Here is a 114,881-nt window from a genome sequence, read left to right as displayed (position 1 = left end):
AATTCGCCTTTAATGTCCCATTTTTTAACTGCACTCTCTTCAACATTTCCCGTAGGAGAACAGTTTTTTGTAAATAGCGTGCGTAATGTACGTGACAAAGTTTCCGATCCCCAATTGCAGGCACAAATTGCAGCTTTTATTGGACAAGAAGCGATGCACTCAAAAGCGCATGGTGAATTTAATGAGGCTTGGCGCCGTGATGATTATAATCTGGATCGTTTTCAGGCTTGGTTGAATGAGCGTGATAAATATTTAAGAACAATTTCTCCTAAGCTACAGCTGGCATTGACATGTGCATTTGAGCATTTTACGGCTTTGCTTGGAGGGTATATTTTACAGCATCCTGAATTATTAAAAACTTTGGACCAAGATGCGCTAAAGCTTTGGGTCTGGCATGCGATTGAGGAAATCGAGCATCGTTCAGTTGCATTTGATGTGTACCAACATGTATATGGTGATGATCGTATTCGCCGTTTACTCATGCGTAGTGTTACTACGGGATTTGCGAGTCTTGCTTTCTATGGTACGACGCGGTTATTTTGGCAAGATAAATGGAAAAGCTTGCCTAAAGTCGGAGGTAACTTATTTGGGCTATATTTGCTTGCTAAAATGCTTATACAGCTAACTCCTGAATATTTTGCTTATTACAGAAAAGACTTTCATCCGAGTCAAAAAAACTATGGCCAGATGGTCGATTACTGGAAGAGTTATTTGGCGGATGAATATCAAATGACAAGTTTCCAAGAGGAAACAAAGTTAAGGCCAAGCTAGAATAAAAAAACCGGATTTAAAGATCCGGTTTTTTTTTAAATCTATAAAATAAAAGCAACACAATAATGCCAAATTCATCATACAATCGAGACAAGAGGTTAAAAATATAAAGAAAAACTTGAGGATAAAGTGACGATGAAAACGTTTAAACAACTTGTAATCGCGACAACACTTGCAAGCACCTTACTATTTTCCGGCTGTGGCTATAATACTTTACAGGTCAAAGATGAGGCTGTAACAGCGGCTTGGTCTGAGGTACAGAACCAATATCAACGTCGATCAGATTTAGTACCAAATCTTGTAAATGTAGTTAAAGGTTATGCTAAGCACGAAGAGCAAGTATTAACTGAAGTAACTCAGGCACGCGCAAATGTAGCAGGCTTGAAGGTTGATAAAGAAGTATTGGAAGACCCAGCATTACTTGAAAAATATCAACAAGCGCAAAGCCAGTTAACTGGTGCGTTATCTCGACTGATTGCTGTTTCAGAAAATTACCCAGACTTAAAAGCCAATACCCAATTCCAAGAGTTACAGGTTCAGCTTGAGGGTACAGAAAACCGAATTGCTGTGGCACGTAATCGTTATATTACAACTGTTCAAGACTATAACTCTTATGTCCGTCAGTTCCCACAAGCTGTAACAGCGAAAGTGATTGGTATGCATCCAAAAGCTAATTTCTCTGCAGAAGCATCGGCTCAGCAGGCTCCAAAAGTTTCTTTCGATTAATTTAAATCAGGGAAGAGCCGCATGAAAAATACTATATTGCTTCAGTTTAAGCAAATTAAGGTGTTTGTTATTACCTTAATAGTGCTCTGCTGCAGTGTTCTGTTTCAGAGTGCGGCTTGGAGTGAGAATAATATTGCCACTGCTACAGATGAAACTGATACTGTGGTGGCAGGTAAAATTATTCAACAGCAGCAAGCTCAAGCATCGGAACCTAAAATCAATGAGCAGGCTGCTTCAAGTGCCGCGCCTCAAGCTCAGGTTGCGAATGACATGGCTGATGGTGAATCAATTCGCGGTTTACCAACATTAAATCAGCCTGTTATTGATCAAGCCAATATTTTGAGTGAAGCTGAAAAGCAGCAACTCAATCAGAAAATTTTAAATCTATACCAGCAAGGTAAGGCACAAATAGGTATTGTGATTGTACCGACTACAGGCCAAGAAGATATATTTGATTACGCTTTACGTGTCGGCGAAAAATGGCAACTTGGTTCGAGTAAACGAGATAATGGTTTACTTATCGCAGTTGCAATTAACGATCATAGAATACAAATTTTGACTGGTTATGGTTTAGAAGGTGTATTGCCTGATATCGTTGCAAGTCGAATTATTCGAAATCAAATTACACCTTATTTTAAACAAGCCCAATATGCTCAAGGCTTAAACGCTGGTCTTGATGAAATCGGAAGGATTTTAAATCTAGATCCGGAAGTTGCTCAGCAAGCTGCTCAAGATTTAAAAGAGCGCCAACATCAGGCTGCCGAAGAACAACAAGCCAAACAAACTACTTTGACAATGGCGTTGTTTATTCTTATTGCCGGAATTATAGGCTCTTTTATTGTTGGTCGACCTCTTAGTGCTTCTACAGCAGGTGTTGCTGCCGCGGTAGCAGGCTTTGTAAACGGTGCTGGTTTGGTCACTAGTTTATTACTTGGATTTGGTATTTTCTTTTTACTTATTACCTCAATTGCCCAACTTATTTTACAGGCTATTTTAAGTGGTTCTGGTGGTGGTGGACGCGGAGGCGGCTTCGGTGGTGGAGGCGGCGGTTATGGCGGCGGCGGAGGTCGTTTTGGTGGTGGAGGTGCTTCAGGGTCATGGTAACAACATCAGAAACAACACAAATTATTACTCATCCAAAAATTGAGGAATATGTAGAGCCAAGTTTAAAACGTTGGTTTAAGCATCTTTGCTATTTTCCTGCTAGTAGCCGCTATTTTAGTAAAAGGGATAAACAAGCTATTGCTGAAGCTGTTCAACAAGCAGAACTTGGTCATGTGGGTGAAATACAGGTTGTTATAGAAGGGCATATTCCTTGTTCACAAGCATATAGACAGAACACGCGCTTAAGGGCACAGCAATTATTTGCAGAACTTGGGGTTTGGGATACTGAACTTAATAGCGGTGTACTGCTCTATTTAAATTTATGTGAACGCACAGTAGAAATTATATTTGATCGTGGTATTCGAAGCGCGACGACTGAGCAGGTATGGCAACAGATTTGTGAGTCTATTGTGCAGCAGCTTAAACAAAAGAAGTATCTACAAGCTGTAGTGATTGGGGTTCAGCAAATTGGTGATGTGATGTCTCGGTTTTACGATGAAAATATGCCAGATCAGAATAATGAATTGGGTAATGCACCTATCATTATTAATTAACTTATCTACACAAACTCTAGCTGTTTTAAAAAATTTGGACAATAAACTGACTGACAAAAAATGTCATCTAATTATGTATTTTTAAAGAGATTTTTGTCACATTAAAAAGTAAAAAAAAGAAGTAGACTGTAAAGAAATTTTTATTAGTGATTTAATTCTAAAAAAATTATAATGACAATTTTTGTCACTTATTTACTGCTTTAGCATTTCAAATAAGTTTAAAATATTTATAAGTTTTTGTTTTTTAATGAAAATAAAAGTTGGCATGGTTGCTGCTATATATTCTATAGCTCAAAAAGCTTATATAAAAACATACATACAATCTTTGGGGAAAAGGCTATGAATGCACAAAAAGGTTTTACATTAATCGAACTCATGATCGTTGTAGCGATTATTGGTATTTTAGCAGCTGTCGCATTACCTGCATATCAAGATTATACAGTTCGTGCAAAAGTATCTGAGGCAATTTTAGCTGGTTCAGCATGCCGTACGACTGTAACTGAAGTTTATCAATCGGCAAGTGGTTCTTTACCAGCAGCAAATGGGTGGGGATGTGAAGTTGGTTCTACTACAAGTGCAGCTTCTAAATATGTGCAGCAAGTACAAACAGATCAAAATGGTGTAATTACTGTAACTACTACAAATGACTCATCTTTAAAGGCTGCTGGAAATAGTACGATTGTTATGACACCAACTTTAGCTAATGGTACTGCTATGACAAATACAAATATTGGTACTTCTGTTGGTGCGTGGAAATGTGGCCCAGGTACTACAAATCCTATGCCTACAAAATTTTTACCAGGTTCATGCCGCGGTGCTTAATTAATAGCTTAGTCATATAGAGGGGATGTTTATACATCCCTTTCTTTTTATTCTAAACAAGAAATTATTATGTTAGTAAGATATGTTTTTATTTTTGCAGCATTTTTAATGAGTGCTGCTTGGTTGATTCCTAACCATTATATGCCTTGGCTTGCTGCACATAGTGATTTTCTTGCATTTTTAGCATTATTAATTTTAAGTATAGTTTTTGTCAAACAAAATCAAATAATATTGTTACCTTTGCCCTTTATATATTTATCTTTAAGTGCTTTTATTCCAATTTTACAGTTTATGGCAGGTAAGATATTTTTTTTAGGAGATGCTTTAATAGCGGTTGTTTATATATTAGGTTTTGTTCTTGCTTTATTATTTGGTTTTTTAATAGAGAGAAAAAATAAAGAAATTTATAATTGGTTGTTTTTTCTTATTTTATTTAATGGTTTAATCAGTGTTTATATTGAAATTAATCAATGGTTGTTATTAAGTAATGGGAGTATATGGTTTGTTGATCTATCTCAATCATCTAGACCTTATGCTAATTTCGCTCAACCTAATACATGTGCAACTTTTCTTTCAATGGGGTTGATATCAAGTTTATATATTTATGAAAAAAAATATATTAATAAAATTGGCTTTGTTATAATTGGTACTGTTATTTTGTTTGGTATTGCATTAACTCAATCGCGTACATCTTGGATATTTATTTCACTTTTTATAATTTGGTGGTTTTGGAAAAAAAATTACTTAAAAACAAGATTAAATAAAAATTTATTATTTTATTTTTTAATTATTTATATCGTTTTTATATTGGTTTTGCCGAAATTTTCAAGTTCATTGGGAGTAATTGGCACAGCTGATATCATAACTCGTAGTACAACTGGCTATTTACGTATTCCAATGTGGAAACAGATGCTAATAGCAATAAAAGAGCAACCCTTATTTGGTTATGGATGGAATCAGGTGAGTGTCGCACAATTATCTGTTTTTCTAAAATATCCAACAGATGAGTGGGTTGAACATAGTCATAATATTATATTAGATATATTTATATGGAATGGAATACCATTAGGTATATTAATTGTTGGTTTTATTGGGTGGTGGTTATATCAATTAAGTAAACTAGCTATTTCTATAGAAGCTTTTGCTGCTTTATCTATGGTAGGGGCAGTTTTAGTTCATGCAATGTTAGAGTTTCCATTGGAATACGCCTTTTTTCTTTTACCGGTTGGATTTTTATTAGGCTTGGTACAGGGTGAAAATAATACTGTAAAAACTATAAGCGTGAATAATAAATTATTTTATATATTTATAGTTTTTGCTTTTTCTTTATATATTTGGATTTTTCTAGAATATAAAGCTATTGAAAAAGATGTTCAATTAGCACGTTTTGAGTCTCTTAATATTGGAAATATTCATGCTAATCAATCTGCTCCTAAAATTTTATTACTTAGTCAACTTCGAGACCAGCTAAAATTTATTCGTACACCTCCTGTAGCTCATATGTCAAAAGATGAATTAAATTGGATGAAATCAGTATCATATCGTTATGCTACACCCACTGCTTTATATCGTTATGCACAGGCCCTTGCTCTTAATAACCAGCTTCATGAAGCAAAAAAGCATTTATTGATTATTGAAAAATTACATCATAAGAAATTTAGTACAGAATCTTTATATCAGGTTAATGATTCATTGATATTTGGTTGGAAAAACACGGGGAAATGAAACTATGAAAAAATTATTAACAATGAGATCTAAATTCTTTTTTTACCATTTGTTAATTTCTTTCTTGTTCGCTTTTTTAATTCTTCTGTGGGTATTTTTTATTTGGTATCCTCAACCTTTAGCTAAAGCTGTTGGTGTTATACAAATTTTTTTAATGATGATAGCTATAGATGTTATATTGGGCCCTACTTTAAGTTTTTTAGTATATAAAGAAGCAAAAAAAACACTTAAATTTGATTTAGCAGTAATTATCCTTATTCAAATTTTGGCCTTAGGGTATGGTTTATATAGCATTGCTCAAGGTCGCCCTGCTTGGTTAGTTTATAATGTAGATCGTTTTGAACTTGTACGTAATAATGAAATTATTGAGCCCAATATTCAAATAATTCAGCCACAATTCCGATATCCTTCTTGGTTTACTCCGCAATTTGCCGCTGTTGAAATACCAGAAAATAAGGAACAACGTACTAAAAGTATGTTTGAAGAAATATTTAGTGGTATTTCTTCTGCTCAACGACCAGAACTTTATATTGATTTAATTCAAGTTAAGTCACTTATGCAGCATAAAGTTCAAAATTTAAAAGAATTAGAGAAATTTAACTCTAAACAAGATGTAGAAAATATTTTGAAAAAATACCCAGAAGCGAATGCATGGGTTCCTTTAAAAGCAAATGCTATAGATATGGTTGTTTTAGTGGATAAAAACTCAGCTCAAGTGGTTAAAATTGTAGACTTACGACCATGGAAATAAGTTAGGAAATCTTGTGAGAAGATACATATACAAGCTAATTCTTCTCACTTTCTTCCATGTATAATTCTTCTCAAGTTTTTGGTCTGTAACCTGTCACTATGCAAGTATTCTTTTTATTCCTCGCAGCAATCCTGTTAGGTTTTGCATGGCTATCTCCATTTCACTATAACCCTTGGGTGATGTTTTCTAGTGAAATGAGTACCTTTGCGGCAGGTCTAAGTGCCGTAGCTGCACTTTTTTATCAAAATATAAAAATTCCGCGGGCGCAATTATTACTATTGCCATTTATTTTAATTCCAGTGATGCAGTGGGCTTTTGGTCTGGTTTTTGATTTTAGTACAGCTTTGTTAAGTTCACTTTACTTATTAGGCTTTTGGTTTATGGTTGTGGCTGGCTATAACCTGTCATTAGATTATCAGCAGCGGGACCAAATTTTTACAGGGTTTAGCCTGCTTACCGTCATTGTTTCAGTTGCAACTAGCTTTATTGCGGTTTGCCAATGGTTAAATATTGATACACATTTTGCATATATGTTGCATTTGATTGGTAATCGTCCATACGGTAACTTTGGCCAACCCAATAATATGGCAACCTTTCTCATTATGGGGTTATTAGGATGCTTATATTTATATGAAAAGAACAAGGCTTCAGTTTGGTTACTCTTGCCATCAGCACTAACTATTTTATTTGCAGTTGTCCTAAGTCAATCACGCACTTCTTGGATTGTTTTTCCATTTTTACTCACCTATTGGGCTGTTAAGCAATTTAACAAACCGAAGCGTTTTGGACTTTTTCAAGGCTTATTATGGTGTGCTGGCTTTTTCCTCATGGCGGGCTTAGTTTTACCGTTTCTTACAAGCTTAATTGATGCATGGTCGCATACAGATATAACTCAGGCGAGTAGCTTGGCTGAACGGGCAAGTTCTGGTTATTTGCGTTTTAATATCTGGACGCAAATGTTACTCGCTGTACAGCAACATCCTTGGTTGGGATGTGGGTGGAATCAAACTAGTGTTGCTCAAATGTCTGCTTATACTCTTTTCCCAACAGCAGAATGGACGACTAGTGCTCACAATGTATTGCTAGATCTTATTATTTGGAATGGTATTCCAATTGGTATCGTGATTATTGCTTACTTTACATGTTGGTTGTTTTGGTTAAATCAACAAGCGAAAGAAACAATTTCGATTATTGCAGTGATGATGGTCTGTACAGTACTTATTCATGCCATGTTAGAATTTCCGCAGCGTTATGCTTATTTCTTACTGACTTGTGGCTTTTTATTGGGTGTAATTCAAGCACAGACTCCAATACTGAAAGGTTTTGTACTAGGTAAACATCTTCTGCATTTAATTTGGGGTGTTACCTTAATACTTATGATCGCAATTTGGCGTGATTACAACGTATATGTCATGAATAGTAATTTACTATTTAAAAATAAGCAGCCAAATGCCGAGCTTATGGGAAGTGACCAGATTTTTGTTCTAACCCAATTTGAGCAGCGTTTAAAGTGGATTGCGCTTAATCCTCATGTAACTTTATCTGAAGCAGAGTTAATTCAATGGGGAAATTTTGTGAAGAACAAAGCAACCCCCTATAATTTACGTAAATATGCTCAGTTACTTGCTTATAATGGAAAAATAGATCAGGCAGAGCGACAAATATTTATTTTGCAGCACCTTTATGGACAGCAAATAACACTGCCGCAATTATTAAAAGATAAATAAAAAAATCCCCTTGTATTCAAGGGGATTTTTTTATAAGAAATTACATTTGGCTCTGGATATAGTTTTCGATACCAACGCTACCGATAAGGTCAATTTGAGTATCTAACCAATCCCAGTATTCTTCTTCTTTTTCTAAAATTTCTTGTACCAAATCACGTGTTACATAGTCTTGCTCTGTTTCAGCTAATGCAACTGCTTTTTGAATAGCTTCAATGTTTTCTTTCACTTTGCGAATATCACATTGCAGAACTTCTTCTGTATGTTGACCGATATACAATTTACCTAAGTGTTGAAGATTAGGGAGACCTTCTAAAAATAAGATACGTTCAATAATCTTGTCGGCATGCTTCATTTGACGAATTGATTCTTTATATTCAGCAGAACCGAGTTGTTCAATTCCCCAGTCATTAAACATGCGAGAGTGTAAAAAGTATTGGTTAATTGCAGTTAAATGATGATACAGCACTTGGTTAAGCTGATTGATTACATCACGATTGCCTTTCATTGTAGCTACTCCAAAACAATTTCTGCCTTAATCCAATTAAGGCAATCTATGAATTCATTTTAGTGAACATTCACAGATATGGCGAGTAATTTATAGAACAGCAAATGAAAATCGCAATCAAAAACAACACAATATTGGTAAAGCTGAATTTCCTTCCAAAAAAAACCGCTTGAATGAGGAACAATTAACGTTCCGCAAAAAGCGGTGGAGGAGTCAATAATTTACTGTTAAATACTAATTTTTATCATGCAGCTACAGAAATGCGCGCAGCAATTTCTGCTAATTCTTCACTAATAATAGCACGTGCTTCTGGTGCACAGCGTCCACAGCAAGTACCGAGGTCAAGCAAATCGCGAATTTCACGATAGCTTTCAGCGCCATTTTCAATAGCGTCTTTAATATCCTGATCGGTAATGCCACGACACAAGCAAACGTACATGGGAGTAATCCCCAAATATAAATGCGATAATTGATATTATTGATAATTATTATCGTTTTTCAATGAAATTCATTTAAAATCTCATTTATCTTTATTGGGATTTTGGATAAAAAAATACCGCCTAAGCGGAAATCTAATGGTTGTTTAGATTTCTAAGCATAGCGGTATCTAATTTTAGAACTAAATATTTAAGGATTAATCTGTAGCTAAATCTTTATCTTATTGATTAATAATTACAATTCCATCCATTTCTACTAATGCGCCTTTAGGTAGACTTGCTACCCCAAGTGCTGCACGAGCTGGGTATGGCTGAGCAAAATATTCGCCCATAATTTGGTTTACAAGCTGGAAATTAGATAAATCAGTAAGGAAAATATTGAGCTTTGCAATATCTGCAAGTGAGCCACCCGCAGCTTCACATACTGCTTTGAGATTATCGAATACACGGCGGATTTGAGCTTCAATACCGTCTACAAGATCCATACTGTAAGGGTCTAAACCAATTTGCCCTGATAGATAGAGTGTGTTACCTACTAAAATAGCTTGAGAATATGTGCCGATAGCAGCAGGGGCATTTTCAGTATGAATGACTTGGCGGGACATTTGGTTCTCCTTGATTAAATCTTTTTCCATCATAATCGATGATAGGTTTTGACAAAAGTATCATCGATTTAATTAATTAGGTGCTTATGGAAAGTTAGATTTTAGTAAAGTAGAACAATTTTTAGCTGACTTTAGAAACTTCTGCTTGTGGAGCAGGGGCATCCAAACGCTCAATACGTGGGAATCCATAGTGCATTCGTAAATCACGAATGACTTTCGCAATATGTTTACGATTGTTGACTACAATATTAACGAAAGTACGCTGCTCATTGGAATGCACCATTTCCACCCCCGCATTATTTTTACGGCATTGATAGATGAGATCTGATACCTGTTCATCATTCATTGCCATATAAATCGCAAGGTAGGCTGTAAATCGTACATCATCTACATCATCTGCTTTCCATTGAAGCGGCATAATATTTTCTGGATGTAGATGTTGTTCATGAAGTAAATTATGACAACGAATACGATGCACAATTAGGCCACGACGTGTTAAATGACCTTGAATTAAATCACCTAAAATTGGGTTACAGCAGTGAGCATATTTAACATCGATACCTTCAGTACCTTGAATTAATCGGTCCGAATTTTCTACTTGTGGATGTTTATCATTTGCAAACAAATGGTTGGCTACAAGTTGAGGAAGTAAATCTCCAACTGCAATTTGCTCAAATAATGCATTTTTATTGTCAATATGACGCCATTGTAAGAGGTCTAGCCAATCTGCATCTGAAAGGTCGTTGATTGAGCGATTAAATAGTTTCAGCGCGCGTGAAAGTGCTTGGGCACCGACTAAGCGTTGTTCTTCAATATCTTGATCTTTGAGCACGTGTTGTAAAGCACGACGAGCTTTCTGAGTATTAATAAAGCTAAGCCAATCTGGATTTGGTGTTGCTAAAACATCAGTAATAATTTCAATAACTTGCCCACTGACTAGGGGGGTTGAAAGTGGCTTAATTTCACCATCAACTTTCGCACCTACCGCATGGTTACCCAAGAAAAGACTAGCTGAATAGGCAAAATCAACTACTGTTGCACCTTGTGGTAATTCATGTAATTGACCATGTGGGGTATAGACCCAAATTTTTTCTTGATGTAGATAATCAAGTAAATCGTTAAAAGTTGTCTTAGCGCATTCACTATCAATGAGTGTATTTAAATTTTGCATTGATGCCTGAATGGCAGAGCGACAAGTTTGTGGAGCATTTTCACCTAATACCACACCAAAACGGGCAGCTTTACGCATCAATTCAGTTTGGATGGTGAGTGATAGCGTAGTTTTTTCGCCTTTGAGCTTGATCAGTAAAGACTGATTCCCGCCAGGTAGTGGACGGCGGATATGATCTTGATACTGGATGACTTGGAAATTTTCTTTTAATGCTGCCACTAAGCGGTCGCAGTCAGCAATAGACTGTAAAACGATTTCAAAAGCATGACTATGAGTCAGCTCTTGTAAATCCATTTCGTTTTTAACGAAATGGCGTAATAACTCAATATTATTATTTTTCTTTTTAATGCGACCTTGAATGTGATAGTTGTGCAGAAGCTCTGCAAGATTTTGTTCCCAAATACTTTGATATTTACATCGTTCGGGTTTGGTTTGAAGTAAAGCATTTTGAACGTTATCAAACATATCTAAATCAAGATTTTGATAACATAAATTTTCAAGATTATCAGCCATCTCATTCATGCCGACTAATCTTGCCATAGGTACAAAAATATCAAAAGTTTCTTGCGCGATACGAGCACGTTTATCGGGACGCAGAGCACCCAATGTGGTCATATTATGATAGCGATCAGCTAATTTAATAATAATAACGCGTGGATCTTGTAAGGTTGCTTGCAGAATTTTTCTGAAAGATGCGGCTTTATTATATTCTTTATCGCTTGACTGGCTTAGCTTAGTTACGCCATCAACGAGTTCTGCAACTGTTTGCCCGAAGCGCTCAATAATATCATCTTTGGTATATTGAGTATCTTCAATGACGTCATGTAAGAGCGCTGCCATTAAAGTTTCCGGATCTAAACGCATATTAGCTAAAATACAGCTGACCGCAATAGGATGCAGAATATAAGGTTCACCACTTTTACGGGTAATACCAGTGTGTGCCAGATCTCCAAAATCACAGGCAGCAAGCACTTTCTCGACTTCACTTACTGATAAGTAAGGTTCGATAATTAATTTGAGCTGTTGCTTGGCTTGGCTGACCTCTTCGCCTGGCATAGACCACCCTTTTTCTGTTACTTAAAAACTAAATCTATCTACTTCTTAATGAAAAGCATATTGCGGAACTTGTCAATTTTTTCGTTTGAAAAAGTGTATTTTTTTTTCAATGAAAATAATTGCTTTTGCCAATATGTTTTTAAATATAAAGAAGCCAAATAAAAAACCATCGCAAAGAAACGATGGTTTTTTATAGAAACAGGAGTAATTAGAAAGAAAAACCTTCTAAATTTAAACTGTTTGTAGAAAGGGCAAGATCAAGACTAGAAGTTTGATAATCTTGCTCACGTTGTTTAAGAATTTCTTTCGTTACGTGACCTACAGCGATTTCGCGTAAAGCAACAACTGTTGGTTTGTCGTTATCCCATTCTACAGTTGGCTCCATGCCTTGACGTGCCAATTGACGAGCACGTTTACTTGCAACGAGCACAAGCTCAAAACGGTTGTCTACATGATCTAAACAATCTTCAACGGTGACGCGTGCCATAAAAGTTCTCGTTTTGGAATGGTAAATTTGAACAGACTAAATAGTATAAAAGGCTTTCGTTCTAGACTCAAGTTATTCCTGTTTTGGTTGAGGAGTAATCAAGTCCTGAATTAATGCTTGGTGTCTATTTGCTTGTTGAGTTAACACTAATCGGTTTGCAGTAATTACTGCTTCAAGCTCATGAAGTGCTTTATTAAAGTCATCATTAATAATAATGTAATCAAAATTTACATAATGTTGCATGTCTTCCACAGCACAGCTTAAGCGATGTTCGATAACTTCCACAGAGTCTGTGCCACGGTTAGATAATCGTTGACGTAAATCGAATTGAGTAGGTGGTAAAATAAAGATCTGTTTAGATTCAGGAAAGAGTTTACGTACTTGCTCAGCACCTTGCCAGTCAATTTCAAGCAAGACATCATGCCCTTGAGCTAATTGTTGTTTAACAGTTGCTTGAGAAGTGCCGTAGTAGTTACCAAATACTTCAGCGTATTCAATAAATCCACCTTGATTTACTTGGTCTAAAAAGACATCTTTTGTTGTGAAATGATAGTGAACACCATCTAACTCACCTGGTCGTTGACCTCGGGTAGTATGCGAAACTGAAACATGTAAATTGCTCACACGGTCAAGTAGGGCTTTCACCAAAGATGTTTTGCCCGTTCCTGATGCAGCAGAAACGACAAACAATAGACCCGACATGATATTTTTCCTGATATGATAAAATATCTTCGCTATTGTAGTGTACCGTGCGTTTAAACTGAATAGTTTTAACTGCAAATATTTACGAGAACTTCCCCTGTTTTATTAATTTTGAGGCTGTTATGGAAATTGTGTTAGCTAATCCGCGTGGTTTTTGTGCCGGTGTTGATCGAGCCATAGCAATCGTCAATCGGGCTTTGGAATGTTTTAATCCACCTATTTATGTGCGTCATGAAGTTGTACACAATAAATTTGTGGTAGATGACTTACGTCAAAGAGGGGCTGTTTTCGTTGATGAGCTGGATCAAGTGCCAGATGATTCTATTGTAATTTTCAGTGCGCACGGAGTTTCAAAAGCGGTCCAGCAAGAAGCAGAGCGTCGAGGTCTCAAAGTTTTTGATGCGACTTGTCCGCTTGTTACGAAAGTGCATATTGAAGTGACTAAATATGCCCGTGAAGGTACAGAAGCGATTTTAATTGGTCATGAAGGGCACCCAGAAGTTGAAGGAACAATGGGGCAATATGACAAATTAAAAGGCGGTGACATTTATTTGGTCGAAGATGAAGCCGATGTAGCAGCGCTTGAAGTCAGACATCCAGAAAAATTAGCTTTTGTTACACAAACGACTTTATCTATTGATGATACTGCGAAAGTCATTGATGCTTTGCGTGCGAAGTTCCCTAAAATTCAAGGGCCACGCAAAGATGATATTTGTTATGCAACTCAAAATAGACAAGATGCCGTACGTGATTTAGCTGAAAAATGCGATGTCGTATTGGTTGTTGGATCACCTAATTCATCAAATTCGAATCGTTTACGAGAGCTTGCTGAACGTATGGGGAAAGCTGCTTATTTAGTAGATAACGCTGATCAGCTTGAACAATCATGGTTCAATGATACTTATAAAATTGGCGTTACAGCAGGTGCTTCTGCTCCAGAAATTTTAATTAAACAAGTGATTCAACGTTTACAGGACTGGGGAGCTCAAGCACCTAAAGAGTTAGAAGGGCGGGAAGAAAATATTACTTTTAGTCTTCCTAAAGAGTTACGTATTCATGTTACTCAAGCATAAAATGTGACTTATTTAACATACTGATTTTAAAAAATTTAAACAGATGATTGTCAAATGACGGTTATCTGTTTTTTTATACCCTTTATCTGGTTTGTATTCGTTTTGTAAAAGTAGAACGTAAAATTTATATAGAAATAAAAAGTTTTAAATTTATTTGGGGTTATGGGGATGAGGGGAATTACTCCGCAAGAAGGGTTCACCTTAATTGAGCTCATGGTAACCATCGCAGTAATGGCAATTATTGCAATGATGACGGCACCGTCTTTTACTAAAACAATTCGTAAAAATGAATTGATAGTTGATACCAGTAATTTTGTTAACTTACTGTCTGAGACTCGTTCAGAAGCTGTATTTAAACAAAGTAATCGAGTGTTGGCTTTAGATAGTAGCGTGACCACCTTTTATAAAAAATGGATACCTTCTAGCCGCGTTGAGAAATACAGTGGTGTTACAAGTGTTACTTATAACCGCCAAGGGCAATCCACGGCAACAGGGAATTTATGTTTTATATTCCGGCATACTTTAGATAACACTTTAATATCTTATGTTTATGTACAAAAAGATGGCATCATTTTTTACGATAAATCGGCAACCAGCTGTCCGAATTAATTGGGGAAAGAATAATGATAACTTCTCAAAAAGGTGCTGGTTTAATGGAAGTGCTTGTTGCACTACTTTTATTGAGTGTTGCTGTACTTGGTTTTATTGCTTTACAAATACGAGCAGTTGCTGCAAGTACTGAAGCAGGTCAGAACATTCAAGCAACCAATATTGCCCGAGATTTAGCAGAGCGTATACGTGTGAATCGAACAGGTTTAAGTAGTTATGTGGATATTGGTGGCACTGACACATTAACAGACTGTTCTACCACATTTTGTGATGCTGCTCAGATGGCGAAATACGATTATGTGCAGGTCAAACAACATGCTACAGATTTAGGTATGAGTCTTGCAATATTGAATTGTAAAGGTTTTTCATTAAATCGAACTCGTCAATGCATATATGTAGCATGGGGGGGTACAACAGCTACAGATGGTAATGGCAGTCCGAATTGTACTAATGGTACAGCCTATGTACCTGACGCAAAATGTACCATTATGGAGGTTTATAATTATGATTAAACCTCAACAAGCTTTTACTTTGATTGAACTTATGATCGCTTTGGCGCTTGGTTTACTAATTGTGGCTGCAGGGCTTGCCATTTTTTTAAGTAGTCAGCGCTCAATGGGACTACAAAGTAGTTTAGGAGGCTTACATCAAAATGCCAATTTTGGACTTTCATCTTTAACACATGATTTACGACATGCCAATTTGAATACCCCTTCAAGTCAATATGTAAATAATAAAGTGATTGGTTCAGGTATCATTTTTGCGAAAGAAAATCTTCCTAGCAATTTACAAAATATTCCCAATTTAGAAACTAAATTTGTTTCTTTACAGAGTAATGATACTGACAATACGTCTGGGGAAAGTGATCAGTTAACTATTCAATATGTACCTGCTGCAAATGAAATCATAGATTGTGAAGGGAATACAATTACTAGTGCGCAGTCTAAAACTATAGTCCAGCGTTACTTCCTAAAAGAGATTAATAAACCTACAGGTGAGCCGGTTTCTTATTCATTGGCCTGTGATGCAGGATGGTACGCTATTGACGATACCGCAATTACTGGTCTAGATAATAACGCACAACAAATTATGCAATATATTGATGCTTTTAAAGTGCGATTAGGTGTTAAAGATTTAGTAAATAATAAGTTGCGTTATATGACGTTGAATGAATATAAAGCAGCTATGGGGAATAGTGTGACTGATCCCAAAAATTATTTACAAGTGGTTTCTGTTGAAATTGGGGTGTTAGCGCGTTCAACTGGAAAAATTGGTTCTGATTCAAATTTAAATACCCAAAAAACATTTAACTTGGCAGGACAGACTGTGACATTAAATGGAACAGATGCAGTCAATCAAAAATATTTACGACAGGCTGTAAGTCAAGTGGTGGCATTAAGAAACACATTGGGGGCCTCATGATAAGAAAGCAGCACGGCGCAACACTCATTGTTGTTCTTATTATTTTAATTATGGTGACTTTATTAGGTACTCTTGCGATTAAATCAGGCATCTTAGGCTTAAAAATTGCGACTAATAGTCAAGTAAATGCTTTGTTGCTCGAAAACTCTGACGCAGCATTATTTAATATTGAGAATCCAGCAAAGGTTGAACAGCAATTGGCTTTAAATGGCATGTTTGCCTATTTTAACTCGGCAGATAATGCACAAGATGAGCTGGTATTTTGTTATAAAGCATCAGAAGATACATTTTTTAGTTTACAAAAAGCAAGTGCGATTACTTCTGATGGTGGTACAACGAAAATTGGGGTGGACGGTTTTTGTAAGTCCAATTGGTTTGCAACAGGTCGTTCAGCTGTTTTATCTCAAATTTATTTAACCCGTGCAGCAACTACAGTAACTCCTTTTGGAAATGTGCCTTTAGGTACGAGCCAAGGGCAAAGTAGTATTCCTAGTATTTCGAATAATATTGGAGCTACTGTGATTTCAGTGTTGCCAAGTTTTTCTGGAGCGAGTAGCTCACAAATAGAAAATTGCTTTAAACAACGCGCTTCTTTGGTAGGTGCTTGTTTTGATGGGTTGAATATACCTTATAACATGCAGCATGCAGATTATACCGTTGGTGGTTCACCACAGTTGGCATCGTAATGTGGAAAGATTGGGGATTGAAAAAAATGATGAATTTAAAAAAAAGAAAATTGCTTTCTGTGATGGTGTCAACTTTAATGGCGTGTAGTAGCGTATCTGTATTCGCCAGTGATATTGATATTTATAAGATACCTCGTGCAAGTAAAATTACTTTATTTCTGATGTTTGATACCTCAGGAAGTATGGGATCGGGAGATAACTATACTGATTTAAATAGCAGAAATTCTGCTAGTAGTCTCTATCAAGATTACAATATTTGTCCATGGAGTAATATTGGGTCTTCTCGTTCTCCTACTTATGTTTCTGATGTGAATGTTGAAAGTAAAACTTATCAAGTAAGGGGTGGTACACAAAAAACTTATAACGTTAATTACTGCAATGTATCTAATACTACTTACAATAATTTAGCTACTTTATATAAAAATCGAATTTTAAATGAATGTGTTAAAACTAGCTCAACTTCTGATAGTTATAGATGTTATGACCGGTTATCTCGTTTAAAGATTGCATTAACTCAAATTCTGAGTAGCGATGAGCTTCCTGATACAACACGGATAGGTCTGGGGCAGTTTTCTAGTCCAACAAGTACATCTACATATTCGCATGATGGAAAAAGTGGGCGTGTAATTTATCCGGTTGTAGCATTAACTCAAGCAAATAGAGAAAAGCTGATTGATATAGTAACGGGATTAAGTGCTTATAATGGAACTCCTTCTGCCGCTGCTTATGGAGAAGCTGGAGCATATTTTTTAGGTGCTAATACTTATGGGCTAACAAATAGTGGTTATAGCTATTCTGTAACTACTGCAAAAAATAATAATAATGGATATATAGCACCACTAAGTGCCTCGGAAAGAGCGGATACTTGTAATGGGCAAGGAATTTATTTTTTAACAGATGGCGTTGCTAATAGTTCTACCAGTAGTTACACATCTGCAATTATGAATAAATCTATTCCGCTGTCAGGTACTGGATTAAGTGGAGGAGGAAGTGATGCTGGTTGGGCTGAAATAGGAAAGTTTTCTAAATTACTTAGAGGTACAAACTATAATATTAAAACTGCGGTAGTGGGTTTCGGGAGCGATTTTCCCAATAGTTCAACTTATGTTAAAGATTTACCAGTTGATATTCTAGATCAGGATGGCGATGTAGTTGAATCAGTTAATCGTCGTTTTTATGACTGTTCGGCTTTACCTGATGGAGATATTAAAAATACATGTAACTGGGGAGCAAAACCACATGCTCAATTGTCAAGTAGTGTAGGTGGATTTGGTAATGGCGGATTTTATTCTGCACAATCAACACAGGATGTGATTAATAGTATCAAATATTTTGTGGATGATATTCGCCCTCGGTTTAAACCTGTTCTTACTGGATCGCCAACTTTACCTCAAGATGCATTAAATTCATTGCGTATTCAGCCTTATGCTTATTATGCCTCTTTTACACCAAAACCTCAGGATCCTACTCAGCTTTGGGTTGGAAATATGAATAAGTATAATGTCAAAAGTGGTCAATTGTACGCAAAAGATAAATCGACAAAACTATTTAATACAGATGGGTCATTGAACCAGGCTGCTATAGGTATGTGGGATGGTGGTGTAACTCAGCAACTACCATTAGGTACACATTTAAATACAGATAATATTCGAGTTGAAGATAGAACGCTTTATACCAACCGAGAAATTAAAGGGAATGCAGCACCTTATACTGCTACTGAAAGTGATTCACTCAATAAAGTAAGTTTGCAGAACTTATTTGCAATAGATCCAAGTGGTTCTGCATCATTTCAAAATGATCCTGCTAAAAACTATTGGTTAAATTTACTGGGATATAATATTGGTGAAAATGAAACGGTAACTTTAGATGATGTCATAAAGAAACCTGAACTTCGTCAAGTCGGTGCAATAATGCATTCAACCCCAATTCTCTTGACACAAGAGGGTAAAATTACGATATCAGGTGGGCAATTAGATACTACAAATCGCAAAGACTATTTGCTGTTTGGTAGTACCCAAGGTCTCTTACATATTGTTGATGCAGAAACTGGAAAAGAAACTTTTGCTTTTGTACCAAATGAAATTATGCAAAAACAATCTAAAGCATTTTTAAGTGAGACTTCTAGTACAGGAGGTAGTAATCTTTTATTTTATGGTATAGATGCTCCTTGGAGTGCTTATACGCAGTATGTGGCTAAAACCGATGGTACATTGACTGTAAAAAATTCAGGACGTACTGTAACAGATAGTACGAGTGGTAAAGACATTGCTTTAAAAGGATTGCAATGGGTTTACGGCGGTTTGCGTATGGGAGGGCGTAGTTATTACGCGTTAGATTTAACGGATATAACGAGTCCTACACTTAAGTTTCATATTAATCCAGCTGGTGCAGATAATACGGATGGAACAATAAATACAACTAAGGCACTAAGCTATATGGGACAAAGCTGGTCAAAACCAACATTGGCTTACGTCAAATTTGGAGGTCAGAAGAAATTAGTGATGTTTGTGGGGGGGGGCTATGATGAGGGGTATGAAGACCCAGCCTATGAACAGACTAATAAGAAAGGTTCTGGTGTCTATATGTTTGATGCCAACAATGGTAATTTGCTCTGGTGGTCAAGTGCAAATGCTACAGAAAATAAAGGCGCAGAAGCATATACTCAGAATAATGATTTAAAATACAGCGTAGTCAGTCAAATTAATGCGGTTGATCGTGATAGTGATGGTTTGGTTGATCATTTGTATTTTGGAGATTTAGGGGGGCAAGTTTTTCGTGTTGATTTTAATAATGAATCTACTGATAAAACAGATTTTGCAAAACATGTGGTAAGAATATTTAATCAGCATGATAGCGCTGGGACGGGTGCTAGTCCGCGTTTCTATGAAATGCCAAGTTTTTCTGTTTCTAGGGATGGAAATGGTTCCATAGTGGGTGTAGTTGCCCTGAGTTCAGGTAATCGTAGTTCACCCTTATCAGGTGTGACTGGTACAAATAATCCGTCTCCGTCAACCAGTGCGAGTGATGGCGTATTTGTTATTTTTGACAAGGATGTGGCGAACGCGAATTTATATAGTTTGGCTGATGCCGATTTAAAAACAAAGGATGTTGCTCTTGCTTCTTTAAATGCATATTTTACTAATAAATTTACTGGTGATGCATATAAAAATGGAGTGGATATCGCGACAAAAAATGGTTGGAAATATACTTATTCGGATAGTGCAGGTGTGTATAAAGGCATGAATGGGCTTTATGCCTTAGATGGTATGCTCTATGTCAATGTGTTTTATCGTGATGGCAACGGGATAAATGGTTCTTGTGGTGGCGGAGTGAAAGGTAATTCAAAGCTTTATCAGTTTTGCTTGCCAACTGGAAAATGTGATTTTTATGGTAGTACTACAACGCAACCAAATAATACAGATTTAGGTGCTGGTATTTTGGGAACAGGACTAGGAGACTATTCGGGTAATACTACGGGTAATAAACTAATAAAAAATGTAGTTTCAACTGATCTTGATTGTACAAAAGCAGCCAATAAAAACTTACCAGAATGTCAAGTATTTAGTACGGCAGTAAAATTGCAACATTTGCGCTGGTATGAAGCTCGTTAAGAGGTGGAAAAATGTTGAAGCAAAGGGCATTTACCTTAATTGAGTTGATGATCACACTTATAGTAACCGCAGTTTTAGCTGCGATTACGTATCCCAATTATAGACGATATATGGAAAAAAGAGATCTGGCTGTGGCACAACAGGAGGCGCAACATCTTGCTTCAGAACTAGAACGGTTTAAAGCCAAAAACTTTAGCTATAAAGGTTTTGATGCAAGTTATATTTATAATGCTGGAACGGTCACTCCTTATGATGCAACCACTAGTAGTCTATTGTTGCCACTGGATGCTACATCGACAACTGCAAAGTATACACTGACTTTATTAGATGCCACTCAACATTTACCTTTATCTATTTTAAAGGGCTCTGATGGTAACGAGACAGCAGATTCTGCGAAAGTGCAAGGTTTAAACTGGGTTATTATTGTTGAACGGGCTAAGAATAGTAGTGGTGAACCTAAGCAAGCTAATAACTATGATTTACTTATAAACAGCGATGGTTTTCGTTGTATGACAAAAGTTAAAAATGTAGTCAATGGATATACTGACTGTGGTAGCAATAGTGAGACATGGTAATGAAAAAATATGAAGGTTTTACCCTCATAGAGCTAATGATTGTGGTTGCTATTATTGCAATTTTGGCAGCAATTGCTTACCCCTCCTATACACAATATAGAATTCGGACGAATCGTGCAGATGTGCAAAATGAAATGATGCAAACAGCGCAACGTCTACAAAGTTACTATGTGATTAATCATAATTATACTAGTGCTACACTCAATAATGGTTTAACTACTAAAGATTATCCAGCATCCAATCCAATTTATACTATTGCACTAGTCACAAACTCTCAAACATGGACGCTTACTGCAACTCCTAAAACAAATACGATTCAAGTTGGAAATGGCACTGTACTTTTGAATAGTGACGGGCAGAAATGTTGGACTAAAGGTCAGTCTTGTACAACTTCAACCACTTCCAATTGGGATGGACGCTAATTTAAATTCAAAACTGCGGATAACTCAAAATTTAATCTTTCTTTCAGGGTGAAAATCACGTAGAATGTCGCCCTCTATGAAAGGGGTTTGAAGTGTTGCCGATGGTCGGCGCAGGGATAATCCGTAAGAATTATAAGGCTTTTATCATGGTTGTTATTCGTTTAGCACGTGGCGGCGCAAAAAAACGTCCATTCTATCAAATCGTTGTGACTGATAGCCGCAATGCACGTGATGGTCGTTTCATCGAGCGTATCGGTTTCTTTAACCCAACTGCACAAGGTCAAGCAGAAAAACTTCGTTTAGACGCAGACCGTTTTGCTCACTGGGTTTCTCAAGGTGCTCAACCTTCTGAACGTGTTGCTTCTTTGGCTGCTCAAGCTAAAAAAGCTACTGCATAATTATTGTAGTAGGTAGCCCATGACACCAACACAGAATGTTCCCGAAGATCGTATTCAGATTGGACAGTTACGTTCAGCTTATGGATTAAATGGGTGGCTCTGGGTGTATTCCAATACGGAACCCATGAGCAATATGTTTGACTACTTGCCTTGGTACATTGAGACCAAGGCTGGTTGGCAAACAGTTGATGTAAAACGTTGGAAACCACATGGTAAAGGCTTAGTTGTCTCTTTAAAAGGTGTGAGTGATCGCACTGGAGCAGAGAGCTTGGTTGGCGCTAATATCTGGATTGCTAAATCTCAATTGCCAAAAGCAGATGTAGATGAGTACTACTGGTCAGATTTGAAAGGCTTAACGGTGTTAGGACTTGATGATGAAGAACAGGAAGTAAACCTAGGGCAAATTCATGAGTTGTTTGAAACTGGAGCTAATGATGTGATGGTTGTACGTGCTACACCAGACAGCATTGATTCAGAAGAACGCATGATTCCTTGGCATAAAGACGTGGTACAACGCGTTGATCTTGAAGCTGGTCGCATTTACGTCAATTGGGGCGTAGATTATTAATCCTTTTTTAGGGGATTAACGCAGCAGGAAAATAGAGGAGTCTGCGGTGTTTTTTGCAGTCATTACGCTTTTTCCTGAAATGTTTGAAGCGATTACAGCCTACGGGATTAGCGGACGTGCAGCAAAGCGTGACATTGTACAAGTCACTTGTATTAATCCACGTGATTTTGCTGAAGGGAGTTACCGGAGAGTGGATGAACGTCCATTTGGCGGTGGTCCTGGTATGGTAATGATGGCTGAGCCTCTCGCAAAAGCAATTAACCATGCCAAACAACTTGCTTCGCAAGCAGGATGTGTTCATGTACCTGTGGTGTATATGTCTCCACAAGGTAAAACTTTAAATGAACAGGCAGTACAGCAGTTTGTTGATTATGACGGCTTGATTGTATTGTGTGGACGTTATGAAGGCGTCGATGAACGTTTGATCCAGCATTATGTTGATCAGGAATGGTCAATTGGAGATTATGTTTTATCTGGCGGTGAACTACCTGCCATGGTGTTGCTTGATAGTATTATTCGCCGTTTGCCGAATGTAATGTCAGATGAGCAATCAGCGATACAAGATTCTTTTGTAGATGGTCTTTTAGATTGTCCGCAATATACTAAGCCAGACCACTTTGAAGGTTTGGATGTCCCTGAAATTTTAAAATCAGGACATCATGCCAACATTGAAAAGTGGCGTTTTTTGCAGCGATATCAACGGACTTTAGAACGCCGACCAGAGTTGGTAGAAAAAGTAGAGTTGACTAAACAGCAAAAAAAATGGCTAAAAGATATACATGAGAATGGCGGTAATTCTTAATTGCTATTCTCAAGAACGAAAGTTCTAACACAAGACGAGAAGCAATGCTTCGAGTTAAACCATAAGTCTATTTAAATTTATAGATTTATGTGTAATTAAGGCTCTTTACGATTGTCGTAAAGGGAAAGTTAAACGGGTTGATATGCGTTTTTAGCCTCTATCCCCAGCGGAAACTCAGACCTCTTCTGACTCCGCACATATTGGAGATTCCCACAATGAGTGGTAAACATCCTTTAGTTCAAGCTGTTGAAAATGCACAGTTAAAAACTGACCTTCCTGAATTTGCTCCTGGTGACACAGTAGTTGTTCAAGTTAAAGTAAAAGAAGGTGACCGTGAACGTCTTCAGGCATTTGAAGGTGTTGTTATCGCTAAGAAAAACCGTGGTTTGAACTCTGCGTTCACAGTACGTAAAATTTCTAGCGGTGTTGGTGTTGAGCGTGTATTCCAAACTCACTCACCAGTTGTTGCTAAAATCGAAGTGAAACGTCGTGGTGACGTTCGTCGTGCTAAACTTTACTACCTCCGTGACTTGTCTGGTAAAGCTGCACGTATTCGTGAAAAATTACCAGCTCGTAAAGCGTAAGCTTATACCGAGTAAAAAAATGCGCCTTTTGGCGCATTTTTTTATTTGAAACTCATAATCCTTGTAGTTTTAAACGATTAGCATGTTGACGATAAACCGAGACTGGGTCTGCTGCAAAAATAGAACGTATACCAAGCACTTGATTGACTTCATCTAAATGGTTCCAGTTATAGTCATCACGAATAGTCTTACCAAACTTGGCACTACATCTAGAAACTAGTCCATCGTTATCTCCTAGTGGGTCAACAACCAAACTACTTCCTGTTAATGCAATATCAAAAGGATCTAATGGATTTGTGAGTGCTTTATTGCCAGAGAATGAATACATATAGATTCCTTTCTCTTGATAAGCACCTTCACCACAAGACGTGGTAGGAACACCCATCGGAAATTGTGCATTAAACTGTGCCGAGCCTTGAGTTGATAGGCTATGAGCGCCAGCTAAAGAGTCATGCGGATAACTAGTTGGATCTAGGCCTTCTGCCCAAGTAATCGCTGCTGAAAACCAGTTTACTAATGTTGCCAGTCCAGACAGAGGAGTACCTTCAACGTTCAGGATGACATCTGCCATTGGAGATCCTTTGTGAGGTGCTCCGATAGTAGTAAGTGAAGCAACTTTCTCTGGCATGATACCAGCGACATAGCGAACTGTTGGTCCCCCGTGACTATGTCCGATTAAGTTGACTTTAGGTTTTCCCGTAATAGCAATAATTTCCTCTACTTGTTGGGCAAGTTGTTCTCCGCGAACTTCGGTTGAGTTAAACGGTGAAACCCTTGTTGCCCAGACATTTCCTCCGTTACGCGCAAGGTCAGGAAGAATCTGATACCAATAATCAAGACCAAGCGTATCTGTCCCAACTCGGCTAAAACCGGCCATACCATGATTAAAAACCAATGGATATTTGGTTTGAGCATAATTCGAATAGACAAATGAGCTTTTTACTTGCTCTGCATTTGTGGCATGGGTTGCTGAAACACTCAGTCCTGAGAGTATTGCAGCACAGAAAAATATTAAGTTCCTTTTCATTTTTTACTCACTATTTTTATTTTGTATGAGCAGCAGCTGTTACTGCTGGATAAGGTTTGGCTCACTTTGAAATAGAAAAGCCTAATAGTTAAATGGTAGTTCACCTCCTTGGTCATGGACTTTTTCAAAAGTTTGAAGACGAAGTTGTTCCTGTGATGAGCTAAATTGTTGTTGGCGTAGTTGTTGAATTGCTTGATTTTTAGCACTATCACTCATATTGCTATTGAGAACTTCATCACGCTGTTTTAAGAAGCCTGTAACTCGCTGTTGCCAAGCATTACGCTGCGTATCTAAAGTTTCTAATCTTTGTGTTGCCTCAGCTCCTACAAGTGCAGTACGCATTTGACGCAGTTCCTCCGCTGAACCATTGCGAGCTTTAATTTGTTTGGTCAGCGTATGCAAATCATCAAGTTTTGATAGTTCTTGCAGATTTTGTTGCCAGTCTGCTGGTAGCTGTTCAAAGCGTTCTTTCAGCTTTTTAGCTTTTTCAATTTCACTTAAAGATGAATCTTCCAAAATTTTCATGCGATCTAATGTGTAGTTCTGATAGATATCTTCTGTTGAAAAGAGTCCTTCAATTTCAGATGCAGAGAAGAAACGTTTTCTAATATCTTGAATTGAACTAAAGATCTTTTGAAAATAATTTTGATCTTGTTGTTTAGATTGAGGTGGTTGAATTTGTGCAAGCTGCTCACGGTATTTTAAATAACGAGTCCACAAGTCAATAATCTGTGAGCGGGCTGGTTCTAAATACTGATCTTGTATGAATTTCTCAAAATGCGTTTTGACTTGTTGTAAATTAGATTCTCCATACTGTGTAATAAAATATTCAAAACAGTCACGGGTTTGGTTATTTACAACTAAATGTTGAGAACTATCAATTTTTAACTGGCAATTAACTTGAGTATCTTGCTGACTTTTACTTAAGTAAGCATTATCACTTGTTATTGAATTTAAAGGTGTTTGATGAGTAGATGTTAAAGTTTTAGTTTCATCCTGATTGAACCGAGGTGAACTACTTTTCGAGTCGGGGCTTAGCCAATATACACATGCGATGAGGCTCAAAATAAAAAATCCGAGCACACACCACAATATCTTTTTCTGCATCCTTTGCATAAAGATATCTTCCTTAAGTTTTAATTTGTTGTTTTTTTACTCGATCATTAATGTGCCATAAAATAAGTGAAAACGCATCTAAATATTCTGAAAATATCTTGCCGAATTTGCTAACATGTCGGCACTTTTTTCTAGCTTTGTGTTCCAGTAAAAATGACGACAAAAAATCAAAAAATTTCTCGTCGCCATATCAGTGGTGTATTTCTATTAAATAAACCATTAGGGCTCAGTTCAAACGCCGCTTTGCAAAAAGTGCGTTGGCTGTACCGTGCCCAAAAGGCAGGCCATACTGGCGCATTAGATCCATTAGCGACTGGTTTACTTCCTATTTGTCTAGGTGAGGCCACTAAGTTTTCACATTATTTGCTGGACTCGACAAAGCGTTATCAGACGACTGTTCGATTAGGCCAAACTACAACAACAGGCGATGTTGAAGGCGATATTTTACAAGAACGTCCTATTCCTGTTCTTAGCAAAGAGCTTATTGAGCAAACTTTAGAAAAGTTTAGAGGCGACATTCAACAAGTTCCACCGATGTATTCGGCGTTAAAAAAAGAGGGTAAGCCGTTATATGAGCTTGCCAGAAAAGGAATCGAGATTGAACGTGAAGCGCGCCCAGTTACGATTTATGCTTTAGAGCTTATTGAATTTACCGAAAATAGTATCACTCTAGATGTAACCTGTTCTAAAGGAACATATATTCGTGTGCTAGGTGAAGATATTGGTGAGGCACTTGGCTGTGGTGGTCATTTGACAATGCTTCACCGTATTCAAACGGGGCATTTTGAGTTAATCCCAAGTTATACCATTGAATATTTAGAAAGCTTAACGGAAGAGCAAAGAGAAACTTTGTTACTACCAGTGTATGCGCCAATTGACCATTTCTTAAAAATTCAGGTTCCTGAAGGAAGGGAAAAATATTTTTGCAATGGTTTAGAAAGCAATATTGATCATTCTGCGGAAGCAGAAGTTTTGGTTTTTTCGGGTGAACGCTGTTTAGGTTTGGCTGAGATTACTGATAAAAAACGGTTGGTACCTAAGCGTATCTTAAATTTGTAGTAGATGTAGAGTATAGAGCATGGGCATGGAATGGGATGTTATCCTTAGTTTGATCTTTTTTGCGTTTACTGCGGGAGCAATTGATGCTGCCGTTGGTGGCGGTGGACTCATCCAGATTCCCGGCATTATGAGTACTTTCCCGTCCATGCAGACTGCAACGGTTATTGGTACAAATAAAGTTTCATCGATTTTTGGTACTGCATCGGCGGCTTATACGTTTGCAAAAAGAGTGAAGTTGCAATGGAAGCTTTTGGCAGTCATTGCCATTTGTGCTCTCATTAGCTCATTTGCTGGCGCAGCGTGCTTATCACTTATTCCACAATCTGTATTACGTCCTTTTGTATTTGTAATGCTGATCGTAATTGCCATTTATACCTTAGTAAAAAAGAATTTTGGTCAAGTTCATACTGAGCAAAAAATTACTACGAAAATGCTAGTTTTAGCAGGTATTGGTAGTTTGGCGATTGGCTTTTACGACGGTATTTTTGGGCCGGGTACGGGTAGTTTCTTTATCTTTTTCTTTATCCGCTTTTTACAAGTCGATTTTTTACATGCTTCAGCATTGTCAAAAATCGGTAACTTCATGACGAATCTTGCTGCTTTGAGTTTTCTGATTCCAACTGGTCACGCTATTTTACATATCGGTTTAATGATGGCAGCTGCAAACGTTATTGGTTCTATTGTTGGGGTGCGTACCGCCCTTAAATACGGTAGTGGTTTTGTCCGTATTATCTTTTTAATTTTGGTGAGTATCTTGATTTGCCGTTTAGGGTATCAAATTTTTGTCACGGGCTAAAATAGTATTGAAAGTATGAGCTGTCTTTGAGTTCGGTTCATACTTTTATGTATCATTTAAAATTCGAAATATAAAAATCATTACAGAAATTTACTAGAAAGAGAACTGTGTAAAAAATAGTCTCATTTTAAGCTACGTAAACAATATAAATTTCAAAGTATCATAAACCTTGAAATAAAAAAGATTTTTTAGCTAAAAAAATGAGGAAGAGAATGAATATTTTCGAAGCATTAAGAGAAAGCCATGAAAATCAACGTAACCTTTCTGAACAATTAATCCAGACTCATGGTTTAACTGAAGAACGAAAACAATTATTTGATGCATTAAAAAATGAACTCTATGCTCATTCAGTTGCCGAGGACCGTTATTTATATATCCCTTTAATGTTTGACGATGTGGGTTTGGATATTACTCGACATGCCTTATCTGAACATCATGAAATGGATGAGTTGGTTGAACAGCTTGAAAAAACGGATATGAGTAGCCCAAGCTGGTTGGCCACTGCCAGACAGTTAAGTGAAAAAGTTCATCATCATTTAAAAGAAGAAGAGCATAAATTTTTTCAACAAGCTGGAAAAATTCTTAAAGACAGCGAAAAAGAAACGCTCGGCAATAAATATTTAAAGGAATATAAAAAGTATAAAAAGCAGCAGTAGATTAAACCTATGCAGCTTTTTTAGTACTTCTTAAAGTAACTCCAATCGAGGCCAGCATTACGCAAGCCAAAGCCACCCATTGCAGCATGCTGATTTCTTCGTGAAGTAATAGGAAACCCGTTAATGCTGCCAATGCTGGTGCTAAACTCGTTAGAGTGCCATAAGTTAATTTATTGAGTTGTTTGAGTGCCATTAAATCGAGTGCATAGGGAATTGCAGTCGCTAAAATAGCGATAAGTAATGCTTTACCCCAGTACTGTGTCTCAAGTAATGCAGGCGCATTATGCCAAATACCAATTGGTAGTAATGCAAGTGCAGATACGCCGATTCCAATTGTTAATGCATGCATTCCTATATTTTGAGTCACAACTCTATGGCCGAAATAAATATAGAACGCCCAGCAAAGCCCAGCACCTAGAGCACATGCTGCACCTATATATGAGAAATGGTGCTGAACTGGGTTTTGCCAAGGTACCATAAGTGCAATACCTAACATGGCAAGCGCTACCCAAATGTAGTCGCTCTTTTGTTTAATCGAAAGAAGCGCAAGACCTAATGGACCAATAAACTCTAATCCAACAGCAATCCCTTGGGGTAATTTTCCAAGCGACGTATAAAATAAAATATTCATTAACCCTAAAGATGCACAGTACATCAATAAATCACGCCATTTTAAGTAGGGTAAGCGCGACCAGATTTTCCAAGAGCGAAACATGACCGCAACAATAACTGTGGCAAAACATAACCTTAAGATAGTAACGGTAAGGGGGTCCAAAGCTGCAATAAGTTGCTTAGCAAATGAGGCGCTGATTTGATATGAGACCATCGACAAAATCATGTATAGCACAGCAATAATTGAAAGATTTTGCATGGACATACCTTAACGCTTCATTTGATATTTAAAAAATAAGAGTGATTAATTATAGCCAATATTGTGTTTTAACCAGCAGGTTTCATAGCGTTAACCTGCTGTTTTTTCACGTTGTTGACGAGCTTTTTGAGTCGTTATGGTACAACCGACGGAAGCAGTAATAATTGTTGCGAGTGCCAACCATTGGTTCCATAACAGATATTCGCCTAAAAATATAAAGCCAGAAAGGGCTGCAACTGCAGGTTCTAGGCTCATCAATGTTCCAAAGCTTAGTGGGGTTAAATTGCGTAGTGCTAACATTTCTAAAGAAAACGGAAGCGCACTGGCCAAAATTGCTAAACCAATAAAATAAAAAAGATAGGGCAGCTCTATAACTTGAGCAATTGAGCCTGAAAAAAATGTAATTGGTAAAAGTATGCAAGCACCTATAGCCATACCTAAACAAACGGTGTGATTACCTGAAATTCCAGAAGGTTTTTGTCCTGCAATAATATAAAGCGCCCAACATGCGCCCGCACTCATTGCAAATAAAACGCCGATCCAATCCAAGCTATGAGCTTGATTAAAAGGAAATAATAAAATGAGTCCAAGAATTGCGAAAGTGACCCATACAAAATCATATTTTTGGCGAGCATGATATAAAGCCACGCTTAATGGGCCAATAAATTCAAATGCAACTGCAATACCGATCGGCAAACGTTCAAGAGATAAATAGAAAAGAGCATTCATGCCTGCAAGAGCAAAGCCATAAGCCAAAATCGCTTTCCATCGAACCTGACTAAAATTAATTCGCCAGATTTTAAAAATAAAAGCCAGAATACACGCTCCAATACATAAACGCATTGCAGACACTGTCAAAACGGGAAAGCTCTGAAATAAAACTTTAGCTAACGATGCGCTACTTTGGACGCTCAACATAGCAAGAATAAGGAAGCCCAAAGCATGGAGCTGGGATTTCTGGCTTGGACTGGACATTTTATTATTTGATCAATTGGTATACTTTTCACATGATAATGTAAATACCCATAAAAAAGCCACAGACAATGCTGTGGCTTTTAAATTTACAGTTCGAATTAGAACAATACGCGTACGCGAATTGTGCCTTCAACTTCGTGTAATGTATCTAAAGCTTCTTGAGATGCAGAAGCGTCAACATCCATAATGAGGTAACCAATGTCACCTTTAGTCATAAGAGACTGACCAGAAATGTTGATGCCTTGTTCAGCAAACAAGTTGTTGATTTTAGACAATACACCCGGTACGTTTTTATGGATGTGTAGTAAACGGTGTTGACCCGCCGTTAATGGCAATGCGATTTCTGGGAAGTTTACCGCAGAAAGTGTCATACCCTTGTCAGAGTAAGCAACGAATTTCTCTGCTACTTCTAAACCGATGTTTGCTTGAGCTTCCATCGTTGAACCACCAACGTGAGGAGTCAAGATCACGTTGTCTAAACCACGAAGTGGAGACTGGAATTCTTCACCATTTGCTTTCGGTTCTTTCGGGAATACGTCAACTGCCGCACCTGCAAGGTGACCAGATTTGATTGCATCAGCTAAATCTTCGATTACTACACATGTACCACGTGCAGCATTTAAGAAGATTGCGCCTTCTTTCATTTTTGCAAATTGTTCTTTAGTAAAGAAGTTACGTGTAGACGGAACATCTGGTACATGTAAAGTCACAACATCAGCAGTTGCTAAAAGTTCATCTAAAGAACCAACTTGGCGAGCATTACCCATTGGTAACTTAGTGACTGCATCATAATAAATAACATGCATACCCATGCTTTCAGCAAGAACTGAAAGTTGAGAACCGATGGAACCGTAACCCACAATACCTAAAGTTTTGCCACGAGTTTCAAAAGAACCCACAGCAGATTTGTCCCAACCACCACGATGACAAGCCGCTGACTTTTCAGGAACACGGCGAAGAAGAAGAATTGTTTCAGCAAGTACAAGCTCTGCCACCGAACGCGTATTTGAATACGGTGCGTTGAATACAGGAATACCACGTGCCATTGCTGCTTTAAGATCAACTTGGTTTGTTCCGATACAGAAACAACCTACTGCGATCAATTTATTTGCAGCTTCGAAAACTTCTTCAGTCAATTGGGTACGCGAACGAATACCAATAAAGTGAGCATCTTTAATTGCTTCTTTAAGCGCTTCGCCTTCAAGAGCAGTTTTACGATAGTCAATATTGGTGTAACCCGCAGCGTTTAAAGTATCGACTGCGTTTTGGTGAACGCCTTCTAACAAAAGGAAACGGATTTTATCTTTAGGTAGTGAAAGATGTTGGCTCATTACGGCTCCGCTACAAAGGCCAAATTTGGTGGCGGTATAATAACATACTGGGCAGCGCTATAGATATTTCGTTTATACCATCGCCTTATGGCAATTTTATCTATGTCTAATCACTTCTGTTTATGGCTTGCCGAGCGCTATGAAATATGCTTGGTATTCTTAAAGGCTTAGGTTTTCCTTTAGAGCCTTATAAAAACACATTTATTGGTTTTAAACATGTTTTGTAGTGACAGTATCTCTATTATGAACTTTATCGCTTGTGCGGTTACATGTAGAATATAGAAGTTCCTTGAACATTATGGCTTTGCTCAGGTGAAAACCTTGAGAATATGAGGTCATAGTCCCACCACAGTTTACTTCTTGCTAGGTCTGCAAACGATGAATGCTCCAGTCGCTTTAACACCTGAGTTACTCACCCAATTAACAGCAATCGTCGGTGAAAACCGTATTAAAACCGATGCTGATAGTCTCGAAAACTGGGGTAAAGATCATACCAAGCATTTTAATCCGAACCCATCGGTCATCGTTTTTCCATCAACGACTGAACAAGTTCAGGCAGTTGTAAAACTTGCGAACCAGTTTAATGTCGCGATTACGCCATCTGGTGGCCGTACTGGTCTCTCTGCTGGCGCAGTAGCAACCAATGGTGAAATTGTCATTAGTATGGACAAAATGAACCAAATTCTTGAGTTCTTCCCGGCAGACCGTATGGTGCGTGTTCAAGCTGGTGTTGTGACTGAGCAATTGCAGAATTATGCAGAAGAACAAAGTATGTATTATCCGGTTGACTTTGCATCAGCAGGTTCTAGTCAGATTGGCGGTAATATTGGTACCAATGCTGGCGGTATTAAAGTCATTAAATATGGCATGACACGTAACTGGGTGCTTGGTTTAACTGTAGTTACTGGTAAAGGCGACATTTTACGTTTAAACAAAGGCATGGTTAAAAATGCAACTGGTTATGCATTACAGCATTTGTTTATTGGTGGTGAAGGCACATTAGGTTTAGTGACCGAAGCAGAAATTAAACTTGAGCGTCAACCACAAAACTTACAAGTTTTAGTTTTAGGTGTTCCTGATTTTGATGCAGTAATGCCTGTATTACATGCGTTCCAAAAAGATATCGACTTAACAGCATTTGAGTTCTTTGGTGAACTTGCAATGCAAAAAGTTTTAAACAATGGTCATGTACAACGTCCATTTGAAACCGAATGTCCGTTCTATGTATTACTTGAGTTTGAAGCACCATACGAGCCGATTATCGACAAAGCAATGGAAATTTTCGAGCATTGTATGGAGCAGGGCTGGGTACTTGATGGCGTGATGAGCCAAAGCCTTGATCAAGTAGAGAGTTTATGGCGTTTACGCGAAGATATTTCTGAATCAATTGCACCGTTTATTCCATACAAAAATGATATTTCTGTATTAATTACTCACGTACCTGCATTTATTCGTGAGATTGATGCAATTGTTCAAGAGAACTATCCTGATTTTGAAATTTGCTGGTTCGGTCATATCGGCGATGGTAACTTGCACTTAAATATTTTGAAACCTGAAAACTTAACCAAAGATGAGTTCTTTGCGAAGTGTCAGGTTGTGAATAAATATGTATTTGATACCGTGAAAAAATACGATGGTTCAATCTCTGCTGAGCATGGCGTAGGTATGACGAAAAAGCCATATTTGGAATATTCGCGTTCTCCTGAAGAAATTGAATATATGAAAGCTTTGAAAAAAGTATTTGACCCGAAAGGTATTATGAACCCGGGTAAATTATTTGATCTCTAATGCTTTATTAAATAAAAGAAGTTCTGCTAAAAGCGTATCGTAAGATGCGCTTTTTTATTAAATTTTTTATTTCTTGTACGTTTTCCAACCTGTCAGAATATGATAAATCAACGGTAAAAGACTAAGAGCAAAAAAACTACAAAGCACAATGGCCCATAGAGGTAAATCCCTTGGATTACCTAAAAAGAAATAGGCAAAAATAGAATAAGACAACATCGAAAACATCGCCATTGTTCCAAGTGGAAGCGTGACTTTAAAAATTAACATGCTAGCAAATGTTTTGTAGGGTTCCATGTTGCGCTTTAGACTGTAGGCAATAATCATGAGCAACACATAACCTAAAATAAATAGCATAAATAAAGCGGCTGCAAACAATAGAATTGTTCGCCAGCTCTTTTCTTGCGCTGTGTGATCACCAGATTCATAAACAACAGTAATATGTTCACCAACTACAGGCATATCAACAGAGCGAACTGAATTATCTAAAGTTAGAGTTCTATTTTGATTATCTTTAAATTGAACCTGAGCAGTATGCATGAGTGTTTTAGTCTTATATTTACGCCCATTTGAGTCTGTGCGTTCAGTATCTACCCATTCAGAAGTATAACTCACTACAGTTGCATCGTAAGTTGGTTTGGTTGCTAAGCCGTAGACTGCCTGAGAAACCCAATAAGTAAATGGGAAAAATAAAGCACTAATACTAAAAACTACGGCAAATAAATAAGCAAATTCAAATTTACTACTTTTACGATTTTTACCTAAACGCTTGACCCAAAACTTGGTGAGTACAAATGACCAAATCATCAAAACTGCAACGACCACCAAGAAAACTTGTCCCGCATAAGTCAGTTGCATAACGATCCTATTTGTTATGTGTATTTGAAATTAATTTTATCAAACGATTGTCATTAAAGTTGTGTAAGCAAGAACAAATATTTGGTCTGTAAAAGAGTAGCCATACTTACAACTACATAGTTTCTACAGAGTAACCGAGCAAGGCATAGCATCATAAAGCTATGCCTTTTGTTTTGGTGATAAAGATGCAACGTTTATTTTTAATTTCGGCACTTTGTGCTGGACTTTTCACTGGGTGTGCGACGACCAGTAAATTAATTCCATTTGTGGGTTCGGAAACCCCAATGCAACAAGTACTTAAAGCTCAACCTGAGATTGTAAAAGAGCACAATAACACCTCAGTTCAGCAAGTGTTTAACCGTGTAGAGTCTCCGACTGTTTCTCGTATTACGGTCATTCAAACAGGTTTAATGGATGACTCTGTTTCAGCTATTCGTACAGAATATTCATTTAAATTAGTCGATGAAAAGTGGCAATTGCAAAATAAGCAAAAGAGCTACCAATGTGCGAGAGGAAAAAATACTAAAGGTTTCCAAACACAGCTTTGCTCATAAAAATAAAAAGACGATAAATATATCGTCTTTTTTTACCCTTTAAATTATACGCCACTCTCTAAAATTCTAATTTTGACATCAACGACATCATCTTTGACTGCTTCATGATGCGCTTGCATATGAGGTGTAGCTAAGTGTGCTTCAAGATGAGCCACGCTTTCCCATTTTTCTAACATAACAATCGTGTCAGGCTCTTGAGTCTGGAAGCTCGCATTTGATTTATGGTCAATTAAAGGTTCATAACCATGACAACCTTCTTCTGCTAAAACAGTTGGAATGATTTTCTGAAATGCATCCAATACGTTTTGGCGGTGCTGTCCACCCGATTGAGTACGAATTTCCGCAATAATGGTAAGCATGGTTTTCTCCGGATTAGGCTGCTGCAAATACAGTGTTTAGATGTGCTTTATATTCTTCAACGTAACTATCAATGTCAGGCATTTTAATTACATCATTTACAATAAATGTTGGTAGGGTACTCATACCTAAGAACTGATTGGCTTTATGAAATGGTAAATAAACACCATCTACACCAACGCCGTGGAAGAACTGATCTGCATCATTAAATGCTTCCATCGGTGCATTCCAAGTGAGTGACAGCATATATTTCTTGTCATGAATTAAACCACCTGAACCATATTTTTTTGAGGCATCAGAGCGGCTACGACCATCGTTTGCATATAATGAACCGTGACCTGTCGTAAATACATCATCAATATATTTTTTTACAGTCCACGGTGCACCCATCCACCAGCCGGGCATTTGATAAATCACGACATCTGCCCATAAGAATTTTTCTACCTCAGCTTCTGCATTGTAGTCGCTATCTGCACGAGTGACTTGTACGTCATGACCTAGTTCAGTGAGATGGTCCGTTGCCAATGCCGTGAGTGTGTCATTTAATTCACCATTTGAATGCGCAAATTGTTTAGCGCCATTAATGACTAAAATATTGCTCATGGAAGTTTCTCTAATTCAATTCTTAAACTTGAGCGATACTTTAGAGAAGTTACTCTTAGAGAAAAATGCAGTAATTGGAAAAATATTATTGAGTAAAAATCACTAATATGGACTGGATATATTGTATTTATGCTTTACTTGAAAGATATATTTTACAAAGTTGAACGGAAAAAATTGTTTGTAGCCTTTAGCATCAAGGTGAAGTTGTGGTGGAGTTGAGTATGAAAAAAATTGGTTTACTCATGATGTGTAATTTATTGGTTCTGAGTGCATGTACACCGAATACAAACCCACCTACACCTCAAGCTAATAGTCCGATACAAGCTGTTTTGATCGATCAACCAAACCTTTTAAATAACGCAAGTAATTTAAGTATTTCACAGCAAATGAATGCTTTGGATGATGCTTCTAATGCACAAGTAACTATTTTACAAACTGTGCCTAGTGAAGATGCTATATCAAAAACACGTACTGAATATTTATTAAAACGTGATCAGACCATTTGGAAAATCGTAAATAAAAAGCAAAGCTACCAATGTACAAAAGGGCAGGAAACAACAGATTTCCAAGTTAATCCTTGTCCTTAAGGCTGAATCTGTAGAAGATATGTGGATAACTTTAGAGTTATTCACAATATAAAAGTGGGTTGAGGCTAAGCAAAATATAGAATTTAAAATGGTTGGAATTGTCCGATTGCTGATCAATATAAAAAGTGATATTGTGTCATCCGGCAATTAAGCCAAATGGTAAAAATTACCGAATCTCACGTCATACATTTTTTCTTGTCTTAGACACCTTGTGAATACGGTGTTTCACATTCTAAACATGCACTCTCACGGCATATAACAGCTTAACTAAAGATTGACTGACCATACTGTCATCGTCATGACTACATTATTTATTTCAATATGTAGTTGCTGAGACATTTTGGCCGCTATTTTGAAGTGTACAACTCATGAATAATATTCAAACGACAGCGTTGAACCGTACAACGTTGATGTTTCCTTTAGCTTTAGTGCTATTTGAATTTGCGGTTTATATTGGTAATGACCTGATTCAGCCAGCTATGTTGGCAATTACTGAAGATTTTGGTGTAAGTGCAACTTGGGCACCATCTTCAATGTCATTTTACTTATTAGGTGGTGCATCTGTTGCATGGTTACTTGGGCCTTTATCAGATCGATTAGGTCGTAAGAAAGTTCTTTTAACTGGTGTTTTATTTTTTGCCTTGTGTTGTTTTTTAATTTTATTAACAAGACAAATCGAACACTTTCTGACATTACGTTTTCTACAAGGTATTGGGCTAAGTGTAATTTCAGCAGTCGGATATGCGGCAATTCAAGAAAATTTTGCCGAACGTGATGCAATTAAAGTCATGGCACTCATGGCAAATATCTCATTACTTGCGCCCTTGCTAGGACCTGTACTTGGAGCTTTCTTAATTGATTATGTATCTTGGCACTGGGGTTTTGTGGCAATTGCTTTACTTGCACTGCTGAGTTGGGTTGGCTTAAAGAAACAAATGCCGAGTCAGAAGGTGAGTGTAACCAAGCAGCCTTTTAGCTATCTTTTTGATGACTTTAAAAAAGTATTTAGCAATCGGCAATTCCTTGGTTTAACGCTAGCCTTACCGCTTGTCGGTATGCCGCTTATGCTTTGGATTGCATTATCGCCCATTATTTTGGTCGATGAGCTCAAGCTAACGAGTGTGCAATATGGATTAGCTCAATTCCCAGTATTTTTAGGTTTAATTGTAGGTAACATCGTTTTAATTAAAATTATTGACCGTTTGGCTTTAGGTAAAACAGTCCTAATTGGTTTACCGATTATGCTCACTGGTACAGTCATTTTAATATTAGGTGTTGTCTGGCAAATCTATTTAATTCCTTGTTTACTTACGGGAATGACACTTATTTGCTTTGGTGAAGGAATTAGTTTCTCAGTGTTGTATCGCTTTGCACTTATGTCATCTGAAGTGTCGAAAGGAACTGTAGCTGCTGCTGTTTCAATGCTATTAATGACGAGCTTTTTTGCAATGATTGAGCTTGTACGTTATCTCTATACTCAATTTCACTTATGGGCTTTCGTGCTATCTGCTTTTGCATTTATCGCACTGTGGTTTACTCAACCACGCTTGGCCTTAAAAGAGGAAATGCAGGAAAGAGTTGCACAAAATTTACATTAAAAAAATACCGGAATTTATATTCCGGTATTTTTTATTCTACTTAATTTCTTGCTCTAAAAGTTTGTTTTTAAGGGTCAACAACTCAGGCAAGGTTTCTAATAGTAAGCTCATTTGTTTTAACACGAGCGTGTAGCTTTCTGAAAAGTCTTCATGAGTTGTTAAGCTTTGAATTTGCTTTAAAGTTTGCTCAATAAAATTCAAGTCAACAGAAACTTGTTCAAATAAACTTTGGTTAAGAATTTGCTGGCAATCCAGTAAAAGCTGTAATACCTGTTGATCTTCAATTTTTTGTCTTTGGCTACCTAATGCTGCGACATAACTCAACTGGCTATGACTATAAACTAAATAACGAAAGGCGTAATGAATCAGCTCCGGTTTTGGGTTGGGCTCAGCACTTAAGCTCGAAATCATATTCGAGAGCTCAATTTGTGCATTATGTGCAGCACGGCGAATTCTACGATATTCAATGTCCTGATTTTTACCATGTTGGTATTGCTCAACAATCACATTGAAATAATCCAGTGTGGCTTGGCTACTTTTTTTAATATTGTTTGGAATATTACGAAAGTTCCAGTCTGGCCATATAAAATTAACAGCAAGCCATGCAATAAAGCAGCCTAATAAGGTGTCGATTAGACGAGGTAAAATAATACTGAAACCTGCACCTTTTAAGTTGAAAATGAGCAATACCATTAAGGTTGCCATCAGTGTTGCCAAAGCATATTTCTTCTGGCGCAAGTAGAAAAAGCTCACTCCACAAATAATAGTGAGAATGAGTTGACCTTCAATGCTTGGAACAAAATACAAAATAGGAATACCCCATAAAACGCCAAGTAAGGTTCCAATTGTTCTAAGTTTTAAACGGCTTTTGGTTGCAAAGTAAGTAATTTGGCAAACAAATAAACTAGTGAGTAAAATCCAGTAGCCATGTTGGGCAAAAGGTAATAGAGAAATTGCGTAACCCGCAGCAAACACAACCGCAATTCGTATTGCATGTCTAAATAGGGCAGATTGTGGTGTTAGTTGCTGCCGAATTTTTAATACAAGGTCAGAAAAACCTTGAATATCATCATCTAGCAAATTGAGGTGTTCTTGTTTGTTTTGACTTAGCGTTTCATTAAACGGCTGCGCATATTGAAGCTGTTCAAATTGTTCATGCATGCCTTTTAAATTATTAAAAATCAATTTTAGATTTTTAACTTCAAAATTTTGCGGGTGCTGTTGTATCCAGTCTTTTAAAGAACTTTCCAAATGGTTTAAAACAATTTGTCCTTCTTGAGAAGACTGATATTGCTGGTTATGCAAAATACATTGGGCTAAATCGTGGCAAGCTTGGGCCTGTAAACGCAGATTTTTTTGAAAACGGAAAATAAGATCACTACGGCTAAAGTTTTGTTGAATATGTTCGTAGTGTAGTTAATTAGAAGTCGCTTGTTCATGTATATCGCGGGCAAAAAAGTACAGGTTTAACCAGTAAATACTTTTATTACTGACTCGTGATGCCTTAAGACGAGTTAGCAGGGAACTACGTATTTGGTTAAGACTTTGCGCGACTTGCGTATTTTGGAGTGATAATTCAAATAAAAGCTGTTCAACATTTTCTTTATTATCAGGATCGAACAAGCGTGCTTTAGCTTGAAGTAAGGCAGAGATTTCTTCAAAAATTTGTGAAAGTTTATCTTGTAAAGGAAGGGTTGGTTTAAGAATAAAAAATAAAATAGAAGTTAGACCGTACCACAGTGCGCCATAGACAAAATAAGTAGGCTGTTGATACCAGTGAGCATATTCTCCTAAACCAAACATGCTATAAATTGAAAGTAAAATTGTACCAAAAGAAATGGTAGCGTAGCGCTGACCTAAGGCGCCCAATAAAATGAAACAAGCACTTGAAATTGAAAGATATAAAATAAATAAAAGTTTATAGGGTGCTAAAAATCCAAGAATAGTGCTGACAGTAAAAAAGAGTAGGCAGACATACAGTAAGTTGCGTAAACGAAGACTTAAGCGATCGTCAAAATCGGTTAGTGCTGCGGCAATCGCACCTAACGTTACAGGAACAATGAGTTCGTTATGACCCAACCACAGTAAGCCTAAAGTTGTGCCTGTGAGTACAATTAAAATTTGCAGGCAGTAAATTAAAATTGAATTCGCTTTAAAACGATTAAATATTTGAGTCAAATAATTCACGGCTTTTTTTCTAAATGTGAGGGTACGTGATAAGGGGTATTTAAATTTTTATTACTTGAAAAATATTATGCGTTTTATTTAAAAAAGTCAGTTTGTTTTTAAGATTTTATAATAATTAATTTGTCTAAATTGCTTAATAAAATAACAAAATTGTGGATATCTTTTTAGATACCCACAATTTAAAAAATAACAAATTATTGAATTACGCCACAGGCAATTCGTGCTCCGCCACCGCCTAAAGGTAGAGGAGAATCTGAATAGTTATCACCACCCGCATGAATCATGATTGCGCGACCTTGAATGTCCGCAAGTTTTAAACGTGGCGCAATAACAGCGGTGGTAGCAACACCGGTGCTGTCGACGACTAATGCTGGTAAGTCGCCCAAGTGCCCGTTAGTTGGCGTACCATGATGTGGTGCTTGATTAGGATTATAGTGACTACCCGCAGCTAAAGCAGCACCTGGTTTTCCATCTTTAACAACAGGAGCACACGATGCATTTTCATGAATATGGAAACCACGAGTACCGCTTGGTAAATCTGCTAAAGCAGGGGTAATAATTAAGCCTTTATCACTGTCTTGAAAGCTAATCGTCCCGATTTTTTTACCAATCCCATTAGCTGTGACTTCATTTACATCGACTACTTTTTTGGTATGCATTGTCGTTAATGCATGAGTCGTATCTGAAACAGTTTTGCTGACCGTGCTACAACCGACTGTTAATAAGGCTGTCAGTGCGCATACTGCACTCATTTTATTTAATAATGGCATTATTGGATGTCCTTATAGATATATAGATATAAAGCTGATTTTTTTATTCAAGCAAAGGCTCGTTAAGCCTACAAGTTAATTTAAATAGTCACTTTGTATCCTGAAACATTTTTAAATCATTGGCTTAATTTTTAGATGGTGGTAAATCATCATCCGAATCATAAATCATGGTCGTTTTGGGCATGGGTTCAGGATCAATCGTTTCATGAAGCCATTCACGCCAAATCGCTAATAAAACAGCTAAAATAACAGGGCCAATAAATAAACCGACTAAACCAAAACTCGCAATACCACCCAGTACACCAAACATAATCAGTAAAAACGGAATTTGAGTTGCACCAGAAATTACAAGTGGGCGAATCACATTGTCTGAGCTACTTACAATCAGAACACCCCATAAAACCACGCCAATGGCTTCCATGGTTTGCCCTTGTGAAAACAGCCATAGACCAACACCTAAATAGGAAACAGGGGTACCGAAGGGAATGAGTGCTAATAAGAACGTCGCAATCGTGAGCACCATTGGATTCGGTACACCAGCGACGAAATAACTCAATCCAGCAAGTACTGCTTGAGCAATTGCAGTTAAACCGACACCATAGACAACGGCACGGGTTGTTTCTGAAATTGTATCTAGATAATGGTGAATACGTAGGCCAATCACCATTTCTAAGGCTTTACTCACTTGAGTTAAGATCGTGTGACCGTCACGGTAAAAGAAGAAAAGACTTAAAATTGCAAAACCAAGTTTGACGAGATTTTTACTAATTTCATTGATTAAAACTCGCCCATAACTTAAATGGCTTTGTATCCAAGCTGCAATACTCTGAATCGTACTATTTGGGTCGGTGTTTATATCATTTAGTGTTCTGGTTATTTCTTTGCCAATAAAAGGAAGATTTTTAATGAAATCAGGTACGCTTAAATGACCAGAAAAAACCTGACGCTGTAAATCAAGATAGAGATTGCGACCTTCATGTTGCAAAATAAAAATAGCGCAGATCAGGGGTACACCAACAACTAAAATAACAAAGCTAATCATGACTGTGGCATTTAAATTATTACGGTTTTCGCCAAAAAAACGCTGAATTCTTAAATAAATTGGCCAAGTCATGTAGGCGATAATCGCAGCCCAAACTACAGGTACAATAAAGTACTTCAGGATGTTAAATCCTAAAAATAACAGGATGAAAAACAGCCCAAACAATAAAACGCGCTGTAAAGTAGGAGCGTATGGATGCACGAACAAAAATTCTCTAATTATTTAAATAGAATGGGGTCATATTAACTGAAAAATGACCTGAGGCAAATTTTAGGCAGAAATGCTGATCTATACATTCCTGCTCAATAAAAATGAAAAAGTTATTTTTAAAACCACTCGGACTTATCTTCGATTAGTTTATTTAAAAGTGGCTGCCACTGGCTTTGAATTGCAATAAAGTTTTTTTGTGGTTTATCAAACACACTCAAACCTTGCATTGCTAAACTGCCATAAGCACTACGCTCTGCAATCCATGCAATCGGTTCATGTTCGATTTTTTCAAAAAATTGCTGAATATCTTTTGAGCTAGCACTATTCGGTTTAACACGATTTGCAAGCAGTAAAATTTGTACTTTTCCTTTGCGAATACGTTTAATATCCTGCAAATGCTTGAGAAAACGACGTGTACTGTCGATATCAAAAAATGAAGGTTGAAGTGGTGTAATAATGGCATGAGCTTCGCTGACTAATTGTTCAGCATGGTCGCCTGAAAGAGCGCCGGGTGCATCAATAATTAAATAATCTAAATTTTTAGGTGCATCACCAATAGATTTTTCTTGGCGCCAATCAAGGCTTTGAATTGCAGCTACATTTTCTGGACGTTGCTTTAACCATTGTAAGGAAGATTTTTGGTTATCAGAGTCCGCTAAAGCTACTTTATATCCTTTTTGTGCCAAAGCTGTTGCCAACGTAATGGCTGTCATGGTTTTTCCGCATCCACCTTTTTGATTTGCAATAAGTATCGTTTTCATAAATTCAGTTATATTCAGCAGCACACTTGTTCTGCTTATACCTTAGCATCTTTTTATGAGAAGTAGATGACTGCCTTTGACAAAAGTTTAAGCTAGTTCGTAATTTTAGATATGATTGCTCATCTACCGTGATGATATGTAATTTATTAAGGAAAATTTATGTCCGTATGGCTGGCCATGCTTATAGGTGCTGGTATTGGTATTATTATCACAACGCTTATTTTATCAAATACCCGTAATGGTCGAATCAAGGCTGAATACGAGCAATATATTGCAGAGTTAGAGCTTGAGCATCAACAGGCCCTTGCCCAGGCACAAAAGCGGAGTGTGAATACAAGCCGCGCTGTATTAAAAGGTAAAATGGCAGAACAATTTGCTCCGATTTTACCTGAGTTTCAATACTTACCAAGTGATGCCAAATTTCTGGGTGACCCGGTTGATTACGTTATTTTTGATGGCTATACCGATTTTAGAGATGGAGATGGAACTGCCGAGGATATCCAGATTATCTTGCTTGATATTAAAAGTGGGGGAGCTCGTCTAACCAAAGGACAGCAAGCAATTGCTCAAGCAATAAAAGAAGGAAAGGTACGCTTTGAAACGTTGCGAATTGATTTTGAAGATTAACAATCAATTTAATTAGGCACAAAAATAGACGAAATTGATCTGTATTGTTACTAAATACCGATATTTTTTTCATCGCTTAGAGCTACTATAAATTAGAGATCTGCTGCATTTGATCTAGTAATATTTGAGGTATAAAGCGATGAAAAAACAACATGTAATGCTAGGCTTGTTGGCCTCTTTATGTATCAGCTCAGCTTTTGCTTCGACGGCCTCTACTTCTGGTGAATATAATATTGCAAATGGTTTGTTACCGATTGAAAAAGATCAGTCAATTTCTGTGTTACAGCCATTTCAAGGCAATTTTAGAATTTTAGGTTCAAAAATTTATAAAAATGATGAACAAGCTAAGTTCTCACCGATCGATTATGCGGTAAGTTGGGGGCTATTTGCTCAACCAGATATTGCTCGTACCATTTCAGTTAAACAGTATGACCGCTATTTGAACTGGAAAATGAGTAAGCTTCCTGTACCTGCTGAGCAAGCGATGCAAATGGTGTCTAATATGCACATCATTCCTGCGAGTCCTCAAATTGCTCAACAAATTAAACAAGTTAAACGCGGTGACTTGGTATACCTCAAAGGTGACTTGGTCGAAATTAAAGATAAAAATTTAGTTTGGCGGTCATCTTTAACCTCAACTGATACAGGTGATGGTGCTTGTGAGTTATTCCGTGTTCAATCGATTCATTGGGTTGAAAAACAAAATATATAAATTAAAAAGCCTTCTTGTTCAGAAGGCTTTTTATTGCACACTATAAAATTAATGCTGCTGTGAAGCTTTCCAGTATTTCAACTGGTTCTGAGCTTGTAAGTAGTCAGCAAGTTGATTGACTTGTTCATCTTTATTGGCCTGTTTATCACTGATGTGTTTTTCTTGGTTTTCCCAATATTGATAAAGTAAGCCTTGAATATAGCGACCTTGTTCAGTTTTTAAGTCGAGGTCTTTTAACATGGTCAATGCTGAGCGAACATTATCAAGTGTACGTTTTTGTTCAAACTCTGTGGTGAGTGTACCTGCCGCATGCATTTTTTCTAACTCAGTTTCCATTTCATCGCTCATTTCAGTAAAGCGACGGTCATAGTCTTCTAATAAAGCAATATCATGCGCATCGTCAGCAGTGGCTGTGAACTTTTTAACAGGCCTTTCATTGAGCTTTTCCATCACCTGATCAGTAGATGAACTTGTATGAGATTGCTGAGTCTTTGCTGGTTCATCTGCTTTTTTACAAGCAGTCAATAATAGGCTAGAGCTGAGCAAAGACATTAAAATGATATGAGGCGTTTTTTTAAACATAGCTTTCAACCGAACCTATTCTCTATGATTTGACGACGTACTTTTTTGAAAGTGATATGCATATGTGACATATGGAAAATCAATCTGATCTTGTGGGCCTAGGCCTGTAAAATCATAAACAATTTTCTCAAATTGAGCTTTGAGCTGTAATTGATCTTTTTCAGTCATTGCTGCAATAAAACTTGTAGAGAGTAATCTTTTACTCACCACTTGTTCGACAGTACCATGCTGTGATTGCGAAAAAGTTTCTAAACTGTCAAAACTAAATAGATTTTGGTTTTCAAAAACCTTTTTCCACTTTTCACTATGGTAACGCGGTGTATCGCCTTCAAGAGGTAGTAAAAAATCTGCTAAGGCTTTCACCCAGTCTGTACGCTCATCACGCTGATTCCAAACGAGACCTAAATGTCCTTGCGGTTTTAATATTCGATGGATTTCGGTCAGTGTTTCCATGTTGTCGAACCAATGGAAAGATTGAGCGCAAATGACCGCATCAATTTGTTGATCATTTACCGGAATAGCATGGCTAAATGCCTGTAAAGTTTTAATATCAGTATAGGCTTGCTGAAGCTGTTGTAACATCTCGCCAATTGGCTCTACTGCAATAATATTGGCACGTGTTTGTTTTAAGTAGGGTAAGAATTTGCCAGTACCTGAGCCAAGATCAATAACAGTAGAATTTTCATGTATTTGGAGACGTTCTTGCAGCCAACTGACTATTTCTGCTGGATAATTCGGCCTAACTTGCTGATAAAGCTCCGCAGCGGAGCTGAATCCTTTTTGAGCGGCAGGATGTAAGGATTGTGTCATATTTTGCACTTTTTAATCTGACTGGCATCTATAAAATAAGATACTCCGCAATCATAAATTGGCAAAACACCTATTTTGTTTCATTTTTGACGATGTATGTGGGAGTAAATTTTCTTTCGGTGTGAGCATGGATAAGCAAATTATTTTTGAAGACGAACACATTAGAGCCATTTTTTTACAAGGCGATTCTAATACATTAGTTCTCTCTTTTGGCGATTTGATTACCCGAGCGAGTGGCTTATCTATCAATGCTGAAAAGTCTCTAATAAAGTACCAATACAATGTTATTGGGATTATGCCAAAACAAAAATCATGGTTCCCAAAAGCCAGTATGGTTGAAATGGCCAAAGCCATTTTGCCTATTCTTCAGCGTTTTAAAAATATTGTAGGTTATGGTGGCTCAATGGGCGGCTATGCAGCAATCAAATATTCGAACCTTTTAAACATGAATCGAATCGTTGCATTTGTACCTCAATATTCAATTGACCCTGAACAGGTCGAAGACCGCCGCTATGCTGAATTCTTTGATACTGTCGCGAACAAAGACATGCAAATTCAACAGCAAGATGTAGATGCAAGTCGTGAATATATTATTGTTTATGATCCTTACTTTGCTGTCGATCGCGAACATTACTTAAAAATAAAAGAGCTATTGCCAAGTTTACATACGGTTCATTTACCTTTTACAGGGCATGAAGCTTTATCAGTATTGGCAAGCTCAAGTTTGTTACATGATTTTATTGAGCATGAATTTGATGAAACGTATTTCTATCAACATGTTCGTAAAATCAAAAAACAAAGTAAATTCTATTACCGTAATGTACTTGCGAATGTGCTGACATACCATGACAGCATGTTATTAAAAATTTTACGTCAAAATGATTTTCAATTAGATGAACGTTATTTAGATAACCCGCTCAAGCAAGCGATTACACGTAGTCTTTTAAAAACAAAGCAGGCAACTGAGCACGATTTTCAAAAGCTTGGAATTAAAATTCAGTACATTCAGCAAGCTGCAACTTATAAAAAAGGTTTGCAGACTTACTCTGGTACAGTCTTGGTATTCAATTTAATTAATTTAAAGCTTGAAGCTTATGCTATAGATGTTGTGCTAGCAAACACATCGTATCTGCTTCCAATTGTGACAGAGCAGACTGGAGTTGCACATATTGAATTAAATAATGAAATTTATTTGTTAGGTATGAATGACCGAAAAATTATTAAATTATTCAAACAAGGTGATGCATTAAGCTCGGATATGAGTCCGTTTGTCATTAAACAATATGCTGATTTTTTTGCATTGAGCTACAAGCAATTTAATTTAGATTGTGATGAACAAGGCGTTTGTGACTACATTGAAGGTTCAGTTCAACCATCGCAACAATTTGTACTGACCAGTTATTAATTTTAATTTATTGATTAAATAAAGCCCAAATCTTCAAATTTGGGCTTTATTTTTTGCTCAAAAAATATTTTTTTATTAATTTATTTGTATATAAAATCAAAAGTCATTATTTAAATAAATAATGCGATTAATTTTTAAATAAAGATAGGGCTAAAAGTAGCCATGATAAATTAAGCGAAAAATTATTATATTTAAAAATTAATGGTTTTTAGTTTTATATAAATTAAAGAAATATTGTTGGGTTGTTTAAAATACAATGATTGCTTTGGAGTCTATTAATTAATTGTTTTTTATTGCAATTTTATTTGTGTTGAGAAGGGGTGCTTAAAATAGCTTCACTATTCAAAGATAATTGCATATTTATTTTTTTCTCCTAAAATGATTTTTTACTAAATTGTCGTTACAGTTTTTTATATGCAATCATTAAATTATCGGAATAATGATGCATCGCAACATGGAAGTTCTGCACCTTTGAAACGAGCAATGAGTACTCGACATTTGGTGATGATCTCCCTTGGCGGTGCCATAGGTACAGGTCTTTTTTTAGGGTCTGGCGACGTAATTGCTCAAGCTGGCCCAATTGGCGCAATTATCTCTTATTTCTTGGGCGGTTTGATTGCCTACACCGTTATGCTCTGTCTTGGTGAGCTAGCGGTTCATGTGCCTGAATCGGGCTCTTTCGGTGAATACGCACGACGCTATATTGGTCCAGGCACAGGTTATATGATTACCTGGCTATATTGGTTGACTTGGACTGCCACTTTAGGAACTGAATTTACTGCCGCAGCTTTGCTGGTTAAGGAATGGTTTCCATCTACTTCTGTTTGGGCGTGGACTTTGTTTTTTGGTGGTCTTGTCTTTTTCCTTAATATTAGTTCAACGCGTTTATTTGCTGAATCTGAGTTCTGGCTTGCTCTGATTAAAGTTATAACAATTATTGTATTTATTACTTTGGGTTTATTGGCAATTTTTGGTTTTATTCCTTATCACGGACATGAAACAGCGCCGTTATTCAGCAATTTAACGGCTCAAGGTTGGTTCCCGCATGGTTTATTCCCAATTTTCACAACCATGCTCATTGTAAACTTTGCCTTCTCTGGTACTGAGCTTATTGGAGTTGCTGCAGGTGAGGCAGAGGAACCGGCAAAGACTGTACCTAAGGCAATTAATGCAGCGATTTGGCGTTTGCTCATATTCTTTGTGGGAACAATTGTTGTCATTTGTTCTTTGCTTCCATTTCATCTTGCTGGTCTTAATGCAAATGATGTGAGCAGTAGTCCATTTGTGACAGTATTTAATTATATTGGTATTCCGTATGCAGAAGACATTATCCGCTTCGTAATTATTACGGCGCTGCTTTCAGCTGCCAATTCTGGTTTATTTGCTGCATCACGAATGATGTGGTCGCTTTCAGCAAAAAATCAATTACCTAAAATTTTCGCTAAACTTACACCATCTGGCACACCTATTGTTGCCATTATTGTGACGATGTTTGGTGCTATTCCTGGGTTGCTTTCAGAACAGTTTGCACCAGAAACAATTTTCAAAAATTTGTTAGGTGTTGCTGCCTTTACAATGGTTGTTGTTTGGATTGCCATTTGTATTTCACAATTTAACTTCCGTAGACAATGGTATAAGTCAGGAAAGACAGCAAAAGATTTACGTTTTGCTGCTCCGCTTTTCCCTCTTACTCCAATTGTAGGTGGGCTATTTTGTATAGTTACTTGTATCAGTATGGTGTTTGATCCATCTATGCAGGTTGGATTTATCTGCTGTATTATCTTTATCTTACTGTGTTATATCAGCTATTTTGTCTTTTATCGTAAGAAAGAGAGTGCTCCAAACTAAGCCTATTTATTGCTTAATTTGGTTGATAAGAGGTCCCTCATGGGACCTTTTTTTATGTCTATAAAATGTGCATAGAAGAGTACTTTTATATATTTTTTTTAAAAATGTTTTTTTTATTTTAATAATAAATTCAAATAATGATTCATAAATTAACCATTTATCGGAATGTTATTAATAGCTAATTATTATAAGTCTTTAAATAAGTATATGTTTAACATGATTATTTAATAGTTGTGTAATTTTTATATTTCTATTTTTTATTTTAAATAAGACTGTACAAAAAAATATTATGAAATTTTCTAAAAAAATTGAAGGATTTTTGAAATTTTTTGTTAATTAAGTTATTGTTATTAAATGGTAATTTTTTAACCATTTTTAATTTTAATATTTTTTTAATTTCCATAAAATAAAATTATTATGGCTGAGGCTTTTTTTAGGCTTTGTTACTTTTTTATTATAAAATTTCGGGGAAATTGATTATTTTTTCTCTGCTTGTTTATTTTAAAATGTTCTAAATTATCTTGCTCTGTGCTATATTTACTTAAAGATTTTATGTCTATATGAAAGCGCGATTAATCAGCTTGAGTAGTGATGTGAAGCTTGCAGTATTATTGAACAATTTTTATTTAAAAAGACTAATGGAGGGATCTATCGATTAGTCAAAAATAATTTCATGGACTTATGGTTTTTTGTTTTATGAACCCTAGTTCTTTTTAACTCCCAAACGGTTATGTCACCTCTTTTGCACTTATTTCCAATCGACTTTTTTGAGTTGATTGCGGTGGAACTTTTGCTTTTATAAAGACATTTTTTATAAACAGCAGATGAGCAAGAGAAAGATTGTAAAAGATATCGATATATAAAAGTAAATCTTACTTTTGATATCACAAGATGGAATTTAAAAGGTCTGAAGCTTTAGAAGAGCGGAAGATTTTATAAATAAATCAAAACATTGTTATTGCAAGGTTTTGGTTGCTGAATAATAAAGACTACGGATTTATCACATCTGAGTCTATGTAGGTATATAGGAAAAAAGATGTCAGATCTTTCATACGTAAACGAACATAGCGATGCATGGCAAACTTACTTGGCACAAATTGACCGTGTAGCGCCATATCTAGAACACTTAGCTGATTATATCGATACTTTAAAGCGTCCTAAGCGTGCTCTTATTGTTGATGTACCAATCGTAATGGATGACGGTTCAATCCAGCACTTTGAAGGCTACCGTGTACAACACAACTTGTCTCGCGGTCCTGGTAAAGGTGGTGTTCGTTACCATCCAAATGTTGATTTAAATGAAGTGATGGCGTTGTCTGCATGGATGACAATTAAAACTGCTGTTTTGAACTTGCCATTTGGTGGTGCAAAAGGTGGTATCCGTGTTGACCCACGTAAATTATCTACTCGTGAATTAGAGCGTTTAACTCGCCGTTATACGACTGAAATTGGTCACATTATCGGACCTCAAAAAGACATTCCTGCTCCAGACGTTGGTACAAATGCCAATATCATGGGTTGGATGATGGATACTTATTCTACTAGCCAAGGTCACACAGTGACTGGTGTTGTAACTGGTAAACCAGTTCACTTAGGGGGTTCTTTAGGACGTGTTAAAGCGACTGGTCGTGGTGTATTCGTTACTGGCCGTGAAGTTGCTGCAAAAATCAACTTACCAATTGAAGGCGCGAAAGTTGCTGTTCAAGGCTTTGGTAACGTAGGTAGTGAAGCTGCTTTCTTATTTGTTGAATCAAAAGCAAAAATCACTCACGTTCAAGACCACACTGGCACAATTTTCAATGCTGACGGTATTGATCTTGTTGCATTACGTGAGCACGTAAACGCAAACCAAGGTGTTGGCGGTTTTGCTGGTGCACAATCAATTGCAGATGAAGATTTCTGGACTGCTGAAGTAGACATCATTATTCCTGCTGCATTAGAAGGCCAAATCACAGTTGAGCGTGCTGAAAAACTTAAAGCTAAGTTGATTTTAGAAGGCGCGAACGGCCCGACTTATCCTAAAGCTGAAGATGTATTGGTTGAGCGTGGCATTGTTGTTGTTCCTGACGTTGTATGTAACGCCGGCGGTGTAACTGTAAGTTACTTCGAATGGGTTCAAGACATGGCGAGCTATTTCTGGAGCGAAGAAGAAATCAACGAACGTTTAGACAAGTTGATGGTTCAAGCAATGGATGACGTTTGGAATACAGCGAATAAGAATGCTTGTACTTTACGTACAGCAGCTTACATCTTGGCTTGTGAGCGTATCTTAAAGGCTCGTAAAGAACGCGGTATTTTCCCAGGCTAATCTGAGGAAATTACCTTTTAGGAAAAGTGGGCTGAGCAAATATAAAGGATGTATAGGGTTATTTGTTCAGTCCCTTTTTCTAAATGAATTAAAGACAGTAAGACAGATTAAATAAATTAAATAGATACTGAGGTAAGCATGGAACAGCCAATTTCTGTAACTCGAAGCAACTTTAATGACTGGATGGTTCCAGTATTTGCACCGGCAAATTTCATTCCGGTACGTGGTGAAGGTTCACGTATCTGGGATCAAGAAAATAAAGAATATATCGATTTTGCAGGCGGGATTGCAGTAAATGCATTAGGTCATGCGCATCCAGTGGCAGTCAATGCGTTAACAGAACAAGCAAAAAAACTTTGGCATGTCGGCAATGGTTATACCAATGAACCAGTACTGCGTCTTGCTAAACAACTCACTGAAAATACATTTGCAGACAAAGTATTCTTCTGTAACTCAGGTGCAGAAGCAAATGAAGCAGCATTAAAGCTTGCTCGTAAAGTTGGACTTGACAGCGGTATCGCAGGTAAAAGCGGTATTGTGGCATTTAACAACGCGTTCCACGGCCGTACTTTATTTACCGTTTCGGCTGGTGGTCAGCCAAAATATTCACAAGACTTTGCACCACTTCCAAACGGCATTAGCCATGTTGCTTATAATGATTTAGAAGCAGCTAAAGCAGTTATTAATGAGCAAACCTGTGCAGTAATTGTAGAGCCTGTACAAGGTGAGGGCGGGGTAATTCCTGCTGATATCGAATTTTTAAAAGGTTTACGTGCACTGTGTGATCAGTTTGGTGCCTTACTTATTTTTGATGAAGTGCAAACAGGTGTCGGCCGTACAGGTGCACTTTATGCCTACATGAACTACGGTGTTACACCGGATGTGCTCACTACTGCAAAAGCGCTGGGCGGTGGTTTCCCTGTCGGTGCAATGTTAACAACTGATAAATTTGCGCCGCATTTTTCAGTGGGTACACACGGCACGACGTATGGCGGTAACCCGCTGGCAAGTGCAGTTGCAGGCGCAGTCTTTGAGTTTATTAATACACCAGAAGTACTTGAAGGTGTAAAACACCGTCATCAATATTTCCTTGATGCATTAAATACGTTAAATGCTGAATATCAAGTTTTTGATGAAATTCGTGGTCAAGGTTTATTGATTGGTTGCGTATTAAAAGCTGAATATGCAGGTAAAGCAAAAGATATTACGACTTGGGCAGGTGAAGAAGGTTTACTTGCTTTAATCGCAGGGCCTAACGTAGTTCGTTTCACACCTTCACTCATTATTCCTGAACAAGATATTGATGAAGGGATAGCTCGTTTAAAAAGAGCTTTGGCAAAGTTGGCTAAATAAAAAAAAAGGAAAGCTAGCCATGATGATTGTCCGTCATGCCGAGTTTCGAGACCTTGAAGATATTTATAAATTAGCAGGTAAGTCAGGTGTTGGCCTGACTTCCTTGCCACAAAATATGGATACGCTTTCGGCTCGAATTTCACGTACTCGCAATACTTTAAATGGTAATGTTCATAAGAGCGAACAGGGTTATTTGTTTGTTCTTGAGGATACAGAAGCTCAACGTGTTATTGGGGTGAGTGCAATTGAAGTTGCTGTGGGTTTAATCGAACCTTGGTATAACTTTCATGTTGGAACCCAAGTACATGCTTCAAAAGCATTAAATGTCTATAAAGCATTACCGACTTTATTTTTAAGTAATGATCGAACGGGAAGTAGTGAGCTCTGCACATTATTTTTAGATCCGGAACGTCGTGAAAACCAAAACGGTAAATTCTTATCAAAAATCCGTTTTATGTTTATCGCAGCATTTAAGCAATATTTTGAGAAAAAACTTATTGCTGAGATGCGTGGTTTTTCTGATGAAAATGGTTGTTCACCTTTCTGGGATGCGATTGGTCACCATTTCTTTAATATGGATTTCTCCACAGCAGATTATTTAAGTGGAATTGGCCAAAAAGTTTTCATTGCGGAACTTATGCCACGTTTTCCAGTCTATGTAGACCTTTTACCAAAGGCTGCACAAGAAGTGATTGGAAAAATGCATCCACATACTTTACCTGCTTATCATGTGCTTGAGTCCGAAGGCTTACGCTATCAAGGATATGTCGATATTTTTGATGCAGGTCCAACCATTGAAGCCAATATTGATGAGTTGCGTGCAGTTAAAGAAAGCCAATTTTTAACTGTCAAAATTACTAATGAAGCGACTGTGGGTAAAACACAATACCTTGTTGCCAATGATAACTATCACGACTATCGGGCTATGTTAATGAAGCTTGATCTCGTAGATAACATTCTAAATTTAAACCATGAACAAGCTGAAAAACTCGGTGTACAAGAAGGGCACGCTGTTCGTGTGTTATCACTAAATCCTATGGAAGTATCCTGATGTCAAACTCTTTATTTATAAACGGTGTCTGGTTACAAGGCAGCGGTACAACATTTGTAAAAACAAACCCAGTTGATAACCAAACTGTATGGTCAGGTACTGAAGCTACAGCTGCAGATGTTGAAAAAGCTTGCCAAGCCGCACGTACAGCATTTCCTGCATGGGCACGTTTAGCTTTTGCAGAGCGTGTTGCAATTGTAGAAAAGTTTGCAAAGCTGCTTGAAGAAAATAAAAAACATTTAGCTGAAGTAATTAGTCAAGAAACCAGTAAGCCTTTTTGGGAAACGTTAACTGAAGTTCAGTCAATGATTGGCAAAGTTGCGATTTCGATTCGTGCTTATCATCAACGTACTGGCGAAAGCTCAACTGAAATGGCAGATGGTGTGGCATCTTTACGTCATCGTCCACATGGTGTACTTGCAGTTTTTGGTCCATATAACTTCCCTGGCCATTTACCAAATGGGCATATCGTTCCTGCTTTGCTTGCTGGAAACACAGTTGTGTTTAAACCAAGTGAATTAACGCCTTGGACTGCTGAAGAAACTGTAAAACTTTGGCAACAAGCAGGTTTGCCAAATGGTGTAATGAACTTAGTTCAAGGTGGCCGTACTACTGGTGAAGCCTTGGCTGCTTCTCATGAAATTGATGGCTTATTGTTTACCGGAAGTGCAAACACTGGTTATCACTTGCATAAGCAAATGGCAGGTGCGCCTGAGAAAATTCTTGCGCTTGAAATGGGCGGCAATAATGCATTGATTATTGATGAAATTGAAAATATTGATGCGGTTGTTAACCTCACTATTCAATCTGCTTTTGTTTCGGCAGGTCAGCGTTGTACATGTGCACGCCGTATCTTGGTAAAAAATGGTGCTGAAGGTGATGCATTTATTCAACGTTTTGTTGAGGTTGCTAAAAACCTAAAAGTTGGCCGTTGGAATGATGAGCAACAACCATTTATGGGTGGTGTAATTTCATCAGTTGCTGCGACAAACATGATGAATGCTCAGCAAAAGTTACTTGAGCTTGGTGCCAAAAGTTTATTGCTAATGACGCGTCCTCAAGAAGACAGCTCGCTACTTACTCCAGGTATTGTTGATGTAACAGGTGTGGCGGGTATTCCAGATGAAGAATATTTTGGTCCGCTTACCACCATTCAACGTTATGACAGTTTTGATGAAGCATTAAAAATTGCCAATGCAACTCGTTTTGGTTTGTCTGTTGGATTGGTTTCTCCAAAACGTGAACTATTTGATGACTTACTCATTGAAGCGCGTGCCGGTATTGTGAACTGGAACAAACCATTAACAGGCGCTTCAAGTGCTGCGCCATTTGGTGGTGTTGGAGCTTCGGGTAACCACCGTGCAAGTGCGTTTTATGCTGCTGACTACTGTGCTTGGCCAATGGCTTCACTTGAAAGTGAAAGCTTGACGTTGCCAGAAAAATTATCTCCAGGGATTGTGTTGCCTTAACACTAGGGAAAGAAAAAATGAAAGGATATGAAGTAAATTTTGATGGTTTAGTGGGGCCAACACATCACTATGCGGGTTTGTCTTTTGGTAATGAAGCATCAACCAAAAACCGTAACAATACCTCGAATCCAAAATTAGCAGCGAAACAAGGCTTATTAAAAATGAAAGCCTTGTCTGATATGGGAATGAAACAAGGTGTACTTGCTCCGCATGAACGCCCACATGTTCCAATGCTACGCCGTTTAGGTTTTACTGGAGATGACATTAGTGTTGTTGCTCAAGCAATGCGCTATTCACCAGAGCTATTGTCATCTTTAAGTTCAGCTTCTCCAATGTGGACTGCAAATGCTGCAACTGTTTCACCTTCGGCTGATAGCCAAGATGAGCGCGTGCATTTTACTGCGGCTAACCTGAACAATAAATTTCATCGTTCAATTGAAGCTGAAACTACAAGCCAAGTCTTACAAGCCATCTTTAAAAATGAACGTCACTTTGTACACCATGAAGCTTTACCACAAGTGGCTTTGTTTGGTGATGAAGGGGCAGCAAATCACAATCGTTTAGGTGGTGATTATGCTAAGCGTGGTGTTCAGGTCTTCGTTTATGGTCAGCAACATTTAAATAATGGTTTACCGGGACCAAAGCGTTATCCAGCACGTCAGACGCGTGAGGCAAGTGAAGCAATTGCGCGTTTGCACCGTTTAGATGATGCACATACGGTTTTTGTTCAACAAAATCCAGATGTGATTGATCAGGGTGTTTTCCATAACGATGTGATTGCGGTAAGTAACCAACAGGTTTTATTCCACCATCAACATGCTTTCTTAAATCAAGATCAGGCATTTGCTGAAATTCGTCAAAAGATGGCAAGCATCGGTGAAGACTTTATTTCGATTGAAGTGCCTGAAAACCGCGTTACTGTAGACGATGCTGTTGCTACTTATTTGTTTAATAGCCAGATTTTGACTCGTCCAGATGGCGGCATGACCATTGTTGTACCAGAAGAGTCTCGCCAAAATGCTGCGGTATGGAGCTATTTGAACGATATGATTCAAATGGGTACACCAATTGATGCAATTCAAGTGTATGACCTACGTGAAAGTATGCGTAACGGTGGTGGTCCGGCTTGTTTGCGTTTACGTGTGGCATTAAATGAAACCGAATTAAATGCCGTAAATCCAAAAGTTCTTATGAATGATCAATTGTTTAGCACACTCAACCAGTGGGTAGATAAACACTATCGCGATCGTTTAGCTCAAGAAGATTTGGCAGATCCGCACCTACTCATGGAAAGCCGTATGGCGCTTGATGAACTGACCAAAATTTTAGGTTTGGGTTCGGTTTATCCTTTCCAAAAATAATGAGGAGGTGACATGCAAGATTTTCTAGCATTAACCTTACAAGGTGAGCAGCCTACAACTCGCGAAGGGAAACAAGATAATTTTACTTGGCGTTGGTTAGGTGAGGGTCTTCTTGAATGTACACCACATGAGCAGTACGACAAAGCTGTCGTACTGTCAGCTGGAGTACATGGGAATGAAACGGCACCAATTGAGTTGTTAGCTCATCTTTGCACCGATTTATTTGCCGGGCGTTTAAAGCTTGCAGTGAGATTATTGCTTGTATTGGGTAATCCGTATGCAATGCGTCAAGGCAAGCGTTATGTACATGATGATGTAAACCGTATGTTCTGTGGTGGGTATAAAAATCTGCCTCTAACTGAAGAGTCTAAGCGAGCTGAGGTTTTAGAGCAGGCAGTTGCTACTTTCTTTAAAGAAAGTGCAAGTAATGCTAAGCGCTATCACTATGATTTACATACAGCAATTCGTGCTTCATTATTACCAACCTTTGCTCTATTACCTTATCAAACGCATGACTATGATGCTGATTTGACAGCAAGCCTTGAAGCTGCTGACTTAGATGCTTTGGTTTATCACAGGGCTGCGGGTAAAACATTTACACATTTTACAAGTGAAAGCTTTAAAGCTGCGAGTGCAACTTTGGAGTTAGGCAAAGCTTTGCCATTTGGACAAAATGACTTGAGTCAGTTTGCCGCAATTGATGAAGTTATTCGCAATGTCGTTTCTGAACAAGCTTTACCGTTAAGAAATAAAACAAAAATTCGAGTGTTTCAGGTGTCTGATTCTTTAATTAAAAAAGATGAGGATTTCCAAATGAACTTATCGGCTGAGGCTCCGAACTTTTCAACATTTACCAAAGGCGAAATCATTGCGACTCAACCTTCTGGTAACTATGTAGTTGAACAAGATCAGGTCTGGATTTTATTTCCAAACCCAAATGTGAAGATTGGTTTACGTGCAGGTTTGGTTTTAACCGAAACACACTCATAATTTTTAGATAAATAAAAAAGGGCGATTCATCGCCCTTTTTTATTGCTAACTTTAATTAGTTAGTGCCAAAAAGGCCTTTAACGAAAGATTTCTTTTCAGTTTTTTGTGTAGAGCCTTGAGCCCCTGCATTTACGTTTGCATTTGCACTGATTCCAACCGGAGCAACATTAACACCAACATTTACGCCTGTTTGAGCGTTGACTGCATGAGCTGGTTGAGCTGCATTTAATTGTGCTTGAGCATCAGCTTTAGTACCCGCAACAAATTCTTTTTGCTCTGCTTGATTTTGAGCTACGCGAGCTTTAACTGCATCTACACGTGCTTGAGCATCAGCTTGTTTTTCAGCGCTAAATTCTTTTTGTTCAGCCTGTTTTTCAGCAACTTTGGTTTTTACTGCATCAAGATGTGCTTTTGTATCAGCTTTAGCTTCAACTGCTAAGTTTTTAGTACCTGTTGCAGCTTTAGTCGCTAAATTTTTTGTCCCTGTTGCTGCTTCAGTAGCAAAATGTTTAGTGCCTGTTACAGCATCAGAAGAAAGTTCAGCTACTTTTCCTGTTGTTTTTTTAGTTGCTTTAACCGTAGTGTTAGCAGCTACATGACCAGCATGTTTTGCAGTGCTACCTACAGTATGTGCAGTATTTTTAACTGTATTTGTTACGCCACTAACAAGTCCACCCGGTTGTACATTTACTTGAGCAGAAGCGTCCGCATTAATGCCCGCACTTTGTGCAAAAATAGAAGCAGAGGCAAGAACGCTTGCAGTCACGATAGCTGTTTTCATCATTTTCATTGCGATATCCTTCAAAGAATATACCCTTTTAGTGAGGTATTTCATAAACGCAATCGCATCATATCTAAGGCTTGATTCGCTTGGGAATCACCTTAATCAAAACGTTACAACAGCATTACAGTCATTCAACACATTAGGGAGAAATTGTGGAGAAAAGAAAATATTAATAATAAAGTGAAATAGATACCGATATTTTATGATTTAAAAACGAGCAAAATACTTTTCGTCTTTTTCTTTTCTAAAATAAAAATACCCAAAAATATTTAACATGACCATTTTTCTATATCTATAAAGATGATTCTTTTTTCATTTTTTATTCGAGATAACGGCATAGTTATTGCTTATTATGAGAATAAGGTGCTTTTTGGCGCTTTTTTGAACCATATTCTGCCAGAAATATAAACGTAAAGGGCAGAACTGTATTTTTGCTTATTCGGGAAAAGATGATTTTGCTTTTCTCATGTTTATATATTTCATGAAATAGAAATTTCACATGAAATATATCTTAAGAAATAGCGCTTTATTTCGAATAATCAAAAATAAATATAGATGTCTATAAACAAAATAACAGAGATCTTAAATGATGAAAATTATTGCTTCCCTTTTCATATTGGTCGGCTTAGTCGCCGTTGTTCTCTATTTTAAGCCAACAAACGGTGCATCTGAGGTGTTCAATTCTGCTTTAAACAAGTCGAATTCATCACAACCAGACACTTCATCTTTACTTTCTAAACTTAAGGAGCCTGCTCAACCTAAAAACTTATCTTTAAATTCAACTCAACCCAAACCCGTATCAGAAGATACTGTTCCTTTTTATGACACAAAAAGTGATCCTTCGATTCAACCGATTGATCCAGAAAAAGATCCAGCAAATGAAATAAAAGCGAAATAAGTAAATTGTTAGTTGAAAAACTACGGAGAAAAATAATGCAAAGTAAAACGTTATTTCTATTAGGTCTATGTACGATCTTAAGTACAACTGCATCCGCTGTTCCTTTGGACGCTAAAGGTGCCAAACAGCAGTTAAATCAAGCAGCAAAACAAAAAGTATTTCAGGGTAAAATTAACTTAGATGCTTTGGTTACCAATGAATCTAATGATCTTATTGTTGAATACAATATTCCTTCGGAAAGTGTGGCTACAGGTTTGGAGCGACGAAATTATATTGCTGCAAATAAAAAGAATATCCAGTCAAGGTTTAATCGTGGTGTAGGGGTACAAGTACTTCGGGACTACAATAATTTACCTATAGCTTTTTACCGAATTAGTAATAAAGAAGCTTTGGTTGATCTGCTTAATGATCCGAACGTTAAGGCTGTATATCCAAACCGGATTAATCAGGCGACAACCATGGAAAGTTTGCCTTTAATTAACCAGCCTCAAGCTAATACCAAAGGCTTTAATGGAACTGGTTCTAGTGTGGCTGTGCTTGATACGGGGGTAAATTACTTACATTCGGATTTTGGTTGTACAGCAGTTAATTCACCTTCAAGTACGTGCCGTGTCGTTTATGCATTTGATAGTGCCCCAGATGATGGCTCACTTGACGATAATGGTCATGGTAGTAATGTTTCAGCGATTGTGTCTAAAGTTGCCACCAAAACAAAAATTATTGGAATAGACGTTTTTCGGTCAGGTTCAGCCTATGATAGCGATATCCTTGCAGGGATTAACTGGGCAGTAAATAACGCTAAAACATACAATATTAAAGCGATCAATTTAAGTCTTGGTATTCCTGGTGTTAAATACAAATCTGAATGTAGTAATAGTAGTTATGCAACGGCGTTCGCAAATGCGCGAGCTGCTGGGGTAGTACCAGTAGTTGCATCAGGTAACGATGCATTTCCTGATGGTATTTCTTCACCTGCTTGTGTTGCTGGAGCGGTAAGAGTGGGTGCTGTATATGATAGTAATATTGGTGGTGTTTCATGGGGGAACCCAGTGAAATGTTCTGACCCAACCACGGCAGCGGACAAGGTGGCATGTTTTAGTAACGGGGGCAGTCTTGTGACTTTATTGGCACCAGGGGCAATGATTACTGCGGGTGGTTATACTATGGGAGGTACTTCTCAAGCCACGCCACATGTGGCTGGCGCAATTGCGTTATTAAGAGCAAACAGTGTTACACCAACTGAAACTATTGATCAGACCATTAATCGTTTAAAAACCACGGGTAAACCTATTACAGATTCAAGAACAGGTTTGGTTTTCCCACGTATTGATTTACTGGCGGCAACCAATGGTTTAACCGTTAACTAAATAGCATATTTATAATTTCTTATTAGGTCCAAGAAATTTAAATGGCTAGGGCTCGTTGCAAAAGATTACTTCTGCAACGAGTTTTTTTATGAAAAAGCCTTAATCACACTTTGCTAAATTGTCTTTACTAAAATTACTTTGAAGCTTTTTGAAATTATTTTGAATTTCGGGATCTTGGATATTAAAAGTGGTAGAGCTTTTGGTTGTCGAATTGGTCGCTTGACTTAATATGCCAGAAGAGTCTGGATATTGCTCTGTAAATGATTGGGCTGAAATCAGGCCTTTATTATTAAAAATCCAATGTTCAGTCACTTGTCCGCCACCCAAATAACCCGTAAATTCAATCATACAAGCTTGCTTATCGTGTTTAATGAGCTTGGCTACATTGCCTGTGGTGGTTGGATAAGCTTCGATATTGGTATCTTGTTCTAAAACTTGTGCCTGAGAATAAGAAGAAACGGATTTTGTGGTTGCACAAGCAGTTAGTGCTACACAGCAGAGTGTTGAAAAGAGAAGTTTTTGACTATTCATAAGGCACATTCCTCGCTCTTTGTAGTATTTTTAAATGTCTATATTTTTTAAAAAGCGCGAAATGATCGCGCTATTCAAACTCAAACTTAATTGGTCGTCGTGCTAGATTTGCTTAACTCGCCTTGTTCAATTGGTATGTTTTGGCCATTTCGGCTACTAGTAAGATTTTGTTTGGCTTGTTCTATTTTCTGTTCAGTAAATACTTTCGCTGTATCTGCTTTTTGTTGAACGACCTCTGCTTTTTCAGCTGTAAACTCTTTGGTACTTTGCCATTTTTCACTAATTTTGTGTGAGGTGTTTTCGGAAGCACCTTGAATAGAATCTCCTAAATTTTTTATGCCTTTTCCTGTTTTATATAATAGAACACGTCCTAAACTTGGATTGTCACCATAAGGTTGAGTCTTAGGTGCTACTTCATTTACTTGTTGTGTCTGTGTTGTTTCAGCAAAAAGGGTTGATGAGGCCAGTATAGAGCTTGCAACGCATAACACTTGTAAGGTTTTCATTTGGATCAATCTCCCCAATTACTTTAAAAGTTGAAGTGCTGATCTTACTGTTAAAAATAAATCTTGTGCAGGCATGTGATAAAACCCATACGATTTAATTACGAGAATTCATCATTTAACAGCAATTGACTTACTCTTCTGAGACCTATAAATAAAATTCAGACTTGATAAGTTCTATAAACGTATCTCTTGCTTTATGGTTGCTCACGTTTTTATGCCAGAAAAAGTGATTTTGCATAAAGGCAAGATGTTCAAACTTATAGCTTTGAATATGCGCTAAATTTTTATATTGCTCATAAATACTCTTAGGGACTAAAGCCACACCAGAACCAGCACTCACACAACCAATAATCGTGGCATAACTGGTAATGCTGGTGATGGGAAGTGAAATATTCTTGAGTTTAAGCCATTCTTCTAAAGCTGCACGGTAAGGGCAGCCTTCAGTCCACATAAAAATTTCTTTGCCAATCAGATCTTCTTGGCAATGAATTTCACCTAAAGAGTGAGATGCAATCAAGACCATGTCTTCTTGGTAAATACTGAGTTTATTCAGCATCGGAAACTCAATATTACCTGCGACAATTGCACCATCAAGTTTGTGCTGAGAAATATCAACCAATAACTGTTTCCATGTGCCAGTAATAATTTGAATAGAAACTTCTGGATAACGTTGATGATATTTTGCAAGTAAGTTGGGTAGGCGAGTTGTAGCAGAAGATTCAATAGCTCCAATTTTGAGCGGGCCAGAGGGGGGGGCATCAGGATGAATACTCCGTTTGGCTTCATCGCATAGCGCTAAAATTTTATGGCAATAATCGAGAAAGATTTCTCCTGACGGTGTGAGTTTTAAAGCTTTCCCTTCACGATAAAACAATGGTGCGCCGAGTTCTTCTTCAAGCTGCTTAATGCGTGTAGTGATATTGGATGGTACGCAATGTAGTTGTAGTGATGCTTTAACCATGGTCCCGCATTCAACCACGGTCTGAAACATTTTTAACTGGGTAATATCCATATTTAATCATTCACTTTTAATGAATATTTGACTCAATATAAGTTAATTTTATTCAACTATCTATGTGCATATGATGAAAGAGTTCCATTTCATTAGTGCAGATTTAACATGGCAATTTCTCTTGCTGCGGAAACCCAGCCTCCAGCTTTTAAGCTTTACTTATGTATTGCTATTACTGTCTTTTGTTGGGGGTATTCACCTATTGGTGTACATAGTGCCTTGCATTCATATACACCGCAGCATATAGCTTTGCTCCGCTTTTTAATTGCATCAGTTTTTTTACTGCTTTTGGTCATGAAAAAAGGTATTCAGCCTTTAAATTGGAAAGATGTTCCTGCGCTAGGTGTATTAGGATTTTTCTCTGTAACGCTGCATCATTTGCTTATAAATGCTGGGCAGCAATATGTAACTGCTGTTGCTTCCAGCATTTTAAGTCAATCTATTCCGCTATTCACTTTTATTATTTCAGCTTTGCTTTTTAAAGAAAAAATTCGTTTCAAACAGTGGTTGTGCATTTTGCTTGGCCTTTGTGGAGCCGTGTTGGTGGTTAGTGGAGATCATGGTTTTGGTGTACCGAGTCCTTATAGTTTATTGATAGTTTTAGCTGCAATTGCATGGGGGCTTTATTTTAATTTATATAAAAAATTTGCCTTAAATTATGATGCCTTGAGCATGATGTGCTACATCATTTGGTTCGGGACCATTCCTTTACTATTTTATAGTGCCCATTTACCGAATGAGATGTTACATGCTACTTGGCAAGCCAATATGTCAGTTATCTTATTGGGTATTTTCCCAAGTGCAATGGCTTATGTACTTTGGGGATATGTACTTAAAAATATGCCGTTAACGATTGCATCGAATTTTTTATATTGTTCGCCGATTGTCGCGATGAGTTTAGCGGTTCTTTTCTTAAATGAAAAACCGTCAATGATGGTGCTGCTAGGTGGAGTAATTATTGTGGGGAGTTTGGTATGGATGAATTGGGGGAATAGGCGTACTATCGAATAAGCTATATCATGCGCTACTTGCTTTAAGAGAATGAGATGATTGTTGTTACTTTAACTTATAAAAAACCGTTAGCCGAAGTTGATGCAGTGCTAAAAGAACATATCGCATTTTTAGATCATTACTATGAGCAAAAGAAATTTCTGGCATCAGGTCGCCGCGAAAATAGAGTAGGTGGGGTAATTTTGGTTCTCAGCTCTTCTATTCAAGAAGCCGAGGAAATCATGAAAAATGATCCATTTTATATTCATGATGTGGCCAATTATGATTTTATGTGGTTTGAGCCGTCAAAAAGTTTAGAAGAAATTAAAGAGTTTATTTAACTCAAAAAATAAAGGGATCTATAAAAGATCCCTTTATTTAAAAAGAACTAATTAACCCTGCAATACACTCACATCAGCCACAGCAGTAAACAAGTTACGCAACTGAGCCAATAAACGTAAACGGTTTGCTTTCAGTTCAGCATCATCTGCCATTACCATTACGCTATCAAAGAATGCATCAATCGGCGCGCGAAGTGCTGCAAGCTTAGATAGGGCAGCAGTGTAGTCTTTTGCTGCAAGTAATGGTTCAACCACAGGAGTTACTGCTTGAAGCTCAGCAAATAATGCTTTTTCAGCGTCTTCAACCAAGCTTGCTTCAACTACAGAACCTTCTGGTGCAGCTTCTTTTGCAAGAATATTAGCAACACGTTTATTTGCAGCAGCAAGTGCAGCAGCTTCAGGTAATGTGCGGAAGTGGTTAACAGCATTTACGCGCTTGTCAAAATCAAGTGGAGATTTTGGTGCAAGTGCTTGAACGGCTTGAAGTACATCAACAGCAACGCCTTGGTCTTCGTACTTGGCACGGTAACGACCTTCCAAGAATGCAACAGCATCAGCACGAGTCTTGTCGTGGTCTTTAACGATATCGCCATAGCCTTGAAGCGCAAGATTCACTAGCTCTTCAATCGTTACATCTAATTCATTTTCAATGATTAAACGTAAGATACCAATTGCTGAACGACGAAGAGCAAACGGGTCTTTAGAGCCTGTTGGCGCTTGTCCAATACCGAAAATACCAACCAGCGTATCTAAACGGTCGGCAATGGCAATGGTTGTACCTGTTTTGGTTTTTGGTAAAACATCACCCGCAAATTTTGGTAAATATTGCTCACCTAAAGCTTCAGAAACTTCAGTGTTTTCACCTTCAATACGTGCGTAGTAAGTACCCGCAATACCTTGAAGTTCTGGGAATTCACCAACAAGTTCAGAGGTTAAGTCGCATTTAGCAAGTAATGCAGCTTTTTCAGCATCTGCTGGGTTTGCACCAGTGATTGAAGATAATGCAACTGCAAGTTTTGCAATACGTGTTGATTTGTCCCAAAGCGTACCAAGCTGAGCTTGGAATACCATGTTTGCTAATTTTTCTTTACGAGATGCAAGCGGTTGCTTTTGGTCTTGTAAAAAGAAGAATTCAGCATCAGACAGACGAGGACGAACAACTTTTTCATTACCTTCAATAATTTGAGTCGGGTCTTTAGACTCAATGTTTGAAACAGTAATGAAGTAAGGTTGTAATTTACCTTCTGCATTGATCAAACAGAAATATTTCTGGTTGTCTTGCATTGTCGTAATAAGAGCTTCTTGAGGAACAGCTAAATAGCGCTCTTCAAAAGTTGCACGTAAAGCTACAGGCCATTCAACCAGACTTGTTACTTCATCAAGTAAGTCAGCTGGAACAATTGCAGTCGCGTTAACTTCATCAGCTAACTTTTTCACTTGTTCTTGAATGGTTGCTTGACGTTTTTCAAAGTTCGCAACAACGTAAGCTTTTTCTAAAGCAGCTAAATAGTCATTTGCATGCGCTAAAGTCACTGCTTCAGGTGCATGGAAACGGTGACCATAAGTCACATTGCCAGCTTTGTGATCTTGAATAGTCGCGTCAACAATTTGGTCATCTTTAAGTAAGAGAACCCATTTCACTGGACGTACAAATTCGGTACGGCTTGCAGCAGAACGCATGCGCTTAGCAATTGGTAAATTGTCTAATGCAGTTTGTAAAATCTGTGGAAGTAAAGCGTCAAGGCTTTGACCTTTCACATCTTTTAAATAGCAAACTTTTTCAACTTTACCTGCTTGGAAAGTAGAAAGCTGATCAGCAGTAATGCCTTGACCACGCATAAAGCCTTCAAGTGCTTTAGTCGGTTTGCCTTCTGCATCGTAAGCTGCTTGAACAGCAGGGCCGTCAAAACGTTTTTGTGTATCCGCTTGCGCAGCATCGATATCAACAATTTTAAGCGCTAAACGACGTGGAGCTGCATAAGCTTCAATAGATGCGAAGTTTAAGCCTGCATCATTTAAGCCTTTTACCGTTTCTGCCTGTAATGCATCACGTAATGTTTTTAAGCTTTTTGGTGGAAGCTCTTCACAGCCAAGTTCGAATAAAACAGTATGTTTGCTCATTAGTTTTTCTCCGCCTTTGCTGCTTCACTTTCAGCTTGTGCTTTTAGCTGTGCCAATACTTCATCACGTAAATGCGGTTCTGCCATTGGGAAGCCAAGTTCTGCACGCGCTTGTACATAACTTTGTGCAATTGCGCGCGCCAAAGTACGTACACGTAAAATGTAACGCTGACGCTCAGTCACAGAAATTGCACCACGTGCATCAAGCAAGTTAAAGGTATGAGACGCTTTAACGACTTGCTCATAAGCTGGTAGTGGAAGTTTAGCTTCCATTAAACGGTTAGCTTCTGACTCGTAGAAATCAAACAGTTCAAATAGTTTATCAACTGGAGCGTATTCAAAGTTATAAGTCGATTGCTCAACTTCATTTTGATGGAATACGTCGCCGTAAGTTACCGTGCCGAATTGGCCTTTGGTCCAAACAAGGTCATATACCGAATCAACACCCTGTAGGTACATCGCAAGACGTTCTAAACCGTAAGTGATTTCGCCTGTTACTGGGTAACATTCAACACCACCAACTTGTTGGAAGTAAGTGAACTGAGTTACTTCCATACCGTTAAGCCAAACTTCCCAACCTAAGCCCCAAGCCCCAAGAGTTGGAGATTCCCAGTTGTCTTCTACGAAACGGATATCGTGAGTAAGCGTATCAATCCCGATTGCTTTTAAAGAATCAAGATAAAGCTGCTGGATGTTGTCTGGGTTTGGCTTAAGTACCACTTGGAACTGATAGTAGTGTTGCAAACGGTTCGGGTTTTCACCGTAGCGGCCATCTTTTGGACGACGTGAAGGTTGAACGTATGCCGCGTTCCAAGTCTCTGGCCCTAAAGCACGTAAGAATGTTGCGGTGTGGAATGTTCCAGCGCCCATTTCCATGTCGTAAGGTTGTAGTACGACGCAGCCTTGTTCGGCCCAATAGTTTTGTAGGGCAAGAATTAAGCCCTGAAATGTATCAATGTGCGAGATGGCGCGACTCATGTAGCATCCACGAATTTATGAGAAAAATTGCCCCTAAGTATAAGGATTTTGTAGGGGAGTGGCAAAGGCTTAATCAAATGAATACGTGATTAGCCTATTTGTTTTCGGCTTAGCCATTTCAAGCTTAACCAGTAGCAAAAGCCGGTAAATAAAATCATGAGATAAAAACTGTAAATCTTATAAATATTCCACCAAGGAGACGGGAATGACCCGACAAAAAAACAAACGTGCAATAGGGCTAATCAAAATCCAGATCGCAGTTCCGCTGATGAAAATACTCATCAGATTTAAACGACTTTTACGGGCCAGAAAATAGGAAATGATATATGCGAAAGGAATAATTAGAAGGCCATAAAAAAGTAAATAAAATAAGAAATGGGCTAGTAAAATAACTCCAATCGAATAAAGGTTAAACTCAGCATTTAATGTCATGACCCCTAAGGCAGATAAACTCAGCAATGGTAGGGGTGCAAGCGCAAGTGCATGAATAATCGTTTTTTTGTTATATTGAAGCATATTAAAAATTATAGAACTGAGAAGAAGTTATGTTGAAATTTTGCTGCAAACTTATTGTTTTATCCAGCCTTTTCTGTAGCCCGTGGCTTTACGCGCAAACTGAAACTGATGAGCAAGATGAATACAATCAATGTGTAGACCAGACCATTAAAGAAATGAAGCTTGAAAGCATTAATAATATGGTCGTGTATAGCTGTTCTGAACAAGCTAAAAAGACTTATGAAGAAAAAATTGTTGCTCTGATTGATCAAATTCGTGCACAAAGCGAAGAATACAAACAGCCAGAACGTTACCAAGATATTTTAAAATCTCAGCGACTCTGGAAAGCCTATGTAGATCAGGAATGTAATAATGCAGGTTCATATATCGGCTCACCGATGTATTCATATTGCCCAATGCAAGAGTATGAAAAGCGTGTAAAGCAGCTTGAAGAATACGTTAATTAAGACAGATTATTTTAAACGTCACCTCATGACGCTGAGCGTACTTCCCTAGATTAAATTTAAGAATGCGACATGATATTTTCTAAACGATGCCATAAATGAGTCGTTTGATATGTCTGATCGCATTCGGGAAAAACTACAGATTCTTGCTGATGCTGCTAAATATGATGTGTCTTGTTCATCAAGTGGCAGTGATCGTAAAAACAAAAATAAAGGTTTGGGGGATGCCAGTCATTCGGGTATTTGCCATAGCTATACTGAAGATGGTCGTTGTGTGTCTCTCTTAAAAATTCTGTTTAGTAATGTATGTATTTTTGACTGCGCCTATTGTGTTTCACGTCGTTCTAATGACGTTCAACGTGCCGCATTTACGGTACAAGAGGTCGTCGATTTAACCATTAATTTTTACCGTCGTAATTATATTGAAGGGTTATTTTTAAGCTCCGGCATTTTTAAATCGGCCGATCACACGATGGAGCGCATGCTCCAAGTGGTTAAAAAGTTGCGTCTTGAAGAAAACTTTAATGGTTATATTCACTTAAAAACGATTCCGGGCGCATCGCCTGAACTGATTCATGAAGCAGGTTTATATGCTGACCGGATGAGTATTAATTTAGAAATGCCGACAGAGATGGGGCTAAAAACTTTTGCGCCAGAAAAATCACATGAGGAAGTACAAAAAGATTTAGGTTTGGTTCGTGACAGACTCATTCAACTGAAAGATGAACGACAAGTTATTAAGCATGTGCCGAAATATGTACCAGCAGGGCAGACCACCCAAATGGTGGTAGGAGCGCATCAAGAGTCAGATCAAGATGTCTTGTTCATGGCAGACAAGCACTATAAAGAATTTAAACTCAAACGCGTCTATTATTCGGGTTATATCCCAATTAATACCGAAAATAATTGCTTGCCTGCTGTTGGTTCTGCACCGCCGTTGCTTCGTGAAAATCGACTCTATCAAAGTGATTGGTTGATGCGTTTTTACGGTTTTGAAGTCAATGAAATTGTTAATGAAAAACACCCAAATTTGGATCTGGATGTAGACCCAAAATTAAGCTGGGCGTTAAGGCATCCCGAGCAGTTTCCAGTAGATTTAAATCGTGCAGATTATCAAATGATTTTACGTGTACCGGGTATTGGGGTGAAATCGGCCAAGAAAATTGTGCAAGCACGCCGGTTTGGCAAAATCCATACCGATTTACTTAAAAAACTCGGAGTGGCCTATCAGCGTGCAAAATTCTTTATTCGCTGTGAAGACAGTCCAAAATTCCAAAAAGAATTGTCTTCAAGTTTTATTCGGCAGCAGATTTTAACGCAGGGATCTTCGAAATATGTGCAGCAACTCTCGCCACAATTAAGCCTTGGGTTTTAGCCATGTTTAATGAGGAGGTTACTTATTATTTTGATGGTTCAATGGTTGGGCTGCTAAGCTGTGTGTTTCGTGCATTTCAATTTAAAGAATTACAAGTCAGACTCTGTTTGAATGATGCAGCTCAACATGGTTTATTTGCCGATAAAATTGAGGTTGCAAATAATGAGCAACATGCTGAACGTGTATGGGCTGCGCTACAAAAAAAGCTTTCATCTTCTTCGTTAAAACAATTTTATTTTGCTTATTTATCCGAATCTTTAGATGCCTATCAGCATTTATTTAATTACTGTATTTATGTGTTTACTAGCCATGTTTCCATAGAAAAAGATTATTCAAATCCTAGTGTTCTGGCAATTGCACAGTGGACGAAAAAGGTCGGGCGAGAGAAGCATCGAATGGAGGCTTTTATTCGTTTTAAGAAAACTAAAGATGAGCTTTTTTTAAGTCTGGTTCGTCCTGATTTTAATGTTTTACCACTCATTCAGCCGCATTTTAAACGGCGTTATCAAGATCAGCGTTGGTTGATTTATGATGAGCAACGTAAGTTTGGAATTTATTATGATTTACGGGAAATACAGGAAGTTTCGCTCGAAGCCTCGGACGTTGACCGTAATTTAAAAAATGGAATGAGTCAAAGCTTTCAGCTTGAGTTAGATGAGCAAGAAGTTTTGTATGATCAGCTTTGGAAAGATTATTTTAAGAGCGTAAATATTACAGAACGCCAGAATATAAAGCTCCATGTGCAATATTTGCCGAAACGTTACTGGCGTTATTTAAATGAAAAATTGATGGAATATTAAAATTTTCAAATAGTAAGAATATATTCAACAGGTTTTCTGATAATTTAAAGATATAATTTAAATGCACTTTATGTGGCTTTGGGCGTATACTTTTGCCCGTTATAAATAACGGCATATCCCCTAAGGTGTACTGTGAGTGTTATACAGCCAGAATGGTTACAGATTTTAAAACCGAATTTTAAGGTTTTACCACTAAAAGAACGGTTGCTTTGTGGCGTTGGAGCGCTATGCGGTTTAGCAATTTCTTCCTTAATTAGCTGGTATGTTTTAGATGGGATTAATGCATGGTACATTGCACCTATGGGAGCTTCCTCAGTTCTCTTATTTGCTGTGTCGACCAGTCCGCTGGCTCAGCCTTGGAATGTTATTGTTGGTAATACCTTAGCCGCCATTATTGGCGTAGCCTGTGCACAGTACATTCCGGATTTAACTACGGCTTTTAGTGTGGCTGTAGGGCTTGCTATATTTTTAATGATGACCACTGACTCTTTGCACCCACCAAGTGGTGCAGTTGCGATTACGGCTGTGTTGGGTGGTGCGGCTATTCACAAATTAGGTTTCTATTTTGTTTTCTATCCAGTTCTACTCAATTCATTACTTCTACTCGGTTTCGCCATCTTTTTTAATCGACTGATTGGGCGGCATTATCCGGTTACTGCACACTTAAATGAACGCAGTAAAGATCCAACGCCAACTCAAAAAGTCTCAATTCAGCCAAAAGATATTGAATATGCATTAGAGCATCACACTGAACTATTAGATATTAGTCAGTACGATTTAGAAAAAATCATTTTAGAAGCGCAAGAACATGCCAATGAACGCATGGTGAACCAATATGCCTGTCAGGATATTATGAGCCGTGATGTGATTAAACTACATGAAGATGATGATATTCATCAGGCATTAGATAAATTTAAACAAGTGAACTTGATGAGCTTACCTGTGGTCAATGCAGAAAACCATTTAGTAGGAACTTTAGCGCTATATGAAGTTGTGGAGTGGTTTAAAGGGGCAGCCGATCCAAGAAACTCATGGCAACATTATGTAAAGCAAATTATGAGTCGTCGAGTTGTTACTGTACTACCAACTCAGCCTATTCAAGATCTTGTACCTTACTTTGTTGAGAAGTCATTTAACTATATTCCTGTTGTTGAAGAGCGAAAACTGATAGGAATCATTAGCCGTGCAGATATGATCGCGGCATTACAACAGCAGTTAAATCGAAAACTATAATTTTAAGCATAAAAAAAGCTACGGTTGATTAGGGGATGCAACCGTAGCGACCAAAATAAACTAAGTGATTTAATGTATTTGTTCTTCTCGTACAGTACGAACAGGTTGTTGATAACCTTGTACTTGTTCAGGCTGTCTTTTCGGAATAACTAACCATAATACCAAGTAGACTAAAATTCCTGGGAAAGCCGCACTCATTACCGAGACCAATACGAAAATAATGCGTAATAAATTTGCGTTCCAACCAAAACGTTCAGCAATACCGCCCATTACACCGGCGATCATGCTTTGTCGGTTCGAGCGATATAAACCAGAATTGGTCATGTAGTTCTCCTCAAATATATAAATGACAAGGTTTGTTATTTCCCTTGGTTAATAGAAATATGGCGACAAAATTAACTAATTAAAGTCCGATAAAATTAAAAATAGTTAAAATATGTAAATGATTTAAATGAATGAAAGCAACATCTACTAAAATGCACCCTTTCGGGGCTAAAAGTGTTTGTAGCAGTAATGGTAGTGTTCTTAAATCATAATTTGAACAGTCACATTGCTGTTGTATGTGAATGATGTATATGTCTTTGAAGTGGTCTGGTCTTTTAATTAAACATTTAGGTTTGGCAACCATCTTATGTATGGCGCTGAGTGCCTGTGATGCAAATCATGCCGATTCTAAGGATCACTCAGCGTTAGCAACGACCTCTAAACATGATAATAGTCTAGTTAAAAGTACGACTGCAGTTAAAACGTTGGATGATGCAGCAGGGCGAACTTTTTTACCCGATGGTGCACCAGATCAGACATCTAAAATATCTGAATCAGATCAACAATATGCAGGTCGCTATCATACCCGTATTTCATGTGAAGATAATTTTGCCGATTGTGAAACAGGTGAAGCGGAATATATTTTAAACTTATTACCTGATGGCACTGCGTATTGGAACGTTGTTCATTTTGGGCGAATCAGTAATAAAGATGGTGCAAAAAGTGCAGTCATCAATCGATTATGTCCTTCATTAAATTGGAAAGTTGATTCTGCTGCTCATGAGTTAAAGATTCAGTGTCCAACATCAGATGTTAACTTCTACTTCAATATTATTTCGAAACAGAAATTAATCGTAAATTTAGAAAAACTGTTCTATAGCGATTATGGTAAAAATCGTGAGTTTTTAGAACAAAACTATTTTGTTCCTACAAAAGCTTATGTACTTAATAAAGAATAAAGTTATTTTAATTCAATAAAAAAGAGCGCAATATTAATTGCGCTCTTTTTTATTTTACTACTTACTTATTATTAGTAGTCGAAGCTAAAGTGTTCAACTGGTAATGAAGTAAGTGTACGAGAAGTCGTTACCATTGATTCTGCATGACCTTGTGCACGTGGTAATAAACGGTCGAAGTAGAAATCAGCAACTTTAATTTTTGCTTTATAGAATTCAGGAGTTTCTTTACCGTCACCTGCTTCTAATTTTTCAGAAGCAACTACGGCTTGTTGAGCCCAGAAATAAGCCATCATGACATAGCCTGAGAACATCAAGAAATCTACAGAAGCAGAAGATACGATGTCACGGTCTTTACGTGCAGCAAGCATGATACGAACAGTTAAAGTGTTCCATTGAGCACAAAGCTTTGTTAAATCCCAAGCGAAACGACGTAAGTATTTATTACGTGCATGTGTTGCACAGAATTTTAAGATTTCAGCAGTGTATTCACGCACTACTTTACCTTTTGAGCTTAACAACACTTTACGACCAATCAAGTCGAGTGCCTGAACACCAGTTGTTCCTTCGTATAAAGTAGAAATACGAGCATCACGTACGATTTGCTCCATACCCCATTCTTTGATGTAGCCATGACCACCATACACTTGCATACCGTGGTTAGCAGCTTCTAGGCCAAGCTCAGTCAAGAAACCTTTTAAAATTGGTGTATAGAAACCAAGTTTGTCATCATAATCTTCAAATGCAGCTTGGTCACCGCGCGTCAAAGCGTCTGTCATTTTGTCAGCAAGCTGTGCTGCGTAGTAGATCATTGAACGACCGCCTTCAGCGATCGCTTTTTGAGTTAATAACATACGACGTACATCAGCATGGTGAATAATCGCATCAGCCACTTTATCTGGATCTTTTTTACCAGAAAGGGCACGCATAGACATACGTTCTTTGGCATAAGGTAGAGCACCTTGGAAAGATAACTCAGCATGTGCAATACCTTGAACCGCAGTACCAATACGCGCAGTGTTCATAAAAGTAAACATCGCATGTAAGCCTTTGTTTACTTCACCAATGAGGTAGCCTGTAGCGTTGTCAAAGTTCAATACAGCCGTTGCAGAAGCACGAATACCCATTTTGTGTTCGATTGAACCACAGCTAACAGTGTTACGTTCACCTACGCCACCATCAGCGGTTGGAATAAACTTAGGAACGATAAATAAAGAAATACCGCGTGTACCTGCTGGTGCATCTGGAAGACGTGCAAGCACGATGTGAATAATGTTCTCAGTTAAATCGTGTTCACCAGCAGAAATGAAGATTTTTGTACCAGAAATTTTATAAGTACCATCAGCTTGAGGCTCAGCTTTAGTTTTTACCTGACCTAAGTCTGTACCACATTGAGGTTCGGTTAAGCACATTGTGCCGCTCCATGTACCTTCAACAAGTTTAGGCATATAGGTTTGTTTTTGCTCATCTGTACCGAATTGCAAAATCGTATTCATACAACCTGAGCTTAAACCCGGATACATGGTAAATGACCAGTTCGCTGTACCCATCATCTCTGATTTAATCAGGTTTAAAGACATTGGAAGGCCTTGGCCACCAAATTCTTCAGGATAAGAAAGTCCTTGCCAGCCACCCATTACAAACTGGTCATAAGCTTCTTTAAAACCTTTTGGTGTTTTCACTTCGCCATTGTCAAAATGGCAACCTTCTTCATCGCCAGATTGGTTAAGGGGAGAAAGTACGTTTTCACAATAATCTGCCGCACCTTCAAGAATCATATCTACAGTATCTGGATCTGCACTTTCACCATTTGATAAAGTTTTATAGTGAGCAGGATAATCTAATACTTCATTCATTAAGAAGCGGATATCGTGTAGGGGAGCTTTATATGCTGGCATGGCTTTAATCCTAATTGTAAGACATTGTGGGATTATCTGAATCGATGATTTGATTATTCACTCGCATGATAAAAATACAATGTTAATCACACCCGAAAAGAATGTCAGAAAAGCGAATTTTGTCGAAAATAAATACACTGGAAATTATATTTTCTGATAAAGTCAGGTCTTATACTTTTATGTGAAAAAACAACTAATTTTTTTATTTTTAGCAAGTTTTGTTAAAAAGATAAAGCGATAAGGTTTTAAAAAAGGTTATGCATTTAAAATATCTCAGTTTATGTTTATTTAGTTTGGGCTTGACTGCATGTGCACAACACGGCGTGCGTCCACAAGTGGCATCTGCGAATTTAGAGCAAAAGGCCATTCAAAGCGTTAATGCGATGTATGAATATCCAAGTTATGACTATCGCGGAAATTTTAAAATCACGGTTGATCCATCACAAATAAAGCAAAATGGAAAAGCTGAAAATAGTCCAAAACTTGATGCCGAATTACAAAAGAAAGTTGATCAATATTTACGTGAGCAAAAAGTTGGTTTAAGTAAAGCTCAGAAACAGACCTTATATGCAGCTATTGCAAATGAACAAGGTGATTTGGGGCCCTCAGCACGTTCTGAAAAAGTAAATGCCGTATTAATTAATTTATTGAATGATCTTCAGTTTAGCTATGACGGCTCAATTCATTACCGTCAAAAAATGGGTTCATTTAACCTTACTGCTAGATATGAAAAACCAACGCTATTGGTTCAGGCAAAATTGCCAATGGTGCTTGATCTGGAAAATTATAAGTTTTACGTAAATTACTTCGGTTTAATGCCGTATTTAGTCAATAAAGAAAATCAAAATAATTTGGCTTATATTGATTTTTCAAAATATAAAGACTTCTTTAAAAATGTCGATACGAAGAAGTTTATTGAATATCTTAAAGCTTCTAGCGCGGTTTCTTATCGTTTGGCTGACCCGCAAAACTTACAACGTGTATCTTTGACAGAGACTGATCGTAAGGCTGGGGCAGTTGACAAAATTCGTTTGAAAACAACCATTGAAGAGTTGCTTTTAGAAGTTGAGCTGTATGGTCAGGTCAATGATAAATATCTTCAAAAAAGTGTATTAGGTTTTGATAACCAAAAAATGGCTGAAAAAGTAGCAAAAGAGCTTGCTGCTTCTGAAGCGAAAAAAGGCGCTGTTAATAAAGAAGAACAAAAGGTTTCTTCTGATGATGCCGCTGCTGTAAGTCAGGAACTATATAGTTTAATCAATGCACACTTTGATGGTGGCCTTTCATCAAATGATGCAGGTGAAGACAATTTAACTACGGCAGCACAAGCTCCGGCAGCAGCAGATGCATCAGTTTCTGAAGATCAAGATGTCAGTGAAGAAGCAGCTGCAGGTGGTGTACAGGATGCACAAGGTGAAGACGCTGTAACGCTTACCGAAGATCAATGTATTGAATTAAAGTCACTGAAAAAACCGGTTGCTTTAGGTGATATTAATTATTGCCAAGTTTATGACATTGATGTGCTAGATCAGAGTGCGGCAAGTGCTGAAAAAGTTCAAACCAAGTCTCGCCGAGACACTTTAAAACAAACTTTTGAAGCTTATAACCAAAACCAGTTTATCAATGATGAAGCATTCAAAGCTTTATGGCTAAAACACAAGGCCGAGATTGAGCAAGCTTTACCTAAGCAAAGAAATCCAATCACGATTGATGTGGCTTTAGATGATAAAGGTCGTGCAGTGAACATGACCTATGATGTTGCTTATACGCCAGCCGAGTTTAAACATAGCTTTAATATTAAAGCGGACATGCAAATTTTAAATTACGGTAAAGCAACCTCAATTGATCAAAAGCAGCTTAAACAGGCCAAGTCTGTAGCTGAAGCAAGTAAAGGTTCTATGCTCGAAAACTTTATTAAAGGTTTTGGAGAAAAGCTTGGACAAGGTGATGTTTTAGAGCATCCGGTAGGCACACATAGTGATGTACAAGATTTAGATGCAAATCTGGCTGTACTGGCTGATAAAACCTATGATGCAACGCATGCTTATGACAAAACTTATAAAGCAGTATTTATTGCCAAATTAACAGCTGAAAAACCGTCATATATCAAATATTACTCTGTTCAACAGTTACAAGAAATTGCAGAGGTTTATGCTTACTGGTTCTCGGAAGAAGATACCTATAACCCTCAAGGAAAAGCTTTAGAGCGTATTACTGCTTTACAGAAAAAGCATCATCTTGAACAGGATGAACAGTTTGACCATGAGTTAGGGCGTGCTGTAGATCATATTGTAATAGAGACTATGCAAGGTAAAGCAGGGCGTGAAGCTTGGCAGAAACTACAAAAGCAATATAAACAGCCAGCCCAACTGTTCTCAAAGCAGTATCAGTTAGAATTTGAAAAACAAAATGGTGTTTCTGCTGAAGAAAACCATTTGTTATCAGAAACGGCTGATATTTTAGGAAACGTTTATGTGGCCGCGCGTAAACAACAGCTTACGGAAAAAACAATTCAGAAGTTAAAACCTGAACATAATGAATTTATTGATTATGAAATTTTCCGAGATGTTTATAAGCAAATGGTCGCTGCTAAAAAATAGTAAATGAGATAAAAAAAGAACCTACTTTAAGTAGGTTCTTTTTTTGTTTATAAGAAATCTTTTAGGTCTGGTTTTACACTATTCCAGATATAAAAAGCTTCGATGGCTTGGCCTACTAACATACCAAAACCTTCTGCATAAGGCACATTACGCTGTTTCGCCTGATCAAGGAAACTAGAAGGTTTGCCATAAGCCATTTCATACGCATATTTGAACTGTAATTTTTCAGGAAGTTGTAAAGCATCACCTGAAAGACTTGCAGAAGTTGCATTAATTACAATATCAAAATCGCCGTCTAAATCATTTAGAGAAATTGCTTGTAATTGGGCTTGTGGAACTGCTGTTTTTAAGTCATCTACAAGTTGTTCTGCACGAGCGAGGGTTCGGTTGGCAATGACGATCTTTTTAGCGCCAGCCTGTACCAGAGGGTAAATGACACCACGAGTTGCACCACCAGCTCCTAAAATTAAAATAGTTGTATTTTCTAAGTTCCAATCTAAAGCTTGTATTGCAGCGACTAAGCCTTGGCCATCTGTATTGTCACCATGCAATTTGCCATTTTCCATCCACAAGGTATTTACAGCTTTAGCAATTTGGGCACGCTCGGTTAAAACATCACATAAAGCAAAAGCTTGCTCTTTAAAGGGAATAGTAACATTCATGCCACTGCCGCCTTCTGCAAAGAAACTGCGCATGCTTGACTCAAAACCATCTAGAGGAGCGAGACGTTTTTGATAGTTTAGATCAACACCTGTTTTTTGAGCGAAAGCATGATGCAATTCAGGAGAGCGTGATTGTTCGATCGGGTTGCCAATTACTGCAAACTGTTTGGTCATTCTTGTATCCAAAATTTTAAAATGGCATGAAGCAGATAAAGCCTATACTGAATATTCAGCAGGCCTCACTATAAGTCAAATTGGCACAAGAAAAAATATTTGGAGGGTGTAAGAAAAGTTGAAATCAAAAAAGGAGATCCTTTAGGGTGGAAGCCAAAGAATCTCCAAAACAAAAAATTAAGCGACTTTTTCTTTTAAGCCTAACCAATCACGAGGTTTTAAGTAGTAGTCAGTTAAACGTTTTTCTGGTGAGTCTTCATCCCATTCAGGGCGATACGACCAACCTGCAAGGTTAGGGAGGCTGACTAAAATAGATTCGATGCGTCCACCTGTTTGTAAGCCAAACAATGTTCCACGGTCATATACTAAGTTGTATTCGACATATCTACCGCGACGGTAAATTTGGAACTCACGTTGAGCTTCGGTATAAGGCTGTTCACGATGTTTTTCGAAAATTGGCAAAATGGCATTTAAATAACCATTGCCTACAGCTTGAATATATTTAAAGCAAGTTTCAAAATCCCAGCAATTTAAATCATCAAAAAATAAGCCACCCACACCACGCTGTTCATCACGATGCTTTAAATAAAAGTAATCATCACACCATTGCTTATGTTCAGCATAAACATTGTCACCAAAAGGTTTACATAGGTCATAAGCGGCTTGATGCCAATCGATAACATCTTGCTCATCTGGATAAAAAGGCGTTAAGTCAAAACCACCGCCAAACCACCAAATCGGATCTTGTCCTTCACGTTCTGCAACGAATAAACGTACATTGGCATGAGAAGTTGGAATATTTGGGTTTTTAGGGTGAATCACTAAAGAAACACCCAGTGCTTGAGCTTTGGCGCCTGCAATTTGAGGGTGACGTTCTGTAGCAGACGCAGGAAGTTTACTAATGTTGATGTGAGAAAACATCACACCACCTTTTTCGATCACTGTACCATTTTGCAGCACACGTGAACGACCGCCGCCGCCTTCAGGGCGTTCCCAATCATCAATAATAAATTCTGCCGTACCACCGCCAGCTTTTTCTTGTTGTTCTAAACCAGCACAAATACGGGCTTGTAAATCGAGGAGAAATTCGCGGACACGTTGAATATCTGTGGAAGTCGGATGTTGCATAATGACCCTCAAAGATGATTGATATAAATTAAATACATCAAAACATAAAACCATAAAAAAAGTAAGGGATTTTTTCTAAATCTTGAAAAAATCCCTTAAATATTGTTTTTAAATTTTGGAATTGGAATCAAAAATCATCTTTTTGATAAAGGTGATCCATTCTTTCACGTTTGGTTTTTAAATATTGTTCATTAAAAGGATTGCGGCCGACAGTTAACGGTACACGATCTACGACATTAATACCCTGATCTTTGAGTGCCTGAATTTTCAAAGGATTATTGGTAATTAACTTCACTTCTTTTACTTTTAAGTGATCGAGCATAATGCTACACATATCGTAACGGCGTGCATCGGCAGGTAAATTCAGTAGTAAATTGGCATCTACTGTATCGTGACCCTGATCTTGCAAAGCATAGGCACGAATTTTATTGGTTAAACCAATTCCACGACCTTCTTGGCGTAAATATAAAATTACACCTTGTCCTGCTTCATTGATGAGTTTTTGAGTGGCTTGTAATTGTGGGCCACAATCACATTTTAATGACGCAAAAGCATCACCTGTTAAGCATTCAGAATGTACACGAACCAAAACAGGGCCTGTTGGCGGATTTTCTAACCCTTTAGAAAGTGCCACATGTTCTTCACCTGTTGCTGGATCTTGAAACACAGAAATATTGAATTCACCAAAAGCGGTCGGGAGTTTTGATGTTGCAATGAACTCTATAGGCACAGATTAACTCATCTTTTAACCGAAAACGGTTTAAAGTATAGCGTAATGCTGGGAGATTGGTCGAATTGTCATAATCATTTTGCACACTAAGGTTTTCTTTTTTGTATAAAGAAGACGATAATAGTTGATAAATAGTCAGATTATTCAGGATAATCTGCCAACCATACCCATAATGTATGAGAGACTGCTTTGCATGATCTCGTTCGCAAATGTGGCTGATTGAAGGTGACTTCATTCGATTGTATGATCGACCCATTTTGACCCAGCTTAGGATTTGCCAGGCTTATAAAGGCTTTGCCACATATGTTGTATACCGAAATTCCAACTCAACGCCCTGTTACGCCATTGTTAGATGCAATTGATCATCCTCAACAATTACGTCAGCTCGAGCATAGCCAACTGGTTCAAGTGGCTGATGAGTTGCGTCAATATATTTTATATGCAGCAGGCCAGAGTGGTGGCCATTTCGGTGCTAACCTCGGCGTGGTTGAGCTGACGGTTGCGCTGCATTATTGTTTTAATACACCAAATGACCGGTTAGTTTGGGATGTAGGACATCAAGCATATCCACATAAAATCCTGACTGGTCGCCGTGAACAAATTACAACTATCCGTTCAAAAAATGGATTAGCAGCTTTCCCTGCCAGAGAAGAATCGGTTTTTGATACCTTTGGAGTAGGGCATTCATCAACAGCGATTTCAGCTGGCCTAGGTATGTCACTTGCACGCCGTTATCAAAATGACCCATGTGAAGTTGTTTGTATCGTAGGTGATGGTGCAATGACTGCAGGCATGGCGTTTGAGGCTATGAATGATGCGGTTGCACATGATGCTGACTTGATTGTTGTACTCAATGACAATGACATGTCCATTTCTTGCAGTACTGGTGGCTTTGCTAAGCATTTAGCTGCAATTTGGGAAAAAGGTCATTTAGTCAATGTAAATGAACATGGTGAAGCTTATATCCAGCCACATCCAAAATGGACCTATAACTCTCGATTACACCAATCGGCAACCGATGCTGCAGATAACCTATTTAAAGCAATTGGTTTTGATTATTTTGGACCATTTGATGGGCACGATGTCAATCAGTTGGTTCAAGTGTTCAATGCACTTAAAAAGCGTAAAGGTCCACGTTTAGTTCACGTTTATACTAAAAAAGGCAAAGGCTTTGCTCCTGCTGAAGCTGACCCGATTACTTACCATGCGATTAGTAAAATTAATGCCACTTCAGGCGGGAAAGCCCCACCAAAGTATTCGGATGTTTTTGGTGAATGGTTATGCGATGAAGCTGCTCAAGATGAGCGGTTGCTTGCGATCACACCTGCTATGTGTGAAGGCTCGGGCATGGTTAAGTTTGCCAAGCAATTCCCACAGCGTTTCTTTGATGTCGCAATTGCAGAGCAGCATGCCGTAACACTTGCAGCTGGTATGGCTTGTGAAGGGCTAAAACCTGTTGTTGCAATTTATTCGACATTCTTGCAGCGTGGTTATGATCAACTTATTCATGATGTTGCATTGCAAAACCTTGATGTAACTTTCGGTATTGATCGTGCCGGTCTAGTGGGTGAAGATGGCCCAACACACGCAGGTGCATATGACTATGCCTATATGCGTACTGTACCGAATATGGTGATTATGGCGCCAAAAGACGAAAATGAATGTCGTCAAATGCTTCATACAGCTTATGCCTATAATGGCCCTGCCGCAGTACGTTATCCACGTGGTGCAGGTGTGGGTGTCGAAATTCAAAAAGAAATGTCGGTTCTTGAATTAGGTAAAGCTGAAATTGTTGCAGAAATTAAACCAAATAGTGATGAGCAAATTACAGTTCTAGCATTTGGTAGCCGTGTCATGGTTGCTATAGAAGCTGCCGAGCAACTTGCACAAAAACACGATGTTGGTGTGCGTGTTGTAAATATGCGCTTTGTAAAACCGCTTGATGAGCAAATGATTCGAGACTTGGCTGAACATACTCATTTATTCGTGACAGTTGAAGAACATGCGATTATGGGTGGAGCAGGTAGTGCAGTAAATGAGTTTATGGCACAAGAGCAAATTGTTAAACCTATCATTAACTTAGGTTTGCCAGACTCATTCTTGCATCAGGCTTCACATAATCAAATGCTGCAAGATTGTGGTTTAGATGCGAAAGGTATTTTGAACTCAATTGAGAGAGCTTGGCTTAAGCAAAATCAGGTCGTTTAATCCGTTAATAAAATTTTTGAAACATTTTTTCCCATAAAGCGCATTCATTTGCTAAAATGTATGCGCTTTTATGCATTATTCTTTGTCAAAATCTTCAAATTTGTATTGTAGTGGGTGTTCAATGGAACCTATGGTGGTGATGGCTGCGCGTGCGGCTCAAACAGTTGGTCAAGAGCTTTTAAAAGCGCATCAAAATCGTCATAAACTCGATTTGCAAGTTGAAGAAAAAGGCATTGATGGTCCTGTAACACGTGTAGATCGTTATTTAGAACAATTAACGATTGATACATTACGTAAAAGTTATAAAAACCATAGCTTCTTAGGTGAAGAGTTCGGTTTGCAAGAAGGCAAAGGCCACGATGCAGACTGGTGCTGGGTAATTGACCCACTTGATGGCACGCAAAACTTCATTAATGGTTTCCCTCATTTCTGTATTTCTATTGCAGTTCAACACAAAGGCGTTACTCAGCACGGCGTAATTTATGACCCTGTACGTGACGAATTGTTCTCTGCAAGTCGCGGTCGTGGTGCGGTGATGAACCAACGCCGTATTCGTGTAAATGTAAAAGATAGCTTAGAAAATACGTTCTTGGCAGTAGGCCATCCTTATCGTGCTAAACGTGCTGGTGAAATCGTATCTTATGCAGAGCAGCACTTTGCTTCATTATTAGCTGTTACTCAAGCGGGTGCTCAAATCCGTCGTGGTGGTTCAGCTGCTCTAGATTTAGCTTATGTTGCTGCTGGTCGTTTCGATGGTTTCTTTGAACTTGGTTTAAAACCATGGGATATCGCTGCTGGTGAACTTATTATTAAAGAAGCAGGCGGTGTAGTGGTTGATGCTCGTGGTGGAAATGATTCACTTGAAAATGGTCAAGTGCTTGCTTGTTCACTTAAAATGCTAAAACCATTAATGCAAACAGTAGTTCCTGCTTGGGATAAAGCTGCAAAATAATTGAGAAACGCTTTGTGAGTTAAAACCCTCTTTTTATAGAGGGTTTTAATTTTTTAATGATCGGTAAAATAGAAATAATAATAGAAATAACGATAAAGTTGATTAAAACACATGACTTTTAAATTCTTTCTGCTATAATCCGCCCACGCACTTAAATTTCCGTTCATTACCTGAACATTCTGTTCTATTCATTGTAAGCGCACGCTGTCCATAGAGAGGACCATTTCTTGCGCCCCGATCGCTCAGCGATTCTTCAGGTTCGGCCGTAATCAAGCGTGCGTTTAATCCACATCGTCGTTACTCGGATTGCCGCTGAATAATAAGGTTCAGCTAATTTTGCTTTGCCGCTTTGTGCCGATGTCTATTTTGTACTTATTAAAAATGGAGCACCCATTAGGGTGAAACTCTCTATGAGCAAAACTTTTGCCGAATTTTCTTTGCATGAAACCTTACAACAAGCGCTTGAAGGTTTAGGTTTTACTACCCCGACTCCTGTGCAAGAACAATCTATTCCTGCAGCTTTAGAAGGTAAAGATCTTTTAGTTTCTAGCCAGACTGGTTCTGGTAAAACTGCTGCATTCTTGTTGCCGACATTAAATAACTTGGCAGGTCAAGAAACTTTCGTTCCGTTCAAAGAACGCATGAAAGCTGTAACTCAACCAAATATTTTGGTAATTTCTCCTACTCGTGAATTAGCACAACAAGTAAGCCAAGATGCAATCGCATTTGTACGTCACATGAAAGGTGTTCGTATTGCTGCCATTATGGGTGGTATGCCGTTTGCTAAACAAATTCAACAGTTAAAAGGCGCGCAAGTTGTTGTTGCAACTCCAGGTCGTTTACTTGACTTGGTAAACCGTCGTCAAATTAAATTAGATCAAGTAGATGCTTTAATCGTTGATGAAGCGGACCGTATGCTTGACCTAGGTTTCTCTGAAGACTTAGAGGCAATCAGTGAATTAGCGGCTAACCGTAAACAAACATTAATGTTCTCTGCAACATTTGCTGATCGTATTATTCGTCTTGCAGCATGCATGATGAAAGATCCAATGCGTATTGCAATTGAAACAGGTCATTCAACCAATACAGATATTACGCAAACATTGCATTGGACTGATGGTTTTGAGCATAAGAAAAAATTACTTACACATTGGTTAAGTGATGAAAACTTAGATCAAGCTGTAGTTTTTGCAAGCACTCAAGAAGACACTGATATGTTGGCTGAAGAGCTTGCTGAAGCAGGTCATTCAGTTGTTGCACTTCACGGTGCAATGCCGCAAACAGTTCGTAACCGTCGTTTACGTAGTATCCGTGAAGGCCGTGCGAAAATCTTAGTTGCTACTGACGTTGCTGCACGTGGTCTTGACGTTCCAACAATTTCACACGTTATTAACTTCGGCTTACCGATGAAGCATGAAGACTACGTACACCGTATTGGTCGTACAGGTCGTGCGGGTCGTACAGGTCAGGCAATTACTTTAGCGACTTATCGTGAGCGCGGTAAGATTCGTGCACTTGAAGAATATTTAGAAGCACGTTTAAGTGTTTCTGAAATTGAAGGTTTAGAGCCATCTCCACCTCCTGCTCGTTCAGGTCGTGATGGCGGTGGTCGCGGTCGTGGCGGCAACGGTGGTCGTGATGGTCGTCGTGGTGGCGGTTTCGGCGGTGGTCGTCGTTTTGAAGGCGAAAGTAACTTCAAACGCCGTGAAGGTGGTCGTGATGACCGTCCGCGTCGTAGCTTTGATGATAAACCACGTGGTGATCGCCCATTCGGTGGTGAAGATCGTCCGCGTCGCGAGTTCAACTCTGACCGTCCACGTCGTGAAGGTGGTTTTGAAGATCGTCCAAAGCGTAGCTTCGGTGGTGAAGATCGTCCGCGTCGTGAGTTCAACTCTGACCGTCCACGTCGTGAAGGTGGTTTTGAAGATCGTCCAAAACGTAGCTTTGGTGGTGAAGACCGTCCACGTCGTGAGTTCAACTCTGATCGCCCACGTCGTGAAGGTGGTTTTAACGATAAGCCTCGTTTTGATTCAAATGATGACAACCGTGGTAATCGCGTAGATTATAAACCTCGTCGTGAAAATGGTTTTGGTGACCGTCCACAACGTAGTTTTGGTGGCGAAGATCGTCCACGTCGTGAAGGTGGTTTCGGTGACCGTCCAAAACGTAGTTTTGGTGGTGAAGACCGTCCACGTCGCGCAGTTCGTGAAGAACATTTTAATCAAGAATCTCGTGGTGAACGTCGTCGTAAATTCGACCGTTAATCTTAAAAAGATTTAAAAAAAAGGCCAGTTAACATACTGGCCTTTTTTATTTTTCAGTTTTGTTATAAAATAAAAAAGTGTGAAATAGTTCAACATTTATTGTAATAATGCGCAAAAGTAAGCGAAAAGAGACTCCTTTGGCATGGTTGAGTAAATTATTACTTCAACATGGTTTGCCATACCTTTTTATTGCACTCGCTTTGTGTAATGGAATCTATTTTGCCTATGCTTTATTAACTGGCCATTTCGTAGATCAGTTTCAAGTTCTCAATCAGTAAATTTCTTTTCAAAATCTAGCTCATATTGATGAATGAGCTTGTTTCGCTTTTGTCAAAATTACAACAAGATTCTCAAAATTCAGTGTTATAGTATGCGGGCATAAAAGTGCAGGAATGATTGCCATTATGAATAATAAAACTCCTCTCTCGACTCAGTCACTCATTGAAGTGAAAAATTTGAGTTTTAATCGAGGGGAACGCGTCATTTATGACAATATTAGTTTAAATATACGTCGAGGCCAGATTACGGCCATCATGGGACCATCTGGTACAGGTAAAACGACTTTATTACGTCTGATTGGTGGGCAGCTTGTTCCCGATCATGGTGAAGTTTTGCTTGATGGTAAAGATATTGCTCAAATGTCACGTCAGGAATTGTTTGCAGCGCGTGCACGTATGGGAATGCTATTCCAAAGTGGTGCTTTATTTACCGATATGTCGGTGTATGAAAATGTCGCTTTTCCAATTCGTGCACATACAAAGCTTTCTGAAAATCTGATTGCTGAACTGGTCGCTTTAAAGCTTGAGTCTGTTGGCCTGCGTGGAACAGAACAGCTTATGCCTACTGAGCTATCGGGTGGTATGAATCGACGAGTTGCTTTAGCTCGTGCAATTGCGCTTGATCCAGATTTAATTATGTATGACGAACCTTTTGCAGGGCAGGACCCGATTGTAAAAGGTGTTTTAACACGTCTCATACGCTCATTGCGAGAAGCTTTGGATTTAACCACCATTATTGTTTCGCATGATGTTCCTGAAACCCTATCTATTGCCGATTACATTTATGTTGTGGCAGAAGGAAAAATTCAAGGGGAAGGAACACCAGAAGAATTGCAAAAATATGCTTCTCCATTTGTAAAACAGTTCTTAACCGGTTCTGCAGAAGGTCCGGTTGAGTACCAGTTTAGCCACCAAGCTTATTTAGATAACGAGGTTCGTCCATGAATACGATTGCCTGGTTAGGTAGACTCGTTATTGAGCGGATTCGAGGGATTGGTGTTGCGGCACTGATGCTCTTACAAATTATTTTTTCATTACCTTCAGCAGGCGGTTTTGGACGTTTCGTCTATCAAATGCATCGTGTAGGGGTAATGTCTTTACTTATTATCACGGTATCAGGTTTATTTATTGGTCTGGTACTCGGATTGCAAGGCTACTCAATATTGGTCAATGTTGGTAGTGAATCAATGCTAGGCACTATGGTGTCTTTAACCTTACTGCGTGAGCTTGCACCAGTTGTTGCTGCTTTACTATTTGCTGGACGAGCAGGTTCTGCATTAACTGCTGAAATTGGTTCAATGAAACAAAGTGAACAGCTTGCCAGTATGGAAATGATTGGTGTTGACCCTTTAAAGCAAATCGTGTCACCACGTCTTTGGGCTGGCATAGTCAGTTTGCCAATGTTAACTGTTATCTTTGCTGCGATTGGTATCGTTGGCGGTAAATTGGTTGGTGTTGACTTTCTTGGCGTTGATGAAGGCTCCTTCTGGAGTGGTATGCAAAATAATGTTCAATTTGGCCATGACGTTGTAAATGGCATCATTAAGAGCATTGTATTTGCTTTACTTTGTACATGGATTGCTGTTTTCCAAGGGTATGCATGTGATCCAACACCTGAAGGCATTGCAACGGCAATGACCCGAACGGTTGTATATTCTTCATTATGTGTTTTAGGTTTTGATTTCGTGTTGACTGCGGTCATGTTCGGAGGGATTTAATGAAATCACGTACTAGTGAGCTGGCCGTAGGTATCTTTGTCATTATCTTCGGTATTGCTTTATTCTTTTTAGCGATGAAAGTAAGTGGTTTGGTGGGTACAAACTTGAGCGAAGGTTACACCATGAAAGCTCAGTTTGATAATGTTAACGGACTTAAACCACGTGCTAAAGTAACGATGAGCGGTGTAACAATTGGTCGTGTTGATTCAATCACGCTTGATCCGGTTACACGTTTAGCTACAGTAACTTTTGATCTTGATGGAAAACTGACAAGTTTTAATGCTGAACAGTTAAAAGAAGTTCAAAAAAATGCTTTAGACGAATTACGTTATAGTTCTGATTATACGCAAGCGACTCCAGCGCAACAAAAAACAATGGAACAGCAACTGATCAGTAACATGTCATCCATCACCAGTATTGATGAAGATGCTTATATAATGGTTGCAACCAATGGTTTATTGGGTGAGAAATATTTAAAAATCGTACCGGGTGGTGGTCTTAACTACCTTAAACGTGGCGATACAATTTCTAATACCCAAGGAACGATGGATTTAGAAGATTTAATTAGTAAATTTATTACTGGTGGTGGCGCAGGTAAAGTTGCCGCTGGTTCATCATCCTCAGCAGAAGAAAAAGCTCCTGCAAGTACTGACAGCAGCGCACAGCCGTCATTTGTTGAGTAAGAGATTATTTGAAGGAGTGGTTCCAGGTGAATAAGTTGTTTAAACAAACCCTGACAGCAAGTGTTTTGTCTACTATGATTGCTGGTACAGCTTTTGCTGCACCTTCAGAAGCACCACCTGATTTTATTAAGCGTGTTGCTGATGGTTTGATTGCTCGTTTAAAAACAGATCATGCCAAGTTGCAAAACAACCCTGCTTTAGTTAAATCAATCATACGTCAAAATTTAGATCCGTATGTTGACTCACAAGCGTTCACTCGTATTGTGATGGGTACTTATGCGACAAATCAGTATAGTACGGCTGCACAGCGTGCTCAGTTTGAAACAAACTTCCGTAACACATTAATTGAGAATTACGGTAGTGCATTTGCTAAGTATACAAACCAGACTTACACCATGCGTCCTTATAAAGCGACTGCAGGCAAAAACCCTGTTGTAACTTTAGACTTCAACCACAATGGCGATAAAATTCCTGTGTCGTTCCAGTTGGCTGACAAAGGTTCGCAGTGGAAAATCCGTAACATCAATGTTTCTGGTATTGATTTAGGATTACAGTTCCGCAACCAGTTTGCTGCAACTGTTAAGCGTAATGGTGGCGATTTAAATAAAGCAATTGCTACGTTCCAACCTGATGCAGATGCTGCTGTTAATCAGAACAAACAAAAATAAGTAGGTGAAGAGTGGTTCAGTATCTTAACCAAGAGTTAGTTGTTTCAGGCAAAATCGATTTTGAAAATGCTGAACAACAATATCAAGCTGGATTGGCAATTATTAAAAAGCAGACTAGCTTTCCTCTAATTGTTGATTTAAAACAGCTTGAGCATGGTAATACGTTAGCATTGGCGGTGTTAGTTCAATGGTTACGTCAGACGCCACAGAAGTCTGGATTACATTTTAAAAATGTTCCAGAGAAGATGCTGAAAATCATTCAAGCTTGCCATTTGCAAGAAGATCTACATTTGGTCTGATTATGCAAAGATAAAAAAAGCACCTAAATTTAGGTGCTTTTTTTATATAAAGGATTGGTGAATATGGACAGGCTTTAAATCCACTTTTTCCAGCGGAAATAAATGATAGGGCCAATAAAAAAGCCAATAATGATTAATAAGACTGCGATAAAACTACTTTTACCATGAGCAAAAGGCAATACTTCAGTGTTCATGCCATAGATACTCGCGATCAGCATTGGTGGTGCTAACATACTTGGTAAAATCGAGAATCGACGAATCGTATCGTTTTGCTCAGTGTTAATGAACCCAGACGTTGTATCAAGCAAGAATCGTACTTTTTGGAATAAGAAAGCATCATGTTCTACAAGTGAACGAACGTCTTCACTGAGCTCTCGGATATCTGCATCGTAGATATGACTGCCTAAGGCACGTGGACGAGATAAAAATGTTAAGACTCTTCGTAAATCAATTAAACACAGTTGAGCTTTTCCAAGCATATCTTCTTGTTGAGCCAAGCGGGTAATCATGTCATCAAGGTCTAAAATCTTCTCACGTTGATGGTTGTTGAGCACCTCAGTAGAGTATTTTTCTAGATCCTTGTGGATATCTTCTAAGATATCCGCAAGCTCATCCAGTTTTGCTTCAAGCAAGCCCAATAAAATCCAAGTTGGATCTTTGTAATCCATTTCATAGTCATTACGACGAGCTCGCGCACGAAATGCACGAAATGCAACTAGCTTCTCACCACGCAAAGTAAATAAGCGATCTTTATGTAAAATAAATGCTACGGTTTGTACCATGGCAAGCATATGTGATGAATCTTCCGCATCTCCATCAACCTGATAATTTTTATTTTTCGTTAAAAAATAGGTGCTGATATGCAAAATGCCGTCATCATCACGGTAGAATCGAGCAGAAGATGAAATGTCTTCTAGCGACTTTAGTGTAGGTAAGTTCTGATCGTAGGCATCTAAGACCCATTGTTGTTCTTCTTGAGAGGGTGCAATTAGATCAAGCCATACTAATTCGGGATGTAGATCAAATCCACCGTTGATGGTGGCATCTTCCAGACTTCCGCGTTCTGTGGCATAAAAGGCTTCAAGCATGTGTCTTTTTTCCTCACGCAGTCTGATGGAAATTGATGGGTGTATTTTAGACAAGGATTTGCCGAAAAACACTTGCCAATACGCTATTTTGCAAAAAAAAACTCTGTCGATAGTCTAGTTTGTCAGCATGACAGTTCAATAAAACGGTTTTTATACTATGAATTCAATTTGTATTTTCTGTGGTTCATCTTTAGGTTCAGACCCAATCTTTCAACAAATTGCTCAATTAACCGGTCAAACTATTGCTAAACAAGGTAAAACTCTTGTTTATGGTGGTGGTCGTTCGGGTTTAATGGGCGTTGTCGCTGATAGTGCTTTACAAGCCGGTGGACAAGTCATTGGCGTCATTCCTCGTGCTTTAGTCGATCGCGAGTTAGCTCATCCCGGGCTGACAAGACTATATGTCGTCGAGAATATGCATGAGCGTAAGACCAAAATGGCAGATCTATCGGACGGTTTTATTGCTTTACCAGGTGGGGCAGGTACATTGGAAGAAATCTTTGAACAATGGACATGGGCACAATTAGGTATTCATCAAAAGCCGTGTGCTTTTCTAAATGTAGCGGGCTTTTATGAAGATTTGCTTAAAATGGTTCAAGGAACTGTAGATAAAGGTTTTAGCCAAGCAAGGTTTGCCGATAAATTGATCGCTTCGGATAAAATTGAGGATATTCTTCAGCAATTTGAACAATATCAGCCGCCTGCTCCAAAATGGACAAATGCGGATGTTCAACCATAAATGAGGTTAGATAGGTGAAAACAATTACGGTCGCCGCTGCGGTGATCTTAAATGAACAAAATGAATTATTGCTTGTTAGAAAGCGTAATACACAGGCTTTTATGCAAGTAGGCGGTAAACTGGAGCCGAATGAGGCTCCGGAAACTGCTATACAACGTGAAATCTTGGAAGAAATAGGTAGCTCGTGTGTAATAGAGCGGTTTATAGGCCGTTTTGTGACAGCAGCAGCCAATGAACCAGATCATACGCTGATTAGTCATTTATATTTAGTTCGTTTGAAACAGTCTCCACAAATTGCAGCCGAGATTGCTGAAATGAAGTGGATAAAATTTAATGATTCCGAGACAAAACTTGCGCCATTAACCAAAGAAATTGTAATTCCATGGTGTGAGCAGAACTTATCTACAACTCTATAATTTTAATATGATGTAGATGAGGCAGCAGCTAGGCAACTTGCATAAATAGATGTGCACCCTAGCTGTTTTAGTGCCTGACTTAAAGCGTGAATTGAACTTCCTGTTGTGATTACATCATCAATAATCAGCACACGACGGTAACGCCGTTTTTCTTGAGTCATAGCAACAAATTGCTGTTCAATATTTTCAAATCTTTCGAGGCGAGACAATCCTTTTTGAGAGCGTTCATTTAGGCGCTGCACAGGCTGCCAAACAGGTATTTTTAATTGTTTACTTAAAAGTTTGGCGAGTAATAAGGATTGATTAAAACCACGTTCAGTTAAGCGTTGTTTAGAAATAGGCATAGGTACTATGGCTTGTACCTTAGGAAATTTTATTTGCTGTAAGACTTCGGCAAGTAAGGTTTGATAGTGTAATTTTTGTTCATATTTGAACTGCTGAATTATGCGATTAATTGGATATGCGTAGTGGCAAGCCACAAGAACAGATTGATCATTGCGCTGAACTGTTTGCTTAAGCCACGGTAGTTGTTCCCAACATTCTTTACAAAGTGAATATTTTTCCCGTGTTCCTATTTCACATAATAGGCAAGGGGACAATAACTGAAAAAGATATTGAGGGTTGAACAACTTAAACATAAGCGTATCGAGGTGCTTCAGGCAGCCACCGTTTCAAGAGGGCGTCAGCTTGCTCAGGGTAATCTTTTAGAACTTGTTGTGCAACGTAATGCGCTTGACTCAGTAAATGATCATCTCGTTCTAAACGTGCGACACGGAAGCCCATATCACCTGTCTGTTTTGTTCCTAATAATTCACCCGGACCTCGTAATTCAAGGTCTTTTTCAGCAATGACAAAGCCGTCGTTACTTTCTCTTAAAATTGAAAGTCTTTCTTGCCCATTTTGTGAAAGTGGGGGTTTATAGAGAAGAACACAAAAACTAGCCTTTGCACCTCGTCCGACTCGACCTCGTAATTGGTGTAGTTGTGAAAGACCTAAGCGTTCAGCATTTTCAATGACCATAATTGAGGCATTAGGTACATCTACCCCAACCTCAATAACAGTTGTTGCAATTAGCAGTTGTAGTTCATTGTTTTTAAATGCTTGCATGACAGATTGCTTTTCATCAGCTTTCATTTTGCCATGGACCAAACCAATATTAAGTTCAGGAAAGCGCTCTTTCATTTCTTGATAAGTGGCTTCCGCAGCTTGAGCATCTAAAGTTTCGGACTGTTCAACCAGAGTACATACCCAGTAGGCTTGTTTACCTTCTCGGCAATTTGTAGCAATTCGATTTAGCACTTCTTCACGACGATCTAGCGGAATTGTGACGGTCTGAATTGGAGTTCGGCCTGGCGGCAATTCATCAATAATCGATGTATCCAAATCGCCATAAGCACTCATTGCTAATGTTCTAGGAATTGGCGTAGCAGTCATGACGAGTTGATGTGGTGTGAGTTGTTCTGCGCCTTTGTTGCGTAAGGCTAATCGTTGATCCACCCCAAAGCGGTGCTGCTCATCAATAATCACGAGTCCTAGTTTGGCAAACTCAACATTATCTTGAAACAAAGCATGCGTACCTACAATAAGCTCGGCATGGCCCTCTTTGATTTGTTGTTCAGCTTGTGTTCGTGCTTTACCTTTTTGTTTGCCTGACAGCCAAGCTACTGTAATACCTAAAGGTTCAAACCAGCGTTTAAAATTTAAATAATGCTGCTCTGCTAAAATTTCGGTAGGTGCCATTAAGGCAACTTGCCAATCTGCTTCTAAGGCGTGACATGCAGCAACTGCCGCAACTAAAGTTTTACCTGCACCTACATCACCTTGTACTAAGCGTAACATCGGTTGGTGTTGTTTTAAGTCGCTTAAAATTTCTTTTGATACACGCTTTTGTGCGTTGGTCATTTGAAAGGGAAGAGCTTCTAACAGTTTTTTTGCAAGTACTTTACTACTCGGAAAAGCAGGCGAGGCAATTTGACGAATATAAGCACGTCGCGTGAGAAGGCTAATTTGATGTGCGACCAACTCTTCAAAAATAAGGCGTTGCTGAGCAGGATGAGACCCTTGGGCCAATTGAATCATATTGGCATCGACAGGTGGCTCATGAATGTAATGTAGGGCTTCTTTGAGTGCGTATCCATTTGTATATTGTTTAGGAAGCAGCTCAGGTAGAGCATCACTATGATGCTTCAACGCTTGTTTAACATATTCACGTAACTTAGGTTGCGTTAAACCATCAGTACTTGGGTAAATTGCCGTGAGCTGCGTTTTGGGTAGAGGCGTATGCTCATTAATGAGCTGAATTTCTGGATGATAAAGCTCAAGTCCCCTTGCACCTACGCGAACTTCACCAAAAATACGTAAACGGTTACCAGGTTTTATTTTGTCGGTTAAATTTTTATAAATATGATAAAAGCGTAAAGTCACCTTACCAAATTCATCTTGTATTAATGCGGCCATAGATTTACGTTTACCTGGAGGGAAATCAACAGATTTGACTTCACCCTCGAGTAAATAACTACGACCAACCACCAATTGATTCATAGGAATAATGGTACTGCGATCTTCATAATCACGGGGCAGATGAAACAGTAAATCATCTGTGGTAAAAATATTTAGTTTTTCGAGTAGGGCTGCTGAAGCCGATCCAACGCCTTGTAACTGATGGACTGAAGTCATGTCCCCTCAACGAGTTCTCTATGCATATATTATTTATCGGTTATGGTAAAACATCTCAGCGTGTTGCTAAACAACTATTTGAGACAGGACATCAAATTACCACAATCAGCCGTAGCGAAAAAACAGATCCTTACGGGAAACACCTCGTACAGGATATTTTTACACTTGATTTAAGTGAAATTGCGCCTGTAGATGTAGTGTATATTTTACTTTCTCCAGACGATAGTACAGTTCAAGGTTATCAACATACTTACGTTGATAGTATTGAACCTATTCGTCAAGCATTAAAATCACATCCGGTCAAAAGACTCATTGTTGTGTCATCTACACGTGTATATGGTGAAAACTCTGGTGAAACTATTAATGATGATAGTGAGATTCACCCGAATGATGCTCAAGGACATATCCTGCATAATATGGAATTGCTTTGGCAGAAATACTTTCCAGCTCAGTGCGTGATTGTACGTCCTACAGGGATTTATGGTACTTCGATTGACCGATTAAAACGCATGGCTGAAAACACCCAGTCCTATCCAAATATTCACTATAGTAATCGTATTCATATCGATGATTTAGCAAGATTTTTAGCATTTTTAGCCGATTTTGAAAAACCGCATAAGAGTTATCTTGTTGCAAATAATGCTCCTGTACCTTTACATGAAGTTTTACTGTGGTTCCAAAGTCAGTTGGATTTACCACTTCTTACTTTAGACTCAGCCCATGTTTCAGGTAAAAAGATATATGCGAAACATTTATTTGAAACAGGTTTTCAGCTTGAACATCCGATTTGCTTTAATGACTATTTATTATGTTTAAATGCTCATGGTACAAATTAAAATTTAGACTAAACTTTAAATAACAATAGAAATACCAGAAGAGGCAATCAAATTGCCGATAAAGAAAAAAAGGTTGCAAGTGAAGAAATTTTGTTTAGCTCTTATTTTGAGCGTAATGTCAGTTGCGAGTTGGGCTCAAGATCAGGTGTGGTGTACATATGATCCTATGGGTACCCAAGGGGATATAACGCGTCGTTTAAACGACATTCGATTATATGCTCAGCAATATCAAGTCAAGTTCAAGGTCGTCAGTTATCAAAAAGAGCAGCAAGCTATACAAGCTTTTGATGAGGGGAAATGTTCGGGGCTAGCAGCAAGTAACTTTAATACTTATCAGTACAATCATTTTATGGGGAGCAGTTCGGGTATTGGTCTTATACCTAATAACCGAACCGCCCGAAATTTATTGCAGCTTTTAAACCATCCTACAATTGAGAAAAAACTCATTAATCAAGACTATGAAGTGGTCGGTATGATTCCAGTAGGAACAGCGTACATGGTCATGAAAAACAAAAAAATATCAAAAGTTGCACAGCTTAGAGGCCAGCGAGTCGGAGTCTTGGCTAATAATCCGCCACAGCAGGCTTTGGTGAGAAGTGTAGGGGCGCAGCCAGTCTATGTTGATTTATCCAATGCAATTGCCCAGTTCCAGCAAAATAAAATCGATATTATGCCTGCACCGATTTATGGTCTTTTACCTTATAACTTACAGAAAGATTTCGGGCCAGACACTCAAGTGATTAATTTTCCATTGGCTTATTTCGGGGTAAATCTAATTATTAAACCTCAAGCTTATCCTGCCAATTTTGGACGAAAAATTCGGGCTTGGTTTGTGCAAAATAGTCAATTACTAACGAATAGAGCAATGCAGTGGGAAAATCATTTACCTGCCTATTATTGGGTAGATGTTTCTTTTTACGAAAAGCAGAGCTATGACATTATGGTGGCCAAAATACGGAATCAATATGTTCGCTCTGGATATTATGATGCATACTTTGTTGAGCTAATGAAACGCTTACGTTGTATCGATGATCCACGTTACTTTGAATGTTCTATGCGTCGATAAAATAAAAGGCAACCTGAGTTGCCTTTTATTTTGACTAAAAATTTAAGATTTCTTACGTTTTAAACGGCGTTTAGCTTGTTGAGATGCCATTGCTTCAAGGGCTTCTTTTAACTCTTCATCAGTAAAGGTGGTGATGTGTTGCAACATCTGTAACGTTACTTCATCAAGTACTAACTGTGCGCCTGCTGCCATTTGACGGAAATTATCATCAAACTCGATTTGGCCTTGGTCATTTGTTCGAATGTAATTTTGTTGAGTTAAGACTTTGATAAAGCTTTGGAACAAGGCTTTATCAAAGAACTCTGGAGAATTAAACTCGTAAAGTACAGACAAACGTTGGCCTAACAAATGACTTAACTCTTCAACTTGTTTTGTTGAAATATTGCCTGAACCACGCTGTGTGATTAAAGCTAACGTCATGTAATAACGCTCAAGACTTTGTTTAACAGGTGTTGCCAATACAACAAGCTGATTGTGCTCTTCAGTATTTGGTGCAGAGCTAATCAAGTTACCTTCATCATCTTGCTCAATAAGTTTTGATTGAACCAATGCATCTGCATATTGTTCAATCTGTTCTTTAAGTTCACTACTTTTCCATTTAAGGAATAGTTCAGCTTTTAAGAACGGGTAAAGTGTATAGATGACATTACTTAAATCAGTACGACTGATTTTTCCGTTATGCTCAACAAGAGATGCAACCAATGAAGGTAAAACGAAAGCATGCAAAATGTTATTACGGAAATAAGTGAGGAGAACGGCTTGGTTATCTTCAATCGCAATAATGTCACCAAGAGCATGCTGTACACGCTTAATGAGTTTAAGTTTTAAGCCGTAAGCAATAATTTCCTTACCAGATAAAGGCGTTACTTCTGTACGTGCATCATAAGGGAAATTTGATGCCAAATTGCGATAAGCTTCAAGCTGTTTAATACAGATTTCTTCATCAAGCGTATGCTTTGGTGTTGCAAGTAAAATAATTGAAAGTAAAGAAACCGGGTTAATCACTACCGCACGGTTAATATTCTCTAAAATTGCATTTGCAGAGCTATTCACTGCTTCTGAAACAGCGGGTGGTACTGGGTCGTCATTCTTTTCAATGTAGACATTTTCTGCATTGTGCTGTTTAAGCAAGTCGTCTAGAAAAACAGGTTCACCAAAGTTAACGTGTACCTTACCGAAAATGCGTTCAATTTTTCGAAGTGTTTTTAAAATACCAAAAATAGACTCAGCTTCTTTTGGCTTACCTTGCATTTCGCCTACATAGGTCGAACCTTCCATAAGACGTTCATAACCAATATAAGTTGGTACAAATACAATTGGCTTGGCACGGCCACGTAAATGGCTATGAACGGTCATTGCAAGCATGCCAGTTTTCGGTGGTAATAAACGACCTGTACGTGAACGTCCACCTTCAATAAAGTATTCAAGTGGTGTGTTGCGAGAAAGAATACTATATAAATATTCTTTAAATACCGAAGTATAAAGGCCATTACCACGGAAAGAGCGGCGAATAAAGAAGGCACCGCCACCACGTAAAAGCTGACCAACGAAAGGTAAGTTTAAGTTGTCGCCCGCAGCAATATACGGAACCATCAAACCACGTTTATAGATCACATAAGACAGTAATAAGTAGTCAATATGGCTACGGTGACATGGTGTGTAAACAATTTCATAGTCTTTTGCGAGCTCACGAACAGTGCTGAAGTTATGAACTTCTACGCCGTCATAAAGCTGAGTCCATAAGCGTGTTAATGCTAAATCTGCAAAACGAACTGCTGAGTGAGAATAGTCAGATACGATTTCGTTGACATAACCAATCGCACGGCGCTCTGCTTCAAGCATGCTGATTTTGCCACGAATACTTTCGCGTCGAATAGCTTCTTGAACATCACGAGACTTTAATACCGACTGCATGACATTGCGGCGATCTGATAAGTCAGGGCCTAAAACAACTTCACGTTGGCGGTCAAGGTAGTCATTTAAAGTGCTCACAATATAAGTCGCTGGTGAAAGGTTCGGATAATGCTGTTGAGCATATTCAACGAGGTCACGCAAAGACTGTGGTTCATGGAACTCTAAATAAGATTGACGACCATGTAAACCAATATTCACAAGCTGTTTAACAGTACTTGGTGTTGCCCATGTGTCTGAGAACAATAGCTTAAACCAAGAGTCTTCTTTATCTGGAGAGCGGCCCCATAAAACGGTTACTGGAACCAGTTCTATATCGAGCTCAGGATTTGCTTGTAAAACTTCAATCAGTTTAATTAAACGAGGTGGAAAAGCATGAGGGGGGGGATTTAATAGGTTATTTTCATCATTATGTTGTAAAAATAAAACTGATGCTTTTTCCTGATGAGAACCGATGACTAACGGATCTAATGCAGGTTTTAAATTTAAACGGCGAGTTTCCCCATCCACCACTAACGCATTACTGCGAGAATGATTTTGCAAGACGTAGCACACTACCTTTTGGCGCTCAGTCTTTGCTTCAGTTTCCGATGTTTCTGATACTGGTTCAGTAGGAACTTCCCCAAGAACATGTGGTGTTACCACGAGGTCAAGTAGCTTACTTGAAAGCCGACGATACATTTGACCAAACCCACTCTTGGACATAAGAACTCCTACTTCTTAAAGACAAATCCCAGCACCAAATGCAGAGGGTAATTATTTTGAGGCATTTATTAAAAAAAACAATATGCTACTTTCTTATAAATTATAATGCTTTTGGCATTTTTTATCGTTAAAAATCGTATTTTTAGCTGCTTTAAGGGCAATGTTCGTCAGAAGTTGACTGATTGTTCCATGTACAAATAGTTTTTTATGGCACAATAGATTCTACACATCTGTCCTTTAATACCAATTTTGCCTGCAATATGAAGGTATCTCTCATGAATGCGTTAACCCAAGAACTGGTTGAGCTGCTCACTTTAGAAAAGCTTGAAGAAAATATTTACCGTGGAATTAGCCGTAATTTGGTCGGTAAACGTGTTTTTGGAGGTCAGGTTTTAGGGCAGGCTTTACGTGCAGCTTCTTATACAACTGACCGTCCTGCGCATTCTATGCACGCTTACTTTTTATATGGTGGCGATATTAATGCTCCAATCATCTATGAAGTAGATCGCTTGCGTGATGGAAAAAGCTTTGTCAGCCGTCAGGTTCGGGCAGTCCAACATGGACGAGTTATTTTCTCTGCAATGGTATCTTTCGCCAATCCTGAAGAAGGCTTGAACTACCAACACTCAGAACCAGAATATCCAGCTCCTGAGACGTTAAAGTCGGAAAATGAACTGAAAGAAGGTATTCTTAATTTTGTACCGGAAAATGTTCGTGCAAGTTTCATGCGTGAACGTCATGTTGAAATACGTCCGATTGATCCAGTCAATCCATTTCAACCACAACCGGAAGCGCCATATAATGCGCACTATATCCGTACCCATGACCATATTCCAAAACAACTTGATGATATCGCTTTACATCAAGCAATTGTGGCGTTTTATTCGGACTTTACTTTGATGACTACGGCTTTAAGACCACATGGTCTAAGCTATATTTCTCCAAGTTTGCAGTGTGCCAGTATTGATCATGCCATTTATTTCCATCGCCCACTTCGCGCTGATGAATGGATGCTCTATGACATGGAAGCAACAGTTAGTGCAGCTTCTCGTGGTTTGAATTTTGGCCGTATGTGGCAAAATGGCCAACTTGTATGTAGTACGGTACAAGAGGGTTTAATTCGTTTGCGGGAAATTGAAACACAGTAAACTTATTTATAAAGCCATCTCATAAGATGGCTTTTTTATTTTAATTGAAAGGATGTGACAAAAAATTGCTCGAATGAAAAGCAAGCTCATGTCATATTTGCAAAAGGATTGCCTACTGAAAAAAATAATGCTGATATGAACTTAAATACACAAATTCTGATTGCTGCCATTTTAGGTTTAGCCTTTGGCTTCATGCTTACCATGTATCCTGATACTGCTTTTGTAAAGCATAGCTTATACGGGTTAGGCATATTAAGTAGTGTCTTTATTGGGCTGCTTAAAATGTTGTTGGTGCCGTTAATCTTCAGCTCTATTGTTGTGGGAGTTTCAAATTTACAGGCAGGAGGGCAGCTAGGTCCTGTTTGGAAAATTACGTTTTTATGTTTTATCACCACCACCACATTGGCCTTAATCTTGGGTATTGGCTGTGCTCATTTATTTGAGGTGGGGCGAGGCGTAGATATTTCAATTTTTCAGGCATCAATGCAAAACTATCAAGCACCAGATAGCTTAAACCCAGCAACTTTCTTTACTAACTTTATTCAAAATACGTTAATTAACCCCTTTAAAGCATTTAGTGATGGAAATGTTTTAGCTGTTGTGGTGTTTGCACTATTTGTGGGTTTTGCGTTGGTTCAAGGTGGTGAACGCTTTAAGAGTATCCGCTTATTGAGTCATCAGTTTTTTGAAATGATGATGATGCTAGTGGGATGGGTCATGAAGTTGGCACCATTAGGAATTTTTGCATTACTTGCTAAATTAATGGCTACCGAAGATATTTCAGTATTAAGCCGCTTGGCAGAGTTTGCTGTTGTTGTAACTGGAACCACTATTTTCCATGGTGCTGTTGTTTTGCCATTACTGCTTTGGATTGTTGGTCGTATGAGTCCTTGGACTTTTTTCAAAGGTACACGTACAGCCTTAATTACTGCGTTTGCAACAAGTTCGAGCTCTGCAACAATGCCGCTGAGTATGAAGTGCACACAGGAAAACTTAGGTGTTCGTCCTCAAACGGCAGGTTTTGTGATTCCTTTAGGTTCTCAACTTAACATGGATGGTACAGCTTTATATGAGGCTGCCGCTGCGCTCTTTGTTGCAAATTTAGTGGGATTAGACTTAAACCTGACCCAGCAAATTGTTGTGTGCTTAACAGCGATGATTGCATCACTTGGTGCACCAGGAATTCCAAGTGCGGGTATGGTCACTATGATTATGGTATTGCAATCTGTGGGGTTACCAGCCGAAGCAATTGCTATTTTACTTCCAATCGACCGGTTGCTCGATACAGTAAGAACAGTGGTAAATGTACAGGGCGATATGATGATTAGTGTAGTTGTAGATCGATATACCAAAGAGAAAGATATCAGTTTCTAATCGCTAAATAAAAAAGCAGGATTAAAAATCCTGCTTTTTTATTTTTAAGCGGCTTGTAGCTCGGCTCTTTTTGCTGCTGGAGATTGAGATAAGTAACTTACCGCATCTTCAGTGCTACCTTCTTTAACTGGATCGTACCAAGGCATGAGATAGTCAATTTGCTGAGCAATAAGCCAAAATGGATTTGGTAATACCTGATTATCTTTACGGCTAATCTTGTACCACTCTACAGCAACCCAAACTGGAAAAAATTTAGATTTGGCCGCATCGGCAAACCGAGGGTCTTGCTTCATAATATGCGCAGCGCCGTCTACCCATAATCCAAGGACAAGGGTAATAACAGCAAGGCTTAAATAGTAACGTGGAATATATCCGCCACCAAGATGACGATATAAGTCAAAGGCTACGGTGCGATGTTCAATTTCTTCAGAACCATGCCATTTAACCAGATCTACCATTTCTGGATCTGCGCCTAATTCTTCCCAACGGTTGTTATAAAGCGCATATTTACCGAGTACACAGGTCATATGCTCAACAGTTGCGATAACACCTAAACGAAATAAATCCCATTGTTCCTGTAAGAACTGAGGAACTTCTTTATCAAAAGGTTTATCTGCCAAAGCAGTGGTAAATAGATAATTCATAATGTCCAGATTTCTCTGGATATCAATATTACGTGCGCTTAAATATTCTTTATTGGCAGAAGTGTGTGCATTTGCGTGCATTGCTTCTTGGCGAATAAATGCTTGGACATCCTGTTTAAGTTTTTCATCGGTAATACGAGGTAAAACCTTATTATAGAGTCGACAGAACCAGAACTCTCCAGCAGGCAAGATATTATTAATTTCATTAATAAAATAACTTGCAAACGGTTGGTTTGGAATCCAGTCTACAGGGGTATCTTTCCAGTCAAATTTTACCTTGCGTGGAAGAATTTTATAATCAATAGAAGAACCTAAAGCCTTATTCTTCAAAAAAGATAGCAATTTCATCATTTAGTCCTGATTTTTAACTCGATGAAGTTATAACGAGTATAAAAAAAGCCCCTACATTTGTGTTTAGCAATAGGGGCCAATTGAATATAAATTTAATAAAGAAATTGTATCTGTTTTGACGATTTACTCTTCTGCATCCTCATCGCTTGCTTCCGGGATCGCATCGACGTCAAATTCAGGCTGTTGCTCAAGTGTGAAGTGTAGACGTCCAGCCATTACACTTGCGAGTTCTTCTAAGCCTAGTTTGTTTAATGAAGAGAAAAGCTGAATTGAGAAATCAAGCTTCATTTTTTTCAATTGTTGTTTAACTTCAAGTAAAACTTTGTTTGCTGGACCACGGTTAAGTTTGTCTGCTTTGGTTAAAAGAATATGAACAAATAAATGGCGGGAATAAGCCCACTCTAGCATCATCATGTCAAAGTGCTGTAAAGGGTGGCGAATATCCATGAGTAAAACTAATCCTTGTAAACTTTTACGATGGATTAAGTAGTTCTCCAATTCTTTTTGCCAAACACGTTTCATATCCTCTGGTACAGCCGCATAACCATAGCCTGGAAGGTCAACTAAACGTTGATCGGGATTACCTAAACTAAAGAAGTTAATCATTTGCGTACGGCCAGGTTTTTTTGAGGCACGCGCGAGTTGTTTTTTGTTAGTTAAAGCATTAATAGCGCTAGACTTACCAGCATTTGAGCGTCCTGCAAAAGCAATCTCGTAGCCACTATCTTCAACACAAAGTGCCAATTTAGGTGCACTCATTAAAAACTCAGCTTGGCGTAACCAGTTCAAAGATTGTACGGCATATTCCGTGATCGCCGGGTCTGGTTTTTTTTCATAACTGATCTTTTGCTTGGGTGCTAGTCTGGCTTTGGTGTCTTTCGATTTTTCACTACGACGCATAAAAAATAACTTTTTAAATGAGAGGGCTCGCGCTTAGTATAAAGGAGCTTGGTTATTCTTGCTAATTTTCAGTAAGCTTGGTTGTAAAGATAAATAGAATTACAAACATTAGATTTGCAAAAAGGAAATAGGGGATGTGTCGGATGCAGTTTTAGGCTGTTGTAAAACTTCACCTAAGGTATGCTGATCTAAACTTTGATAGAAACTTTCTAAAGCCTGATCAAGAATTCCTTTTAAACCACAATGCGAGCGTAAAACACAAGGAGGAGTATTGCATTCAACAATTTGATGATCACCTTGTAAAATTCGCACAATTGCGCCGAGCTTTAAATCTAAAGCTTTTGGATTTAAACGAATTCCACCGCCTTTACCTCGAATAGTAATAATCCACTCTTGTTTACCCATAAAATGGACAACCTTCACGAGATGATTTTGTGAAACATATAAATCTTGAGCGATTTCTGCAATTGTATACGGTGCATCACTTGGGCGAGCGACATACATTAATATTCTTAAAGCATAATCGGTAAATTTATTAAGTTGCATGATCACCAAAAAACAAAAGGATAAGAGGTTGATCATCTTAGCCTGAAAGTTTAAAGAATAAAACTTTCAGGCTAGAGCTTTTTCAATTACAGCGTTAAAGGGGCTGAAACTTGTACTTGATCACCAACTCTATAGTGTTCAAGCAAAATGTTCGAAACTGAGAACTCTGTATGGTTTTCTTCAGGCTGAACATCAAAATGATAAGTATTATTTTCTTGAGCCTCTGTGAATTTAAATGCTTTAGGTTGTTCAAGCTGTTGGTCGGGAACTTGAACTTTTACAGAAATAAAGGCATTTGCTGGGCCAGTTAATACATCTTCATGGTCAGTTGCTTTTAAAGTGAAACGTTTGCCAGACTCAAGTGGATCAATTTGTGTGATTTCAAATGAACGCCAACCAGCCCATCCACCTTTTAAGCTCTCAAGTTGCGCATATTTTTGTTTTTCAACACCAATTAATATATCTGCTAACTGTAAATAAGCTTGTTTCCACGCTTCAATGAGTTCTGATTCAAAAGGAACATTTAAAACTTCACTAATTGAATGAAGCAAGTTATCGCCCACAATTGCATATTGATCTGGCTGAATGTCTAAACTCACGTGCTTCGTGGTAATGCGTTCAACTGCTTTGGCAAGTACTGTAGGATTCTCAATATTTTCAGCATATGCGAGTACTGCTGCTGCAAGAGCACGAGGTTGGCGTAGGCTGGTTTGATCATCAAGATTAAAAACATTTTTTAATTCTGGGTTGTTATTCAACATACGTTTATAAAAGTATGTGGTCAGAGTAACACCATGTTCGCGCAATACAGGTACAGTAGATTTAACGAGTTCAATTTGTTGTGGAGTCATGGCTAGACCTTAATTATCTGGCTATATAAGATGTATTTAAAATACATCTTTAAGAAAATTGTGGCAATAGCTTTTTTACAAAAACCTTAAAAAAATTAAGGGATATTACATCCCTTAATTTAATTGATTGATTTGATTATTTTTTATTTTCCAAATAATGAACCGAGTAATCCTCGTACTAATTTTTGTCCAGTACTACCCCCTAAACTTCGAGCGGCACTTTTTGCAAAAGTTCCAACAATATCTTGAGTCAATTTTGCTCGTTCTCTTGCCGCACGTTCTTCTTCTTTCTGCTGTTCACGTGCTAGACGTTCTTGTTCTTTAGCTTGCTGTTTCTCTAAAGCTTCTTGCTCTTTGGCAAGCTCCGCATCTTGTTTTTGTTGTTCACGCTCAGCGACTTTATTTTGGAGCATTTCATATGCACTCTCACGGTCTACGACTTGTTCATAGACGCCAGCAATAATACTTTGCTCAATTAAAGTTTTTCGTTCTTCAGGTGTGATAGGGCTAAAAGAAGAGTAAGGAGGCATAACCCAGCCACGTTCAACAATTTGTGGAGTACCTTGCTCATCTAGACAACTAATAAGTGCCTCACCCACGGCTAGCTGTGTAATTGCCTCATCCACTTTAAAATCAGGATTTGAACGGAATGTATCTGCAGCAGTTTTTACTGCTTTTTGATCTTTGGGGGTAAAGGCGCGTAGGGCATGTTGCACACGGTTACCGAGCTGACCCAAAACACTCTCTGGTAAATCAAGTGGGTTTTGAGTGATAAAGTAAATACCGACGCCTTTAGAGCGAATTAAACGTACAACTTGTTCAATTTTTTGTTGTAAAGCTTGACTGGCGTTGTCGAATAACAAGTGAGCTTCATCAAAGAAAAACACGAGTTTTGGTTTATCCATATCACCAACTTCAGGAAGTTGTTCAAATAATTCAGAAAGCATCCATAACAAGAAAGTGGCGTATAGCTTAGGTGTATTCATGAGCTTGTCTGCAGCAAGAATATTGATATAGCCACGACCATTAGCATCAGTTTGTATAAAGTCTAGAATATTTAAAGCTGGCTCTCCAAAGAACTGGTCTCCACCTTGGTCGGCAAGAGCGAGTAAATTACGCTGAATTGCTCCTAAACTAGCTGGAGATAGATTGCCGTACTCGGCTTTAAATTCTGCCGCATGTTCACTCACAAAGGTGATCATAGCTTTCAGATCTTTAAAGTCGACTAACAGTAATCCTTGATCATCTGCAATGCGGAATACAGCAGATAAAACACCTTCTTGAGTATCATTTAGGTTAAGTATGCGTGCTAATAAAATTGGTCCAATCTCAGAAATAGTGGTCCGAATAGGATGGCCTTGTTGCCCAAATAGATCCCAAAAAATAACGGGATTAGCCGCAAATGGAACACTATCAATTTGTAGAAGCTTTAAGCGTTCATTAAATTTATCCGAGGCCTCGCCAGCTTTTGCAAGACTTGAAACATCACCCTTTGCGTCAGCAAGAAAGACGGGAACACCGATTCGAGAAAAACTTTCTGCAAGAACTTTTAGGGTGACAGTTTTACCTGTACCCGTAGCACCTGCAATCAGGCCATGTCGGTTGGCAAATTGAGAAAGCAAAACAATTTCTTTTGATGTGTCATTAATGTTTTTTGCAATAACAATCGGTGTACCCATATATTTTTATCCCTTGGAGCGAGCCACTATTGATGTTGTCGTTTTACAAATGTTTTAGTGCATTTTCGATATCTTGAATTAAATCTTGAGGATCTTCTAGCCCTATACACAAACGAACCAATAAACCTTGTTGTAAATGTGTATTCTCAAGTTTCCTCATCATTTTTAAATCATAAAGCATAACCAGACTAACTGGTCCACCCCAGCTAAAGCCAAGTTTAAATAACTTAAGAGCGTCACAAAAACGGCGTACTGCTGAAATATCATAGTCAGGTTTAAATATGACACTGACTAATCCTGCACTCTTACCTGTAGTGCAAATCTCTTGCCAATATTGATGACCTGGAGAGGCTTTATCGCTTGGATGTAGAACTTGTGCAAATTGAGGCTGTTGCTTCAACCATTCCAATAAGGTTTTTGCATTATCTGATTGCTGTTTATATCGTAGTGACATATGTGCGAGGCTGCGCTGAACTTGTGCTGCATCATCTCCTGAGATAGCAATACCTAGAATGGCATGTGTACGGAACAGGCGGTGATACAGTTTTTCATCACGTGTTACAACACTTCCCATTAAAATATCACCACCACCACTTGGATATTTTGTTAGTGCATGTACGGTTAGATCTACCGAGAAGTGCTCATCAGAGAAATCAAAAGCATTAAATGCAAGTCCAGCGCCCCAAGTATTATCTAAAGCAGTTACAACTCCATGTGACTTGGCTTTTTTAACAAGTTCTTTAAGATCGGGAAATTCAAGAGTCACTGAACCTGCTGCTTCTATCCATAAGAGCTTGGTTTTTTCAGTCGGCTTAAAACTTGATACATCAATTGAATTATAAATTTTGACACTAATACCATATTGATCTTTTAAGTGGTTTAGATGCTCTAGATTTGGGCCATATATATTGTCCGGGACCCAAACTTCATCGCCTGTTGCTAAAAAAGCAGAGTTAACTAAGTTAATTGCAGATAAGCCGCTGGGTGCAAGTAAACAGTACAAGCCACCTTCAATTTGAGCAATATTGTCGCCTAAGGTAAATGTGGTTGGTGTACCGTGCGTTCCATAACTGTAATCATAAGGGTCGGTCCAGTGACGGTCAAAAAGGTGCGTAGTTGATTTAAAAATAATAGTCGATGCACGAAATAAGGGAGGTTGCACAGTTTCAATAAATTGTGGTGCTTTTCGTGGTGCATGAATGAGTCGGGTTTGGAAATTGTTATGCTTTTTCATGGGGCGCTATGCTTTAAATAATAAGATTAGATTAAGAGAAAACTGATTTATTCGCCAGATTTTTGGTTAATTCTAAGATGTTTCGTTACTACTGTAACATTCACTAAAAACTTGGCTTTATTTTTGCAAATATCAAACCAACATTCTAACAACAATAGGTTTAAGCGCATGAAGTCGCATTTACGTGTTCACTATTTTCAACATATTGCTGGCGAAGGTTTTGGAAGTTGCTATTCGTTTTTAAAAGCGCATCACGCCACTATTAGCTCTACAGAATTCTTTGCACTTCCCGTAGATCGGTCACTTGAAATAGAAGCTTTACCTCGTATTGAAGAAGTTGACTTACTACTAATTATGGGTGGGACCATGAGTGTAAATGACGAGGCAAACTATCCATGGCTTAAAATAGAAAAAAGATGGTTGCGTCGATATTTGGCAGCAGGGAAACCAGCAATAGGTCTTTGCTTGGGTGGGCAGCTAATTGCGAATGCATTGGGTGCAGCAGTAAGCCGTAATCGTTATCAAGAACTAGGATGGTCGACAGTTCAAAGAGTTGCAAACTTACCACAAGAAAGTTTTCCGCTACCTGAAGAAATCAATGTGATGCAGTGGCATAGTGAAACATTTGAAATACCTAAAGGAGCTATACGTTTGGCTGAGAGCATTGCTTGCCGTAATCAAATGTATCAGATTGGGAAAAATGTATTAGGTTTTCAATTTCATCCGGAAATGACACCAGCAGCTTTACAGCTTTTACTGGAAAATGAAGAAGAGCTATCTATTTTTGACGGAGAATATGTTCAATCTGCACATGAACTGCAATCTTCAGAAGCACAGAAATTTGAACAAGGTAATCAACTCTTAAATAAAGCAATTGAGTTTGTAATAAATGCATAGAATGAATTATTAATACGTAGCTAAAGTGGAATTTGAGCAAAAAATAGAAAAAGAGAATTGCATAAGACTTAAACAATCGTTATAATGAGCGACCCTCAAGAAGAGGGCATTTACTGCGAAGAAAGTAGTAAATGTGCATTACAGTCGTGGCATCGATCACGACCTTGGTGATTATCACTGCCTTTGACACTTACCAATAGGTGAGATGCGTCAAAGGTGATTCTTTATATATTTGGCTTGGAGTTTACTGGTATGTCTAACCAGAGAATTCGTATCCGTCTTAAGTCTTTTGATCATCGTCTGATTGATCAATCTGCTCAAGAGATCGTAGAAACCGCTAAGCGTACCGGCGCACAAGTTTGTGGTCCAATTCCGATGCCTACTCGCATCGAACGCTTCAACGTTCTTACTTCACCGCACGTTAACAAAGATGCGCGTGACCAGTACGAAATCCGCACCTACAAACGTTTGATCGACATCGTTCAACCTACAGATAAAACTGTTGATGCATTGATGAAGTTGGATCTTGCAGCTGGTGTTGATGTTCAGATCGCTTTGGGTTAAGGCTTTCGGTTAATTAACGATTAGTTAATTAGGCCGCTTTTTTAGAGGTTTATGCACATGGCTATTGGTTTAGTCGGTCGCAAATGTGGTATGACTCGCATCTTTACAGATGCTGGTGTTTCTGTACCTGTTACAGTCATCGAAGTCGATCCAAACCGCATTACGCAAATCAAAACACTTGAAACTGATGGTTATCAAGCTGTTCAAGTAACTACTGGTGAACGTCGCGAATCTCGCGTAACTAACGCTCAGAAAGGTCACTTCGCGAAAGCTGGTGTTGCTGCTGGTCGCTTGGTTAAAGAATTTCGTGTTACTGAAGCTGAGCTTGAAGGTCGTGAAGTTGGCGGTACTATTGGCGTTGATTTGTTCACAGTTGGTCAAATTGTTGACGTAACTGGTCAATCAAAAGGTAAAGGTTTCCAAGGTGGTGTTAAACGTTGGAACTTCCGTACCCAAGACGCTACTCACGGTAACTCAGTTTCTCACCGTGTATTAGGTTCTACAGGTCAAAACCAAACTCCTGGACGCGTGTTCAAAGGCAAAAAAATGGCTGGTCACTTAGGTGATGAACGCGTAACAGTACAAGGTCTTGAAATCGTATCTATTGACGCTGAACGTTCTGTTTTAGTTGTTAAAGGTGCAATTCCTGGTGCAACTGGCGGTGACGTAATTGTACGTCCTACCATCAAGGCCTGAGGGGAAATACCGTGAATTTGAAAACTGTTTCCGGCTCTGCTGTTGAATTGTCTGAAGTTGCTTTCGGACGTGAATTTAACGAGGCTCTTGTACACCAAGTTGTTACTGCTTATTTAGCAGGTGGTCGTCAAGGTACTCGTGCTCAAAAATCGCGTGCAGACGTTTCTGGCGGTGGTAAAAAACCATTCCGTCAAAAAGGTACTGGTCGTGCTCGTGCGGGTTCTATTCGTAGCCCTATCTGGGTTGGTGGTGGTAAAACTTTTGCTGCTCGTCCACAAGATTGGTCTCAAAAAGTAAACCGTAAGATGTACCGCGGTGCAATGCAATGTATCTTAGCTGAACTTGTTCGCCAAGATCGCCTTGTATTAGTTGAAGAGTTTGCTGTTGCAGCTCCAAAAACTAAAGAATTGCTTGCAAAACTTAACGACTTAAATGCTGCTCGTGCATTAATCGTTACTGACGCTGTAGATGAGAAATTATATCTTGCAGCACGTAACCTTCCACATGTAGATGTGGTGGATGCAACTGCAATCGATCCTGTAAGCTTGATCGCGTTTGATAAAGTTGTGATGTCTGTAGCTGCTGCTAAGAAAATTGAGGTAGAACTCGGATGAACAACGAACGTATCTATCAAGTCCTTAAAGGACCAGTCTTCTCAGAAAAGGCACAAGTTTTAGGTGATACTGTTGGTGTTCAAGTATTTAAAGTAGACATCAATGCTACTAAACTTGAAATCAAAAAAGCAGTTGAAAAACTTTTTGGTGTAGAAGTTGTTAAAGTTAACACAACTATTACTAAAGGTAAGACTAAGCGCTTTGGTCGTACATTAGGACGTCGTTCTGATGTTAAAAAAGCATACGTCACCCTGAAAGCCGGCCAAGATGTTGAAATGGCTGACTTGGGCGATACCGCTGAAAGCGCAGCGGAATAAGGACGAAAATTATGCCGATTCAAAAATGTAAGCCAACGTCTCCAGGACGTCGCTTTGTAGAGAAAGTGGTTCATGACCATCTTCACAAAGGCGCTCCTTACGCACCGTTGGTTGAAGCTAAAAAACGTACTGGTGGTCGTAATAACAACGGTCACATTACTACTCGTCACGTTGGTGGTGGTCATAAACAACACTACCGTATCGTTGACTTCAAACGTAACAAAGACAGCATCCCAGCTGTTGTAGAGCGTATTGAATACGATCCAAACCGTACAGCACATATTGCTTTATTGAAATATGCTGACGGTGAGCGTCGTTATATCATTGCACCTAAAGGTTTACGTGCTGGCGATAAAGTACAATCTGGTAACGATGCTCCAATTCGTCCAGGTAACTGCTTGCCACTTCGTAATATGCCGATCGGTTCTACACTTCATAACGTTGAACTTAAAATTGGTAAGGGTGCACAATTAGCGCGTTCTGCTGGTGCTTCTGTTCAGTTGTTGGGTCGTGATGGTTCTTACGCGATTATTCGTCTTCGTTCAGGCGAAATGCGTAAAGTGCATGTTGAATGCCGCGCTGTAATTGGTGAAGTTTCTAACCAAGAAAACAACCTTCGTTCATTGGGTAAAGCTGGTGCTTCACGCTGGCGTGGTGTTCGTCCTACCGTACGTGGTATGGCGATGAACCCGATTGACCACCCACACGGTGGTGGTGAAGGGCGTAACAAAGGTATTCAACCTGTAAGCCCATGGGGTCAAAAAGCTAAAGGGTACAAGACACGTACCAATAAGCGTACGACTAAGATGATTATTCGCGACCGTCGCGTCAAGTAAAGGAATCTGACTAATGCCTCGTTCTCTGAAAAAAGGCCCATTCGTCGATGCGCACTTGTTCGCTAAGGTTGAAGCGGCTGTTGCTAGTAACTCTCGCAAGCCGATCAAAACTTGGTCTCGTCGTTCGATGATCCTTCCAGATTTTGTTGGTTTAACAATCTCTGTTCATAATGGTCGTAATCACGTTCCAGTAATTGTTACTGAGCATATGGTTGGTCATAAACTCGGTGAATTCGCGCCAACTCGTACCTATCGTGGTCACGGTGTTGACAAGAAATCTAAACGTTAATAGGTGTCATGATGGAAGTAACTGCTAAATTACGCGGTGCCGCTATCTCGGCACAAAAAGCACGTTTGGTTGCAGATCTTATTCGCGGCAAATCTGTTGCGCATGCTTTAAATATCTTAAACTTCAGCAATAAAAAAGCTGCTGTTTTAGTAAAAAAAGCATTGGAATCTGCGATTGCAAACGCTGAACACAATAACAGTTTAGATGTTGACGATCTTAAAGTTTCTACGATTTACGTTGATGAAGGCATGAGCCTTAAACGTATTATGCCACGTGCTAAAGGCCGTGCAGATCGTATTACTAAGCGTACTTGTCACATCACCGTTAAGGTAGGGGTTTGATATGGGTCAGAAGGTTCATCCAATCGGTATCCGCCTAGGTGTTGTGAAACGTCATAACGCTAACTGGTATGCGAATCCGAAACAATACGCTGAATACTTGCTTAAAGATCTTCAAGTTCGTGAGTTTTTAACTAAAAAACTTAAGAATGCGATGGTAAGCAATATTCTTATCGAACGTCCATCAGGCGCTGCTAAAGTAACTATTAGCACAGCTCGTCCTGGTATCGTAATCGGTAAAAAAGGCGAAGATATTGAGAAATTACAGCGCGAACTTACCAGCATTATGGGTGTTCCAGCGCAAGTAAGTATCAACGAAATTGATCGCCCAGACTTAGATGCGCGTTTAGTTGCTGAAGCAATTGCTTCTCAATTAGAAAAGCGTGTTATGTTCCGTCGTGCTATGAAGCGTGCGGTTCAAAACACTATGCGTGCTGGTGCTAAAGGTATCAAAGTTGAAGTGTCTGGCCGTTTAGGTGGTGCAGAGATTGCTCGTACAGAATGGTATCGTGAAGGTCGTGTGCCTTTGCATACATTACGTGCAGACATTGACTATGCAACTATGCGTGCAGAAACAACTTACGGTACGATTGGTGTTAAAGTTTGGATTTTCCGTGGCGAGATCTTAGGTGGCATGAAACAAGTCATGAACCCTGCTCCTGCTGAAGATCGTCCAGCTAAACGTGGTCGTGGTCGTGGTGAAGGTCAAGAGCGTCGTGGTCGTCGCGGTGACCGTGCTGCTGACAAGGGAGAATAATCCATGTTGCAACCTAAACGTACCAAATTCCGTAAAGTGCACAAAGGCCGTAACACTGGTCTAGCGCATCGTGGTAGTACAGTATCATTTGGTTCGATTGCAATTAAAGCAACTGAACGTGGTCGTATGACTGCGCGTCAGATTGAAGCTGCACGTCGTACTATTAGCCGCCGTATTAAGCGTGGTGGTAAAATCTTTATTCGCGTATTCCCGGATAAACCAATTACTCAAAAGCCTCTTGAAGTGCGTATGGGTAAAGGTAAGGGTAGCGTGGAATACTGGGTTTGCCAGATCCAACCAGGTAAGATCCTGTACGAAATTGAAGGTGTGAACGAAGAATTAGCGCGTGAAGCATTTGCTTTAGCTGCTGCTAAACTTCCGTTTAAAACCACTATCGTGACTCGGACGGTAATGTAATGAAAACTAAAGATCTACGTGAAAAATCGGTAGAAGAGTTGAAAGCTTTGCTTGATGAGCAGCAGCTTAACCAATTCCGTCTTCGTATGGCGAAAGCAACTGGTCAGTTGGGTAAATCGCACGAAGTGCAAGTTGCTCGTAAGACAATTGCTCGTATTAAGACACTCCTTACCGAAAAACAGGGGAACGGACAATGAGTGAAAAAACAGTCCGCACGTTAACCGGCAAAGTCGTAAGTGACAAAATGGATAAATCTATTGTTGTTCTTATTGAACGCCGCGTTCAACACCCGTTGTATGGCAAGTCAATTCGCCGTTCAACTAAGTTACACGCTCATGATGAGAACAATGTTGCTAAAATTGGTGATGTTGTAACCATTAAAGAAAGCCGCCCAATTTCTAAAACTAAAGCTTGGACTTTAGTGGAAGTAGTTGAAGCAGCTGCTGAGTAATTCGACGTTCTTGTTGCATCATCGGTCAATTTCGAGTACTCTTTGAGCCTTTCGAAATTGTGACCGGTGATGCTCGGTTTTGGAGTAGGGCAATGATTCAAACCGAAACTATGCTCGACGTAGCAGACAACAGTGGTGCTCGCCGCGTACAATGTATTAAAGTACTTGGTGGTTCACATCGTCGTTATGCTTCTGTTGGCGACATTATTAAAGTTACTGTAAAAGAAGCAATCCCACGCGCACGTGTTAAAAAAGGTGACGTGATGAATGCGGTTGTAGTTCGTACTAAATTCGGCATTCGTCGTCCAGATGGTTCTGTGATCCGTTTTGATGATAATGCTGCAGTTATTTTGAACAACAACAAAGCTCCGATTGCTACTCGTATCTTCGGACCAGTGACTCGTGAACTTCGTACTGAACAGTTCATGAAAATCATTTCATTGGCTCCTGAAGTTCTATAAGAGGCAATCATGGCTAAGATTAAAAAAGGCGATCAAGTTATCGTGATCGCAGGTAAAGAAAAAGGCAAACAGGGTACTGTGTTGTCTGTTTCTGAAGACCGCGTTAAGGTTGAAGGCCTTAACTTAGTGAAGAAGCATCAAAAGCCTAACCGTGTAACTGGCGCTGAAGGCGGTGTAGTTACTCAAGAAGCTTCGCTTCATATTTCAAACGTGGCAATTTTAAATGCTACAACCCAGAAGGCTGACCGTGTTGGTTACCAAGTGATTGATGGCGTGAAAACTCGCGTTTATAAATCAAATGGTGAATCAGTGGCGGTAGCGAAGTAATAGGTTGAAAAGGCAATGGCCAGACTTAAAGCACGTTACAACGATGAACTTAAAGCAAAGTTAAAAGAAGAACTTGGCATTAAGAACGTGATGGAAATTCCACGCATCACAAAAATTACCCTAAACATGGGTGTAGGCGCAGCTGCAACTGATAAGAAATTATTAGATGGCGCTGTAGTCGACATGCAATTAATTGCTGGTCAAAAACCAGTAATTACACTTGCTCGTAAATCTATCGCAGGTTTCAAAATCCGTGATGGTTGGCCAATTGGTTGTAAAGTTACTTTACGTGGCGACCAAATGTACGAATTCTTGGACCGTTTGATCTCTATCGCAATCCCTCGTATCCGTGACTTCCGTGGTTTCTCTTCGAAATCATTTGATGGTCGTGGTAACTACTCAATGGGTTTGAAAGAGCAAATCGTTTTCCCTGAAATCGATTTCGATAAGATTGATCGTATTCGTGGTATGGATATTACCATTACTACGACTGCTCGCACCGATGACGAAGGCCGTGCGCTTATGCGTGCATTCGGCTTCCCGTTCAAATAAGAGGTCGATATGGCTAAGAAAGGTATGATTAATCGCGAATTGAAACGCGAAAAAACAGTTGCTAAATACGCTGCAAAACGTGCTGAATTAAAAGCTACAATTGCAAACGTAAACGCAAGTGAAGAAGAGCGTTTCGAAGCGATGTTAAAGTTACAAGCATTGCCACGTAATGCATCTCCGGTACGTCTTCGTAACCGTTGTGGTTTAACTGGTCGTCCTCATGGTTACTTCCGTAAGTTCGGTTTAAGCCGTAACAAATTACGTGACACAGTA

Annotated in this window: 117 protein-coding genes and 3 pseudogenes (2 of these 120 cut by a window edge); 77 read left to right on the top strand and 43 right to left on the bottom strand. The window is 38.6% G+C overall.

The features are described from left to right. The 8 genes from ABLC00_RS17005 to ABLC00_RS16970 all read left to right on the top strand — a co-directional run. Positions 1 to 771 carry the 3' portion of a metal-dependent hydrolase gene (locus tag ABLC00_RS17005; RefSeq protein WP_032011719.1) on the top strand. 117 nt of this gene lie to the left of the window's left edge, so only the last 771 of its 888 coding nucleotides appear in the window; its start codon lies beyond the left edge, outside the window; it ends in the stop codon at positions 769 to 771. Positions 772 to 906: 135 nt separating this feature from the next. Further along, complete coding sequence (locus ABLC00_RS17000) at positions 907 to 1,497, top strand: LemA family protein (protein ID WP_002051712.1); 591 nt, start codon at positions 907 to 909, stop codon at positions 1,495 to 1,497. Between the two features lie 21 nt (positions 1,498 to 1,518). Further along, entirely contained in the window at positions 1,519 to 2,601 is a 1,083-nt protein-coding gene (locus tag ABLC00_RS16995; RefSeq protein WP_006582549.1) for a YgcG family protein, read from the top strand. Further along, positions 2,595 to 3,155, top strand: coding sequence for a TPM domain-containing protein (locus ABLC00_RS16990; RefSeq protein ID WP_006582550.1), 561 nt, complete (start codon positions 2,595 to 2,597; stop codon positions 3,153 to 3,155). The genes ABLC00_RS16995 and ABLC00_RS16990 overlap by 7 nt, the downstream gene beginning before the upstream one ends. 339 nt (positions 3,156 to 3,494) lie before the next feature. Continuing rightward, a complete protein-coding gene (locus tag ABLC00_RS16985) occupies positions 3,495 to 3,977 on the top strand; it encodes a pilin (RefSeq protein WP_006582551.1) in 483 nt (160 codons plus the stop codon). 69 nt (positions 3,978 to 4,046) lie between these two features. Further along, complete coding sequence (locus ABLC00_RS16980) at positions 4,047 to 5,702, top strand: PglL family O-oligosaccharyltransferase (RefSeq protein WP_033846214.1); 1,656 nt, start codon at positions 4,047 to 4,049, stop codon at positions 5,700 to 5,702. A gap of 4 nt (positions 5,703 to 5,706) precedes the next feature. Then, positions 5,707 to 6,453 (top strand): TfpX/TfpZ family type IV pilin accessory protein, encoded by a 747-nt coding sequence (gene tfpZ, locus ABLC00_RS16975; RefSeq protein ID WP_006582553.1) that lies wholly within the window; start codon positions 5,707 to 5,709, stop codon positions 6,451 to 6,453. A gap of 98 nt (positions 6,454 to 6,551) precedes the next feature. Next, a complete protein-coding gene (locus ABLC00_RS16970) occupies positions 6,552 to 8,180 on the top strand; it encodes a PglL family O-oligosaccharyltransferase (protein WP_006582554.1) in 1,629 nt (542 codons plus the stop codon). Positions 8,181 to 8,220: 40 nt separating this feature from the next. On the opposite strand, the gene bfr is transcribed toward ABLC00_RS16970, so the two are convergent. The 7 genes from bfr to gmk all read right to left on the bottom strand — a co-directional run bounded on the left by bfr (position 8,221) and on the right by gmk (position 13,143). Beyond that, positions 8,221 to 8,685, bottom strand: a complete 465-nt coding sequence (gene bfr / locus ABLC00_RS16965; RefSeq protein ID WP_000678123.1) for a bacterioferritin — start codon at positions 8,683 to 8,685, stop codon at positions 8,221 to 8,223. Between the two features lie 244 nt (positions 8,686 to 8,929). Continuing rightward, complete coding sequence (locus ABLC00_RS16960; RefSeq protein WP_000289091.1) at positions 8,930 to 9,124, bottom strand: bacterioferritin-associated ferredoxin; 195 nt, start codon at positions 9,122 to 9,124, stop codon at positions 8,930 to 8,932. 219 nt (positions 9,125 to 9,343) lie between these two features. Next, a complete protein-coding gene (locus ABLC00_RS16955) occupies positions 9,344 to 9,727 on the bottom strand; it encodes a RidA family protein (protein WP_006582555.1) in 384 nt (127 codons plus the stop codon). Between the two features lie 121 nt (positions 9,728 to 9,848). Beyond that, the gene (locus ABLC00_RS16950; protein ID WP_004711681.1) at positions 9,849 to 11,954 is read right to left on the bottom strand and encodes a bifunctional (p)ppGpp synthetase/guanosine-3',5'-bis(diphosphate) 3'-pyrophosphohydrolase; all 2,106 of its coding nucleotides are present in this window, start codon (positions 11,952 to 11,954) and stop codon (positions 9,849 to 9,851) included. A gap of 38 nt (positions 11,955 to 11,992) precedes the next feature. Continuing rightward, positions 11,993 to 12,124 (bottom strand): hypothetical protein, encoded by a 132-nt coding sequence (locus ABLC00_RS16945; RefSeq protein ID WP_102990545.1) that lies wholly within the window; start codon positions 12,122 to 12,124, stop codon positions 11,993 to 11,995. A gap of 38 nt (positions 12,125 to 12,162) precedes the next feature. Beyond that, positions 12,163 to 12,441 carry a DNA-directed RNA polymerase subunit omega gene (gene rpoZ / locus ABLC00_RS16940; RefSeq protein WP_000135049.1) on the bottom strand — a complete coding sequence of 93 codons (279 nt, stop codon included), beginning with the start codon at positions 12,439 to 12,441 and terminating at the stop codon, positions 12,163 to 12,165. 72 nt (positions 12,442 to 12,513) lie between these two features. After that, on the bottom strand, positions 12,514 to 13,143 hold the full coding sequence (gmk, locus tag ABLC00_RS16935; protein WP_006582556.1) for a guanylate kinase: 630 nt from the start codon (positions 13,141 to 13,143) through the stop codon (positions 12,514 to 12,516). Positions 13,144 to 13,265: 122 nt separating this feature from the next. Here gmk and ispH point away from each other — a divergent pair, with 122 nt between their 5' ends. From ispH to rplS, 12 genes are all read left to right on the top strand, one after another. Then, a complete protein-coding gene (ispH, locus tag ABLC00_RS16930; RefSeq protein ID WP_006582557.1) occupies positions 13,266 to 14,216 on the top strand; it encodes a 4-hydroxy-3-methylbut-2-enyl diphosphate reductase in 951 nt (316 codons plus the stop codon). A gap of 168 nt (positions 14,217 to 14,384) precedes the next feature. Next, positions 14,385 to 14,825, top strand: coding sequence for a prepilin-type N-terminal cleavage/methylation domain-containing protein (locus ABLC00_RS16925; protein WP_025466883.1), 441 nt, complete (start codon positions 14,385 to 14,387; stop codon positions 14,823 to 14,825). 14 nt (positions 14,826 to 14,839) lie between these two features. Beyond that, a complete protein-coding gene (gene pilV / locus ABLC00_RS16920) occupies positions 14,840 to 15,337 on the top strand; it encodes a type IV pilus modification protein PilV (protein ID WP_033846212.1) in 498 nt (165 codons plus the stop codon). Then, the gene (locus tag ABLC00_RS16915) at positions 15,330 to 16,247 is read left to right on the top strand and encodes a PilW family protein (protein WP_006582560.1); all 918 of its coding nucleotides are present in this window, start codon (positions 15,330 to 15,332) and stop codon (positions 16,245 to 16,247) included. The genes pilV and ABLC00_RS16915 overlap by 8 nt, the downstream gene beginning before the upstream one ends. Continuing rightward, positions 16,244 to 16,933: a hypothetical protein gene (locus ABLC00_RS16910; RefSeq protein ID WP_006582561.1), complete on the top strand. Its 690-nt coding sequence runs from the start codon at positions 16,244 to 16,246 to the stop codon at positions 16,931 to 16,933. The genes ABLC00_RS16915 and ABLC00_RS16910 overlap by 4 nt, the downstream gene beginning before the upstream one ends. Then, positions 16,933 to 20,544: a pilus assembly protein gene (locus ABLC00_RS16905; RefSeq protein ID WP_006582562.1), complete on the top strand. Its 3,612-nt coding sequence runs from the start codon at positions 16,933 to 16,935 to the stop codon at positions 20,542 to 20,544. The genes ABLC00_RS16910 and ABLC00_RS16905 overlap by 1 nt, the downstream gene beginning before the upstream one ends. 11 nt (positions 20,545 to 20,555) lie before the next feature. Beyond that, entirely contained in the window at positions 20,556 to 21,119 is a 564-nt protein-coding gene (locus ABLC00_RS16900) for a type IV pilin protein (RefSeq protein ID WP_006582563.1), read from the top strand. After that, the gene (locus ABLC00_RS16895; protein WP_006582564.1) at positions 21,119 to 21,541 is read left to right on the top strand and encodes a type IV pilin protein; all 423 of its coding nucleotides are present in this window, start codon (positions 21,119 to 21,121) and stop codon (positions 21,539 to 21,541) included. The genes ABLC00_RS16900 and ABLC00_RS16895 overlap by 1 nt, the downstream gene beginning before the upstream one ends. A 146-nt stretch (positions 21,542 to 21,687) precedes the next feature. Beyond that, positions 21,688 to 21,939, top strand: coding sequence for a 30S ribosomal protein S16 (rpsP, locus tag ABLC00_RS16890; RefSeq protein ID WP_000260334.1), 252 nt, complete (start codon positions 21,688 to 21,690; stop codon positions 21,937 to 21,939). Positions 21,940 to 21,958: 19 nt separating this feature from the next. Then, positions 21,959 to 22,507, top strand: coding sequence for a ribosome maturation factor RimM (rimM, locus tag ABLC00_RS16885; protein WP_004711694.1), 549 nt, complete (start codon positions 21,959 to 21,961; stop codon positions 22,505 to 22,507). 46 nt (positions 22,508 to 22,553) lie between these two features. After that, positions 22,554 to 23,309 carry a tRNA (guanosine(37)-N1)-methyltransferase TrmD gene (gene trmD / locus ABLC00_RS16880; protein ID WP_006582565.1) on the top strand — a complete coding sequence of 252 codons (756 nt, stop codon included), beginning with the start codon at positions 22,554 to 22,556 and terminating at the stop codon, positions 23,307 to 23,309. Positions 23,310 to 23,524: 215 nt separating this feature from the next. Further along, positions 23,525 to 23,893, top strand: coding sequence for a 50S ribosomal protein L19 (gene rplS, locus ABLC00_RS16875; protein WP_002051668.1), 369 nt, complete (start codon positions 23,525 to 23,527; stop codon positions 23,891 to 23,893). A 52-nt stretch (positions 23,894 to 23,945) separates the two neighbouring features. On the opposite strand, the gene ABLC00_RS16870 is transcribed toward rplS, so the two are convergent. Further along, entirely contained in the window at positions 23,946 to 24,887 is a 942-nt protein-coding gene (locus tag ABLC00_RS16870; RefSeq protein ID WP_080594638.1) for a triacylglycerol lipase, read from the bottom strand. A gap of 114 nt (positions 24,888 to 25,001) precedes the next feature. Continuing rightward, positions 25,002 to 26,036, bottom strand: a complete 1,035-nt coding sequence (locus tag ABLC00_RS16865; RefSeq protein WP_002051740.1) for a lipase secretion chaperone — start codon at positions 26,034 to 26,036, stop codon at positions 25,002 to 25,004. Between the two features lie 153 nt (positions 26,037 to 26,189). Between ABLC00_RS16865 and truB the strand changes: the two genes are divergently transcribed. The 3 genes from truB (at position 26,190) to ABLC00_RS16850 (ending at position 28,547) form a co-directional block, all read left to right on the top strand. Beyond that, entirely contained in the window at positions 26,190 to 27,095 is a 906-nt protein-coding gene (truB, locus tag ABLC00_RS16860) for a tRNA pseudouridine(55) synthase TruB (protein ID WP_002051694.1), read from the top strand. Between the two features lie 19 nt (positions 27,096 to 27,114). Then, positions 27,115 to 27,891, top strand: a complete 777-nt coding sequence (locus ABLC00_RS16855) for a TSUP family transporter (protein WP_004711708.1) — start codon at positions 27,115 to 27,117, stop codon at positions 27,889 to 27,891. Positions 27,892 to 28,103: 212 nt separating this feature from the next. Continuing rightward, entirely contained in the window at positions 28,104 to 28,547 is a 444-nt protein-coding gene (locus tag ABLC00_RS16850; protein ID WP_002051715.1) for a hemerythrin domain-containing protein, read from the top strand. A gap of 7 nt (positions 28,548 to 28,554) precedes the next feature. Here ABLC00_RS16850 and ABLC00_RS16845 read toward each other — a convergent pair whose 3' ends face one another. The 3 genes from ABLC00_RS16845 to serA all read right to left on the bottom strand — a co-directional run bounded on the left by ABLC00_RS16845 (position 28,555) and on the right by serA (position 31,724). After that, on the bottom strand, positions 28,555 to 29,418 hold the full coding sequence (locus ABLC00_RS16845) for a DMT family transporter (protein ID WP_031953420.1): 864 nt from the start codon (positions 29,416 to 29,418) through the stop codon (positions 28,555 to 28,557). Positions 29,419 to 29,508: 90 nt separating this feature from the next. Further along, a complete protein-coding gene (locus ABLC00_RS16840) occupies positions 29,509 to 30,393 on the bottom strand; it encodes a DMT family transporter (RefSeq protein ID WP_004884668.1) in 885 nt (294 codons plus the stop codon). A 98-nt stretch (positions 30,394 to 30,491) separates the two neighbouring features. After that, a complete protein-coding gene (gene serA, locus ABLC00_RS16835; RefSeq protein WP_002051786.1) occupies positions 30,492 to 31,724 on the bottom strand; it encodes a phosphoglycerate dehydrogenase in 1,233 nt (410 codons plus the stop codon). Positions 31,725 to 32,102: 378 nt separating this feature from the next. On the opposite strand from serA, the gene ABLC00_RS16830 reads away from it, so the two are divergent. Beyond that, a complete protein-coding gene (locus ABLC00_RS16830) occupies positions 32,103 to 33,512 on the top strand; it encodes an FAD-binding oxidoreductase (RefSeq protein ID WP_033854126.1) in 1,410 nt (469 codons plus the stop codon). Between the two features lie 66 nt (positions 33,513 to 33,578). On the opposite strand, the gene ABLC00_RS16825 is transcribed toward ABLC00_RS16830, so the two are convergent. Next, the gene (locus ABLC00_RS16825; protein WP_006582568.1) at positions 33,579 to 34,367 is read right to left on the bottom strand and encodes a hypothetical protein; all 789 of its coding nucleotides are present in this window, start codon (positions 34,365 to 34,367) and stop codon (positions 33,579 to 33,581) included. 185 nt (positions 34,368 to 34,552) lie between these two features. On the opposite strand from ABLC00_RS16825, the gene ABLC00_RS16820 reads away from it, so the two are divergent. Further along, complete coding sequence (locus tag ABLC00_RS16820) at positions 34,553 to 34,921, top strand: hypothetical protein (protein WP_002051640.1); 369 nt, start codon at positions 34,553 to 34,555, stop codon at positions 34,919 to 34,921. A gap of 44 nt (positions 34,922 to 34,965) precedes the next feature. On the opposite strand, the gene ABLC00_RS16815 is transcribed toward ABLC00_RS16820, so the two are convergent. Both ABLC00_RS16815 and ABLC00_RS16810 read right to left on the bottom strand, forming a co-directional pair. Further along, on the bottom strand, positions 34,966 to 35,280 hold the full coding sequence (locus tag ABLC00_RS16815) for a putative quinol monooxygenase (protein WP_006582569.1): 315 nt from the start codon (positions 35,278 to 35,280) through the stop codon (positions 34,966 to 34,968). Positions 35,281 to 35,293: 13 nt separating this feature from the next. Continuing rightward, positions 35,294 to 35,881, bottom strand: a complete 588-nt coding sequence (locus ABLC00_RS16810; protein WP_006582570.1) for an NAD(P)H-dependent oxidoreductase — start codon at positions 35,879 to 35,881, stop codon at positions 35,294 to 35,296. 221 nt (positions 35,882 to 36,102) lie between these two features. On the opposite strand from ABLC00_RS16810, the gene ABLC00_RS16805 reads away from it, so the two are divergent. Continuing rightward, complete coding sequence (locus ABLC00_RS16805) at positions 36,103 to 36,468, top strand: hypothetical protein (protein ID WP_002051788.1); 366 nt, start codon at positions 36,103 to 36,105, stop codon at positions 36,466 to 36,468. Positions 36,469 to 36,836: 368 nt separating this feature from the next. Then, positions 36,837 to 38,066 carry an MFS transporter gene (locus ABLC00_RS16800; protein ID WP_006582571.1) on the top strand — a complete coding sequence of 410 codons (1,230 nt, stop codon included), beginning with the start codon at positions 36,837 to 36,839 and terminating at the stop codon, positions 38,064 to 38,066. A gap of 36 nt (positions 38,067 to 38,102) precedes the next feature. Here the strand turns inward: ABLC00_RS16800 and yccS are convergent. The 4 genes and pseudogenes from yccS to ABLC00_RS16780 form a co-directional block, all read right to left on the bottom strand. Further along, positions 38,103 to 40,253 (bottom strand): annotated as a pseudogene (gene yccS / locus ABLC00_RS16795) (YccS family putative transporter). 194 nt (positions 40,254 to 40,447) lie between these two features. Continuing rightward, on the bottom strand, positions 40,448 to 41,023 hold the full coding sequence (gene sodC, locus ABLC00_RS16790) for a superoxide dismutase [Cu-Zn] SodC (protein WP_348940998.1): 576 nt from the start codon (positions 41,021 to 41,023) through the stop codon (positions 40,448 to 40,450). Positions 41,024 to 41,147: 124 nt separating this feature from the next. Then, positions 41,148 to 42,266, bottom strand: coding sequence for an AI-2E family transporter (locus ABLC00_RS16785; RefSeq protein WP_002048810.1), 1,119 nt, complete (start codon positions 42,264 to 42,266; stop codon positions 41,148 to 41,150). 125 nt (positions 42,267 to 42,391) lie between these two features. Then, complete coding sequence (locus tag ABLC00_RS16780; protein WP_002048798.1) at positions 42,392 to 43,036, bottom strand: ParA family protein; 645 nt, start codon at positions 43,034 to 43,036, stop codon at positions 42,392 to 42,394. Between the two features lie 159 nt (positions 43,037 to 43,195). Here ABLC00_RS16780 and ABLC00_RS16775 point away from each other — a divergent pair, with 159 nt between their 5' ends. After that, positions 43,196 to 43,663, top strand: a complete 468-nt coding sequence (locus tag ABLC00_RS16775; RefSeq protein ID WP_002048811.1) for a Holliday junction resolvase-like protein — start codon at positions 43,196 to 43,198, stop codon at positions 43,661 to 43,663. Positions 43,664 to 43,802: 139 nt separating this feature from the next. Then, positions 43,803 to 44,375, top strand: coding sequence for a hypothetical protein (locus tag ABLC00_RS16770; protein WP_004884649.1), 573 nt, complete (start codon positions 43,803 to 43,805; stop codon positions 44,373 to 44,375). A 48-nt stretch (positions 44,376 to 44,423) separates the two neighbouring features. Here the strand turns inward: ABLC00_RS16770 and ABLC00_RS16765 are convergent, their stop codons facing one another. Continuing rightward, entirely contained in the window at positions 44,424 to 44,957 is a 534-nt protein-coding gene (locus ABLC00_RS16765) for a hypothetical protein (protein ID WP_006582574.1), read from the bottom strand. A 15-nt stretch (positions 44,958 to 44,972) separates the two neighbouring features. Beyond that, complete coding sequence (locus tag ABLC00_RS16760) at positions 44,973 to 45,767, bottom strand: class I SAM-dependent methyltransferase (protein ID WP_004884647.1); 795 nt, start codon at positions 45,765 to 45,767, stop codon at positions 44,973 to 44,975. 127 nt (positions 45,768 to 45,894) lie between these two features. Between ABLC00_RS16760 and ABLC00_RS16755 the strand changes: the two genes are divergently transcribed. The 8 genes from ABLC00_RS16755 to astE all read left to right on the top strand — a co-directional run bounded on the left by ABLC00_RS16755 (position 45,895) and on the right by astE (position 57,552). After that, positions 45,895 to 47,172: a hypothetical protein gene (locus ABLC00_RS16755; protein WP_006582575.1), complete on the top strand. Its 1,278-nt coding sequence runs from the start codon at positions 45,895 to 45,897 to the stop codon at positions 47,170 to 47,172. Positions 47,173 to 47,586: 414 nt separating this feature from the next. Continuing rightward, positions 47,587 to 49,020 carry an amino acid permease gene (locus tag ABLC00_RS16750; protein ID WP_004711738.1) on the top strand — a complete coding sequence of 478 codons (1,434 nt, stop codon included), beginning with the start codon at positions 47,587 to 47,589 and terminating at the stop codon, positions 49,018 to 49,020. A gap of 1,036 nt (positions 49,021 to 50,056) precedes the next feature. Next, positions 50,057 to 51,328, top strand: a complete 1,272-nt coding sequence (locus ABLC00_RS16745; RefSeq protein WP_002048804.1) for a Glu/Leu/Phe/Val dehydrogenase — start codon at positions 50,057 to 50,059, stop codon at positions 51,326 to 51,328. 138 nt (positions 51,329 to 51,466) lie between these two features. Next, a complete protein-coding gene (locus ABLC00_RS16740) occupies positions 51,467 to 52,681 on the top strand; it encodes an aspartate aminotransferase family protein (RefSeq protein ID WP_017392622.1) in 1,215 nt (404 codons plus the stop codon). A 19-nt stretch (positions 52,682 to 52,700) separates the two neighbouring features. Next, positions 52,701 to 53,732, top strand: a complete 1,032-nt coding sequence (gene astA, locus ABLC00_RS16735; RefSeq protein WP_002052326.1) for an arginine N-succinyltransferase — start codon at positions 52,701 to 52,703, stop codon at positions 53,730 to 53,732. Then, entirely contained in the window at positions 53,732 to 55,201 is a 1,470-nt protein-coding gene (gene astD / locus ABLC00_RS16730) for a succinylglutamate-semialdehyde dehydrogenase (protein WP_004711744.1), read from the top strand. The genes astA and astD overlap by 1 nt, the downstream gene beginning before the upstream one ends. A 17-nt stretch (positions 55,202 to 55,218) precedes the next feature. Further along, a complete protein-coding gene (astB, locus tag ABLC00_RS16725) occupies positions 55,219 to 56,562 on the top strand; it encodes an N-succinylarginine dihydrolase (RefSeq protein WP_006582577.1) in 1,344 nt (447 codons plus the stop codon). Positions 56,563 to 56,574: 12 nt separating this feature from the next. Continuing rightward, a complete protein-coding gene (gene astE, locus ABLC00_RS16720) occupies positions 56,575 to 57,552 on the top strand; it encodes a succinylglutamate desuccinylase (RefSeq protein WP_006582578.1) in 978 nt (325 codons plus the stop codon). A gap of 55 nt (positions 57,553 to 57,607) precedes the next feature. On the opposite strand, the gene ABLC00_RS16715 is transcribed toward astE, so the two are convergent. Further along, positions 57,608 to 58,342: a hypothetical protein gene (locus tag ABLC00_RS16715; RefSeq protein ID WP_002052282.1), complete on the bottom strand. Its 735-nt coding sequence runs from the start codon at positions 58,340 to 58,342 to the stop codon at positions 57,608 to 57,610. A 583-nt stretch (positions 58,343 to 58,925) separates the two neighbouring features. On the opposite strand from ABLC00_RS16715, the gene ABLC00_RS16710 reads away from it, so the two are divergent. Continuing rightward, the gene (locus ABLC00_RS16710; RefSeq protein WP_031944342.1) at positions 58,926 to 59,234 is read left to right on the top strand and encodes a hypothetical protein; all 309 of its coding nucleotides are present in this window, start codon (positions 58,926 to 58,928) and stop codon (positions 59,232 to 59,234) included. Positions 59,235 to 59,269: 35 nt separating this feature from the next. Then, complete coding sequence (locus ABLC00_RS16705; RefSeq protein WP_006582579.1) at positions 59,270 to 60,601, top strand: S8 family serine peptidase; 1,332 nt, start codon at positions 59,270 to 59,272, stop codon at positions 60,599 to 60,601. Positions 60,602 to 60,700: 99 nt separating this feature from the next. Here the strand turns inward: ABLC00_RS16705 and ABLC00_RS16700 are convergent, their stop codons facing one another. The 3 genes from ABLC00_RS16700 to ABLC00_RS16690 all read right to left on the bottom strand — a co-directional run bounded on the left by ABLC00_RS16700 (position 60,701) and on the right by ABLC00_RS16690 (position 62,650). Then, positions 60,701 to 61,132, bottom strand: a complete 432-nt coding sequence (locus ABLC00_RS16700) for a hypothetical protein (RefSeq protein WP_006582580.1) — start codon at positions 61,130 to 61,132, stop codon at positions 60,701 to 60,703. 86 nt (positions 61,133 to 61,218) lie between these two features. Further along, entirely contained in the window at positions 61,219 to 61,638 is a 420-nt protein-coding gene (locus ABLC00_RS16695) for a hypothetical protein (RefSeq protein WP_032066781.1), read from the bottom strand. Between the two features lie 145 nt (positions 61,639 to 61,783). Beyond that, complete coding sequence (locus ABLC00_RS16690; RefSeq protein WP_004711757.1) at positions 61,784 to 62,650, bottom strand: LysR family transcriptional regulator; 867 nt, start codon at positions 62,648 to 62,650, stop codon at positions 61,784 to 61,786. Positions 62,651 to 62,758: 108 nt separating this feature from the next. On the opposite strand from ABLC00_RS16690, the gene ABLC00_RS16685 reads away from it, so the two are divergent. Both ABLC00_RS16685 and ABLC00_RS16680 read left to right on the top strand, forming a co-directional pair. Continuing rightward, positions 62,759 to 63,661: a DMT family transporter gene (locus ABLC00_RS16685; RefSeq protein ID WP_006582582.1), complete on the top strand. Its 903-nt coding sequence runs from the start codon at positions 62,759 to 62,761 to the stop codon at positions 63,659 to 63,661. 35 nt (positions 63,662 to 63,696) lie between these two features. Then, positions 63,697 to 63,981, top strand: coding sequence for a YciI family protein (locus tag ABLC00_RS16680; RefSeq protein WP_006582583.1), 285 nt, complete (start codon positions 63,697 to 63,699; stop codon positions 63,979 to 63,981). A 51-nt stretch (positions 63,982 to 64,032) separates the two neighbouring features. Here ABLC00_RS16680 and glyS read toward each other — a convergent pair whose 3' ends face one another. From glyS to ABLC00_RS16665, 3 genes and pseudogenes are all read right to left on the bottom strand, one after another. Then, positions 64,033 to 66,102 (bottom strand): glycine--tRNA ligase subunit beta, encoded by a 2,070-nt coding sequence (glyS, locus tag ABLC00_RS16675; RefSeq protein ID WP_032066782.1) that lies wholly within the window; start codon positions 66,100 to 66,102, stop codon positions 64,033 to 64,035. After that, the gene (gene glyQ, locus ABLC00_RS16670; protein ID WP_000085212.1) at positions 66,102 to 67,079 is read right to left on the bottom strand and encodes a glycine--tRNA ligase subunit alpha; all 978 of its coding nucleotides are present in this window, start codon (positions 67,077 to 67,079) and stop codon (positions 66,102 to 66,104) included. Before glyQ ends, glyS begins: the two co-directional genes overlap by 1 nt. Positions 67,080 to 67,168: 89 nt before the next feature. Further along, positions 67,169 to 67,595: pseudogene (locus ABLC00_RS16665) on the bottom strand (hypothetical protein). Between the two features lie 29 nt (positions 67,596 to 67,624). On the opposite strand from ABLC00_RS16665, the gene ABLC00_RS16660 reads away from it, so the two are divergent. The 4 genes from ABLC00_RS16660 (at position 67,625) to ABLC00_RS16645 (ending at position 71,446) form a co-directional block, all read left to right on the top strand. Further along, a complete protein-coding gene (locus ABLC00_RS16660) occupies positions 67,625 to 68,041 on the top strand; it encodes a lysozyme inhibitor LprI family protein (RefSeq protein ID WP_004711766.1) in 417 nt (138 codons plus the stop codon). 109 nt (positions 68,042 to 68,150) lie between these two features. Further along, complete coding sequence (locus tag ABLC00_RS16655; protein ID WP_033846997.1) at positions 68,151 to 69,413, top strand: putative DNA modification/repair radical SAM protein; 1,263 nt, start codon at positions 68,151 to 68,153, stop codon at positions 69,411 to 69,413. A 2-nt stretch (positions 69,414 to 69,415) separates the two neighbouring features. Next, on the top strand, positions 69,416 to 70,213 hold the full coding sequence (locus ABLC00_RS16650; RefSeq protein ID WP_006582586.1) for a TIGR03915 family putative DNA repair protein: 798 nt from the start codon (positions 69,416 to 69,418) through the stop codon (positions 70,211 to 70,213). Positions 70,214 to 70,345: 132 nt separating this feature from the next. Further along, the gene (locus tag ABLC00_RS16645) at positions 70,346 to 71,446 is read left to right on the top strand and encodes an HPP family protein (protein ID WP_004711771.1); all 1,101 of its coding nucleotides are present in this window, start codon (positions 70,346 to 70,348) and stop codon (positions 71,444 to 71,446) included. Between the two features lie 69 nt (positions 71,447 to 71,515). Here ABLC00_RS16645 and ABLC00_RS16640 read toward each other — a convergent pair whose 3' ends face one another. Then, positions 71,516 to 71,770, bottom strand: a complete 255-nt coding sequence (locus ABLC00_RS16640; RefSeq protein WP_002052345.1) for a PspC domain-containing protein — start codon at positions 71,768 to 71,770, stop codon at positions 71,516 to 71,518. A gap of 251 nt (positions 71,771 to 72,021) precedes the next feature. On the opposite strand from ABLC00_RS16640, the gene ABLC00_RS16635 reads away from it, so the two are divergent. Continuing rightward, the gene (locus ABLC00_RS16635) at positions 72,022 to 72,669 is read left to right on the top strand and encodes a hypothetical protein (RefSeq protein WP_025466886.1); all 648 of its coding nucleotides are present in this window, start codon (positions 72,022 to 72,024) and stop codon (positions 72,667 to 72,669) included. A gap of 71 nt (positions 72,670 to 72,740) precedes the next feature. On the opposite strand, the gene ABLC00_RS16630 is transcribed toward ABLC00_RS16635, so the two are convergent. Next, a complete protein-coding gene (locus ABLC00_RS16630) occupies positions 72,741 to 74,564 on the bottom strand; it encodes an acyl-CoA dehydrogenase C-terminal domain-containing protein (RefSeq protein ID WP_004884612.1) in 1,824 nt (607 codons plus the stop codon). A 257-nt stretch (positions 74,565 to 74,821) separates the two neighbouring features. Between ABLC00_RS16630 and ABLC00_RS16625 the strand changes: the two genes are divergently transcribed. After that, positions 74,822 to 77,164, top strand: coding sequence for a hypothetical protein (locus ABLC00_RS16625; protein ID WP_033846996.1), 2,343 nt, complete (start codon positions 74,822 to 74,824; stop codon positions 77,162 to 77,164). A 47-nt stretch (positions 77,165 to 77,211) separates the two neighbouring features. Here ABLC00_RS16625 and aroE read toward each other — a convergent pair whose 3' ends face one another. The 3 genes from aroE to ribA all read right to left on the bottom strand — a co-directional run bounded on the left by aroE (position 77,212) and on the right by ribA (position 79,858). Continuing rightward, a complete protein-coding gene (gene aroE / locus ABLC00_RS16620; RefSeq protein WP_006582589.1) occupies positions 77,212 to 78,000 on the bottom strand; it encodes a shikimate dehydrogenase in 789 nt (262 codons plus the stop codon). A gap of 177 nt (positions 78,001 to 78,177) precedes the next feature. Continuing rightward, positions 78,178 to 79,128 carry an oxygen-dependent coproporphyrinogen oxidase gene (gene hemF, locus ABLC00_RS16615; RefSeq protein ID WP_032066785.1) on the bottom strand — a complete coding sequence of 317 codons (951 nt, stop codon included), beginning with the start codon at positions 79,126 to 79,128 and terminating at the stop codon, positions 78,178 to 78,180. A 127-nt stretch (positions 79,129 to 79,255) separates the two neighbouring features. Continuing rightward, positions 79,256 to 79,858: a GTP cyclohydrolase II gene (ribA, locus tag ABLC00_RS16610; protein WP_001121170.1), complete on the bottom strand. Its 603-nt coding sequence runs from the start codon at positions 79,856 to 79,858 to the stop codon at positions 79,256 to 79,258. Between the two features lie 303 nt (positions 79,859 to 80,161). Between ribA and dxs the strand changes: the two genes are divergently transcribed. From dxs to ABLC00_RS16570, 8 genes are all read left to right on the top strand, one after another. Beyond that, positions 80,162 to 82,066, top strand: coding sequence for a 1-deoxy-D-xylulose-5-phosphate synthase (gene dxs / locus ABLC00_RS16605; RefSeq protein ID WP_033854459.1), 1,905 nt, complete (start codon positions 80,162 to 80,164; stop codon positions 82,064 to 82,066). 121 nt (positions 82,067 to 82,187) lie between these two features. Continuing rightward, positions 82,188 to 83,018 (top strand): inositol monophosphatase family protein, encoded by an 831-nt coding sequence (locus ABLC00_RS16600; RefSeq protein WP_002052337.1) that lies wholly within the window; start codon positions 82,188 to 82,190, stop codon positions 83,016 to 83,018. Positions 83,019 to 83,428: 410 nt separating this feature from the next. Further along, the gene (locus ABLC00_RS16595; RefSeq protein WP_016804170.1) at positions 83,429 to 85,282 is read left to right on the top strand and encodes a DEAD/DEAH box helicase; all 1,854 of its coding nucleotides are present in this window, start codon (positions 83,429 to 83,431) and stop codon (positions 85,280 to 85,282) included. Positions 85,283 to 85,686: 404 nt separating this feature from the next. Next, positions 85,687 to 86,505 carry an ABC transporter ATP-binding protein gene (locus ABLC00_RS16590; protein WP_004711782.1) on the top strand — a complete coding sequence of 273 codons (819 nt, stop codon included), beginning with the start codon at positions 85,687 to 85,689 and terminating at the stop codon, positions 86,503 to 86,505. Then, positions 86,502 to 87,278 carry a lipid asymmetry maintenance ABC transporter permease subunit MlaE gene (mlaE, locus tag ABLC00_RS16585; protein ID WP_001091949.1) on the top strand — a complete coding sequence of 259 codons (777 nt, stop codon included), beginning with the start codon at positions 86,502 to 86,504 and terminating at the stop codon, positions 87,276 to 87,278. The genes ABLC00_RS16590 and mlaE overlap by 4 nt, the downstream gene beginning before the upstream one ends. Further along, positions 87,278 to 87,961 (top strand): outer membrane lipid asymmetry maintenance protein MlaD, encoded by a 684-nt coding sequence (locus tag ABLC00_RS16580; RefSeq protein ID WP_002049738.1) that lies wholly within the window; start codon positions 87,278 to 87,280, stop codon positions 87,959 to 87,961. Before mlaE ends, ABLC00_RS16580 begins: the two co-directional genes overlap by 1 nt. A gap of 26 nt (positions 87,962 to 87,987) precedes the next feature. Beyond that, on the top strand, positions 87,988 to 88,629 hold the full coding sequence (locus ABLC00_RS16575) for a phospholipid-binding protein MlaC (RefSeq protein WP_002049753.1): 642 nt from the start codon (positions 87,988 to 87,990) through the stop codon (positions 88,627 to 88,629). An 11-nt stretch (positions 88,630 to 88,640) separates the two neighbouring features. Further along, the gene (locus ABLC00_RS16570) at positions 88,641 to 88,928 is read left to right on the top strand and encodes a lipid asymmetry maintenance protein MlaB (protein ID WP_000250997.1); all 288 of its coding nucleotides are present in this window, start codon (positions 88,641 to 88,643) and stop codon (positions 88,926 to 88,928) included. 74 nt (positions 88,929 to 89,002) lie between these two features. On the opposite strand, the gene ABLC00_RS16565 is transcribed toward ABLC00_RS16570, so the two are convergent. Beyond that, positions 89,003 to 90,016, bottom strand: coding sequence for a CorA family divalent cation transporter (locus tag ABLC00_RS16565; RefSeq protein WP_002049699.1), 1,014 nt, complete (start codon positions 90,014 to 90,016; stop codon positions 89,003 to 89,005). A 157-nt stretch (positions 90,017 to 90,173) separates the two neighbouring features. Between ABLC00_RS16565 and ABLC00_RS16560 the strand changes: the two genes are divergently transcribed. Both ABLC00_RS16560 and ABLC00_RS16555 read left to right on the top strand, forming a co-directional pair. After that, positions 90,174 to 90,755, top strand: coding sequence for a TIGR00730 family Rossman fold protein (locus tag ABLC00_RS16560; protein WP_002049746.1), 582 nt, complete (start codon positions 90,174 to 90,176; stop codon positions 90,753 to 90,755). Positions 90,756 to 90,769: 14 nt separating this feature from the next. Continuing rightward, positions 90,770 to 91,171 carry an NUDIX domain-containing protein gene (locus ABLC00_RS16555; RefSeq protein ID WP_033846993.1) on the top strand — a complete coding sequence of 134 codons (402 nt, stop codon included), beginning with the start codon at positions 90,770 to 90,772 and terminating at the stop codon, positions 91,169 to 91,171. A 2-nt stretch (positions 91,172 to 91,173) separates the two neighbouring features. Here ABLC00_RS16555 and ABLC00_RS16550 read toward each other — a convergent pair whose 3' ends face one another. Together ABLC00_RS16550 and recG are read right to left on the bottom strand one after the other, a co-directional pair. Then, positions 91,174 to 91,809: a ComF family protein gene (locus ABLC00_RS16550; protein WP_031982346.1), complete on the bottom strand. Its 636-nt coding sequence runs from the start codon at positions 91,807 to 91,809 to the stop codon at positions 91,174 to 91,176. Further along, on the bottom strand, positions 91,802 to 93,847 hold the full coding sequence (gene recG / locus ABLC00_RS16545; protein ID WP_004884596.1) for an ATP-dependent DNA helicase RecG: 2,046 nt from the start codon (positions 93,845 to 93,847) through the stop codon (positions 91,802 to 91,804). The genes ABLC00_RS16550 and recG overlap by 8 nt, the downstream gene beginning before the upstream one ends. 20 nt (positions 93,848 to 93,867) lie before the next feature. On the opposite strand from recG, the gene ABLC00_RS16540 reads away from it, so the two are divergent. Both ABLC00_RS16540 and adeT2 read left to right on the top strand, forming a co-directional pair. Continuing rightward, positions 93,868 to 94,683 carry an NAD(P)H-binding protein gene (locus tag ABLC00_RS16540; protein WP_006580703.1) on the top strand — a complete coding sequence of 272 codons (816 nt, stop codon included), beginning with the start codon at positions 93,868 to 93,870 and terminating at the stop codon, positions 94,681 to 94,683. Between the two features lie 79 nt (positions 94,684 to 94,762). Beyond that, positions 94,763 to 95,749 (top strand): putative multidrug efflux protein AdeT2, encoded by a 987-nt coding sequence (adeT2, locus tag ABLC00_RS16535; RefSeq protein WP_004711792.1) that lies wholly within the window; start codon positions 94,763 to 94,765, stop codon positions 95,747 to 95,749. 42 nt (positions 95,750 to 95,791) lie between these two features. Here adeT2 and plsB read toward each other — a convergent pair whose 3' ends face one another. Next, the gene (plsB, locus tag ABLC00_RS16530; RefSeq protein WP_004711794.1) at positions 95,792 to 98,365 is read right to left on the bottom strand and encodes a glycerol-3-phosphate 1-O-acyltransferase PlsB; all 2,574 of its coding nucleotides are present in this window, start codon (positions 98,363 to 98,365) and stop codon (positions 95,792 to 95,794) included. A 275-nt stretch (positions 98,366 to 98,640) separates the two neighbouring features. On the opposite strand from plsB, the gene ABLC00_RS16525 reads away from it, so the two are divergent. Continuing rightward, the gene (locus tag ABLC00_RS16525; protein ID WP_033854461.1) at positions 98,641 to 99,513 is read left to right on the top strand and encodes an acyl-CoA thioesterase II; all 873 of its coding nucleotides are present in this window, start codon (positions 98,641 to 98,643) and stop codon (positions 99,511 to 99,513) included. 108 nt (positions 99,514 to 99,621) lie between these two features. Further along, positions 99,622 to 100,887 carry a dicarboxylate/amino acid:cation symporter gene (locus ABLC00_RS16520; protein ID WP_031944200.1) on the top strand — a complete coding sequence of 422 codons (1,266 nt, stop codon included), beginning with the start codon at positions 99,622 to 99,624 and terminating at the stop codon, positions 100,885 to 100,887. Positions 100,888 to 100,931: 44 nt separating this feature from the next. Here the strand turns inward: ABLC00_RS16520 and ABLC00_RS16515 are convergent, their stop codons facing one another. From ABLC00_RS16515 to ABLC00_RS16490, 6 genes are all read right to left on the bottom strand, one after another. Then, positions 100,932 to 101,882 carry a metal-dependent hydrolase gene (locus tag ABLC00_RS16515; RefSeq protein WP_079378128.1) on the bottom strand — a complete coding sequence of 317 codons (951 nt, stop codon included), beginning with the start codon at positions 101,880 to 101,882 and terminating at the stop codon, positions 100,932 to 100,934. 123 nt (positions 101,883 to 102,005) lie between these two features. Continuing rightward, a complete protein-coding gene (gene yihA, locus ABLC00_RS16510) occupies positions 102,006 to 102,782 on the bottom strand; it encodes a ribosome biogenesis GTP-binding protein YihA/YsxC (protein WP_004884586.1) in 777 nt (258 codons plus the stop codon). Positions 102,783 to 102,890: 108 nt separating this feature from the next. Further along, positions 102,891 to 103,328 carry an Rrf2 family transcriptional regulator gene (locus tag ABLC00_RS16505; protein ID WP_004884584.1) on the bottom strand — a complete coding sequence of 146 codons (438 nt, stop codon included), beginning with the start codon at positions 103,326 to 103,328 and terminating at the stop codon, positions 102,891 to 102,893. Positions 103,329 to 103,414: 86 nt separating this feature from the next. Next, positions 103,415 to 104,179 (bottom strand): globin domain-containing protein, encoded by a 765-nt coding sequence (locus tag ABLC00_RS16500; protein ID WP_004711803.1) that lies wholly within the window; start codon positions 104,177 to 104,179, stop codon positions 103,415 to 103,417. Between the two features lie 143 nt (positions 104,180 to 104,322). After that, on the bottom strand, positions 104,323 to 105,858 hold the full coding sequence (locus ABLC00_RS16495; protein ID WP_032011508.1) for a helicase HerA-like domain-containing protein: 1,536 nt from the start codon (positions 105,856 to 105,858) through the stop codon (positions 104,323 to 104,325). Positions 105,859 to 105,901: 43 nt separating this feature from the next. Next, a complete protein-coding gene (locus tag ABLC00_RS16490; RefSeq protein WP_033846991.1) occupies positions 105,902 to 107,092 on the bottom strand; it encodes a PLP-dependent transferase in 1,191 nt (396 codons plus the stop codon). 168 nt (positions 107,093 to 107,260) lie between these two features. On the opposite strand from ABLC00_RS16490, the gene ABLC00_RS16485 reads away from it, so the two are divergent. The 16 genes and pseudogenes from ABLC00_RS16485 to rpsN all read left to right on the top strand — a co-directional run. After that, positions 107,261 to 107,989 (top strand): type 1 glutamine amidotransferase, encoded by a 729-nt coding sequence (locus tag ABLC00_RS16485; protein ID WP_004711809.1) that lies wholly within the window; start codon positions 107,261 to 107,263, stop codon positions 107,987 to 107,989. Positions 107,990 to 108,241: 252 nt separating this feature from the next. Then, the gene (gene rpsJ, locus ABLC00_RS16480) at positions 108,242 to 108,553 is read left to right on the top strand and encodes a 30S ribosomal protein S10 (RefSeq protein ID WP_000070912.1); all 312 of its coding nucleotides are present in this window, start codon (positions 108,242 to 108,244) and stop codon (positions 108,551 to 108,553) included. A gap of 57 nt (positions 108,554 to 108,610) precedes the next feature. Next, the gene (rplC, locus tag ABLC00_RS16475; protein ID WP_002049740.1) at positions 108,611 to 109,249 is read left to right on the top strand and encodes a 50S ribosomal protein L3; all 639 of its coding nucleotides are present in this window, start codon (positions 108,611 to 108,613) and stop codon (positions 109,247 to 109,249) included. An 11-nt stretch (positions 109,250 to 109,260) separates the two neighbouring features. Further along, the gene (gene rplD / locus ABLC00_RS16470; RefSeq protein WP_348941194.1) at positions 109,261 to 109,863 is read left to right on the top strand and encodes a 50S ribosomal protein L4; all 603 of its coding nucleotides are present in this window, start codon (positions 109,261 to 109,263) and stop codon (positions 109,861 to 109,863) included. Then, complete coding sequence (rplW, locus tag ABLC00_RS16465) at positions 109,860 to 110,180, top strand: 50S ribosomal protein L23 (RefSeq protein WP_002049693.1); 321 nt, start codon at positions 109,860 to 109,862, stop codon at positions 110,178 to 110,180. The genes rplD and rplW overlap by 4 nt, the downstream gene beginning before the upstream one ends. A gap of 11 nt (positions 110,181 to 110,191) precedes the next feature. Next, positions 110,192 to 111,016: a 50S ribosomal protein L2 gene (gene rplB / locus ABLC00_RS16460; protein ID WP_002049686.1), complete on the top strand. Its 825-nt coding sequence runs from the start codon at positions 110,192 to 110,194 to the stop codon at positions 111,014 to 111,016. A gap of 13 nt (positions 111,017 to 111,029) precedes the next feature. Further along, a complete protein-coding gene (gene rpsS, locus ABLC00_RS16455; RefSeq protein ID WP_001138119.1) occupies positions 111,030 to 111,305 on the top strand; it encodes a 30S ribosomal protein S19 in 276 nt (91 codons plus the stop codon). A gap of 11 nt (positions 111,306 to 111,316) precedes the next feature. Next, on the top strand, positions 111,317 to 111,646 hold the full coding sequence (gene rplV / locus ABLC00_RS16450; RefSeq protein ID WP_001982638.1) for a 50S ribosomal protein L22: 330 nt from the start codon (positions 111,317 to 111,319) through the stop codon (positions 111,644 to 111,646). 1 nt (position 111,647) lies between these two features. Continuing rightward, positions 111,648 to 112,464: pseudogene (gene rpsC, locus ABLC00_RS16445) on the top strand (30S ribosomal protein S3). Continuing rightward, the gene (gene rplP / locus ABLC00_RS16440) at positions 112,404 to 112,817 is read left to right on the top strand and encodes a 50S ribosomal protein L16 (protein ID WP_002049688.1); all 414 of its coding nucleotides are present in this window, start codon (positions 112,404 to 112,406) and stop codon (positions 112,815 to 112,817) included. The pseudogene rpsC and the gene rplP overlap by 61 nt, the downstream one beginning before the upstream one ends. Then, on the top strand, positions 112,817 to 113,014 hold the full coding sequence (rpmC, locus tag ABLC00_RS16435; protein WP_000849928.1) for a 50S ribosomal protein L29: 198 nt from the start codon (positions 112,817 to 112,819) through the stop codon (positions 113,012 to 113,014). The genes rplP and rpmC overlap by 1 nt, the downstream gene beginning before the upstream one ends. After that, positions 113,011 to 113,268 (top strand): 30S ribosomal protein S17, encoded by a 258-nt coding sequence (gene rpsQ / locus ABLC00_RS16430; protein WP_001291845.1) that lies wholly within the window; start codon positions 113,011 to 113,013, stop codon positions 113,266 to 113,268. Before rpmC ends, rpsQ begins: the two co-directional genes overlap by 4 nt. A 92-nt stretch (positions 113,269 to 113,360) precedes the next feature. Beyond that, positions 113,361 to 113,729, top strand: coding sequence for a 50S ribosomal protein L14 (rplN, locus tag ABLC00_RS16425; protein WP_001982634.1), 369 nt, complete (start codon positions 113,361 to 113,363; stop codon positions 113,727 to 113,729). 9 nt (positions 113,730 to 113,738) lie between these two features. After that, positions 113,739 to 114,056: a 50S ribosomal protein L24 gene (gene rplX / locus ABLC00_RS16420; RefSeq protein WP_002049703.1), complete on the top strand. Its 318-nt coding sequence runs from the start codon at positions 113,739 to 113,741 to the stop codon at positions 114,054 to 114,056. A gap of 15 nt (positions 114,057 to 114,071) precedes the next feature. Then, the gene (rplE, locus tag ABLC00_RS16415) at positions 114,072 to 114,608 is read left to right on the top strand and encodes a 50S ribosomal protein L5 (RefSeq protein WP_002049698.1); all 537 of its coding nucleotides are present in this window, start codon (positions 114,072 to 114,074) and stop codon (positions 114,606 to 114,608) included. A 9-nt stretch (positions 114,609 to 114,617) separates the two neighbouring features. Then, positions 114,618 to 114,881, top strand: partial view of a 30S ribosomal protein S14 gene (gene rpsN / locus ABLC00_RS16410; protein WP_002049689.1) — the 5' portion only. 42 nt of this gene lie beyond the right edge of the window; only the first 264 of its 306 coding nucleotides appear in the window; its start codon is at positions 114,618 to 114,620; its stop codon lies off the right edge, out of view.

The organism is Acinetobacter nosocomialis (assembly GCF_041021905.1).
GTDB lineage: Bacteria > Pseudomonadota > Gammaproteobacteria > Pseudomonadales > Moraxellaceae > Acinetobacter > Acinetobacter nosocomialis.
This window is presented reverse-complemented; position numbering and strand designations above follow the sequence as displayed.

Coding starts and splice junctions, on each gene's coding strand:
- ABLC00_RS17000 (WP_002051712.1), top strand. CDS start 907: ATGAAAACGTTTAAACAACTTGTAATCGCGACAACACTTGCAAGCACC.
- ABLC00_RS16995 (WP_006582549.1), top strand. CDS start 1,519: ATGAAAAATACTATATTGCTTCAGTTTAAGCAAATTAAGGTGTTTGTT.
- ABLC00_RS16990 (WP_006582550.1), top strand. CDS start 2,595: ATGGTAACAACATCAGAAACAACACAAATTATTACTCATCCAAAAATT.
- ABLC00_RS16985 (WP_006582551.1), top strand. CDS start 3,495: ATGAATGCACAAAAAGGTTTTACATTAATCGAACTCATGATCGTTGTA.
- ABLC00_RS16980 (WP_033846214.1), top strand. CDS start 4,047: ATGTTAGTAAGATATGTTTTTATTTTTGCAGCATTTTTAATGAGTGCT.
- tfpZ (WP_006582553.1), top strand. CDS start 5,707: ATGAAAAAATTATTAACAATGAGATCTAAATTCTTTTTTTACCATTTG.
- ABLC00_RS16970 (WP_006582554.1), top strand. CDS start 6,552: ATGCAAGTATTCTTTTTATTCCTCGCAGCAATCCTGTTAGGTTTTGCA.
- bfr (WP_000678123.1), bottom strand. CDS start 8,685: ATGAAAGGCAATCGTGATGTAATCAATCAGCTTAACCAAGTGCTGTAT.
- ABLC00_RS16960 (WP_000289091.1), bottom strand. CDS start 9,124: ATGTACGTTTGCTTGTGTCGTGGCATTACCGATCAGGATATTAAAGAC.
- ABLC00_RS16955 (WP_006582555.1), bottom strand. CDS start 9,727: ATGTCCCGCCAAGTCATTCATACTGAAAATGCCCCTGCTGCTATCGGC.
- ABLC00_RS16950 (WP_004711681.1), bottom strand. CDS start 11,954: ATGCCAGGCGAAGAGGTCAGCCAAGCCAAGCAACAGCTCAAATTAATT.
- ABLC00_RS16945 (WP_102990545.1), bottom strand. CDS start 12,124: ATGGTTTTTTATTTGGCTTCTTTATATTTAAAAACATATTGGCAAAAG.
- rpoZ (WP_000135049.1), bottom strand. CDS start 12,441: ATGGCACGCGTCACCGTTGAAGATTGTTTAGATCATGTAGACAACCGT.
- gmk (WP_006582556.1), bottom strand. CDS start 13,143: ATGTCGGGTCTATTGTTTGTCGTTTCTGCTGCATCAGGAACGGGCAAA.
- ispH (WP_006582557.1), top strand. CDS start 13,266: ATGGAAATTGTGTTAGCTAATCCGCGTGGTTTTTGTGCCGGTGTTGAT.
- ABLC00_RS16925 (WP_025466883.1), top strand. CDS start 14,385: ATGAGGGGAATTACTCCGCAAGAAGGGTTCACCTTAATTGAGCTCATG.
- pilV (WP_033846212.1), top strand. CDS start 14,840: ATGATAACTTCTCAAAAAGGTGCTGGTTTAATGGAAGTGCTTGTTGCA.
- ABLC00_RS16915 (WP_006582560.1), top strand. CDS start 15,330: ATGATTAAACCTCAACAAGCTTTTACTTTGATTGAACTTATGATCGCT.
- ABLC00_RS16910 (WP_006582561.1), top strand. CDS start 16,244: ATGATAAGAAAGCAGCACGGCGCAACACTCATTGTTGTTCTTATTATT.
- ABLC00_RS16905 (WP_006582562.1), top strand. CDS start 16,933: ATGTGGAAAGATTGGGGATTGAAAAAAATGATGAATTTAAAAAAAAGA.
- ABLC00_RS16900 (WP_006582563.1), top strand. CDS start 20,556: ATGTTGAAGCAAAGGGCATTTACCTTAATTGAGTTGATGATCACACTT.
- ABLC00_RS16895 (WP_006582564.1), top strand. CDS start 21,119: ATGAAAAAATATGAAGGTTTTACCCTCATAGAGCTAATGATTGTGGTT.
- rpsP (WP_000260334.1), top strand. CDS start 21,688: ATGGTTGTTATTCGTTTAGCACGTGGCGGCGCAAAAAAACGTCCATTC.
- rimM (WP_004711694.1), top strand. CDS start 21,959: ATGACACCAACACAGAATGTTCCCGAAGATCGTATTCAGATTGGACAG.
- rplS (WP_002051668.1), top strand. CDS start 23,525: ATGAGTGGTAAACATCCTTTAGTTCAAGCTGTTGAAAATGCACAGTTA.
- ABLC00_RS16865 (WP_002051740.1), bottom strand. CDS start 26,036: ATGCAAAGGATGCAGAAAAAGATATTGTGGTGTGTGCTCGGATTTTTT.
- truB (WP_002051694.1), top strand. CDS start 26,190: ATGACGACAAAAAATCAAAAAATTTCTCGTCGCCATATCAGTGGTGTA.
- ABLC00_RS16855 (WP_004711708.1), top strand. CDS start 27,115: ATGGGCATGGAATGGGATGTTATCCTTAGTTTGATCTTTTTTGCGTTT.
- ABLC00_RS16850 (WP_002051715.1), top strand. CDS start 28,104: ATGAATATTTTCGAAGCATTAAGAGAAAGCCATGAAAATCAACGTAAC.
- ABLC00_RS16845 (WP_031953420.1), bottom strand. CDS start 29,418: ATGCAAAATCTTTCAATTATTGCTGTGCTATACATGATTTTGTCGATG.
- ABLC00_RS16840 (WP_004884668.1), bottom strand. CDS start 30,393: ATGTCCAGTCCAAGCCAGAAATCCCAGCTCCATGCTTTGGGCTTCCTT.
- serA (WP_002051786.1), bottom strand. CDS start 31,724: ATGAGCCAACATCTTTCACTACCTAAAGATAAAATCCGTTTCCTTTTG.
- ABLC00_RS16830 (WP_033854126.1), top strand. CDS start 32,103: ATGAATGCTCCAGTCGCTTTAACACCTGAGTTACTCACCCAATTAACA.
- ABLC00_RS16825 (WP_006582568.1), bottom strand. CDS start 34,367: ATGCAACTGACTTATGCGGGACAAGTTTTCTTGGTGGTCGTTGCAGTT.
- ABLC00_RS16820 (WP_002051640.1), top strand. CDS start 34,553: ATGCAACGTTTATTTTTAATTTCGGCACTTTGTGCTGGACTTTTCACT.
- ABLC00_RS16815 (WP_006582569.1), bottom strand. CDS start 35,280: ATGCTTACCATTATTGCGGAAATTCGTACTCAATCGGGTGGACAGCAC.
- ABLC00_RS16810 (WP_006582570.1), bottom strand. CDS start 35,881: ATGAGCAATATTTTAGTCATTAATGGCGCTAAACAATTTGCGCATTCA.
- ABLC00_RS16805 (WP_002051788.1), top strand. CDS start 36,103: ATGAAAAAAATTGGTTTACTCATGATGTGTAATTTATTGGTTCTGAGT.
- ABLC00_RS16800 (WP_006582571.1), top strand. CDS start 36,837: ATGAATAATATTCAAACGACAGCGTTGAACCGTACAACGTTGATGTTT.
- sodC (WP_348940998.1), bottom strand. CDS start 41,023: ATGCCATTATTAAATAAAATGAGTGCAGTATGCGCACTGACAGCCTTA.
- ABLC00_RS16780 (WP_002048798.1), bottom strand. CDS start 43,036: ATGAAAACGATACTTATTGCAAATCAAAAAGGTGGATGCGGAAAAACC.
- ABLC00_RS16775 (WP_002048811.1), top strand. CDS start 43,196: ATGTCCGTATGGCTGGCCATGCTTATAGGTGCTGGTATTGGTATTATT.
- ABLC00_RS16770 (WP_004884649.1), top strand. CDS start 43,803: ATGAAAAAACAACATGTAATGCTAGGCTTGTTGGCCTCTTTATGTATC.
- ABLC00_RS16765 (WP_006582574.1), bottom strand. CDS start 44,957: ATGTTTAAAAAAACGCCTCATATCATTTTAATGTCTTTGCTCAGCTCT.
- ABLC00_RS16760 (WP_004884647.1), bottom strand. CDS start 45,767: ATGACACAATCCTTACATCCTGCCGCTCAAAAAGGATTCAGCTCCGCT.
- ABLC00_RS16755 (WP_006582575.1), top strand. CDS start 45,895: ATGGATAAGCAAATTATTTTTGAAGACGAACACATTAGAGCCATTTTT.
- ABLC00_RS16750 (WP_004711738.1), top strand. CDS start 47,587: ATGCAATCATTAAATTATCGGAATAATGATGCATCGCAACATGGAAGT.
- ABLC00_RS16745 (WP_002048804.1), top strand. CDS start 50,057: ATGTCAGATCTTTCATACGTAAACGAACATAGCGATGCATGGCAAACT.
- ABLC00_RS16740 (WP_017392622.1), top strand. CDS start 51,467: ATGGAACAGCCAATTTCTGTAACTCGAAGCAACTTTAATGACTGGATG.
- astA (WP_002052326.1), top strand. CDS start 52,701: ATGATGATTGTCCGTCATGCCGAGTTTCGAGACCTTGAAGATATTTAT.
- astD (WP_004711744.1), top strand. CDS start 53,732: ATGTCAAACTCTTTATTTATAAACGGTGTCTGGTTACAAGGCAGCGGT.
- astB (WP_006582577.1), top strand. CDS start 55,219: ATGAAAGGATATGAAGTAAATTTTGATGGTTTAGTGGGGCCAACACAT.
- astE (WP_006582578.1), top strand. CDS start 56,575: ATGCAAGATTTTCTAGCATTAACCTTACAAGGTGAGCAGCCTACAACT.
- ABLC00_RS16715 (WP_002052282.1), bottom strand. CDS start 58,342: ATGAAAATGATGAAAACAGCTATCGTGACTGCAAGCGTTCTTGCCTCT.
- ABLC00_RS16710 (WP_031944342.1), top strand. CDS start 58,926: ATGAAAATTATTGCTTCCCTTTTCATATTGGTCGGCTTAGTCGCCGTT.
- ABLC00_RS16705 (WP_006582579.1), top strand. CDS start 59,270: ATGCAAAGTAAAACGTTATTTCTATTAGGTCTATGTACGATCTTAAGT.
- ABLC00_RS16700 (WP_006582580.1), bottom strand. CDS start 61,132: ATGAATAGTCAAAAACTTCTCTTTTCAACACTCTGCTGTGTAGCACTA.
- ABLC00_RS16695 (WP_032066781.1), bottom strand. CDS start 61,638: ATGAAAACCTTACAAGTGTTATGCGTTGCAAGCTCTATACTGGCCTCA.
- ABLC00_RS16690 (WP_004711757.1), bottom strand. CDS start 62,650: ATGGATATTACCCAGTTAAAAATGTTTCAGACCGTGGTTGAATGCGGG.
- ABLC00_RS16685 (WP_006582582.1), top strand. CDS start 62,759: ATGGCAATTTCTCTTGCTGCGGAAACCCAGCCTCCAGCTTTTAAGCTT.
- ABLC00_RS16680 (WP_006582583.1), top strand. CDS start 63,697: ATGATTGTTGTTACTTTAACTTATAAAAAACCGTTAGCCGAAGTTGAT.
- glyS (WP_032066782.1), bottom strand. CDS start 66,102: ATGAGCAAACATACTGTTTTATTCGAACTTGGCTGTGAAGAGCTTCCA.
- glyQ (WP_000085212.1), bottom strand. CDS start 67,079: ATGAGTCGCGCCATCTCGCACATTGATACATTTCAGGGCTTAATTCTT.
- ABLC00_RS16660 (WP_004711766.1), top strand. CDS start 67,625: ATGTTGAAATTTTGCTGCAAACTTATTGTTTTATCCAGCCTTTTCTGT.
- ABLC00_RS16655 (WP_033846997.1), top strand. CDS start 68,151: ATGTCTGATCGCATTCGGGAAAAACTACAGATTCTTGCTGATGCTGCT.
- ABLC00_RS16650 (WP_006582586.1), top strand. CDS start 69,416: ATGTTTAATGAGGAGGTTACTTATTATTTTGATGGTTCAATGGTTGGG.
- ABLC00_RS16640 (WP_002052345.1), bottom strand. CDS start 71,770: ATGACCAATTCTGGTTTATATCGCTCGAACCGACAAAGCATGATCGCC.
- ABLC00_RS16635 (WP_025466886.1), top strand. CDS start 72,022: ATGTCTTTGAAGTGGTCTGGTCTTTTAATTAAACATTTAGGTTTGGCA.
- ABLC00_RS16630 (WP_004884612.1), bottom strand. CDS start 74,564: ATGCCAGCATATAAAGCTCCCCTACACGATATCCGCTTCTTAATGAAT.
- ABLC00_RS16625 (WP_033846996.1), top strand. CDS start 74,822: ATGCATTTAAAATATCTCAGTTTATGTTTATTTAGTTTGGGCTTGACT.
- aroE (WP_006582589.1), bottom strand. CDS start 78,000: ATGACCAAACAGTTTGCAGTAATTGGCAACCCGATCGAACAATCACGC.
- hemF (WP_032066785.1), bottom strand. CDS start 79,128: ATGCAACATCCGACTTCCACAGATATTCAACGTGTCCGCGAATTTCTC.
- dxs (WP_033854459.1), top strand. CDS start 80,162: ATGTTGTATACCGAAATTCCAACTCAACGCCCTGTTACGCCATTGTTA.
- ABLC00_RS16600 (WP_002052337.1), top strand. CDS start 82,188: ATGGAACCTATGGTGGTGATGGCTGCGCGTGCGGCTCAAACAGTTGGT.
- ABLC00_RS16595 (WP_016804170.1), top strand. CDS start 83,429: ATGAGCAAAACTTTTGCCGAATTTTCTTTGCATGAAACCTTACAACAA.
- ABLC00_RS16590 (WP_004711782.1), top strand. CDS start 85,687: ATGAATAATAAAACTCCTCTCTCGACTCAGTCACTCATTGAAGTGAAA.
- mlaE (WP_001091949.1), top strand. CDS start 86,502: ATGAATACGATTGCCTGGTTAGGTAGACTCGTTATTGAGCGGATTCGA.
- ABLC00_RS16580 (WP_002049738.1), top strand. CDS start 87,278: ATGAAATCACGTACTAGTGAGCTGGCCGTAGGTATCTTTGTCATTATC.
- ABLC00_RS16565 (WP_002049699.1), bottom strand. CDS start 90,016: ATGCTTGAAGCCTTTTATGCCACAGAACGCGGAAGTCTGGAAGATGCC.
- ABLC00_RS16560 (WP_002049746.1), top strand. CDS start 90,174: ATGAATTCAATTTGTATTTTCTGTGGTTCATCTTTAGGTTCAGACCCA.
- ABLC00_RS16550 (WP_031982346.1), bottom strand. CDS start 91,809: ATGTTTAAGTTGTTCAACCCTCAATATCTTTTTCAGTTATTGTCCCCT.
- recG (WP_004884596.1), bottom strand. CDS start 93,847: ATGACTTCAGTCCATCAGTTACAAGGCGTTGGATCGGCTTCAGCAGCC.
- ABLC00_RS16540 (WP_006580703.1), top strand. CDS start 93,868: ATGCATATATTATTTATCGGTTATGGTAAAACATCTCAGCGTGTTGCT.
- plsB (WP_004711794.1), bottom strand. CDS start 98,365: ATGTCCAAGAGTGGGTTTGGTCAAATGTATCGTCGGCTTTCAAGTAAG.
- ABLC00_RS16525 (WP_033854461.1), top strand. CDS start 98,641: ATGAATGCGTTAACCCAAGAACTGGTTGAGCTGCTCACTTTAGAAAAG.
- ABLC00_RS16515 (WP_079378128.1), bottom strand. CDS start 101,882: ATGATGAAATTGCTATCTTTTTTGAAGAATAAGGCTTTAGGTTCTTCT.
- yihA (WP_004884586.1), bottom strand. CDS start 102,782: ATGCGTCGTAGTGAAAAATCGAAAGACACCAAAGCCAGACTAGCACCC.
- ABLC00_RS16505 (WP_004884584.1), bottom strand. CDS start 103,328: ATGCAACTTAATAAATTTACCGATTATGCTTTAAGAATATTAATGTAT.
- ABLC00_RS16500 (WP_004711803.1), bottom strand. CDS start 104,179: ATGACTCCACAACAAATTGAACTCGTTAAATCTACTGTACCTGTATTG.
- ABLC00_RS16495 (WP_032011508.1), bottom strand. CDS start 105,858: ATGGGTACACCGATTGTTATTGCAAAAAACATTAATGACACATCAAAA.
- ABLC00_RS16490 (WP_033846991.1), bottom strand. CDS start 107,092: ATGAAAAAGCATAACAATTTCCAAACCCGACTCATTCATGCACCACGA.
- ABLC00_RS16485 (WP_004711809.1), top strand. CDS start 107,261: ATGAAGTCGCATTTACGTGTTCACTATTTTCAACATATTGCTGGCGAA.
- rpsJ (WP_000070912.1), top strand. CDS start 108,242: ATGTCTAACCAGAGAATTCGTATCCGTCTTAAGTCTTTTGATCATCGT.
- rplC (WP_002049740.1), top strand. CDS start 108,611: ATGGCTATTGGTTTAGTCGGTCGCAAATGTGGTATGACTCGCATCTTT.
- rplW (WP_002049693.1), top strand. CDS start 109,860: ATGAACAACGAACGTATCTATCAAGTCCTTAAAGGACCAGTCTTCTCA.
- rplB (WP_002049686.1), top strand. CDS start 110,192: ATGCCGATTCAAAAATGTAAGCCAACGTCTCCAGGACGTCGCTTTGTA.
- rpsS (WP_001138119.1), top strand. CDS start 111,030: ATGCCTCGTTCTCTGAAAAAAGGCCCATTCGTCGATGCGCACTTGTTC.
- rplV (WP_001982638.1), top strand. CDS start 111,317: ATGGAAGTAACTGCTAAATTACGCGGTGCCGCTATCTCGGCACAAAAA.
- rplP (WP_002049688.1), top strand. CDS start 112,404: ATGTTGCAACCTAAACGTACCAAATTCCGTAAAGTGCACAAAGGCCGT.
- rpmC (WP_000849928.1), top strand. CDS start 112,817: ATGAAAACTAAAGATCTACGTGAAAAATCGGTAGAAGAGTTGAAAGCT.
- rpsQ (WP_001291845.1), top strand. CDS start 113,011: ATGAGTGAAAAAACAGTCCGCACGTTAACCGGCAAAGTCGTAAGTGAC.
- rplN (WP_001982634.1), top strand. CDS start 113,361: ATGATTCAAACCGAAACTATGCTCGACGTAGCAGACAACAGTGGTGCT.
- rplX (WP_002049703.1), top strand. CDS start 113,739: ATGGCTAAGATTAAAAAAGGCGATCAAGTTATCGTGATCGCAGGTAAA.
- rplE (WP_002049698.1), top strand. CDS start 114,072: ATGGCCAGACTTAAAGCACGTTACAACGATGAACTTAAAGCAAAGTTA.